Annotated in this window: 112 protein-coding genes and 3 pseudogenes (1 of these 115 cut by a window edge); 68 read left to right on the top strand and 47 right to left on the bottom strand. The window is 59.9% G+C overall.

The features are described from left to right. Positions 1–345: 345 nt before the first annotated feature. Positions 346–996 (top strand): hypothetical protein, encoded by a 651-nt coding sequence (locus AC3WK8_RS01715; protein ID WP_022642257.1) that lies wholly within the window; start codon positions 346–348, stop codon positions 994–996. A 66-nt stretch (positions 997–1,062) separates the two neighbouring features. Here AC3WK8_RS01715 and AC3WK8_RS01710 read toward each other — a convergent pair whose 3' ends face one another. The 3 genes from AC3WK8_RS01710 to AC3WK8_RS01700 all read right to left on the bottom strand — a co-directional run bounded on the left by AC3WK8_RS01710 (position 1,063) and on the right by AC3WK8_RS01700 (position 4,702). After that, positions 1,063–2,595 (bottom strand): SulP family inorganic anion transporter, encoded by a 1,533-nt coding sequence (locus AC3WK8_RS01710; protein ID WP_085593943.1) that lies wholly within the window; start codon positions 2,593–2,595, stop codon positions 1,063–1,065. 91 nt (positions 2,596–2,686) lie between these two features. Further along, the gene (locus AC3WK8_RS01705; protein WP_022642256.1) at positions 2,687–3,424 is read right to left on the bottom strand and encodes a carbonic anhydrase; all 738 of its coding nucleotides are present in this window, start codon (positions 3,422–3,424) and stop codon (positions 2,687–2,689) included. A gap of 219 nt (positions 3,425–3,643) precedes the next feature. Next, on the bottom strand, positions 3,644–4,702 hold the full coding sequence (locus tag AC3WK8_RS01700; protein WP_103324426.1) for a PA0069 family radical SAM protein: 1,059 nt from the start codon (positions 4,700–4,702) through the stop codon (positions 3,644–3,646). Positions 4,703–5,000: 298 nt separating this feature from the next. On the opposite strand from AC3WK8_RS01700, the gene AC3WK8_RS01695 reads away from it, so the two are divergent. Further along, entirely contained in the window at positions 5,001–5,357 is a 357-nt protein-coding gene (locus AC3WK8_RS01695) for a hypothetical protein (RefSeq protein WP_103324425.1), read from the top strand. 45 nt (positions 5,358–5,402) lie between these two features. On the opposite strand, the gene AC3WK8_RS01690 is transcribed toward AC3WK8_RS01695, so the two are convergent. The 3 genes from AC3WK8_RS01690 to AC3WK8_RS01680 are packed head-to-tail and all read right to left on the bottom strand — an operon-like array spanning position 5,403 to position 9,256. Next, a complete protein-coding gene (locus AC3WK8_RS01690) occupies positions 5,403–6,707 on the bottom strand; it encodes a c-type cytochrome (protein ID WP_103324424.1) in 1,305 nt (434 codons plus the stop codon). Between the two features lie 12 nt (positions 6,708–6,719). Next, positions 6,720–8,504 (bottom strand): GMC family oxidoreductase, encoded by a 1,785-nt coding sequence (locus tag AC3WK8_RS01685; RefSeq protein ID WP_031320868.1) that lies wholly within the window; start codon positions 8,502–8,504, stop codon positions 6,720–6,722. A gap of 2 nt (positions 8,505–8,506) precedes the next feature. Next, the gene (locus AC3WK8_RS01680) at positions 8,507–9,256 is read right to left on the bottom strand and encodes a gluconate 2-dehydrogenase subunit 3 family protein (RefSeq protein ID WP_022642250.1); all 750 of its coding nucleotides are present in this window, start codon (positions 9,254–9,256) and stop codon (positions 8,507–8,509) included. A gap of 294 nt (positions 9,257–9,550) precedes the next feature. Between AC3WK8_RS01680 and AC3WK8_RS01675 the strand changes: the two genes are divergently transcribed. Continuing rightward, entirely contained in the window at positions 9,551–10,192 is a 642-nt protein-coding gene (locus AC3WK8_RS01675; protein ID WP_031320866.1) for a phosphatase domain-containing protein, read from the top strand. A gap of 116 nt (positions 10,193–10,308) precedes the next feature. Here the strand turns inward: AC3WK8_RS01675 and AC3WK8_RS01670 are convergent, their stop codons facing one another. Both AC3WK8_RS01670 and prlC read right to left on the bottom strand, forming a co-directional pair. Next, on the bottom strand, positions 10,309–10,596 hold the full coding sequence (locus tag AC3WK8_RS01670; RefSeq protein WP_022642248.1) for a YheV family putative zinc ribbon protein: 288 nt from the start codon (positions 10,594–10,596) through the stop codon (positions 10,309–10,311). Beyond that, positions 10,593–12,671 (bottom strand): oligopeptidase A, encoded by a 2,079-nt coding sequence (gene prlC / locus AC3WK8_RS01665; protein WP_177409100.1) that lies wholly within the window; start codon positions 12,669–12,671, stop codon positions 10,593–10,595. Before prlC ends, AC3WK8_RS01670 begins: the two co-directional genes overlap by 4 nt. 87 nt (positions 12,672–12,758) lie before the next feature. On the opposite strand from prlC, the gene AC3WK8_RS01660 reads away from it, so the two are divergent. From AC3WK8_RS01660 to AC3WK8_RS01650, 3 genes and pseudogenes are all read left to right on the top strand, one after another. Continuing rightward, entirely contained in the window at positions 12,759–13,304 is a 546-nt protein-coding gene (locus tag AC3WK8_RS01660; protein ID WP_103324423.1) for a gamma carbonic anhydrase family protein, read from the top strand. A 28-nt stretch (positions 13,305–13,332) separates the two neighbouring features. Beyond that, positions 13,333–13,983 carry an HAD family hydrolase gene (locus tag AC3WK8_RS01655; RefSeq protein WP_053137882.1) on the top strand — a complete coding sequence of 217 codons (651 nt, stop codon included), beginning with the start codon at positions 13,333–13,335 and terminating at the stop codon, positions 13,981–13,983. Between the two features lie 20 nt (positions 13,984–14,003). Further along, a pseudogene (locus AC3WK8_RS01650) lies at positions 14,004–14,090 on the top strand (REP-associated tyrosine transposase); the annotation flags it as partial. Between the two features lie 63 nt (positions 14,091–14,153). Here AC3WK8_RS01650 and AC3WK8_RS01645 read toward each other — a convergent pair. Further along, the gene (locus AC3WK8_RS01645; protein ID WP_103324422.1) at positions 14,154–15,233 is read right to left on the bottom strand and encodes an aminopeptidase; all 1,080 of its coding nucleotides are present in this window, start codon (positions 15,231–15,233) and stop codon (positions 14,154–14,156) included. Positions 15,234–15,292: 59 nt separating this feature from the next. Between AC3WK8_RS01645 and AC3WK8_RS01640 the strand changes: the two genes are divergently transcribed. Both AC3WK8_RS01640 and AC3WK8_RS01635 read left to right on the top strand, forming a co-directional pair. Beyond that, the gene (locus tag AC3WK8_RS01640) at positions 15,293–15,709 is read left to right on the top strand and encodes a PA0061/PA0062 family lipoprotein (protein ID WP_103324421.1); all 417 of its coding nucleotides are present in this window, start codon (positions 15,293–15,295) and stop codon (positions 15,707–15,709) included. A 44-nt stretch (positions 15,710–15,753) separates the two neighbouring features. Beyond that, positions 15,754–16,173: a PA0061/PA0062 family lipoprotein gene (locus AC3WK8_RS01635; protein WP_103324420.1), complete on the top strand. Its 420-nt coding sequence runs from the start codon at positions 15,754–15,756 to the stop codon at positions 16,171–16,173. Between the two features lie 6 nt (positions 16,174–16,179). On the opposite strand, the gene AC3WK8_RS01630 is transcribed toward AC3WK8_RS01635, so the two are convergent. Further along, entirely contained in the window at positions 16,180–16,413 is a 234-nt protein-coding gene (locus tag AC3WK8_RS01630; protein ID WP_022642240.1) for a DUF1161 domain-containing protein, read from the bottom strand. 143 nt (positions 16,414–16,556) lie between these two features. Beyond that, positions 16,557–16,988: an OsmC family protein gene (locus AC3WK8_RS01625; RefSeq protein WP_103324419.1), complete on the bottom strand. Its 432-nt coding sequence runs from the start codon at positions 16,986–16,988 to the stop codon at positions 16,557–16,559. A 224-nt stretch (positions 16,989–17,212) separates the two neighbouring features. On the opposite strand from AC3WK8_RS01625, the gene AC3WK8_RS01620 reads away from it, so the two are divergent. Beyond that, positions 17,213–18,214 (top strand): LLM class flavin-dependent oxidoreductase, encoded by a 1,002-nt coding sequence (locus AC3WK8_RS01620; RefSeq protein WP_022642238.1) that lies wholly within the window; start codon positions 17,213–17,215, stop codon positions 18,212–18,214. A gap of 73 nt (positions 18,215–18,287) precedes the next feature. On the opposite strand, the gene AC3WK8_RS01615 is transcribed toward AC3WK8_RS01620, so the two are convergent. Further along, positions 18,288–18,512, bottom strand: a complete 225-nt coding sequence (locus AC3WK8_RS01615; protein ID WP_031320863.1) for a DUF1161 domain-containing protein — start codon at positions 18,510–18,512, stop codon at positions 18,288–18,290. Positions 18,513–18,646: 134 nt separating this feature from the next. Next, entirely contained in the window at positions 18,647–18,862 is a 216-nt protein-coding gene (locus tag AC3WK8_RS01610) for a dodecin (RefSeq protein ID WP_022642236.1), read from the bottom strand. 157 nt (positions 18,863–19,019) lie between these two features. Here AC3WK8_RS01610 and AC3WK8_RS01605 point away from each other — a divergent pair, with 157 nt between their 5' ends. Further along, on the top strand, positions 19,020–19,346 hold the full coding sequence (locus AC3WK8_RS01605) for an ElaB/YgaM/YqjD family protein (protein WP_085593959.1): 327 nt from the start codon (positions 19,020–19,022) through the stop codon (positions 19,344–19,346). A gap of 22 nt (positions 19,347–19,368) precedes the next feature. Here AC3WK8_RS01605 and AC3WK8_RS01600 read toward each other — a convergent pair whose 3' ends face one another. Beyond that, positions 19,369–20,262 carry a LysR family transcriptional regulator gene (locus AC3WK8_RS01600; RefSeq protein WP_085593961.1) on the bottom strand — a complete coding sequence of 298 codons (894 nt, stop codon included), beginning with the start codon at positions 20,260–20,262 and terminating at the stop codon, positions 19,369–19,371. Positions 20,263–20,386: 124 nt separating this feature from the next. On the opposite strand from AC3WK8_RS01600, the gene trpB reads away from it, so the two are divergent. Next, positions 20,387–21,607, top strand: coding sequence for a tryptophan synthase subunit beta (trpB, locus tag AC3WK8_RS01595; RefSeq protein ID WP_103324418.1), 1,221 nt, complete (start codon positions 20,387–20,389; stop codon positions 21,605–21,607). Next, positions 21,607–22,419, top strand: a complete 813-nt coding sequence (gene trpA, locus AC3WK8_RS01590) for a tryptophan synthase subunit alpha (protein ID WP_085593963.1) — start codon at positions 21,607–21,609, stop codon at positions 22,417–22,419. The genes trpB and trpA overlap by 1 nt, the downstream gene beginning before the upstream one ends. Positions 22,420–22,486: 67 nt before the next feature. Here the strand turns inward: trpA and AC3WK8_RS01585 are convergent, their stop codons facing one another. Continuing rightward, the gene (locus AC3WK8_RS01585) at positions 22,487–22,813 is read right to left on the bottom strand and encodes a DOPA 4,5-dioxygenase family protein (RefSeq protein ID WP_053137869.1); all 327 of its coding nucleotides are present in this window, start codon (positions 22,811–22,813) and stop codon (positions 22,487–22,489) included. Positions 22,814–22,897: 84 nt separating this feature from the next. On the opposite strand from AC3WK8_RS01585, the gene AC3WK8_RS01580 reads away from it, so the two are divergent. Beyond that, complete coding sequence (locus AC3WK8_RS01580; RefSeq protein ID WP_103324417.1) at positions 22,898–23,557, top strand: NAD(P)-dependent oxidoreductase; 660 nt, start codon at positions 22,898–22,900, stop codon at positions 23,555–23,557. A gap of 3 nt (positions 23,558–23,560) precedes the next feature. On the opposite strand, the gene AC3WK8_RS01575 is transcribed toward AC3WK8_RS01580, so the two are convergent. After that, positions 23,561–24,559 (bottom strand): LysR family transcriptional regulator, encoded by a 999-nt coding sequence (locus AC3WK8_RS01575; RefSeq protein ID WP_103324416.1) that lies wholly within the window; start codon positions 24,557–24,559, stop codon positions 23,561–23,563. 214 nt (positions 24,560–24,773) lie between these two features. On the opposite strand from AC3WK8_RS01575, the gene ubiA reads away from it, so the two are divergent. Continuing rightward, a complete protein-coding gene (gene ubiA, locus AC3WK8_RS01570) occupies positions 24,774–25,679 on the top strand; it encodes a 4-hydroxybenzoate octaprenyltransferase (protein WP_103324415.1) in 906 nt (301 codons plus the stop codon). A 59-nt stretch (positions 25,680–25,738) separates the two neighbouring features. After that, positions 25,739–26,218 (top strand): DoxX family protein, encoded by a 480-nt coding sequence (locus tag AC3WK8_RS01565; protein WP_085593969.1) that lies wholly within the window; start codon positions 25,739–25,741, stop codon positions 26,216–26,218. On the opposite strand, the gene AC3WK8_RS01560 is transcribed toward AC3WK8_RS01565, so the two are convergent. Continuing rightward, positions 26,184–27,134 carry a choline sulfate utilization transcriptional regulator gene (locus AC3WK8_RS01560; RefSeq protein WP_103324414.1) on the bottom strand — a complete coding sequence of 317 codons (951 nt, stop codon included), beginning with the start codon at positions 27,132–27,134 and terminating at the stop codon, positions 26,184–26,186. The genes AC3WK8_RS01565 and AC3WK8_RS01560 overlap by 35 nt on opposite strands. Positions 27,135–27,248: 114 nt before the next feature. Here AC3WK8_RS01560 and betC point away from each other — a divergent pair, with 114 nt between their 5' ends. From betC to AC3WK8_RS01545, 3 genes are all read left to right on the top strand, one after another. Further along, positions 27,249–28,763, top strand: coding sequence for a choline-sulfatase (gene betC / locus AC3WK8_RS01555; protein ID WP_103324413.1), 1,515 nt, complete (start codon positions 27,249–27,251; stop codon positions 28,761–28,763). A 21-nt stretch (positions 28,764–28,784) separates the two neighbouring features. After that, positions 28,785–29,717, top strand: coding sequence for a choline ABC transporter substrate-binding protein (gene choX, locus AC3WK8_RS01550; protein ID WP_103324412.1), 933 nt, complete (start codon positions 28,785–28,787; stop codon positions 29,715–29,717). Between the two features lie 111 nt (positions 29,718–29,828). Further along, a complete protein-coding gene (locus AC3WK8_RS01545; RefSeq protein ID WP_103324411.1) occupies positions 29,829–31,397 on the top strand; it encodes a SulP family inorganic anion transporter in 1,569 nt (522 codons plus the stop codon). A gap of 74 nt (positions 31,398–31,471) precedes the next feature. On the opposite strand, the gene aroE is transcribed toward AC3WK8_RS01545, so the two are convergent. Both aroE and hemF read right to left on the bottom strand, forming a co-directional pair. Next, positions 31,472–32,293: a shikimate dehydrogenase gene (gene aroE / locus AC3WK8_RS01540; RefSeq protein WP_103324410.1), complete on the bottom strand. Its 822-nt coding sequence runs from the start codon at positions 32,291–32,293 to the stop codon at positions 31,472–31,474. A 43-nt stretch (positions 32,294–32,336) separates the two neighbouring features. After that, positions 32,337–33,254: an oxygen-dependent coproporphyrinogen oxidase gene (gene hemF, locus AC3WK8_RS01535; RefSeq protein ID WP_022642223.1), complete on the bottom strand. Its 918-nt coding sequence runs from the start codon at positions 33,252–33,254 to the stop codon at positions 32,337–32,339. Positions 33,255–33,580: 326 nt separating this feature from the next. On the opposite strand from hemF, the gene AC3WK8_RS01530 reads away from it, so the two are divergent. Next, positions 33,581–34,558, top strand: a complete 978-nt coding sequence (locus AC3WK8_RS01530) for an NADPH:quinone reductase (protein WP_085593979.1) — start codon at positions 33,581–33,583, stop codon at positions 34,556–34,558. A 64-nt stretch (positions 34,559–34,622) separates the two neighbouring features. On the opposite strand, the gene tsaC is transcribed toward AC3WK8_RS01530, so the two are convergent. Then, positions 34,623–35,180, bottom strand: a complete 558-nt coding sequence (gene tsaC, locus AC3WK8_RS01525; protein ID WP_022642221.1) for an L-threonylcarbamoyladenylate synthase type 1 TsaC — start codon at positions 35,178–35,180, stop codon at positions 34,623–34,625. A gap of 54 nt (positions 35,181–35,234) precedes the next feature. Then, positions 35,235–36,338 carry a DNA-processing protein DprA gene (gene dprA / locus AC3WK8_RS01520; protein ID WP_103324409.1) on the bottom strand — a complete coding sequence of 368 codons (1,104 nt, stop codon included), beginning with the start codon at positions 36,336–36,338 and terminating at the stop codon, positions 35,235–35,237. A 369-nt stretch (positions 36,339–36,707) separates the two neighbouring features. Between dprA and def the strand changes: the two genes are divergently transcribed. The 5 genes from def to AC3WK8_RS01495 all read left to right on the top strand — a co-directional run bounded on the left by def (position 36,708) and on the right by AC3WK8_RS01495 (position 41,285). Then, positions 36,708–37,214, top strand: a complete 507-nt coding sequence (gene def / locus AC3WK8_RS01515) for a peptide deformylase (RefSeq protein ID WP_022642219.1) — start codon at positions 36,708–36,710, stop codon at positions 37,212–37,214. A 70-nt stretch (positions 37,215–37,284) separates the two neighbouring features. Further along, positions 37,285–38,229: a methionyl-tRNA formyltransferase gene (gene fmt, locus AC3WK8_RS01510; protein ID WP_031320859.1), complete on the top strand. Its 945-nt coding sequence runs from the start codon at positions 37,285–37,287 to the stop codon at positions 38,227–38,229. Next, positions 38,226–39,536, top strand: coding sequence for a 16S rRNA (cytosine(967)-C(5))-methyltransferase RsmB (gene rsmB / locus AC3WK8_RS01505; protein ID WP_103324408.1), 1,311 nt, complete (start codon positions 38,226–38,228; stop codon positions 39,534–39,536). The genes fmt and rsmB overlap by 4 nt, the downstream gene beginning before the upstream one ends. A 24-nt stretch (positions 39,537–39,560) precedes the next feature. Continuing rightward, positions 39,561–40,934 carry a Trk system potassium transporter TrkA gene (trkA, locus tag AC3WK8_RS01500; protein WP_053137831.1) on the top strand — a complete coding sequence of 458 codons (1,374 nt, stop codon included), beginning with the start codon at positions 39,561–39,563 and terminating at the stop codon, positions 40,932–40,934. Positions 40,935–40,967: 33 nt separating this feature from the next. Further along, entirely contained in the window at positions 40,968–41,285 is a 318-nt protein-coding gene (locus AC3WK8_RS01495) for a tetratricopeptide repeat protein (RefSeq protein WP_022642215.1), read from the top strand. Between the two features lie 150 nt (positions 41,286–41,435). Here AC3WK8_RS01495 and AC3WK8_RS01490 read toward each other — a convergent pair whose 3' ends face one another. The 3 genes from AC3WK8_RS01490 to tag all read right to left on the bottom strand — a co-directional run bounded on the left by AC3WK8_RS01490 (position 41,436) and on the right by tag (position 43,286). Continuing rightward, complete coding sequence (locus AC3WK8_RS01490) at positions 41,436–41,675, bottom strand: PilZ domain-containing protein (protein WP_022642214.1); 240 nt, start codon at positions 41,673–41,675, stop codon at positions 41,436–41,438. A gap of 71 nt (positions 41,676–41,746) precedes the next feature. Continuing rightward, a complete protein-coding gene (locus AC3WK8_RS01485) occupies positions 41,747–42,634 on the bottom strand; it encodes a lysophospholipid acyltransferase (protein ID WP_103324407.1) in 888 nt (295 codons plus the stop codon). Positions 42,635–42,725: 91 nt separating this feature from the next. Next, a complete protein-coding gene (gene tag, locus AC3WK8_RS01480; protein ID WP_022642212.1) occupies positions 42,726–43,286 on the bottom strand; it encodes a DNA-3-methyladenine glycosylase I in 561 nt (186 codons plus the stop codon). An 81-nt stretch (positions 43,287–43,367) separates the two neighbouring features. Here tag and glyQ point away from each other — a divergent pair, with 81 nt between their 5' ends. From glyQ to AC3WK8_RS01460, 4 genes are all read left to right on the top strand, one after another. Next, the gene (gene glyQ, locus AC3WK8_RS01475; RefSeq protein WP_022641565.1) at positions 43,368–44,321 is read left to right on the top strand and encodes a glycine--tRNA ligase subunit alpha; all 954 of its coding nucleotides are present in this window, start codon (positions 43,368–43,370) and stop codon (positions 44,319–44,321) included. Next, complete coding sequence (glyS, locus tag AC3WK8_RS01470; protein WP_022641564.1) at positions 44,318–46,372, top strand: glycine--tRNA ligase subunit beta; 2,055 nt, start codon at positions 44,318–44,320, stop codon at positions 46,370–46,372. The genes glyQ and glyS overlap by 4 nt, the downstream gene beginning before the upstream one ends. Positions 46,373–46,389: 17 nt before the next feature. Then, positions 46,390–46,923, top strand: a complete 534-nt coding sequence (gene gmhB, locus AC3WK8_RS01465; RefSeq protein ID WP_053137825.1) for a D-glycero-beta-D-manno-heptose 1,7-bisphosphate 7-phosphatase — start codon at positions 46,390–46,392, stop codon at positions 46,921–46,923. 80 nt (positions 46,924–47,003) lie between these two features. Continuing rightward, the gene (locus tag AC3WK8_RS01460; RefSeq protein ID WP_022641563.1) at positions 47,004–47,774 is read left to right on the top strand and encodes a lysophospholipid acyltransferase family protein; all 771 of its coding nucleotides are present in this window, start codon (positions 47,004–47,006) and stop codon (positions 47,772–47,774) included. 180 nt (positions 47,775–47,954) lie between these two features. Here the strand turns inward: AC3WK8_RS01460 and AC3WK8_RS01455 are convergent, their stop codons facing one another. From AC3WK8_RS01455 to AC3WK8_RS01440, 4 genes are all read right to left on the bottom strand, one after another. Beyond that, positions 47,955–50,273, bottom strand: coding sequence for a CHASE2 domain-containing protein (locus tag AC3WK8_RS01455; protein ID WP_103324406.1), 2,319 nt, complete (start codon positions 50,271–50,273; stop codon positions 47,955–47,957). Between the two features lie 18 nt (positions 50,274–50,291). Then, positions 50,292–51,287, bottom strand: a complete 996-nt coding sequence (locus AC3WK8_RS01450) for a FecR family protein (RefSeq protein ID WP_103324405.1) — start codon at positions 51,285–51,287, stop codon at positions 50,292–50,294. A gap of 198 nt (positions 51,288–51,485) precedes the next feature. Next, positions 51,486–52,175 carry an aquaporin Z gene (aqpZ, locus tag AC3WK8_RS01445; protein WP_103324404.1) on the bottom strand — a complete coding sequence of 230 codons (690 nt, stop codon included), beginning with the start codon at positions 52,173–52,175 and terminating at the stop codon, positions 51,486–51,488. A gap of 298 nt (positions 52,176–52,473) precedes the next feature. Continuing rightward, positions 52,474–52,761, bottom strand: coding sequence for a hypothetical protein (locus AC3WK8_RS01440; RefSeq protein WP_103324403.1), 288 nt, complete (start codon positions 52,759–52,761; stop codon positions 52,474–52,476). A 220-nt stretch (positions 52,762–52,981) separates the two neighbouring features. Between AC3WK8_RS01440 and AC3WK8_RS01435 the strand changes: the two genes are divergently transcribed. Then, positions 52,982–53,710, top strand: coding sequence for a response regulator transcription factor (locus AC3WK8_RS01435; RefSeq protein WP_053137814.1), 729 nt, complete (start codon positions 52,982–52,984; stop codon positions 53,708–53,710). A 27-nt stretch (positions 53,711–53,737) separates the two neighbouring features. Here AC3WK8_RS01435 and AC3WK8_RS01430 read toward each other — a convergent pair whose 3' ends face one another. From AC3WK8_RS01430 to dnaA, 8 genes are all read right to left on the bottom strand, one after another. Next, a complete protein-coding gene (locus AC3WK8_RS01430) occupies positions 53,738–54,058 on the bottom strand; it encodes an immunity protein Imm33 domain-containing protein (protein WP_178087999.1) in 321 nt (106 codons plus the stop codon). A gap of 11 nt (positions 54,059–54,069) precedes the next feature. Further along, positions 54,070–54,411, bottom strand: coding sequence for a hypothetical protein (locus AC3WK8_RS01425; protein WP_103324401.1), 342 nt, complete (start codon positions 54,409–54,411; stop codon positions 54,070–54,072). A 23-nt stretch (positions 54,412–54,434) separates the two neighbouring features. Next, a complete protein-coding gene (locus tag AC3WK8_RS01420; protein ID WP_085593997.1) occupies positions 54,435–54,920 on the bottom strand; it encodes a DUF4265 domain-containing protein in 486 nt (161 codons plus the stop codon). Positions 54,921–55,003: 83 nt separating this feature from the next. After that, positions 55,004–55,408, bottom strand: a complete 405-nt coding sequence (locus tag AC3WK8_RS01415; protein WP_085593999.1) for an Imm1 family immunity protein — start codon at positions 55,406–55,408, stop codon at positions 55,004–55,006. A 107-nt stretch (positions 55,409–55,515) separates the two neighbouring features. Continuing rightward, positions 55,516–57,933: a DNA topoisomerase (ATP-hydrolyzing) subunit B gene (gyrB, locus tag AC3WK8_RS01410; protein ID WP_103324400.1), complete on the bottom strand. Its 2,418-nt coding sequence runs from the start codon at positions 57,931–57,933 to the stop codon at positions 55,516–55,518. A gap of 4 nt (positions 57,934–57,937) precedes the next feature. Beyond that, positions 57,938–59,041, bottom strand: a complete 1,104-nt coding sequence (gene recF, locus AC3WK8_RS01405; RefSeq protein WP_022638828.1) for a DNA replication/repair protein RecF — start codon at positions 59,039–59,041, stop codon at positions 57,938–57,940. A 20-nt stretch (positions 59,042–59,061) separates the two neighbouring features. Continuing rightward, complete coding sequence (dnaN, locus tag AC3WK8_RS01400; RefSeq protein ID WP_022638827.1) at positions 59,062–60,165, bottom strand: DNA polymerase III subunit beta; 1,104 nt, start codon at positions 60,163–60,165, stop codon at positions 59,062–59,064. 38 nt (positions 60,166–60,203) lie between these two features. Then, complete coding sequence (dnaA, locus tag AC3WK8_RS01395; protein WP_103324399.1) at positions 60,204–61,745, bottom strand: chromosomal replication initiator protein DnaA; 1,542 nt, start codon at positions 61,743–61,745, stop codon at positions 60,204–60,206. Between the two features lie 567 nt (positions 61,746–62,312). Between dnaA and rpmH the strand changes: the two genes are divergently transcribed. The 23 genes from rpmH (at position 62,313) to AC3WK8_RS01280 (ending at position 84,465) form a co-directional block, all read left to right on the top strand. After that, complete coding sequence (gene rpmH, locus AC3WK8_RS01390) at positions 62,313–62,447, top strand: 50S ribosomal protein L34 (protein ID WP_003213577.1); 135 nt, start codon at positions 62,313–62,315, stop codon at positions 62,445–62,447. A gap of 16 nt (positions 62,448–62,463) precedes the next feature. Beyond that, positions 62,464–62,865: a ribonuclease P protein component gene (gene rnpA, locus AC3WK8_RS01385; RefSeq protein ID WP_207245030.1), complete on the top strand. Its 402-nt coding sequence runs from the start codon at positions 62,464–62,466 to the stop codon at positions 62,863–62,865. Beyond that, on the top strand, positions 62,858–63,103 hold the full coding sequence (gene yidD, locus AC3WK8_RS01380) for a membrane protein insertion efficiency factor YidD (RefSeq protein WP_083235628.1): 246 nt from the start codon (positions 62,858–62,860) through the stop codon (positions 63,101–63,103). Before rnpA ends, yidD begins: the two co-directional genes overlap by 8 nt. Before the next feature lie 2 nt (positions 63,104–63,105). Further along, positions 63,106–64,806, top strand: a complete 1,701-nt coding sequence (yidC, locus tag AC3WK8_RS01375) for a membrane protein insertase YidC (RefSeq protein WP_085594006.1) — start codon at positions 63,106–63,108, stop codon at positions 64,804–64,806. A gap of 79 nt (positions 64,807–64,885) precedes the next feature. Continuing rightward, positions 64,886–66,256 (top strand): tRNA uridine-5-carboxymethylaminomethyl(34) synthesis GTPase MnmE, encoded by a 1,371-nt coding sequence (mnmE, locus tag AC3WK8_RS01370; protein WP_103324397.1) that lies wholly within the window; start codon positions 64,886–64,888, stop codon positions 66,254–66,256. A gap of 627 nt (positions 66,257–66,883) precedes the next feature. Next, positions 66,884–68,776: a tRNA uridine-5-carboxymethylaminomethyl(34) synthesis enzyme MnmG gene (mnmG, locus tag AC3WK8_RS01365; RefSeq protein WP_031320777.1), complete on the top strand. Its 1,893-nt coding sequence runs from the start codon at positions 66,884–66,886 to the stop codon at positions 68,774–68,776. Continuing rightward, a complete protein-coding gene (rsmG, locus tag AC3WK8_RS01360; RefSeq protein WP_022641993.1) occupies positions 68,773–69,417 on the top strand; it encodes a 16S rRNA (guanine(527)-N(7))-methyltransferase RsmG in 645 nt (214 codons plus the stop codon). Before mnmG ends, rsmG begins: the two co-directional genes overlap by 4 nt. Positions 69,418–69,435: 18 nt before the next feature. Then, positions 69,436–70,233: a ParA family protein gene (locus tag AC3WK8_RS01355; RefSeq protein WP_031320775.1), complete on the top strand. Its 798-nt coding sequence runs from the start codon at positions 69,436–69,438 to the stop codon at positions 70,231–70,233. Between the two features lie 9 nt (positions 70,234–70,242). After that, positions 70,243–71,115, top strand: coding sequence for a ParB/RepB/Spo0J family partition protein (locus AC3WK8_RS01350; RefSeq protein WP_103324396.1), 873 nt, complete (start codon positions 70,243–70,245; stop codon positions 71,113–71,115). Positions 71,116–71,263: 148 nt separating this feature from the next. Further along, positions 71,264–71,671: a F0F1 ATP synthase subunit I gene (locus tag AC3WK8_RS01345; RefSeq protein WP_016964883.1), complete on the top strand. Its 408-nt coding sequence runs from the start codon at positions 71,264–71,266 to the stop codon at positions 71,669–71,671. A 16-nt stretch (positions 71,672–71,687) separates the two neighbouring features. Next, entirely contained in the window at positions 71,688–72,560 is an 873-nt protein-coding gene (gene atpB, locus AC3WK8_RS01340) for a F0F1 ATP synthase subunit A (RefSeq protein WP_053137789.1), read from the top strand. Between the two features lie 132 nt (positions 72,561–72,692). Beyond that, a complete protein-coding gene (gene atpE / locus AC3WK8_RS01335) occupies positions 72,693–72,950 on the top strand; it encodes a F0F1 ATP synthase subunit C (protein WP_002555987.1) in 258 nt (85 codons plus the stop codon). 57 nt (positions 72,951–73,007) lie between these two features. Beyond that, positions 73,008–73,478, top strand: coding sequence for a F0F1 ATP synthase subunit B (locus AC3WK8_RS01330; RefSeq protein WP_053137783.1), 471 nt, complete (start codon positions 73,008–73,010; stop codon positions 73,476–73,478). Between the two features lie 12 nt (positions 73,479–73,490). Further along, positions 73,491–74,027, top strand: coding sequence for a F0F1 ATP synthase subunit delta (locus AC3WK8_RS01325; protein ID WP_053137780.1), 537 nt, complete (start codon positions 73,491–73,493; stop codon positions 74,025–74,027). Positions 74,028–74,048: 21 nt separating this feature from the next. Then, on the top strand, positions 74,049–75,593 hold the full coding sequence (gene atpA, locus AC3WK8_RS01320; protein WP_053137777.1) for a F0F1 ATP synthase subunit alpha: 1,545 nt from the start codon (positions 74,049–74,051) through the stop codon (positions 75,591–75,593). A 50-nt stretch (positions 75,594–75,643) separates the two neighbouring features. Then, positions 75,644–76,504: a F0F1 ATP synthase subunit gamma gene (atpG, locus tag AC3WK8_RS01315; RefSeq protein WP_031320767.1), complete on the top strand. Its 861-nt coding sequence runs from the start codon at positions 75,644–75,646 to the stop codon at positions 76,502–76,504. 27 nt (positions 76,505–76,531) lie between these two features. Beyond that, positions 76,532–77,908 (top strand): F0F1 ATP synthase subunit beta, encoded by a 1,377-nt coding sequence (atpD, locus tag AC3WK8_RS01310; RefSeq protein WP_047290153.1) that lies wholly within the window; start codon positions 76,532–76,534, stop codon positions 77,906–77,908. Positions 77,909–77,953: 45 nt separating this feature from the next. Then, a complete protein-coding gene (locus tag AC3WK8_RS01305) occupies positions 77,954–78,379 on the top strand; it encodes a F0F1 ATP synthase subunit epsilon (protein ID WP_011064380.1) in 426 nt (141 codons plus the stop codon). Between the two features lie 258 nt (positions 78,380–78,637). After that, entirely contained in the window at positions 78,638–80,005 is a 1,368-nt protein-coding gene (gene glmU, locus AC3WK8_RS01300; protein WP_103324395.1) for a bifunctional UDP-N-acetylglucosamine diphosphorylase/glucosamine-1-phosphate N-acetyltransferase GlmU, read from the top strand. 146 nt (positions 80,006–80,151) lie between these two features. After that, positions 80,152–80,925 (top strand): DeoR/GlpR family DNA-binding transcription regulator, encoded by a 774-nt coding sequence (locus AC3WK8_RS01295; RefSeq protein ID WP_022641984.1) that lies wholly within the window; start codon positions 80,152–80,154, stop codon positions 80,923–80,925. A 10-nt stretch (positions 80,926–80,935) separates the two neighbouring features. Further along, positions 80,936–82,768 carry a glutamine--fructose-6-phosphate transaminase (isomerizing) gene (gene glmS, locus AC3WK8_RS01290; RefSeq protein WP_103324394.1) on the top strand — a complete coding sequence of 611 codons (1,833 nt, stop codon included), beginning with the start codon at positions 80,936–80,938 and terminating at the stop codon, positions 82,766–82,768. Between the two features lie 695 nt (positions 82,769–83,463). Continuing rightward, positions 83,464–83,883 carry a hypothetical protein gene (locus tag AC3WK8_RS01285; protein ID WP_146043247.1) on the top strand — a complete coding sequence of 140 codons (420 nt, stop codon included), beginning with the start codon at positions 83,464–83,466 and terminating at the stop codon, positions 83,881–83,883. A gap of 258 nt (positions 83,884–84,141) precedes the next feature. Next, positions 84,142–84,465, top strand: a complete 324-nt coding sequence (locus AC3WK8_RS01280) for an antitoxin Xre/MbcA/ParS toxin-binding domain-containing protein (RefSeq protein WP_103324392.1) — start codon at positions 84,142–84,144, stop codon at positions 84,463–84,465. 197 nt (positions 84,466–84,662) lie between these two features. Here AC3WK8_RS01280 and AC3WK8_RS01275 read toward each other — a convergent pair whose 3' ends face one another. Together AC3WK8_RS01275 and AC3WK8_RS01270 are read right to left on the bottom strand one after the other, a co-directional pair. Then, positions 84,663–85,766 (bottom strand): TnsD family Tn7-like transposition protein, encoded by a 1,104-nt coding sequence (locus tag AC3WK8_RS01275; protein WP_256592253.1) that lies wholly within the window; start codon positions 85,764–85,766, stop codon positions 84,663–84,665. Positions 85,767–85,778: 12 nt separating this feature from the next. Beyond that, positions 85,779–86,258, bottom strand: a pseudogene (locus tag AC3WK8_RS01270) (TniQ family protein); the annotation flags it as partial. 684 nt (positions 86,259–86,942) lie between these two features. Here AC3WK8_RS01270 and AC3WK8_RS01265 point away from each other — a divergent pair. From AC3WK8_RS01265 to AC3WK8_RS01250, 4 genes are read left to right on the top strand one after another with little or no spacing between them, the layout of a single operon-like run. Next, positions 86,943–87,905 carry a PDDEXK family nuclease gene (locus AC3WK8_RS01265; protein ID WP_103324390.1) on the top strand — a complete coding sequence of 321 codons (963 nt, stop codon included), beginning with the start codon at positions 86,943–86,945 and terminating at the stop codon, positions 87,903–87,905. Further along, positions 87,902–89,458 (top strand): TnsB C-terminal domain-containing protein, encoded by a 1,557-nt coding sequence (locus tag AC3WK8_RS01260; RefSeq protein ID WP_256592252.1) that lies wholly within the window; start codon positions 87,902–87,904, stop codon positions 89,456–89,458. The genes AC3WK8_RS01265 and AC3WK8_RS01260 overlap by 4 nt, the downstream gene beginning before the upstream one ends. Further along, positions 89,400–89,915: a hypothetical protein gene (locus AC3WK8_RS01255; protein ID WP_256592251.1), complete on the top strand. Its 516-nt coding sequence runs from the start codon at positions 89,400–89,402 to the stop codon at positions 89,913–89,915. The genes AC3WK8_RS01260 and AC3WK8_RS01255 overlap by 59 nt, the downstream gene beginning before the upstream one ends. Further along, positions 89,912–91,255: an AAA family ATPase gene (locus AC3WK8_RS01250; protein ID WP_103324389.1), complete on the top strand. Its 1,344-nt coding sequence runs from the start codon at positions 89,912–89,914 to the stop codon at positions 91,253–91,255. The genes AC3WK8_RS01255 and AC3WK8_RS01250 overlap by 4 nt, the downstream gene beginning before the upstream one ends. Positions 91,256–91,277: 22 nt before the next feature. Here AC3WK8_RS01250 and AC3WK8_RS01245 read toward each other — a convergent pair whose 3' ends face one another. Beyond that, positions 91,278–91,583 carry a hypothetical protein gene (locus AC3WK8_RS01245; protein WP_103324388.1) on the bottom strand — a complete coding sequence of 102 codons (306 nt, stop codon included), beginning with the start codon at positions 91,581–91,583 and terminating at the stop codon, positions 91,278–91,280. An 887-nt stretch (positions 91,584–92,470) separates the two neighbouring features. Between AC3WK8_RS01245 and dndB the strand changes: the two genes are divergently transcribed. Genes dndB through dndE form a run of 4 tightly spaced genes read left to right on the top strand, consistent with a single transcriptional unit; the run spans position 92,471 to position 97,422 of the window. Then, on the top strand, positions 92,471–93,571 hold the full coding sequence (gene dndB, locus AC3WK8_RS01240) for a DNA sulfur modification protein DndB (RefSeq protein ID WP_103324387.1): 1,101 nt from the start codon (positions 92,471–92,473) through the stop codon (positions 93,569–93,571). 28 nt (positions 93,572–93,599) lie between these two features. Further along, positions 93,600–95,090: a DNA phosphorothioation system sulfurtransferase DndC gene (gene dndC, locus AC3WK8_RS01235; RefSeq protein WP_103324386.1), complete on the top strand. Its 1,491-nt coding sequence runs from the start codon at positions 93,600–93,602 to the stop codon at positions 95,088–95,090. Positions 95,091–95,092: 2 nt separating this feature from the next. Further along, positions 95,093–97,078 (top strand): DNA sulfur modification protein DndD, encoded by a 1,986-nt coding sequence (gene dndD / locus AC3WK8_RS01230; RefSeq protein ID WP_103324385.1) that lies wholly within the window; start codon positions 95,093–95,095, stop codon positions 97,076–97,078. Further along, positions 97,075–97,422 carry a DNA sulfur modification protein DndE gene (dndE, locus tag AC3WK8_RS01225; protein ID WP_103324384.1) on the top strand — a complete coding sequence of 116 codons (348 nt, stop codon included), beginning with the start codon at positions 97,075–97,077 and terminating at the stop codon, positions 97,420–97,422. Before dndD (AC3WK8_RS01230) ends, dndE begins: the two co-directional genes overlap by 4 nt. 28 nt (positions 97,423–97,450) lie before the next feature. Here the strand turns inward: dndE and AC3WK8_RS01220 are convergent, their stop codons facing one another. Both AC3WK8_RS01220 and AC3WK8_RS01215 read right to left on the bottom strand, forming a co-directional pair. Next, positions 97,451–98,542 (bottom strand): DGQHR domain-containing protein, encoded by a 1,092-nt coding sequence (locus AC3WK8_RS01220; RefSeq protein ID WP_103324383.1) that lies wholly within the window; start codon positions 98,540–98,542, stop codon positions 97,451–97,453. Positions 98,543–98,555: 13 nt separating this feature from the next. Next, positions 98,556–99,362: an HNH endonuclease gene (locus tag AC3WK8_RS01215; RefSeq protein ID WP_146043246.1), complete on the bottom strand. Its 807-nt coding sequence runs from the start codon at positions 99,360–99,362 to the stop codon at positions 98,556–98,558. A 405-nt stretch (positions 99,363–99,767) separates the two neighbouring features. Between AC3WK8_RS01215 and AC3WK8_RS01210 the strand changes: the two genes are divergently transcribed. Genes AC3WK8_RS01210 through AC3WK8_RS01190 form a run of 5 tightly spaced genes read left to right on the top strand, consistent with a single transcriptional unit; the run spans position 99,768 to position 105,547 of the window. Continuing rightward, positions 99,768–99,965 carry a hypothetical protein gene (locus AC3WK8_RS01210; protein WP_103324381.1) on the top strand — a complete coding sequence of 66 codons (198 nt, stop codon included), beginning with the start codon at positions 99,768–99,770 and terminating at the stop codon, positions 99,963–99,965. Then, positions 99,962–102,025, top strand: a complete 2,064-nt coding sequence (gene dndD, locus AC3WK8_RS01205; protein WP_103324380.1) for a DNA sulfur modification protein DndD — start codon at positions 99,962–99,964, stop codon at positions 102,023–102,025. The genes AC3WK8_RS01210 and dndD (AC3WK8_RS01205) overlap by 4 nt, the downstream gene beginning before the upstream one ends. Further along, complete coding sequence (locus AC3WK8_RS01200) at positions 102,022–103,524, top strand: FtsK/SpoIIIE domain-containing protein (RefSeq protein WP_103324379.1); 1,503 nt, start codon at positions 102,022–102,024, stop codon at positions 103,522–103,524. Before dndD (AC3WK8_RS01205) ends, AC3WK8_RS01200 begins: the two co-directional genes overlap by 4 nt. A gap of 5 nt (positions 103,525–103,529) precedes the next feature. Beyond that, complete coding sequence (locus AC3WK8_RS01195; protein WP_158250049.1) at positions 103,530–104,654, top strand: AAA family ATPase; 1,125 nt, start codon at positions 103,530–103,532, stop codon at positions 104,652–104,654. Between the two features lie 2 nt (positions 104,655–104,656). Further along, positions 104,657–105,547, top strand: a complete 891-nt coding sequence (locus tag AC3WK8_RS01190; RefSeq protein ID WP_103324377.1) for a hypothetical protein — start codon at positions 104,657–104,659, stop codon at positions 105,545–105,547. Positions 105,548–105,814: 267 nt separating this feature from the next. Here AC3WK8_RS01190 and AC3WK8_RS01185 read toward each other — a convergent pair whose 3' ends face one another. Beyond that, positions 105,815–107,128, bottom strand: a complete 1,314-nt coding sequence (locus AC3WK8_RS01185; RefSeq protein ID WP_103324447.1) for a PDDEXK-like family protein — start codon at positions 107,126–107,128, stop codon at positions 105,815–105,817. 208 nt (positions 107,129–107,336) lie between these two features. On the opposite strand from AC3WK8_RS01185, the gene AC3WK8_RS01180 reads away from it, so the two are divergent. Next, a complete protein-coding gene (locus AC3WK8_RS01180; RefSeq protein ID WP_146043245.1) occupies positions 107,337–108,116 on the top strand; it encodes a YfbU family protein in 780 nt (259 codons plus the stop codon). Between the two features lie 122 nt (positions 108,117–108,238). Here the strand turns inward: AC3WK8_RS01180 and AC3WK8_RS01175 are convergent. Further along, positions 108,239–109,390 (bottom strand): annotated as a pseudogene (locus AC3WK8_RS01175) (ISL3 family transposase). On the opposite strand from AC3WK8_RS01175, the gene AC3WK8_RS01170 reads away from it, so the two are divergent. Next, a complete protein-coding gene (locus tag AC3WK8_RS01170; RefSeq protein WP_256592250.1) occupies positions 109,313–109,534 on the top strand; it encodes a hypothetical protein in 222 nt (73 codons plus the stop codon). The pseudogene AC3WK8_RS01175 and the gene AC3WK8_RS01170 overlap by 78 nt on opposite strands. Positions 109,535–109,584: 50 nt before the next feature. On the opposite strand, the gene AC3WK8_RS01165 is transcribed toward AC3WK8_RS01170, so the two are convergent. After that, entirely contained in the window at positions 109,585–110,139 is a 555-nt protein-coding gene (locus AC3WK8_RS01165; protein ID WP_146043244.1) for a helix-turn-helix domain-containing protein, read from the bottom strand. 233 nt (positions 110,140–110,372) lie between these two features. Here AC3WK8_RS01165 and AC3WK8_RS01160 point away from each other — a divergent pair, with 233 nt between their 5' ends. After that, on the top strand, positions 110,373–110,663 hold the full coding sequence (locus AC3WK8_RS01160; protein WP_103324374.1) for a hypothetical protein: 291 nt from the start codon (positions 110,373–110,375) through the stop codon (positions 110,661–110,663). 81 nt (positions 110,664–110,744) lie between these two features. Here AC3WK8_RS01160 and AC3WK8_RS01155 read toward each other — a convergent pair whose 3' ends face one another. The 3 genes from AC3WK8_RS01155 to AC3WK8_RS01145 form a co-directional block, all read right to left on the bottom strand. Continuing rightward, complete coding sequence (locus AC3WK8_RS01155; RefSeq protein WP_207245029.1) at positions 110,745–110,900, bottom strand: hypothetical protein; 156 nt, start codon at positions 110,898–110,900, stop codon at positions 110,745–110,747. A gap of 214 nt (positions 110,901–111,114) precedes the next feature. Further along, positions 111,115–111,774 (bottom strand): hypothetical protein, encoded by a 660-nt coding sequence (locus AC3WK8_RS01150; protein WP_146043243.1) that lies wholly within the window; start codon positions 111,772–111,774, stop codon positions 111,115–111,117. A gap of 142 nt (positions 111,775–111,916) precedes the next feature. Further along, positions 111,917–112,064 carry the 3' portion of a hypothetical protein gene (locus tag AC3WK8_RS01145; RefSeq protein WP_103324372.1) on the bottom strand. 38 nt of this gene lie beyond the right edge of the window, so the window shows 148 of its 186 coding nt (coding positions 39–186); its start codon lies beyond the right edge, outside the window — the gene reads right to left on this strand; it ends in the stop codon at positions 111,917–111,919.

Below are 112,064 nucleotides of genomic sequence, written 5' to 3'. Positions count from 1 at the left end.
TTAGACCGTCGAGCCTCGCTGCAATTGCAGTCGGGCATCATCAGCTAACTTCATACATTGGCGAGTATAGCCAGCGACTCCCACCTCGCAACGCAATGGCGTAAACCTGCTGAAACACCCCAGGGAGGCTTTGCAGGCCACGGGAATCAAGGGATTGACGAAAAAGAGGGGGTGCGACGATATAACGCACCCGACTAAGTAATAAGTGAATATTACAAATATGTCTTAAACACTTTGATGAGCAGGCTAACTTATGTTCTCCCCCGAGGGATGGTCGCTAATGGGCGGCAGACCGTCATCCCACCTCGGTTGTCCCGATCGACCGCCCTTGTCCCTGGAGCTTTCATGAACACCGCCGCATTACGCGAGCAGATCCTATTGGCTCAACAGCACGAAGCCAGCACGGGCCACCTGGCCCGCCAACTGGAAGCGCAGCTCCCTCACCTGCACCCCGCCATCCTGCTGCCCGAAGTCGACGCACAAGGCGTCATGACCCGTTTCGTCAGCGCATACATCGATCAGGTGCCAGACCTTCTGGACGCCGCCAACGCCGTTGCCCGTGAAGCGGGCATCGAATCGCAGATCAAGCCGGTGCTCAAGATCGCCGAGCAGTTCTTCCTCCAGCCGCCGGCCATCATGGCCGGGCATGTCGGCCTCGACGGCCTGCTGGACGAAGCCTACCTGGCCCTGCGCCTGGTAGAGGAAGTCAACGACCTGTACATCAAGCATTTCGGCCGTCCACTGATCCCCCTGGACATGACGGTCGCCAATCTCATCGCCCATCAGCTGATCGGCGAGACCTTTGCCAACCAACTGGACGAAGCCGTGCATCACGCAGTCGACGCCATGCTCGACGAAGACAGCTTCGCCCTGGAGTCCGTGGAAACCTACCGCGACCGCCTCGGCAGCCCCGACACCGAGGCAGCCTGGAAACGCTGGCCGTGCCTGTCGCGCCAGCTGGGCGTGGAACTGGAACTCGACCAGCCCGCCGCCTGACCCACTCCTCGCCGGCAAGGCCCACCGTGGGCCTTGTGGCGAAGGGCCTGGCGCCAGGCCCATGCCTCACTCGCGTACCGCCACGCCCATCCCGCCGACACCGCTCAAGCGTCCCTCCAGGCGCCGTTTCAGGCCCCGGGACTCGATCACCAGCCGCGAGCCCTTGGCAGCGCTGGCCCGCTCCCATTCCTCCAGCAATTCCAGGCAAGCATGGTCGATGTAGCCCAGGTGGCTGAGCGGCACATGCAAGGTCGTCCCCGCCGGCACCGTGGCCAGGACCTGGCTCAACGCGGGCACCTTGAGGAAGGTCGCCGTCCCCACCAGGCGCAGTTCCATCTGTCCCGCCTGGGGCAGGTCGACCAGGCTGATCTTCAGGCGCGCGGCCTGGAACGCCAGCTTGAGCAAGGTCAGGGCGAAACCCACCAGCACACCGGTCAGCAGGTCGCTGAAGACGATCGCCAGGGCCGTCACCGCATAGGTGAACATCGGCATCCGCCCGTAGCGTCCCAAACCACGGAAGGCCTTGAGATCCACCAGCTTGAAGCCGGTGTAGACCAGCACGCCGGCCAGGCTCGCCACCGGGATGCGCTGCAGTACGCTGGACAGCAGCAGGACGAACCCCAACAGCCACAGGCCGTGGAAGATGGTCGAGTAGCGCGTGCGGGCACCGGCCTGGACGTTGGCCGAACTGCGCACTATCACCCCGGTCATCGGCAAGGCGCCCAGCAGGCCGCAGAGCATGTTGCCGGTGCCCTGGGCCGACAGCTCGCGGTCGAAATCCGAGCGCTGGCCGTTGTGCATGCGATCCACAGCAGCAGCCGAGAGCAGCGTCTCGGCACTGGCGATGAAGGCCAGGGCCACGGCCGCTACCAGCAGGGCCGGGTCCGCCAGGTGCAGCAGGTCGCCAGGACGCAACCAGTCGATGGCCTCGGCCATGCTGGCCGGCACCTCGACCCGGTTCACCGGCAGCGCCAGCAGCAGGCTGGCCAGGGTCGCCAAGCCCACCCCGAGCAGCGCCCCGGGGACGAATCGCAGCGCCCGGGGCCGCCACTTGTCCCAGCCCCACATCACCGCAATGGTCGCCAGCCCCAGCAGCCCGGCCTGCCAGCCCAGGCCATCGAGGGCCCGGGACAGCGCGGCGGGAAAGCCGGCGAGGTTATCCAGCCCCGAGGCCTGGGGCGCGGCATCCACCAGCACATGGACCTGGGACAACACGATCAGCACCCCGATACCCGCCAGCATGCCGTATACCACTGCCGGCGCCGTGACCCGGAACCAGCACCCCAGGCGCAGGCGCCCGGCCAACCATTGCAACAGCCCGGCCAGCAACAGGACCGGCCCGAGCATGGCTACCCCATGCAGGCGCACCAACTCGAAGACCAGCACCGCCAGCCCCGCGGCCGGGCCGCTGACCTGCAATGGCGATCCTGCCAGCCAACCCACCACCAGGCCGCCGATGATCCCGGTGATCAGGCCCTTGGCCGGCGGCAGGCCCGAGGCGATGGCGATCCCCATGCACAGGGGCAGGGCCACCAGAAACACCACCACCGAAGCCAACAGCTCCCGTGGCAGGACACTTTTAAGCTGTGCTGCACGCATGACAACTCTCCCGACATTTTCTTCAGGCGTGGCAAGGCCGGACTGCTCCCAAGCAGCCCAGGCCAAGACCTCACAAGGAATTGAGGTGGATTCAGAAACGCGCTTTGGGCGTCGCCACGGGAATCGGATGGCTACCGTCGAGCGGCAGGAAACAGCTCTTGTCCGCGTCGTAGGCCTTGATCGAGCTGGTCTCGATGTCATAGACCCAGCCGTGGATGAACAACTGGCCGTTGGCCATGCGCGAGGCAACGGAAGGATGGGTACGCAAGTGCTGCAACTGGGCGATGACGTTCTCTTCGGTCAGGACATGCATGCTCGAAGGCTCGTCGGCGCACGAGCAATTGTCCTGGACCATGGTCCGGGCCACTTCGGCGTGGCGCAGCCAGGCCCTGACCGTGGGCATCTTTTCCAGGCTCTGCGGGTTGAGCACGGCGCGCATGGCCCCGCAGTCCGAATGCCCGCAAACGATGATGTGGTGCACGCCCAGGGCCATTACCGCGTACTCGATTGCCGTGGATACACCACCGTTCATCTGCCCGTAGGGCGGCACCACGTTGCCCACGTTGCGGGTCACGAACAGGTCGCCAGGGGAACTTTGGGTGATGAGTTCGGGAACGATCCGCGAATCGGCACAGGCGATGAACATCGCCCTTGGCCGCTGGGCCGTGGCGAGTTTCTTGAACAACTCTTGCTGCTGCGGAAAGACTTCATGATGAAAATGCAAAAAACCGTCGACGATATGCTGCAGCGCTGCATCGGCGGTCTCGGCGGAACCATTGGTAGGGGCTGGAGCCGACGCAGCCAGCGGCTGTTTATCCTTGTCACTCATGATTGATTCCCTCTGTCGGATTTGGTGAATGTCCCAGACATGATCCGGCACGACGCCAACGGCTGATCAAAAAACGACCGAACCGTCGGAAGTGACATCCAGGTCACTTGATGAGCAAGGTAGCCGTGAAAACTTAACTCAAACTGAATGCAGCGCTCTAGAACGCCACTATGGGCCGCGAAACGATGGGCGGCACATCCGTTCGCAAAAGCCGCGGGCCTAAAGCAACGACATCTGCCTGCCCGGCGGACAGAATGCCGAGCAGTCCAGGTCGAAACCGCCACGACGATCGAGCCCCAGGCGCTTGAGTGCCTTGGCGAAACGCTGGGCCAGCAGGTCGGCGAACGGGCCCTCGCCGCGCATGCGGCTGCCGAAACGGCTGTCGTAGAGCTCGCCCCCGCGGCTCTGGCGGATCAGGCTCAGCACATGGGCGGCGCGTTGCGGATAGTGGGCCGCCAGCCACTCCTCGAACAGCGGCGCCACCTCCAGCGGCAGGCGCAGCATCATGTAGGCCGCGCTTTGCGCGCCGGCGGCCTGGGCCTCGACCAGCAGGGCCTCCAGCTCGCTGTCGTTGATCATCGGGATCATCGGCGAGCACAACACCCCCACCGGCACGCCCACCCCACGCAGTACCCGGATCGCCCGCAGGCGGGCCTTGGGCGCTGCGGCCCGGGGCTCGAGGATGCGCTTGAGTTCATCGTCCAGGGTGGTGAGGCTGATCATCACCGCCACCAGCCGCTGCCGGGCGAGCTCGGCCAGCAGGTCAAGATCACGCAGGATCAGCGAACCCTTGGTGACGATGGTCACCGGGTGCCGGTAGCGCAGCAGCACCTCCAGGGTGCGCCGGGTCAGCCGTTGTTCACGCTCGATGGGTTGGTAGGGATCGGTATTGGAACCCAGGTTGATCGGCGCGCACTGGTAGCCGGGTTTGGACAGCTGCTGCTCCAGCAGGGTGGCGGTATTGCTCTTGGCGATCAGCCGGGTTTCGAAGTCCAGCCCCGGCGACATGTCCCAGTAGGCATGGCTGGGCCGCGCATAGCAGTAGATGCAGCCGTGCTCGCAACCGCGATAGGGATTGATCGAGCGATCGAAGGGCAGGTCCGGCGAATGGTTGCGGGTGATGATCGACTTGGCGGTTTCCAAGCGCACCTCGGTGCCCTGGGTCAGCGGCACTTCCTGGTGCCAGCCATCATCCTCGGCCACCGAGCGGTTGGGGGCGAAACGGTTGTGCGGGTTGCTCGCGGTGCCGCGACCGCGGGGCGGCAAGGGGCTGGACATGGGGACGCTCCATTACTGTATGCGCATACAGTAATGAAGCTTCAATAAGCTGCCTAGCGCCGTCGAGCAGAACGCTGGCGAGCTTGGTCAGCGAACGGGTCAGTAGCGCCCATCCATCCTTGATGGTTTCCAGTTCCTGGCAACTCCCGCCAAAGCTCGACTTCACCTTCGAATCGAGATCAGGGCCGGTCTGGTCCTTGAGCTCGCAGAAGGCCGACAGGCGCAAAGGCCTGCGAAGGATTCGCGACAACGACGCTGCCTGCGCTATAACGCGGGCGACCATCAAAGGAGTACGGCAATGCCCAGGACACCCGGCACACTGGAAAAGATCTTCTATGCGGCGCACGCCTACCTGCCGAGCTACGGGCAAGGCGCCGACCTGATCATCGTCAGGGCCGTGGATGGCCAGCTCTGGGGCCTGGCCTGCGAGTTCGACTTGTGCACCCGGGACATCCGGCAAGCCGCGGTGAGCGGCCCGCAGCCCTTCGATGCAGCCGATGCGAAGTTCGCCGAGGCGCAATGGAGCCCTCACCACGACGACATCGGGCTGCTGCCCGCGAGCTGGGAAGACCTGATGAACGCTGGATTGGCGGACTGCATCGCCGGCTACCAGTTGCAAAGCCAGCTGGGGATCCAGCCATTCCCCGGGGGCTGAAGGCCCAGGTCGAACCGGCGCCCGTTGCGGGCGCCGGTCCTGCCACTAGTGACGTGGAATCACGTTGCCCAGGTCGTCGTTGGAGGTGCTCTGCAGGCGCCCGTCACGCAGCCCGGCCACGTCCGCGGCCTTCACCGGCGCGCCCTGGTTGCCCCAGCTGCTGCGGATGAAGCTGACCACGTCGGCCACCTCCTGGTCCGACAACCGCCAGGCGAAGGGCGGCATGGTGAGGGTCGACGGCGCGCTGTGGGTGGCGGGCAGGGTGCCGCCCTTGAGCACGATGTTGATCAGCGAGGTGGCGTCCTCCGATTGCAGCACCGGGTTGCCGGCCAGCGCCGGGAACACCCGGGTGTAGCCATGGCCATCGGTACGGTGGCAGGCGGCGCAGTTGTCGATGTACACCGAGGCGCCCGGCTTGCTGTCGTCGCCTTTCCACAGGGCGTCGGCCACTTGCTTGTCGTACTGGTGCGGCTGGTCGGCGGGATCGTTGGCCGGCAGCGACTTGAGATAGCGGGCGATGGCCGTCAGGTCCTGGTCGCTCATGTACTGCATGCTGTGGACCACCACATCGCTCATGCCACCGAACACCGCGCTGCGATCGCTGCGACCGGTCTTGAGGAACTGCACCAGTTGCTCTTCGCTCCAGCTGCCCAGGCCGTCCTTGTGATCGCCACGCAGGCTCTTGGCGATCCAGCCCTCCAGCGGCGCGCTGCCGGACAGGAAGGCACTGCCTTCACTGGCGCTCAGGGCCTTCTCCTGCATGGTCAGCGCCCGTGGCGTATGGCAGGCGCCACAGTGGCCCAGGCCTTCCACCAGGTAGGCGCCACGGCTGATCAACGGGTCGCTGTCGGCAGCCACGGCGGCTGGCGCCACGCTCGGGGCGAACATCCAGCGCCAGATCGACAACGGCCAGCGCATGCTCAGGGGCCAGGGAATGTCGCTGTCCTGGTTGTCCCGCACCACCGGCGCCACGCCGTGCATGAAGTAGGCGTAGAGCGCCTGCATGTCGGCGTCGTTGACCCGGGCGTAGGACGGGAAGGGCATGGCCGGGTACAGCGTGCTGCCGTTCTTGGCCACGCCATGGCGCACGGCCAGGTCGAAGTCCTCGAAGCTGTAGTCGCCGATACCGGTCTTGTCCGGAGTGATGTTGGTGGAATAGATCACCCCGATCGGGGTTTCCATCGGCAGGCCGCCGGCGAACGGCTTGCCGTCCTTGGCGGTGTGGCAGGCGACGCAGTCACCGGCACGGGCCAGGTATTCGCCCTGCTTGACCAGGGCCTGGTCGACCTCGGCGGCCTGGAGGGAGGCGCTGCCCAACAGCGCCAGGCTGGCGATAACGAGTGCTTTCATGGTCATCGCTCCTTATGCCTGGACCAGCGGGCCGGGGTTCTTCAGGTACTGCTCGCGGATCGCCCGCGCCGACCAGTAGGTCAGCGCCGCCACCAGCCCGGTGGGGTTGTAGCCCAGGCCCTGGGGAAAGGCCGAGGCTCCAGGCACGAACACGTTATGCACGTCCCAACTCTGCAAGTAGCGGTTCAAGGCGCTGGTCTTGGGATCGGTGCCCATGATCGCGCCACCGTTCAAGTGAGTGGTCTGGTAGGAGGCGGTGTTGAAGTGCTCACCGACCTGCTTGCCCAGCAGGGCGATGGCCTTGGGGTTCATCGCCTGGGCGATCTTGCCCATCTTCTCGACCATGAAGCGGTTCATCTTGATGTCGTTTTCCTGCCAGTCGAAGGTCATCCGCAGCAGGGGCAAGCCGTAGGCATCGCGGTAGACCGGGTCCAGGTCGAGGTAGTTGCCCCGGTAGGACTGGTGCGCACCGTGGGCGTCCATGGACACCTGGTGGGTGTAGTAGTCGGCCGTGGCCTTCTTCCAGGCGCTGCCCCAGGCCGGGGTGCCTGGCGGGTTGGACGTCCCGGCGATCGGCCGGCTGCCGGCCTGGTTGACCCAGAATGGCGAACCACCGACGAAACCATGGGGGCCGTGGTCGAAGTTGTCGGCGTTGAAGTCGTCCACCGCCACGCCGTTGCCACCGGCGCCGATGAAGTTGTTGGTGTGCACGTCCTTGTCGAAGTAGGCCTTGATGGTGGCCATGTTCTGGTAGGCGAAGTTCTTGCCCACCACGCCTTCGCCGGTGATCGGGTCGTAGGGCTTGCCGATGCCCGAGAGCAGCATCAGGCGCACGTTGTGGAACTGGAAGGCGCCGAGGATCACCAGGTCCGCCGGTTGCTCGATCTCGCGCCCCTGGGCGTCGACGTAGGTGACGCCGGTGGCCAGGGTCTTGCTGCTGTCCAGGTTGACCTTGAGCACATGGGAATTGGCCCGCAACTCGAAATTCGGCAGCGGCTTGAGGGCCGGCAGGATGTTCACGTTGGGCGAGGCCTTGGAATACATGTAGCAGACGTAGCCACTGCAGAAACCGCAGAAGTTGCACGGCCCCATCTGCGCACCATAGGGGTTGGTGTAGGGCCCCGAGGTATTGGCCGACGGCAGGTTGTAGGGCTTGTAGCCCACTTCATTGGCAGCTTTCTGGAACAGCTGGGCGGAATAGGTGTTCTTCTGCGATTCCAGCGGGAAGTGGTCCGAGCGATCCGGCGCGTAGGGGTTGCCGCCCTTGCCTTCGCCTACCAGCTGGCCCTTCACGGTCCAGGCCTGGCCCGAGGTGCCGAAGACCTTTTCCGCATAGTCGAAGAACGGCTCCAGCTCTTCGTACGTGACGCCGAAGTCCTGGATGGTCATGTCCTTGGGGATGAAATTCTTGCCGTAGCGTTCTTCATAGTGGCTGCGCATGCGCAACTCGATGGGGTCGGCGCGAAAGTGCACGCCAGACCAGTGCAGCCCGGCGCCGCCCACGCCATTGCCCGGCAGGAACGCGCCCAGCTGGCGGTTGGGCAGGGCCACGTCGTTGACGCTGTGGCGGATGGTCACGGTTTCCTTGGAAATGTCCTGGAAGAGCTTCTTGCGCACGCTGTAGGTGAGCTCGTCGATCACCTGGGGATAGCTGCCGTCCGGGTAGGTGTCCTGCATCGGCCCGCGCTCCAGCGCCAGCACGTTGAGCCCCGCCTCGGTCAGTTCCTTGGCCATGATGGCGCCGGTCCAGCCAAACCCGACGATCACTGCGTCGACCTTCTTCATCACTGTCGCCATGCTCAAGCCCTCTCGCCGCGAATCGATACTGCCGGGAAGGGGTACTGCTCGTTACGCTCCACCCAATCCATGAAATCGGCGCGCGCGCCGGGGAAGCCGATCAGGGTCCAGCCCACCAGGCCCTTGTTGCCACCGTGGATCGGGTCGCTGAAGAAACCCTCCTTGGTGTTCTGCAACAGCAGGTTGAAGAACAGCTTGGCCGGAACCGTATCGAACTGCGGCGTACCCGCCTCCAACTGCTTGAGCAGATCGTCTCGGGTAGCGCTGTCTTGAGCAGCAAATGCTTGGCCCTTGAGCTGCTTGCACCAGGCGTCCGTGGCGGCGATGCCCAGGCGATAGATCTCCTTGGGCACCAGCTTGCTCTGCCAGCCCATCTCTGGCGCGGCATCGGCCTTGAACGGGCCTTGCATGTACCACAGGGCACCGGCGGCGTAGGAGGTGTTCATCTGCCGGTCGATGTATTCCGGCACGCCGGCTTCCAGGGCGCCCGGGCCCAGGTCGTCCGCCGGGATCAGGCGTTCCACCGCCGCCTTGATGAAGGCCCATTCCTCGGCGCTGAAGTAGCTGGGCTCATAGTGGCTGCCACTCGCCTGCTTGCTCGGCGCAGCGGGCTTGTCGGCGGCGACAGCCTCGGGAGCCACGGCCAGCATGCTGCTGCCCAGGCCGGTGCTGGCCACGGTGACTACCGGGATCAAGGTCAGGGATTTACGCAAAAACTCACGCCGCGGGTTGTCTCGATCTTGATCGGACATGGATGCACCTCATCAGGCATTGATGGATTTCAGCCGCGTCATGGCGCGACTTTGTGTTTTGGCAACGCAAAAAGCCGGGCAAAACCCGGTTTTATGAACACATCAGCAAACAATAGTTACAAATGATAGCAGCCTAAGTATCGAGGTGAATCGTTTCAGTTCCAAAAAAAAGATCAGCTGCCTCAAAAAAGACAGGATCAGACCAGCTTCACGATTCTTTGACACAGGCCTCACGGGGCATTGACCGGCACAGACCGACACTGCCGGCCATCGATCCCTCACCCGTGACCGTCCATGTCGAGAACTCGCTTGCTTCCCGCTCTTTGCCTGGCATTGCTGGCCCTGCTCGCTCCTTTGGCGCAGGCCGCCGACCGCCCCGAGCATTGGGCCCAACCGGTGGAAAAACAGTACAACCTGTACCAGATGTCACCGACCCTGTATCGCAGCGCCCTGCCGGACCAAGACGCCGTGCCGTTGCTGGAAAAGCTCAAGGTGGGGACGGTGATCAACTTCCTGCCCGAATCGGACAGCAGTTGGCTGGCGGCGCCAGGCATCCATCAAGTACAGCTGCCTTATCGCACCAACCACGTGGATGACGCCGATGTGCTCAAGGCCTTGCGCGCGATCCAGAGCGCCGAAGCCCAGGGCCCGGTGCTGATGCACTGCAAGCATGGCTCGGACCGTACCGGACTGATGTCGGCGATGTACCGGGTGGTGGTCCAGGGCTGGAGCAAAGAGGAAGCCTTGAGTGAAATGACCCAGGGCGGATTCGGCGACAGCGCCCACTTCAAGGACGGCATTCGCTACATGATGCAGGCCGATGTGGAGAAACTGCGTACCGCACTGGCCAACGGCGATTGCAGCACCAGCGTGTTCGCCACCTGTTCGGTGAAGAGCTGGTTCGAGACGGTCAGCGCCGGCAAGCCGGCGAACTGATTGCGAGGCGGGAGAGGGCTTTGCTGCAGGAGCCAAGCTTGCTGGCGATGAAGGCGCCGCGATGTGTCTGACACACCGCTATCGCGCGCAAGCTGCACTCCTACAGGGGTTCCCGGTTACTGGGGTTCGTCGGTTTTCTTCTTCAACTTGGGGTTGGGGAAGAACTGCACCGACTGCACCTTGGCATCCGCCACCTTGAGGGCCGCGGTATTCACCCGCGTGCTCAATTCCTTGGGTACCGACAGTCCCTGCTCGTTCAAGGTGTCGGAGTAACCGCAGGCCACGCATTCGCGATGGGGCACGTCGTCTTCGCTCCACATCATCAGCTTGTCCTGCTCACTGCACGCCGGGCAAACCGCACCGGCGATAAAGCGTTTCTTGGTCTTCACGGGGGCTTCACTCATGCTGCCGCGTCCTCGCTGAGGCCGCTGTGGCGCAAGAGTGCGTCAATCGACGGGGCCCGTCCGCGGAAATCGACGAACAGCACCATCGGCTCCTGGGAACCGCCACGGGCCAGGATCGCCTCGCGGAAAGCACGACCGGTCGCGGCGTTGAGCACACCCTCTTCCTCGAAACGCGAGAAGGCGTCGGCCGACAGCACTTCGGCCCACTTGTAGCTGTAGTAACCGGCGGCATAACCACCAGCGAAGATGTGGGCGAAGCTGTTGGCGAAGCGGTTGTAGGCCGGCGGACGCATCACCGAGACCTCGTCGCGCACGGACTCCAGCACCTGCAGCACGCTGCGGCCATCGCCGTGGGTGGCGTGCAGTTCGAAGTCGAACAGCGAGAACTCCAGCTGGCGCACCATCATCATCCCGGACTGGAAGTTCTTGGCCGCCAGCATCTTGTCCAGCAGGTCCTGGGGCAGGGCTTCGCCGGTTTCGTAGTGACCGGAGATCAGCGCCAGGCCCTCGGGCTCCCAGCACCAGTTCTCCATGAACTGGCTCGGCAGCTCCACGGCATCCCAGGCCACGCCGTTGATCCCGGAGACGCCGGCATGCTCGATGCGGGTCAGCAAATGGTGCAGGCCGTGGCCGAACTCGTGGAACAAGGTGGTGACTTCATCGTGGGTCAGCAGCGCAGGCTTGCCAGGCGCGGCCGGAGTGAAGTTGCACACCAGGTTGGCCACCGGGCTCTGCAGGGTACCGCCGGCGGTGCGCCGACGGTCGCGGGCGCCATCCATCCAGGCACCGCCACGCTTGTTGGCGCGGGCGTAGAGGTCGAAGAAGAAACGCCCGACGTGCTGGCCGTTCTCCTTGATCTCGAACAGGCGTACATCCGGGTGCCAGGCATCGAAGCCCTTCTGCTCGGCGATCTCGATGCCGTACAGGCGCTGGACGATGGCGAACAGGCCGGACAGCACCTTGTCGATGGGGAAATAGGCGCGCAGGGCTTCCTGGGACACGCTGTAGCGCTGCTCACGCAGCTTCTCGCCATAGAAGCCGCTGTCCCAGCTTTGCAGGTCAGGGCAACCTTGCTCGGCGGCATAGGCCTTGAGCTGTACCAGGTCCTGGGCGGCGAACGGCTTGCTGCGCTTGGCCAGGTCCCGCAGGAAACCCAGCACCTGGTCGCTGGACTCGGCCATCTTGGTGGCCAGGCTCAGCTCGGCGAAGCTGGCGAAACCCAGCAGCTTGGCCAGTTCCTGGCGCAAGTCGAGGATCTCCTGCATCACCGGGCCGTTGTCGTGCTGGCCGGCGTTGGGGCCCTGATCGGAGGCCCGGGTGCAGTAGGCGGCGTAGACCTCTTCACGCAGGGCGCGGTCCTGGGCGTAGGTCATGACTGCGTAGTAGCTGGGGAACTCCAGGGTGATCAGCCAGCCGTCCAGGTCCTTGGCCTGGGCCGCGGCGGCCATCTGCGCCTTGGCCGAGTCGGTGAGGCCAGCCAGCGCCGCTTCGTCGGTGATGTGCTTGGTCCAGGCCTGGGTGGCATCGAGCAACTGGTTGGAGAAGCGGCTGCCCAGCTCGGACAGCTTGCTCTGCACTTGCGCGTAGCGCTTCTGCTGCTCCGGCGGCAAGTCGATGCCCGACAGGCGGAAATCGCGCAGGGAGTGTTCGAGGATAGTCTTTTGCGCCACGTCGAAACCCGCCGCCTCCGGGCTCTTGGCCAGGGCGTCGAAGGCCTGGAACAGCTCGCGGTTCTGGCCCATTTCGGTGGAGTAGGCGCTCAATGCCGGCAGGCAGGCCTCATAGGCCTCGCGCAGTTCGGCGCTGTTGCACACGGCATTGAGATGGCTGACCGGGCTCCAGGCGGCGCCCAGGCGATCGTTGAGCTCATCCATGGCCAGCACCAGGCCGGCCCAGGTCGGCGCAGTGGCCTGGGTCTTGAGGATCTCGGCGATGGCGGCACGGTTGTCAGCCAGGATCTGTTCGATGGCCGGCTGTACGTGTTCGGCACGGATCGCCGAGAACGGCGGCAGGTCATAGGGCTGCAGAAGAGGGTTGTTCACACTCACGGTGGGCACCTTGGCTGGAAGAAACATGCTTGGGAAACGTAGCACCATCTTAATTACAATCGACAGCCATGGCAGCTATAGCCCCTATTAATAATCCTAGAGAGGGACCCGCATTTGGCCATCCGCACCTATCAGGACCACAGGCCGAAACTCGGCGAACGGGCCTTCGTCGACCACTCGGCGGTGGTCATCGGCGACGTCGAGATCGGCGCCGACAGCTCGGTCTGGCCCCTGACCGTGATCCGCGGCGACATGCACCGCATCCGCATCGGCGCCCGCACCAGCGTGCAAGATGCCAGCGTGCTGCACATCACCCACGCCGGCCCCTTCAACCCCGAGGGTTTCCCGCTGTTGATCGGCGATGACGTGACCATCGCGCACAAGGTCATGCTCCATGGTTGCAGCATCGGCAGCCGGGTCCTGATCGGCATGGGCAGCATCGTCATGGACGGCGCGGTGGTGGAGGATGACGTGATGGTCGGCGCCGGCAGCCTGGTGCCGCCGGGCAAGCGCCTGGCCAGTGGCTTCCTCTATGTCGGCAGCCCGGTGAAGCAGGTCCGCGCCCTGACCGACAAGGAACGTGCGTTCTTCACCTACAGCGCCGGCAACTACGTGAAGCTTAAGGACCAGCACCTGGCCGAAGGCTACGACCGGCCCTGATCAACCGTTGCACAGCCCAGGAATTCCCATGCATTACCAAACCGTATTGTTCGACCTCGACGGCACTCTCACCGACCCTCGCGAAGGCATCACCCGCTCGATCCAGTTCGCCCTGGGCAAGCTGGGTATCGACGAGCCGGACCTTGCCAAGCTCGAACACTTCATCGGCCCGCCGCTGCTGCAGGCCTTCATGCAGTTCTATGGCTTCGACGAAGCCCGGGCCTGGGACGCGGTGAATTTCTATCGCGAACGCTTCAAGGTCACCGGCCTGTACGAGAACCGTGTCTTCGACGGCGTCATGCCGCTGCTCGAGACCCTCGGCGGCCAGGGCCGGCAGCTGTACATCGCCACCTCCAAGCCCTGGGTGTTCGCCCGGGAGATCGCCCGCCACTTCGACTTCGCCAAGCACTTCAAGGTGATCTACGGCAGCGAGCTGGATGGCACCCGTACCGACAAGGTGGAGTTGATCGCCCACCTGCTGGAACAGGAACGCCTGGATCCGGCCGACACCCTGATGATCGGCGACCGCAAGCACGATCTGATCGGCGCGAGGCGCAATGGCCTGGACGCAGCGGCGGTGGGTTACGGCTTCGGCAGCCACGAGGAACTGAGCGCCGAAGCACCGGCCTATCACTTCCAGACCCTGGAGCAACTGCACCAGGCCTTCCTGCCGCGCTGAGCCGAGCGCATCGCGGGCCAGCACGCCTACCCGTGGCCAACCCGTTACGCGCGGGGCTGGTGAAACGGGTTGGCGACTACGCGCTTTGGGATGCGATCTGGATTTGACGATCCGGCCTCATCGCGGGCAAGCCTCGCTCCTACGAAAGTAATGTAGCCCTTGGGGGTCAGCTAGGCGTCACCCATCAAGGCTGTCAGCGCCGCCTTGCGTTTATCGACCGGCTGGCGGCCGAGCTTTTCAACCGCCCCATAGAAGGCCGGCCAGTCGCCGTGCACTTGCTTGAACAACGCGGCGAAGGCCGGCACCCACTGGTCGTACAGGCCGAAGGGCAAGAGCCGGGCGTTGTTCAACGGGGTGTTGATCCAGGCGTCGTAGCGATTGGAGCCGGCCCATTGGCTGTCCCGTAGCTGACGGTAGTCCTGGCGCATGCGCTCGAACTCCTGGGCCTTGCGCTGGCGCATCTGCTCAGCGGGCAAGGGCAGGGCATAGAGCTGTTCCAGGCGCTTGCGAGTGTCGAGCACCAGCTGGGTGAACTGGTCGCGCTGACGCAGCTGGCCATCGGTAGCCGGCGGCAAGCCGCGATAGGCCCGCCATTGCCGGGTGCCTTCCTGCTCGACGAAGGTGGCGAAGGACTCGTTGAACTCGGTGTCGTCCTTCAAGTAGAAGCGCTGGTGGGCCAGTTCATGGAAGATCAGGGTCGCCAGGCGCTCATCGCCCCAGTGCAGCATCGAACTGATGATCGGATCGTCGAACCAGCCCAGGGTCGAATAGGCCTCCACCCCGCCAACGGCCACGTCCAGGCCCTTTAGCTGCAACAGTGCGGCCTCGCCTCGGGCCGCGCCCTGGCTGTAGTAGCCGCGATAGGCCACGCAACCGGCGATGGGAAAGCAATGGGTTTGCGGGGCCAGGGAAAACTCCGGCGTGGCGAACACGTTCCACACCACGTAAGGCCGGCCGATATCGACGTACAACCGATAGCTGCGGTTGTCCGGCAGGTGCAGGTGCTCGCTGGCGAAGGTCCGGGCCCGCTGCGACTGGGCCAGGTGGGCACGCAGGGTGGCATCGCGGGATGGATCGGCCAACACCTGGGTTACTGGTGTACGAGCGCGCAACAACTGTAATTGGCCACTGGCCAGCTGGCTGTAATAGCCGGCGCTGCTGCAACCGTTGAGCAGCAAGAGCATCAGGATCGGAAACCAAACGCGCAAAACGCGATCAAGTACCCCATGGCTTGGACACGGCCTAGTCAAATCGAATCATCCACAGAGAGTCTGCCCGCAAGACTATCTCGCCTGCCTGGAGTTTCGCCATGCGCGTGTTGCTGCTGACCACCGGATTGCTGGCCCTAAACGGCTGTGCCAGTCTGCCCGATCCCGACCCGGCGCAAGCCTGGATCGACCTCGCCCCACCCCAGGACACCACCTTGCAAGCCGTGGAAGTGGACGCCAAGGGCGCCGGGGACCCGCGCTACTTCCAGGTCCAGCCCGGTACCCATGAATTGACCCTGCGCTACCAGTTCGCCGTGGCCCCGGGCAACATCGGCGCCGATGTGGAGGAGCCGCTGTGGCGCGACTGCCAGTTGAACGTGAAATTCACCGGTTTCAGCGCTGGCCAGCGCTACCAGGTACGGGCCGGCAACATTGGCTTCCATCCCTGGGCCAGGCTCTACGACGAACAGCGCACCCTGCTGGGCAAGGCGCAACCGGCAGGCTGCCAGCGCAGCTGATCGGCGCTATGCTGGAGCCCCTTCGCCGACCTGGCCCCTTGTTCATGCGCCTGCCACTGCTGACCCTCGCCCTTGCCACCCTCACTGCCTGCAGCACGCCACTGCCCAGCGTCGACCCGCAACAGGCCTGGATCGACCTGGCCACCCCAGCGCCAGGAGGCCGGCTGCTGATGGCCGAGCGCCTGGACAACCAGCGCCTGGGCGATGGCCGGTTCTTCCAGGTCACGCCCGGCAGCCACGAGCTGATGGTGCGTTTCGATTTCGAGGTGTTCGCCGGCGGCATGGGCATGACCACCGACCCACAGGAGCGGCTGTGCTACCTGAGCCTGCGCTACGACCACTTCCAGGCCGGCCAGCGCTACCGGCTGGAGGCCCGCAACCTGGGGTTCACCCCCAGCGCCAGGCTGTACAACGCCCAGCGCGAGATCGTCGCCGAAGAGCGGATGATCAACTGCGTACCCTGAGCCGGTTCAGCGATCGTTCTTCTGGTAGATGATCTTCTTGGTGCCGTTCTCGCAGCTGCCGACCACCATGTTGTCGTCGTGGACCTCGTCATTGGTGACGATTTCCAGGGTGTAGGAGGAGACGCCCCGGGCCTGGATCTTGGCTTCGATCTCGGCCTTGAGTTCCTCGCAGGGCTTGGGCGCGGCCAGGGCCGATGTGGCCAGCGCACAACTTGCTACCGCCAAGGCAAAACGTTTCATGATTGCAAACTCCCTTGTTGCGGCGCGTGCGAACGCACACTCAAGCCGCAGTCAGGTATTCGACCACATTTTCCATGACCCGGTTCTGAACTGGCGCACAGCCTGGGCCTGCCGGCTCCCGATGCGCAAGCCGGCAGCCACGTTCAACCGACCAGGGTCGCGTCCAGCGTGATGCTGGCCTTGAGCACCTTGGATACCGGGCAACCTTCCTTGGCCTTGCGGCTCAGTTCGTCGAACTGCTGCTGGCTGGCTCCCGGGATCCTGGCCTTGAGGACCAGGTGCACGGCAGTGATGGCAAAACCACCGTCGACCTGCTCCAGGGTCACTTCGGCCTGGGTATCGATGCTCTCGGCCTTGAGCCCGGCCTCGCCGAGGATCATGGAAAACGCCATGGAGAAGCAGCCGGCATGGGCCGCGCCGATCAACTCCTCGGGGTTGGTGCCCTTGCCGCCTTCGAAGCGCGCCGTGAAGCCGTAGGGGGCGTCGCGCAGGACTCCGGTTTCGGTGGAGATCGATCCCACGCCGGTTTTCAGGTCGCCTTGCCAATGGGCCGAAGCTTTTTTCTTGATAGCCATGTATCTCTCCTCGAGGAAGCGGTGCAGGGGAATTCCCGCGCCTCAAGGGTTCTGAGGACAGATCCGCGGGCAAAGTTCAGCCGGTCTGCAGCGACCATTTACCCGACAAATTCACTCTGGCTATTGAAACTCGGGTATATGCCCACATTGCATAGTCCTATCTGACAGATTTCGGCAGGTTTTGCGCGTGTAAAAGCCTGCACATCCCAAGGAGAAGCAGGCTTATGCAATCGCTGTCCGCTGTGAAGTTCTCGACCCTCGACCTGGTGCCCGTGCGTGAAGACGCCAGCCCGGCCCAATCCCTGCGCAATTCCCTGGACCTGGCCCAGCATGTGGAAAAGTTCGGCTACACCCGATTCTGGGTCGCCGAGCACCACAACATGGACGGCATCGCCAGCTCCGCCACTTCGGTGCTCATCGGCTACCTGGCCGGTGGCACCTCGACCATCCGCGTCGGCTCCGGTGGAGTCATGCTGCCCAACCATGCGCCACTGGTGATCGCCGAGCAGTTCGGCACCCTGGAGAGCCTGTACCCGGGCCGCATCGACCTGGGCCTGGGCCGGGCTCCGGGCTCGGACCAGATGACCGCGCGAGCCCTGCGCCGGGAACGTTCCGGCAGCGCCGACGACTTCCCCGAGGATGTGGCCGAGCTGATGGCCTACCTGGGCCCACGTTCCCCGGAACAGCGGGTGATCGCGATGCCCGGCACCGGCAGCAACGTGCCGGTGTGGCTGCTGGGTTCCAGCCTGTTCAGCGCGCAGTTGGCCGGGGAGCGGGGCCTGCCCTACGCCTTCGCCTCGCACTTCGCGCCGCGCTACATGCATGAGGCGATCCGCGTATATCGCAATCACTTCAAGCCTTCGGCGGTACTCGACAAACCCTACGTGATGCTCGGCGTACCACTGGTGGCCGCCGATACCGACGAACAGGCCGATTACCTGGCGACCTCGGTGTACCAGCGCATCCTCGCCCTGATGCGCGGCCAGAGCCTGGTCCAGCGCAAGCCGGTCAAGAGCATGGACGGCCTGTGGCTGCCCCATGAGAAGGAAGCGGTGGGGAGTTTCCTAGGCTTGGCGATGATCGGCAGCCCGGCGAAGATCCGCGCCAAGCTGGAAGTGCTGGTGGAGCAGACCGGCGCCGACGAGCTGATCTTCACCTGCGACCTCTACGAGCACGCCGACCGCCTGCACTCCTACGAGCTGCTGTCACAGGTGATGAAGGGCTGAGCGGAGCTGGATCCCAGGCACAAAAAAGCCGACGCCTGGCGTCGGCTTGGTTTTTTCCGGAGGCTACAAGGGATCAACCGCGCTTGTAGACGATCTCCTTGGTACCGGCTTCGCAGGAGCCGACCACCTTGCCATCCGCCGCGGCGCCCTTGTCGACCACTTCCAGCGAGTAGTGAGGGACGCCATTGGCATCGATCTTCGCGGCGATTTCGCCCTTGAGCTCTTCGCATGGCTTGCCGGCGGCAAGGGCAGTTCCCGCAAGACTGAACAAAGCAGCAGCTAAAACTAGTTTTTTCATCGGTCACATTCCCTGGTCGGATCAAAAGAGGCGGCGTGGACGCCAGCCTGACAGAGGCTCAAGACAGTTGTAGCGCTTTGCCATTTCCTATGGCACTCGGCCAGCGCACAAGTTCCAGAGCCTAGCTCAAGCCCTCAACTATTGGCAATGCGGAAGCCGACCTTGAGGGTGACCTGGAAATGCGCCGCCTTGCCGTCCTTGATATGGCCACGGGTCTCGGTGACTTCGAACCACTCCAGGTGCTTGATGCTCTTGTGCGCCTCGGCCAGCGCGTTGTTGATCGCGTCTTCGATGCTGTTGGGCGAAGAACCCACCAGTTCGACCTTCTTGTAGGTGTGATGATCACTCATGGCACTCTCCTTTTGCGGTGATGAACTAAAGCCTAGCAGTGATTGCCCGCTGCACTTGTGGCGCCTTGTCTCAGGGGAAGTTCAGATTTTCTGCACTTTCCCGAGGCCGTGCAGTCGGAACCTACACACTTCATCACCACGTTGCAGGAGAGCCCACATGGCCAATTCGTCGTTACGCAAAGCCTCGCTGGAAAGTATGGAAGCCGAGATCGAGAGCCTGCTCAAATCCCTGGAAAGCCTCAAGGATGATGCTTCCGAGGAGTCGCGCAAAACCCTCAAGACGCTCAAGAGCAATGCCGAGAGCGCGCTGAAACATTCGCGCAGCCTGCTCAGCGATGCCTATGAAGAGGTCAAGGTGAAAACCCGTGAAACCGGGATCGCCACCCGCGACTACGCCCAGGAACACCCCTGGACCACCGCCGGTGTCGCCGTCGGGGCCGTCGGCCTGCTGGCCGCCTACCTGTTGTGCAAGCGCAACAACTGAGTCCGGCTCTTCACAGCAGAACTCAAGCCGGCTGGCGCAGCTCGGTCTTCAGCCACTGCGCCAGCTGCCGGGCGCGCCCGTCGGCGGCGCGCTTGGGCGACCATAGCGCCAGCTGCCCCGGGGTGTCGCAAAAGCCCCAGGGCGCCACCAGCCGCCCCGCCAGCAAGTCCTCGGCCACCAAGGGTTCCGGAGCGATCGCCACTCCCAATCCGGCCACCGCCGCTTCCAGCAAGTAATACAGATGCTCGAACCCCTGGCCGTATTTCAGTGCCTCGGGAGCGATGCCGTTGCGCCGTGCCCAACTGGGCCAGGCCTGGGGTCGTGAGGTGGTATGCAGCAACGGCTCGGCCACCAGCGCCGTTGCCAGCGCCTGGTGCAGGCGCGGATAACCGGCGTAGCGCGGGCTGAGCACCGGGCCGATGCGTTCGCTGGCCAGCTCATGCACCTGCATATCCGCCGGCCAGGGCGGCTCGGCGAATACCAGCAGGGCATCCAGCCCAGGCCGTCGTGGGTCCAGATCGCCTTCGCCGGCGGACAGGTGCAGGCGCAGGTCCGGCAGGTCGGCATTCAGCCGCCCCAGGCGCGGAATCAACCAGCGCGCCAACAGGCTGCCGGAGCAACCGAGGACGAAAGGCGCATCGGCGCTGCCTTGAGTGAGCTCGGCACAGACATCCCGCAAGCGTTCGAAGGCCTCGCTGCTGGCATCCCGCAGGCGCACTCCGGCATCTGTGAGTTTAATGCCACGCCCATCCTTGCTGAAAAGGCTCAGCCCCAAATGTTCCTCAAGCACCTTCAATTGCCGGCTGACGGCGCCGTGGGTGACATGCAGCTGCTCGGCGGCCTGGCTGACGCTGTTCAACCGGGCGGTGGCTTCGAAGGCCCGCAGGGCATTGAGGGGGGGCAGGTCGCGGCTCATTTGACGTGTGAGTTTTCCTGACAGATTGTGGCGATCTTATCGGTTTTCAGGGCCCGGTGGCAGGGGTAGAGTGAGGTCCATTGTTTCCACGCTTTCTTCCACGAATCCATCCGGGAGCGCTCCAATGACCCAGTCCCAATTGCGTAATGGTCCTGACGAAAACGGCCTGTTCGGCGGGTTCGGCGGCCGTTATGTCGCAGAAACCCTGATGCCGCTGATCCTCGACCTGGCCCGTGAATACGAAAAGGCCAAGCAGGACCCCAAGTTCCTCGAAGAGCTGGCCTATTTCCAGCGCGACTACGTGGGCCGTCCCAGCCCGCTGTACTTCGCCGAGCGCCTGACTGAACACTGCGGCGGCGCCAAGATCTACCTCAAGCGTGAAGAGCTCAACCACACCGGCGCGCACAAGATCAACAACTGCATCGGCCAGATCCTCCTGGCCAAGCGCATGGGCAAGCAGCGCATCATCGCCGAGACCGGCGCCGGCATGCACGGCGTGGCCACCGCCACCGTGGCCGCGCGCTTCGGCCTGCAATGCGTGATCTACATGGGCACCACCGACATCGAGCGCCAGCAGGCCAACGTGTTTCGCATGAAGCTGCTGGGCGCCGAGGTGATCCCGGTGGTGGCCGGCACCGGTACCCTCAAGGATGCGATGAACGAAGCCCTGCGCGACTGGGTGACCAATGTCGACAACACCTTCTACCTGATCGGCACCGTGGCCGGCCCCCACCCGTACCCCGCCATGGTCCGCGACTTCCAGGCAGTGATCGGCAAGGAAACCCGCGAGCAGATGCAGGCCCACGAAGGGCGCCTGCCGGACAGCCTGGTGGCATGCATCGGCGGCGGCTCCAACGCCATGGGCCTGTTCCATCCGTTCCTCGATGACCAGGGCGTGCAGATCATCGGCGTCGAGGCCGCAGGCCACGGCATCGATACCGGCAAGCACGCCGCCAGCCTCAACGGCGGGGTGCCCGGCGTACTGCACGGCAACCGCACCTTCCTGCTGCAGGACGACGATGGCCAGATCATCGACGCCCACTCGATTTCCGCCGGCCTGGACTATCCCGGCATCGGCCCGGAACACGCCTGGCTGCATGACATCGGCCGGGTCGAGTACACCTCGATCACCGATACCGAGGCCCTCGAGGCATTCCACCAGTGCTGCCGCCTGGAAGGCATCATCCCCGCGCTGGAGTCCTCCCATGCCCTGGCAGAAGTATTCAAGCGCGCACCCAACCTGCCCAAGGACCACCTGATGGTGGTCAACCTCTCGGGCCGTGGCGACAAAGACATGCAGACCGTGATGCACCACATGCAACAGTCCCAGCAGGAGAAACACTGATGAGCCGCCTGCAAACGCGCTTTGCCGAACTCAAGCAGCAGAACCGCGCCGCCCTGGTGACCTTCATCACCGCCGGTGACCCGAACTACGACACGTCCCTGGCGATCCTCAAGGGCCTGCCGGCCGCTGGCGCCGACGTGATCGAACTGGGCATGCCCTTCACCGACCCCATGGCCGACGGTCCGGCGATCCAGCTCGCCAACATCCGAGCCCTGGGGGCCAAGCAAAACCTGGCGAAAACCCTGCAGATGGTCCGCGAGTTCCGCGTGGACAACAGCGACACGCCACTGGTGCTGATGGGCTATTTCAACCCGATCCACCACTACGGCGTACCGCGCTTCATCGCCGATGCCAAGGCCGCCGGGGTCGATGGCCTGATCGTGGTGGACATTCCGCCGGAACATAACAGCGAGCTGTGCGACCCGGCCCAGGCCGCGGGCATCGATTTCATCCGCCTGACCACGCCGACCACCGACGACGCGCGCCTGCCCAAGGTGCTCGATGGCAGCTCGGGGTTCGTCTACTACGTGTCGGTGGCCGGGGTGACCGGCGCCGGCGCCGCGACCCTGGAACATGTGGAGCAAGCCGTGGCCCGCCTGCGCCGGCATACCGACCTGCCCATCAGCATCGGTTTCGGCATCCGCACCCCGGATCAGGCCGCAGCCATCGCCCGCCTGGCCGACGGCGTGGTGGTGGGTTCGGCACTGATCGACCACATCGCCAGCGCCGAATCCCCCGCCCAGGCGGTGGATGGCGTGCTGAGCCTGTGTTCGGCGCTGTCCGAGGGCGTGCGCAAGGCCCGGCTCGGCTAAGACCGGGCCCGCAGCGAAAAAGGGTTCCAGGAACAGTCCTGGAACCCTTTTTTCATTGCCGGGCGCCTCAGAACACGCTCAGGTCCAGAGGCCGCAGCGCCCCCATCCAGATCGCATGGTCGGTGTGGTCCTGTAGCTCGTCGCCGGTTTCCGGATGCAGGAACACCACCAGTCCCTGGCGATTGAGCGCCAACCAGGGCACCACCTGGCCGAACAGTTCCGGTCCGAAGGCCAGCTGGCAACTCCAGTCCGGATGCGGCCCGACTTGCCGCTCGTGGACCCGGCCCATGCGCAGGTCGAACAACTGCGCCGCCTGCTCGCACAGGGCCCGGGCCTGCTCGATGGTGCTGGCGTCAAAATAGACGTGGGCGTGGTAGCCCTTGATTCGTTGCATGCAAACCCTCGCGATATAAGACGAACCCTCAGGGCCCGCCACAGGTCACAAGCCTACCTGTAGGAAACAAGAGGAGGCCCGGCCATGAAAAATGCCGAAACCCCAGTGGTCAAGCTGGCGCTCTATGGTGCCACGAGCAGCCTGGGCAGTGCGCTGATGGCGGAGAGCCTGAGGCGCCAGCACGAAGTCATCGCCATTCTCGACGATCTTACCGCCCTGGCCCCGCGCCCTGGCTTGCGCACCAAGGGCGGCAACCTGTTCGATGCCGACGGAGTGCAGCAGAGCGTGGCCGGCTGCTCGGCGGTGATCTGCCTGCTGGATGCTCCCGGCCTGCCGGGCAGTGCGATGCCGGGCCGGGTCGCCGATCCGCTGGCGCAGGTGCAGGCGGCCGATGCGCTGGTTGCAGGCCTGCAAGCGGCCAAGGTCCAGCGGCTGGTCCTGGTGGGCAATTTCGCCATTCTCGACGACCCGCCCGTCTACACCAGCCTGCCTCATCACGCTGCCGAGGAGATCCTCGAAGCCCTGCGCAGCAGCCCCCTGGACTGGACCCTGGTCAACGCCCCGCGCTCCGTGGCCGGGCTGGGTATCGAACACTTCAACCAGGTGGGCGACAACCTCGAGCCCGGGCTCGCCGAGCCCCTGCGGCGGCTCAATGGCGTGGCCGTGGGCATCAATGACGAACTGCGCCTGAATCTGCACCTGCGCGAGCATGTGGAGTTCGTCGGCATCCACGAAAACGGTTAATCCTCAGGGCTGGCAGGCCAGGGTCGCCGCCACGTCCAGCAACTGCCGGCGCAACCACAGGTGGGCCGGATCGGTGTCGTTGCGCCCATGCCAGATCGCCAGCAGCGGCGATGGCTCGAGCGCCAGCGGCAAGGGCCGCTGGCACAGGCCCAAGCGCTGCTCAAGATCCCGGGCCAGGGGTTGCGGCACGATCGCCACCAACGGCGACTGCTCCAGCAACTGCGGCAGCACCAGGGAGTGGGGCAGGGTGAGCTTGTACCAGGGCCGGCGACCGATCGCCGCCATGGCCTGTTCCAGCTGCTGGCGGTGGAACATCTCCGATTGCCGGGCGATGCCGCGTTCGAGGATGTAGCCGTTGACCGCGCCTTCCTCCTGGCCACCGACCGAGAGGATGACCAAGGGGCAGTCCGCCAGGGCCGGCAGCGTCACCTGCGGCAGGTCGAGCAGCGGGTGACCGGGGCACATCAGCAATACATCGCGCTGCTCCCACAGGCAGGCGCTGTGCACCCGCCGCGGCAACTCGGCGAACATGCCGATGGCGAGGTCGATGCGCCCGACATCGATCTGTTCGGCCAGGTCCAGGCGGGTCGAGGGCCGGACCACCAGGTCCACTCCCGGCGCCTGCCGGGCCAGGCGCTGCAGCAATGGCGCCAGCAGCACCGAACTCAGGTAGTCGTTGCTCGCCAGGGTGAAAGTGCGCACGGCACTGGCCGGGTCGAAGGCCTCCACGCCCACGGTGCGCTGGATGCTCAGCAACGCTTCGCGCAAAGGGCCGGCGATCGCCTCGGCCCGGGCCGAGGGCTGCATGCCCCGGGCGGTCCGGATGAACAGCTCGTCCTGCAGGGATTCGCGCAGCCGGGTCAGGGCATGGCTGACCGCCGATTGGCTCAAATGCAAGCGCTTGCTGGCCAGGAGGATGCTGCGATCCTCGTAGATGGCAGCGAAAACCCGCAGCAGGTTGAGGTCGAAACGCGGGAGACCGGGTACTTCGTCACGGAGCATATTGCATATCCTGCAGGAGGCTATTGCGGATTGTTCGCTTGCCGCCGGAGGCGGGCGCGGGCAACTTTAGCAGCATCCGACCCGCCCCCAGAACGCCCCGCGACCACGCCCGGCGATCACGCCGGCGGCTTGCCCGAAGCTCGCTGAAAGCCCCCTGCGCCCCCTAGATTGCAGGGCCCCGCAGCGGCCATGGAAGACCACCCTGGAACCGAACATGAACGCCCCCGATCTCAACGACATCCCGGCCCGGGACTGGGTCGCCACCCGGCTGCCCCGCGCCTGGCAACCCTACGCCCGGCTGATGCGCCTGGACCGGCCCATCGGCACCTGGCTGACCCTGCTGCCGGCCCTGGCTTCGCTGGTGCTGTCTGCCGGGCAGGTGCCCCCGGCCTGGCTGGTGCTGGTGTTCTGCCTCGGCGCGCTGCTGATGCGCAGCGCCGGTTGCAGCATCAACGACATCCTCGACCGGCGCTTCGATGCCCAGGTCAACCGCACCCGCCAGCGCCCCCTGGCCAACGGCTCGTTGAGCCTGCATCAAGCCCTGGCCTGCCTCGCGATCCAGCTGTTGTTGGCCGCCGCCTTATTGTTGACCCTGCAGCCGCTGACGGTGCTGCTGGCCCTGTGCTGCGTGCCCCTGACCCTGGTCTATCCGCTGCTCAAGCGCTTCACCCACTGGCCCCAGGCGTTCCTCGGCGCGGTGTTCAATTGGGGCGTGCTGATGGCCAGCGTGGAGACCACCGGCGCCCTGCAACCCGGCGCCCTGGCGTTGTGGCTCGGTTGCCTGTTCTGGCAACTGGGCTACGACACCTTGTATGCCTACAGCGACCGTGAAGACGACCTGAAGATGGGACTGCGCTCCACCGCGACCCTGTTCGCTGGCCAAGGCAAGGCCTGGATCGGCGGCTTCTACACCATGACGCTGTTGTGCTGGGGCGCGGCAGGGTTGCTGGCCGGGGCCAATCCCGGATTCTTCATCCTGCTGCTGCCGATCGGGCTATCCCTGGCCTATCAGCTCAGCCTGTTCAGCCCCGACGATCCGGGGCCCTGCAACCACCTGTTCCGCAGCAACTGCCATATCGGCGTCCTGCTGCTGGCCGGGGCCTCGGTGGCCATCGTCTAGCCACGGCTTTCGCCATACCCGCACCAACCACGACCTCCAACTACACAAGGATTTGTCATATGCCTGCCCGTTCGTTCGCCCCCGCAATGCCCTCGCCAACCTCCGGCAACCCGCCGCAACAGTGGGCTACCCTGCTGCTGCGCCTGGCCCTGGGGGCCATGTATTGTGCCCACGCGCTGTTCAAGATCCTGGTGCTGGGCTGGCCGGGGACGATCAAGCTGTTCAGCCTCACCGGCATGCCCGAGTGGCTGACCTACCCGGCGGTGGCGGCGGAACTGCTGGGCGGCTTGCTGCTGATCCTGGGGATTGGCGTGCGCTGGGTGGCCCTGGCGCTGCTGCCGATGCTGCTGGGGGCCATCGCCTTCGTCCATGGCGCCCACGGCTGGATCTACACCAGCCCGGGCGGTGGCTGGGAATACCTGGCCTTCCTGGCCGTGGTGTCGCTGGCGTTGGTCTGCCTGGGCAACGGCGCGCTGTCCCTGGCCGGATTGTTCAAGGCCCCGGTCAAAGGGCAATGGACGGCAACGCCAGCCCCTTGAGGGTCTGGGCGCTGGTGGCTTGCTCGGCCATCAACCAGTCGACGAAACGCTGGATCAACGGCCCCCGGCGCTTACGCTGGGGCAGCACCACGTAATAGCCGTAGCTGGAGATCACCGTTTCGGCGATAGGCCGGCACAACAGGCCCTGGGCCAGCAGGTCGTCCACCAGGTGGCGCCAGCCGATGGCCACGCCCTGGCCACCGATCGCCGCCTGGATCAACAGGGTGTAGTTATCGAAGCGCAACTGCCCCGGCGCTGGCGCGGAGGCGATGCCCAGTTCGCGAAACACTCCGCTCCAGTCGAACCAGTGGCTGCTGGCCTCGCCGCGCAAGTGCAGCAATGGCAATTGCAAAAGCGCTTGGGCGGGCAGGGGCAACGTGCGCTCCTTGAGCAATGCCGGGCTGCACACTGCGAACACTTCTTCGTTGAACAGCCAGTGGCTTTGCCCATGCTTGAAGCGCCCATCGCCGAACAGCACCGCCACGTCGATATCGCTGCGCAAGCTGGCGTGGCTGCGTTCGCTGGTCACCAGGCTGACATCCACCTGCGGATTGGCTTCATGGAAACGATGCAGGCGCGGCATCAGCCAGTAGGCGGCGAAGGCGAAATCGGTGGCGACCTGCAGCACCTCATGCTGGTGCTGCTGGCGCAGGGCGCCCAGGCCGGCGTCGATGCTCTGCAAGCCGGCCTGGACCTGCTCCAGCAGCAGGCTGGCGGAGTCGGTCAGCTCGATGCCACGGTAGATCCGGTCGAACAGCCGCACCCCCAGCTGTTCTTCCAGCCGCTTGACCTGCTGGCTGATGGCCGGCTGGGTGGTACCCAGCTCCAGTGCAGCGGCGGTGAAGCTGCGCAGACGGGCCGCCGCTTCGAACACCCGCAGCAGGTCCAGGGACAGGTCACCCAGGGCTTCATACATAAGCTGTGCTTATCCTAGTCATTGTCGCGCATGGGCTTTACCGCCACCGGCATGGAATCCATCCTCGATCGCAGCACTCTCGCATAACCATCGACTATGGAATGCCGCGATCCCATGAAGCGCAAGAACATTCTTTTCATCATGGCCGACCAGATGGCCGCGCCCTTGCTGCCGTTCTACGGTCCATCGCCGATCCGCCTGCCGCACCTTGCGCGCCTGGCCGCCGAGGGCGTGGTGTTCGAGGCGGCCTACTGCAACAGCCCGTTGTGCGCACCCTCGCGCTTCACCCTGGTCAGCGGGCAGTTGCCGAGCAAGATCGGCGCCTACGACAACGCCGCCGACTTTCCCGCCGATGTACCGTCCTACGCCCACTACCTGCGGCGCCTGGGCTACCGCACGGCGCTGTCGGGCAAGATGCACTTTTGCGGCCCGGACCAGTTGCACGGCTATGAAGAGCGCCTGACCAGCGACATCTACCCCGCCGACTACGGCTGGGCGGTGAACTGGGACCAGCCAGGCGTACGCCCCAGTTGGTACCACAACATGTCCTCGGTATTGCAGGCCGGTCCCTGCGTGCGCACCAACCAGCTGGACTTCGACGAGGAGGTGCTGTTCAAGGCCCGGCAGTACCTGTTCGACCATGTCCGCGAGGCCGGCGACCAGCCGTTCTGCCTGACCGTGTCGATGACCCACCCCCACGATCCGTACACCATCGCCAAGGCCTACTGGGACCTGTATCGCGACGAGCAGATCCCCATGCCCCAGGCGCTGCCCCAGGACCAGCAGGACCCGCATTCCCAACGCCTGCTCAAGGTCTACGACCTGTGGGACAAACCACTGCCCGAGGACAAGATCCGCGATGCCCGGCGGGCCTACTTCGGCGCCTGCAGCTACATCGACGATAACGTTGGCAAGCTGCTGCAGACCCTGGAGGAGACCGGCCTGGCGGACGACACCATCGTGGTGTTCTCCGGCGACCACGGCGACATGCTGGGCGAGCGTGGCCTCTGGTACAAGATGCACTGGTTCGAAATGGCCGCGCGGGTGCCGCTGCTGATCCATGCCCCGGGGCAATTCGCCGCCGGCCGGGTCAGCCAGGCGGTGTCCACCGCCGATCTGCTGCCGACCCTGGTGGAACTGGCCGGTGGCGCCCTTGAACCTGACCTGCCCCTGGACGGGCGCTCGTTGCTGCCGCACCTGCAAGGGCAGGGCGGGCATGACGAGGTATTCGGCGAATACATGGCCGAAGGCACCATCGGCCCGCTGATGATGATCCGCCGTGGCGCCTACAAGTTCATCTACAGCGAGGACGACCCATGCCTGTTGTTCGACGTGGCCAACGACCCACACGAACGCGAGGAACTGTCCCGCTCAGCGGAACATCGCCAGCTGTTCGCCGACTTCCTCCAGGAGGCCCGCAACCGTTGGGACATGCCTCGGATCCACCAACAAGTGCTCGCCAGCCAGCGGCGCCGGCGTTTCGTCGCCACGGCCCTGGGCATCGGCAAGCTCAAGAGCTGGGACCACCAGCCGCTGGTGGACGCCAGCGCGCAGTACATGCGCAACCATATCGACCTCGATGACCTGGAGCGCAAGGCTCGTTATCCACAACCCTGCCAAGACCAATGACAAAAACCCAAGGGGAAGAGCATGCAGAAGTTATCCACAGCAGCGATCGCCACGCTGGTGCTTTTGACCAGCGCACCGACCTGGGCCGAGCCTGGATGCGAGACGGTGAAGATGGCCGACCCGGGCTGGAGCGACATCGCCGCCACCAACGCCATCACCGGCTTCTTGCTCGAGGGCCTGGGCTACAAACCCAAGGTCGATACCCTGGCGGTGCCGATCATCTTCGGCGGACTCAAGGACGGCCGGGTGGACGTGTTCCTGGGCAACTGGATGCCGGCGCAACAGGGCTTCCATGACAAGTTCGTGGCCAACGGCGATGTCACCCGGCTGGCGCAGAACCTAGAGGGCACCCAGTTCACCCTGGCCGTGCCGGACTATGTATGGGACGCCGGGGTACATGACTTCAACGACCTGAACAGATACGCCGAACAGCATCCCCGGGAAGTCGACAAGAAGCTCTACGGCATCGGCTCCGGAGCCCCGGCCAACCTGTCGTTGCAGGAGATCATCAAGCACGACGACTTCGCCCTCGGCCAGTGGAAGCTCGCGGAATCCAGCGAGCAGGCGATGCTCGCCGAGGTGTCGCGGGCGGTGAAAAAACACAAGTTCGTCACCTTCCTCGGCTGGACGCCGCACCCGATGAACGTGCAACTGAACATGCGCTACCTCACCGGGGGCGAGAAGTACTTCGGCGCCAGCGGCAGCGTCTACACCCTGACCCGCAAGGGGTATGCCCAGGCTTGCCCGAACGTCGGCAAGCTACTGGGCAACCTGCGGTTCACCCAAGACATGGAGAACGGCATCATGGCCGAGGTGGCCAACCGCAAGGTCAGCTATGCCGAGGCCGCCCGGGCCTGGATCAAGGCCAACCCGGCGGTGCTGGGCCAATGGCTAGACGGTGTGACGACCCTCGATGGCAAGGATGCGCTGCCAACCGTGCAAGCCCGCCTCTAGCACCCATCGTAGGAGCGAGGGGTGGGCGCCCCCTTGCTCCTACAGGGATGGGGTAAGCCCTGCGGCAATGCTTTACCCTGACGCCTCTGAACACGCTGAACGCGAGGACCCATGGCCTGGCCCGACCGCCATTCACTGCTGCCGTTCCTGAGCTGGCTGCCACGCCAGAGCCGCGCCAGTGTCGGCCGCGACCTGCTGGTGGGCCTGAGCGGGGCGATCCTGGCGCTGCCGCAATCGATCGCCTATGCCCTGATCGCCGGGCTGCCGCCGGAGTACGGGCTGTACGCGGCCATAGTACCGGTGCTGGTGGCCTGCCTGTGGGGCTCGTCCTGGCACTTGATCTGCGGTCCCACGGCGGCCATTTCCATCGTTCTCTACACCAGCGTCAGCCCCTTGGCGGTGCCGGCTTCGGCGGACTACATCACGCTGATCCTGCTCTTGACCCTGCTGGCCGGGATCTTCCAGTGGCTGCTGGGGATGCTGCGCTTCGGCGCCCTGGTGAACTTCGTCTCGCATTCGGTGGTACTGGGCTTCACCCTCGGCGCGGCGGTGGTCATCGCCCTGGGCCAACTGCCCAACCTGATGGGCCTGGACCTGGCGAACCAGGCCACCGCCCTTGGCAGCCTGGGCCTGCTGTTGCAGCACCTGGGCGACCTCGACCGGCCGTCCCTGCTCCTGGGGCTCGGCACCCTGGCGCTGGGGGTCGGCTTCAAGCTGCTGGCCCCGCGCTGGCCAGGCCTGCTACTGAGCCTGGTGCTCAGTGCGCTGGCGGTCTGGCTGCTGCCGGGACTGTTCGGCCAGGTACGGCTGGTGAGCGCCTTCGCCGGCCACTTGCCGCCCCTGAGCCCTCTGCCGCTGGACCTGGAGCTGGTCCTGCGGCTGCTGCCCAGCGCCGTGGCGGTGGGCATGCTGGGGCTGGTGACCAGCCTGTCGATCGCCCGCTCGCTATCGGCCCGCTCGGAGCAGCTGCTCGACGCCAACCAGGAAGTGCGCGCCCAGGGCCTGTCGAACATCGTCGGGGCCTTCTTCTCCGGCTATCTGTCCTCGGGCTCCTTCACCCGCTCGGGGCTGAGCTACGAGGCCGGCGCCCGTTCGCCCCTGGCCGGGGTGTTCTCGGCGCTCTGGGTGGCGCTGTTCGCAGTGGCCGGCGCCGGGCTGATCGCCCATATCCCGATCCCCGCCATGGCCGGCAGCATCCTGCTGATCTGCTGGGGCCTGGTGGACCACCGGGCGATTCGTGCGTTGTTCCGGGTCAGTCGCGCCGAATTCGCCGTGATGAGCCTGACCTTCTTCGCCACCTTGCTCCTGGAATTGCAGACCGCGATCTATGCCGGGGTCCTGGCGTCGCTGTTCTTCTACCTCAAGCGCACCTCGCAACCCCGGGTGCAGTACAGCCGCGAAGGCGACGAGGACATCCTGCGGGTCGGCGGCTCGATCTTCTTCGGCGCCAGCCATTACCTGCAGGTCCGCATGCAGCGCTGCCACGGGGCGAAACTGGTGATCGACGCGCGGCAGATCAACTTCATCGACTCTTCGGGAGTGGCGATGCTGCACCAGGAGGCGCGCCGGCTCAGGCGCCAGGGTGGCAGCCTGACACTGCGCCGGGCGCGGGCCTCGGTGATCGAGGAATTGCGCAAGCTCGAAGGCACGGAGCAATGCCCGATCCGCTTTGAGGATTGAGCATGGCTTGCTGTGGGGTCATAACGACGCGCCCATCGCCAGCCGGCTATCGCTCTGAACGATGAGGCGATCGGTCAGAGCGCCAGCTGGCGCCGCAGCTCGGCCAGTACCGGGGCGCTGTCCGGGCGCACGCCACGCCACAGGAAGAAGGCTTCTGCCGCCTGCTCGGCGAGCATGCCCAGGCCATCGAGCACCTGGACCGCGCTCTGTGCGCTGGCCCAACGGCAGAAGGTGGTCGGCTCCTTGCCGTACATCATGTCGTAGCACACCGTCCTGCCCGGCTCGACCAGGCTGCCGGAGATCGCCGGCAACTCACCCGACAGACTGGCGGAAGTGGCGTTGATGATCAGGTCCACCGACTCTTCCAGCCAGTCGTAACCGCTGGCCGATACCGGCCCCAGGTCGGCGAAGGCCGCGGCCAGTTGCTCGGCCTTCTCCACGGTGCGGTTGGCGATCACCACCGAGGCCGGTTGCTCGGCCAGCAACGGCTCCAGGGCACCACGCACCGCGCCACCGGCGCCCAGCAGCAGGATGCGCTTGCCCTTGAGGCCGACCCCGGCGTTGACCCTGAGGTCGCGCACCAGCCCGGCACCGTCGGTGTTGTCTCCCAGCAAGCTGCCATCGGCCTGCTTGCACAGGGTGTTCACTGCGCCGGCGCGCTGCGCTCGACGGGTGAGGCTGTCGCACAGGCGGTAGGCTTCTTCCTTGAACGGCACGGTGACGTTGGCCCCGCGCCCGTGGGCGAAGAAGCGCCGGGCGGTGCCGGCGAAATCGTCCAGGGGCGCCAGCAGGGTGGCGTATTCCAGCTGCTGGCCGGTCTGTTCGGCGAACAGCCGGTGGATCAACGGCGACTTGCTGTGGCCGATCGGATTACCGAAGACAACGTACTGGTCCATCTCTTCCCCCTTTGTGCAATGCCGATTCATCCGCCCGGTCCGCTCAGTTGGCGCCGGCCAGCCAGTCGCGATCCTTGAGGAAGTACTCGGTCAGGCGCGCTTCCTCGCTGCCCGGCTCGGCCTTCCAGTCATAACCCCAGCGCACCTGCGGCGGCAGCGACATGAGGATCGACTCGGTGCGGCCGCCCGATTGCAGGCCGAACAGGGTGCCGCGGTCGTAGACCAGGTTGAATTCCACGTAGCGGCCCCGGCGGAACTCCTGGAATTCGCGCTGCTGCTCGGTGTAGGGGGTGGCCTTGCGGCGCTGGATGATGGGCAGGTAGGCCTCGATGTAGGCATCGCCGATGGCGCGCATGAAAGCGAAGCTGGTGTCGAAGTCCCATTCGTTCAGATCGTCGAAGAACAGGCCGCCGATGCCCCGCGGCTCGTTGCGGTGCTTGATGTGGAAGTAGCTGTCGCACCAGGCCTTGTAGCGTGGATAGACATCGGGCCCGAAGGGCGCGCAGGCGCGTTCGGCGACCCGGTGCCAGTGCACGCAGTCTTCCTCGTTGGCGTAGTAGGGGGTCAGGTCGAAGCCGCCGCCGAACCACCAGACCGGTTCCTCGCCTTCTTTCTCGGCGATGAAGAACCGCACGTTGGCGTGGGAAGTCGGTACATGGGGGTTATGCGGATGGATCACCAGGGACACGCCCAGGGCCTCGAAACCGCGACCGGCCAGTTCCGGCCGGTGGGCACTGGCCGATGGCGGCAGGCCGCTGCCGAACACATGGGAAAAGTTGACCCCGCCTTTCTCGATCACCGCGCCATCGCCGATCACCCGGGTACGACCGCCACCGCCGGCAGGGCGGGTCCAGGCGTCCTCGATGAAACGGGCGCCGCCGTCTTCGGTTTCCAGTGCGGCACAGATACGGTCTTGCAGGTCGAGCAGGTAGGCCTTCACGGCCTCGGTGCGGGTAGTCATGGCATCACCTTGGGTCGGGCAAAGCTACGCGGCGCTAGGGATGACGCGCAGGCCGGCGCAAATGGGCGCGTAGCATAACACCGCGCCGGGGCCTGCCGCAGTTGACGAAGGTCAAGCAGAGGAGTCCGATAGGGCACTTTTAACAGGCCGTTCAAAAATGTAGGCGGGCAACCAGCGCAAGGCGAAAAAAGACGAAAAAACGCAGTTTACAAGTGTAAATGAGCATTTTGACCGGGCTGGCGCACCAGCCTGTTTTCAACGCAGCGATGGCAACGCAGGCAGTTTTTCAACGCCCTGTTCAACATGCGATCGAGGAGAGAGGAAAGATGGCTAAACGTATCCAGTTCCGCGCCCATGGCGGCCCCGAAGTACTTGAGTATGTGGATTACCAGCCGGCCGAGCCGGGCCCGCAGGAAGTGCGGGTCAGCAACCGGGCCATCGGCCTGAACTTCATCGACAACTACTACCGCAGTGGCTTGTATGCGCCACCGGCCTTGCCCTCGGGCATGGGTTTCGAAGGCGCGGGGGTGGTCGAGGCGGTGGGCAGCGCGGTGACCCGCTTCAAGGTCGGCGACCGGGTGGGCTACGGCAGCGGCCCGCTGGGCGCCTACAGCGATGTGCATGTACTGCCCGAAACCAACCTGGTGCTGCTGCCTGAGGGCATCAGTTTCGAACAAGCGGCGGCGGTGATGCTCAAGGGCCTGACCGTGCAGTACCTGCTGCGCCAGACCTACGAACTCAAGGGCGGCGAGACCGTGCTGTTCCACGCGGCGGCAGGTGGCGTCGGCGCCCTGGCCTGCCAGTGGGCCAAGGCCCTGGGGGTGAAGCTGATCGGTACCGTCAGCTCGCCGGAAAAAGCCGCCCTCGCCAAGGGCCTCGGCGCCTGGGAAACCATCGACTACAGCCATGAGAACGTGGCCCAGCGGGTGCTGGAGCTGACCGGCGGACGCAAATGCCCGGTGGTCTACGACGGCGTCGGCAAGGACACCTGGCTGACTTCCCTGGACTGCCTGGCGCCACGCGGCCTGATGGTCAGCTTCGGCAACGCCTCGGGGGCGGTGGAAGGGGTGAATCTGGGAATCCTGGCGGCCAAGGGTTCGCTGTACGTGACCCGGCCGACCCTGGGCAGCTACGCCAACAGCGCCGAGAACCTGCAACGCATGGCCGACGACCTGTTCGGCATGATCACCAGCGGCCACATCAAGGTCGAGATCAACCAGCGTTTCGCCCTGGCGGACGCGGCCAAGGCCCACGTCGAGCTTTCGGCGCGGCGCACCACCGGCTCCACGGTACTGCTGCCCTAGTCAGGGGAAACAGTGGGCGAGGGTGGCGCGCTCCAATCGGCGCCGCAGCCCTCGCCAGCGCGGCTCAGGAAGGCCGGATCACCTTGCCGGTGGCCAGGTCGCGGATCAGGCTGGGGTTCTTGCGTCCACCCAGGCTGCCGCTCAAGACCAGGTCCAGCTGCCCCCGGAAGTACTGTTCGACCCGCAACCGGGTCCGCGCCGCTGGGCGCCCCTGGGGGTTGGCCGAGGTAGAGATCAATGGCCCCACCAGGGCACAGAGCTCACGCACCAACGGATGGTCGCTGACCCGCAGGGCCACGGTGTCGTGGAGCCCGGTGACCCATTCGGGCAACAGGTTCTGATGGGGCACCAGCCAGGTATTGGGACCCGGCCAGGTGCTGGCCATGCGTTCGATCCAAGTGTCGGGGAAATCCTCGAACAGGAAGTCGAACTGGTGGATATTGTCGGCGATCAGGATCAAGCCCTTGTCCACCGACCGCGACTTGATCGCCAACAGGCGATCCACCGCCTCTTCGTTCCACGGATCGCACCCCAGGCCCCAGACCGCTTCGGTTGGATAGGCAATCACCGCCCCTGCGCGAATCTCTCGTGCGGCTTGTTGCACACGCCAACTGCTGACCATTGCCGACTCTCCAGATAAAAGCTGTGCGCAGTTTACCGATCCTGCTTATAAAACCTAGCTCAGGCGCGCAAACCAGCGCCCGTTTTCATTGACCGCGCGACCATCGACCTCCAGCTCGGTCAGGCTCGCCAGCACCCGGGGCAGGGGCCAGCCACTGGCCAGCGCCAGGGCCTCGCTGCCCTGGGGAGCGGCTTGCAGCAGGACCAGCAGCGGATGGGAATCGATGGCGACCGGCTCGACTGACGGCGGCAAGCGTTGCCAGCCCTGTAACGTCTCGAGGATGTGCTGGACGCTTTCCACCAGTACCGCGCCATCGCGGATCAGTTGGTGACAACCGCGGGCTCCGGGGTAATGGATCGAACCGGGAATGGCATACACCTCGCGCCCCTGCTCCGCCGCCAGCCGGGCAGTGATCAGCGAGCCGCTGGCGACACTGGCCTCCACCACCAGCACCCCCAGGGACAGGCCGCTGATGATCCGGTTGCGCCGGGGAAAATGCTCCGGGCGCGGCCCGGTATCCAGGGCGAACTCGGACACCAGCGCACTGCCTTGCTCGACCATCGCCCGGGCCAGCTCCCGGTGACGCTGTGGATAACAATTTTCCAGGCCGGTGCCGAGCACCGCCACGGTGCGCCCGCCGACCTCCAGCGCAGCCCGGTGCGCGGCCCCGTCGATGCCCAGGGCCAGGCCGCTGGTGATGACGAAACCGGCCTCGGCCAAGCTCCTGGAAAACGCCGCCGCAGTATCCAGGCCGGGCCGCGAGGCACGCCGGCTGCCCACCAGCGCCAACTGCGGCGACTCGAGGATCGTCGGATCGCCGGCCACGAACAGCAGGGGCGGGGCATCCTCCAACTGGGCCAGCAACGCCGGGTAGCCGGGCTGGTCCCACATCAGCAAGTGCCTGGCCTGGCCGTCTATCCAGGCCAACGCGCGCCGAGCGCCCTCGCGCACTGTAGCGCTGCGCCGGGCCTCGGCACAGGCCGCCGGCAGCCCCAGGGACTGCCAGGCAGCGGCCGGGGCGCTGAGGGCCTTGGCCGCACCACCGAAAGCCTGGAGCAGGCGCTTGAAACGCATGGGGCCAAGACCAGGCAGTCCATGCAAACGTAGACGAGCCTCCAGTTCCGCTGGGGAAATGGCGCCAATGGTCGGGTGCGACATGGATCATCCTTGATCGTCATGGCTCCGGCGAATACCGGAACAACCTGTGGATAAGTCTGTTGGTAACTTGTTGAGGAACGCCTTCCCTCAAGGCCCCTGGCACTTGCCCTGGCACTCTTGGCCAGGCCAGGCCGGCACGGATGCGCATGGAGGGGGAAAAGCGCCGACGATCCGCCTGCAGCCCAGGGACAGCAAGGCGAACAGTGATTTCCTCAGGGGCTGAATCCCTTTATCATGTGCGTTCGCGTGAAACGCCAGAGCCTGCACGGCTCGCTCCCTTGCAGAGCACGTTTTACATCGGCGGCCCAGGTCCAGGACCTGCCAGGACGCCGGATCCGCCCTCATTTCACACGTGTAGCAATTACGCCTATGGCCATTTTAAACATCCTCGAATTCCCCGATTCGCGCCTGCGCACTATCGCCAAACCCGTGGCCGTAGTGGACGACGAAGTGCGTCAGTTGGTCGACGACATGTTTGAAACAATGTATGAGGCCCCGGGCATCGGCCTGGCGGCGACCCAGGTCAACGTGCACAAGCGCGTCGTGGTCATGGACCTGTCCGAAGACCGCAGCGAGCCCCGGGTCTTCATCAACCCCGAGTTCGAACCCCTGACCGACGAGATGGACCAGTACCAGGAAGGTTGCCTGTCGGTACCCGGCTTCTACGAAAACGTCGACCGCCCGCAGCGGGTCAAGGTCAAGGCCCTGGACCGCGACGGCAAGCCCTACGAGTTGATCGCCGAAGGCCTGCTGGCGGTGTGCATCCAGCACGAGTGCGACCACCTGAACGGCAAGTTGTTCGTCGACTACCTGTCCACGCTCAAGCGCGACCGGATCAAGAAGAAGCTGGAAAAGCAGCATCGCCAGCAGGCTTGATGGCCGTCTTGCAAAGGCTTGCCATGGCAAGCCTTTTTCTTTTTCGCATCTTCAGCAAGCGAGATTCCCCATGACTGAGCCATTGCGCATCGTCTTTGCCGGCACCCCCGAATTCGCCGCCGAACACCTCAAGGCCCTGCTCGCCAGCCCCTACGAGATCGTGGCCGTCTATACCCAGCCCGATCGCCCGGCCGGCCGTGGGCAGAAGCTGATGCCCAGCGCGGTCAAGGCCCTGGCCGTGGAGCATGCGATCCCGGTCTATCAGCCGCAGACCCTGCGCAACGCCGAGGCCCAGGCCGAACTGGCCGCACTCAAGCCGGACCTGATGGTGGTGGTGGCCTACGGCCTGATCCTGCCCCAGGCGGTGCTGGATATCCCACGCCTGGGCTGCATCAACAGCCATGCCTCGCTGCTGCCACGCTGGCGTGGTGCGGCACCGATCCAGCGCGCCGTGCAGGCCGGCGACGCCGAGAGCGGCGTGACCGTGATGCGCATGGAAGCGGGCCTGGACACCGGGCCGATGCTGCTCAAGGTAGTCACCCCGATCAACGCCGAAGACACCGGCGGCACCCTGCACGACCGCCTGGCCGCCATGGGCCCGGGCGCCGTAGTGCAAGCCATCGCCGGCCTGGCTGCCGGCACCCTGCAAGGCGAAGTGCAGGACGATAGCCTGGCCACCTACGCCCACAAGCTGAACAAGGATGAAGCACGCATCGACTGGAGCCGTCCCGCCGTGGAACTGGAACGCCTGGTCCGCGCCTTCAACCCATGGCCGGTGTGCCATAGCACCCTTGATGGCGAAAGCGTGAAGGTACTGGCCGCCAACATATCCACAGGCCAGGGCACCCCGGGCGAAGTCCTATCCGCCAGCAAGGACGGCCTGGTCGTCGCTTGCGGTGCCGGCGCCCTGAGCCTGACTCGCCTGCAATTGCCCGGTGGCAAGGCCCTGGCCTTCAGCGACCTGTTCAACAGTCGCCGCGAGAAGTTCGCCAGCGGCAAGGTACTCGGCCAATGAATCCACGCCTGGCCGCCGCCCGTGCCCTGGCCGCCGTACTCAGCGGCAAGGCCTCGCTCAACAGCTCACTGCCCGCGCAGTTGGACAAGGTCGAGGAGCGTGATCGCGGCCTGACCCAGGACCTGGCCTTCGGCACCGCCCGCTGGCAACCGCGCCTCGAGCTGCTGGCCGCGCAATTGCTGCAGAAGCCCTTCAAGGCGGCCGACGCCGATGTCCAGGCGCTGCTGCTGGTGGGCCTGTACCAGCTGTTCTACAGCCGAATCCCGGCCCACGCCGCCATCGGCGAGACCGTCGGTTGTGCCGACAAGCTCAAGAAACCCTGGGCCAAGGGCCTGCTCAATGCCGTGCTGCGCCGCGCCCAGCGTGAGGGTGAGGAACTGCTCGCCGGCATGGAGCGCGACCCGGTGGTACGTACTGCCCACCCGCGGTGGCTGCAGAAATCGCTCAAGGCCTTCTGGCCCGAGCAGTGGGAAGCCATCTGCGCCGCCAACAACGCCCATCCGCCGATGATCCTGCGGGTCAACCGCCGCCACCACAGCCGCGATGCCTACCTGGCGCTGCTGGCCGAAGCGGGCGTTGGCGCCAGCGCCTGCCAGTACAGCCCAGACGGCATCGTGCTGGCCGAAGCCTGCGACGTGCGCGGCCTGCCAGGCTTCGCCGAAGGCTGGGTGAGCGTGCAGGACGAAGCCGCGCAACTGGCCGCCGACCTGCTGGACCTGGCCCCCGGGCAGCGGGTGCTGGACGCCTGCTGCGCCCCTGGCGGCAAGACCTGCCACATCCTCGAAGCCGAGCCGGCCCTGGCCGGCGTGGTGGCCGTGGACCTGGAAGCCAAGCGCCTGGTCCGCGTGCGGGAAAACCTCGAGCGCCTGGGGCTGGACGCGCAATTGATCGCCGCCGACGGCCGCGACACCCAGGCCTGGTGGGACGGCCAGCCGTTCCAGCGCATCCTGCTGGACGCGCCCTGTTCGGCTACCGGGGTGATCCGCCGGCATCCGGACATCAAGCTGACCCGCCAGCCCGACGACATCGCGGCCCTGGCGCAACTGCAAGGCGAGCTGCTGGATACCCTGTGGCAAACCCTCGAGGTGGGCGGCATCCTGCTCTACGCCACCTGCTCGACCCTGCCCACCGAGAACACCGAGGTGATCGGTGCCTTCCTCGCCCGTACCCCGGGCGCCCGGGAGCTGGACCTGGCCACTGAAGCCGGCCTGCGCCAGCCCCACGGCCGCCAGTTGCTGGCCCAGGAGGGCGGCCACGACGGCTTCTACTATGCCAAGCTGATCAAGATCGCCGCATCGCGCGGGTAAGCACAAGAATCTAGGGAGTAGTGGATGAAGATCATCATCCTCGGCGCCGGCCAAGTAGGCGGCACGCTGGCCGAACACCTGGCCAGCGAAGCCAACGACATCACCGTGGTGGACACCGATGGCGAGCGCCTGCGCGATCTCGGCGATCGCCTGGACATCCGTACCGTGCAGGGCCGTGGCTCCTTCCCCACGGTGCTGCGCCAGGCCGGGGCGGACGATGCCGACATGCTGGTGGCGGTGACCAACAGCGACGAAACCAACATGGTGGCCTGCCAGGTCGCCCACACCCTGTTCCACACCCCGACCAAGATCGCCCGGGTGCGCGAGGCCGCCTACCTGACCCGTGCCGGCCTGTTCGACAACGATGCCATTCCGGTGGACGTGCTGATCAGCCCGGAACAGGTGGTGACCAACTACATCAAGCGCCTGATCGAGCACCCCGGTTCGCTGCAGGTGATCGACTTCTACGAGGGCAAGGCCCAGCTGGTGGCGGTGAAGGCCTATTACGGCGGCCCGCTGGTCGGCCAGCAACTGCGCCAGCTGCGCGAGCACATGCCCAACGTCGACACCCGGGTGGCGGCGATCTTCCGCCGCGACCGGCCGATCATGCCCACCGGCGACACGGTGATCGAGGCCGACGACGAAGTGTTCTTCATCGCCGCCAAGGCCCACATCCGCGCGGTGATGAGCGAGATGCGCCGGCTCGAGGAGTCCTACAAGCGCATAGTCATCGCCGGTGGCGGGCAGATCGGCGAGCGCCTGGCCGAGGCCATCGAAAGCCGCTACCAGGTCAAGATCATCGAGATGAACCCGGCCCGCTGCCGCTATCTCTCCGACACCCTGGACAGCACCGTGGTCCTGCAAGGCAGCGCCTCGGACCGCGACCTGCTGCTGGAAGAGAACATCGCCGACGCCGACATCTTCCTGGCCCTGACCAACGACGACGAGGCCAACATCATGTCCTCGCTGCTGGCCAAGCGCCTGGGGGCGAAGAAGGTCATGACCATCATCAACAACCCGGCCTACGTCGACCTGATCCAGGGTGGCGATATCGACATCGCCATCAGCCCACAACTGGCCACCATCGGCACCCTGCTGGCCCACGTGCGCCGTGGCGATATCGTCAGCGTGCATTCCCTGCGCCGGGGTGCGGCGGAAGCCATCGAGGCCGTCGCCCATGGCGACGCCAAGTCGAGCAAGGTGATCGGACGGGCCATCGGCGACCTCGGCCTGCCGCCGGGGACCACCATCGGCGCGGTCATCCGTGATGAAGAGGTGCTGATCGCCCACGACGATACGGTGATCGAGGCCGGGGACCACGTGATCCTGTTCCTTGTGGATAAAAAACATATCCGCGATGTGGAGAAGCTGTTCCACGTGGGCCTGAGCTTCTTCTGATCGAAAGCTGTCTTGTCCAAAGGAGTGACGACAATGCTGGAATCGCTGGAAAAAATGCTCGCCAAGGGTGTGGATAACCCACTGCTGCGCTTCGGCCTGGGCAAGGGTTACCTGGACCAGGGCGAACACGCCCGGGCCGCCACCCACCTGCAACAGTGCGTGACCCTGGACCCGAAGTATTCCGCGGCCTGGAAGCTGTTGGGCAAGGCCTTGCAAGGGCAGGGCGAGCTACAAGCGGCGCGCCAGGCCTGGGAGCAGGGCCTGGAGGCGGCCCGGAGCCAGGGCGACAAGCAGGCGGAAAAGGAAATGACCGTGTTCCTGAAAAAACTCGACCGCCAGTCCCAAGGCTGACCATCACCCTGTAACCGCTGCCGCAGGCTGCGAACGAGCGCAACGCTCGCGAGGCTCTGAAGACCAGCGAGGCTCGACAAGAGACCGTCAAGCGAGGCCCTGCGGTCCTTTTCGCCGCCTCGCGGGATCGGCAGCGGCCACTGGACCGGCTTAGAGATAACGCAGGGCGATGCCCTCGGCGTCCACCTGCACCACTTCCATGCGCACCCGCGGCGCGGCCACCGGCAAGCCCTGCACCTGGCCATAGACCACGGCGCCCTTGGGCAGCCGCGCCAGCTGCGGGCTTTGCACATAGACGCCGCTGGCCGAGAGGTTGCGGGTCTGCCCCAGGCATTCGCCGATGCTCTCGTGGGAAATCTTGATACGGAACGACTTGCGGTGATCGGACATCTTCTGCGCCCTTGTCCAGTGTCCTGTGGATAATCCTCGAGCGAGGTTATCCACAGATCGTGCCAGCTCTGTCAGTACCAGCGCGCCTCGCCAGGAGGGCGCTTCTTGAAACGCTTCATGCTCCACATGTATTGGCTCGGGTAGGCCGCCACGTAACGCTCGACCACCTTGCTCATGGCCGCGCAGGAGACTTCGGTGTCGGTGCTGTACATGTCTTCCGGGGCCGCCTCGAGGATCACCTTGTAGCCCGAGCCGTCGGGCAGGCGCAGGGCATGCAGGAATACGCCAATGGCCTTGCCGCCGGCCAGCATGTTGGGCACGAACTTGCTGGTCAGGGCCTGGGTGGCGAAGAAGGGCACGAAGATCCCGGCGGATTCGGCTGGTTCCGGGTCGGCGGGAATGCCCACCGAGCCGCCCTTGCGCACTTCCTTGATGACGCTGAGGATGCCTTCCTTGGTGGAGGCTGCCACGCGGTTGCCCAGTTGCACCCGCTGCTTGCGCAGCAGTTCGTCCACCGCCTTGAGCTTGGGCGGACGATAGAAAATGATCGGTTTGCACTGGCTGCAATAGAAGTGGTTGAGCACTTCCCAGTTGCCCAGGTGGCTGGTGATGCCCACCACGCCCTTGCCCGAGGCCAGGGCCTGCTGGAGCACTTCCAGGCCCTGGACTTCGCGCACCAGGGCAATGGAGCGTTCGGCCGGCCAGATCCAGGCACAGGCGCTTTCGGTCAGGGACTTGCCGATGTCCTTCAGGCTCTGGCCGACCAGACGCTCGCGCTCGGCGGGGTCCATCTGGGGAAAACACTTGGCGAGGTTGATCCGCACCACGTCGCGGGAGCGGTTGGGCGTCTTCCACATGATCCAGCCGATGGCCGCGCCGACCGCCTGCACCGCGCGCCAGGGCAGCAGGGCAAACAACCGCAGGGCTCCCACCAGCAGGGCGCCTTTGAACTTATCCACAGATGACTCCTGATCTCTTGGTCATGGCCTAGTCGCAGCCGGCTATTCTAACCGGCCATCGGCGCCTGTGCGAAAGCGCCTGCCGTGGCGCTCATGGCGCCGGCGAGCCCAGGCTGGAGTAGCGATCGCAGTCGCGGGTGTGGTCCATGACCATGCCCGAAGCCTGCATCAGGGCGTAGCAGATGGTCGGGCCGACGAAGGTGAAACCAGCCTTGCGCAGGCCACGGCTCATGGCCTCGGCCTCGGGCGTCACCGCCGGGACCTCGCTGCGATCGGCGAAATGGTTGATCTTCGGCACACCGCCGACGAAGGACCAGAGGAACGCCACCGGATCGTCCAGCTCCAGCCAGGCCTGGGCATTGCGCCGCGCGGCCTCGAGCTTGAGGCGGTTGCGGATGATGCCCGGATCGAGCATCAGCTCGTCGATCTCGGCATCGCTCATCTGTGCCACCCGCTGCACATCGAAGCCGAACAGCACCTGCCGATAGCGCTCGCGCTTCTTCAGCACGGTGATCCATGACAACCCGGCCTGGAACCCTTCGAGCAATAACAACTCGAACAAGCGCTGCCCATCGCGCAGCGGTACGCCCCATTCCTGATCGTGATAAGCCATGTACAACGGATCTTCGGTACACCAAAAGCAGCGTGGCATAAGGCTCCAGGGGGCGTGCGCAGGACCGAATCGGGTATACTCCCGCTCCTTAAATCGCAGCCCAAGTAACAGGTGAATTTCGTGAGCCAGCCTACGCCAGCCGTGCGTACCTTCCAAGACTTGATCCTCGCCCTCCAGCAGTACTGGGCCGAGCAAGGTTGTGTGGTACTTCAGCCCTACGATATGGAAGTAGGCGCCGGCACTTTCCACACCGCCACATTCCTGCGGGCCATCGGCCCGGAAACCTGGAACGCCGCCTACGTGCAGCCAAGCCGCCGCCCCACTGACGGCCGCTACGGCGAGAACCCCAACCGCCTGCAGCACTACTACCAGTTCCAGGTGGTCCTCAAGCCCAACCCGGAAAACTTCCAGGAGCTGTACCTGGGCTCGCTCAAGCACGTGGGCCTGGACCCACTGGTACACGACATCCGTTTCGTCGAGGACAACTGGGAATCGCCGACCCTGGGTGCCTGGGGCCTGGGCTGGGAAGTCTGGCTCAACGGCATGGAAGTGACCCAGTTCACCTACTTCCAGCAGGCCGGCGGCATCGAGTGCTACCCGGTGACCGGCGAAATCACCTATGGCCTGGAACGCCTGGCCATGTACCTGCAGGGCGTGGACTCGGTCTACGACCTGGTCTGGGCCGACGGCCCGTTCGGCAAGGTCACCTATGGCGATGTGTTCCACCAGAACGAGGTGGAGCAATCGACCTACAACTTCGAGCACGCCAACGTCGACAAGCTGTTCGAACTGTTCGATTTCTATGAAAGCGAAGCCAAGCGCCTGATCGAGCTGGACCAGCCGCTGCCGTTGCCGAGCTATGAAATGGTCCTCAAGGCCTCGCACACCTTCAACCTGCTGGATGCACGCCGGGCCATCTCGGTGACCGCGCGCCAGCAGTACATCCTGCGTGTGCGCACCCTGGCGCGTTCCGTCGCGCAAGCCTACCTGCTGGCCCGGGCCAAGCTGGGCTTCCCGATGGCGACCCCGGACCTGCGTGATGAAGTGTTGGCTAAGTTGGAGGCGGCACAATGAGTGCGCAAGATTTTCTGGTTGAACTGGGCACTGAAGAACTGCCACCCAAGGCCCTGGCGACCCTGGCCGAAGCCTTTCTGGCCGGCATCGAAAAAGGCCTGCAGAGCGCTGGCCTGAGCTTTGAAGCCAAGCACGTCTACGCCGCGCCACGGCGCCTGGCGGTACTGATCACCCAGCTGGCCACCCAGCAGCCGGACCGCAGCATCAACCTCGACGGCCCGCCACGCCAGGCGGCCTTCGATGCCGAGGGCAACCCGACCCAGGCCGCCCTGGGCTTCGCCAAGAAGTGCGGCGTGGACCTGAGCGAGATCGACCAGAGCGGTCCGAAACTGCGCTACAGCCAGAGCATCAAGGGCAAGCCTACCGCCAGCCTGCTGCCGACCATCGTCGAGGATTCGCTCAACGACCTGCCGATTCCCAAGCGCATGCGCTGGGCCGCGCGCAAGGAAGAGTTCGTGCGTCCGACCCAGTGGCTGGTCATGCTCCTGGGCGATGAAGTCATCGACTGCACCATCCTGGCCCAGAAGGCCGGCCGCGACTCCCGTGGCCATCGTTTCCACCACCCGGAAAACGTGCGCATCACCGCGCCGGCCAACTACCTGGCCGACCTGCGTGCTGCCTACGTGCTGGCCGATGCCAACGAGCGCCGCGAGCTGATCAGCAAGCGCACCGAAGAGCTGGCGCGCATGCAAGAAGGCACCGCCATCGTCCCGGCCGACCTGCTGGACGAGGTCACCGCCCTGGTGGAATGGCCAGTGCCGCTGGTGTGCTCGTTCGAGGAGCGGTTCCTGGAAGTCCCCCAGGAAGCCCTGATCACCACCATGCAGGACAACCAGAAGTACTTCTGCCTGCTGGACGTGGATGGCAAGCTGCTGCCGCGCTTCATCACCGTGGCCAACATCGAGAGCAAGGACCCGCGCCAGATCATCGAGGGCAACGAGAAAGTCGTGCGCCCACGCCTGACCGACGCCGAGTTCTTCTTCAAGCAAGACAAGAAGCAGAAGCTCGAGGACTTCAACCAGCGCCTGCAGAACGTGGTTTTCCAGGAGAAGCTGGGCAGCGTCTACGACAAGGCCGAGCGCGTTTCCAAGCTGGCCGCCTTCATTGCCCCGCGCATCGGTGGCGACGCCCAGCGCGCAGCCCGTGCCGGCATCCTCTCCAAGTGCGACCTGGCCACCGAGATGGTCGGCGAGTTCCCCGAGATGCAAGGCATCGCCGGCTACTACTACGCCCTCAATGACGGCGAGCCGCAAGACGTGGCCCTGGCCCTCAACGAGCAATACATGCCTCGTGGCGCCGGTGCCGAGCTGCCCAGCACCCTGACCGGTGCCGCCGTGGCCATCGCCGACAAGCTCGATACCCTGGTGGGCATCTTCGGCATCGGCATGCTGCCTACCGGTAGCAAGGACCCTTACGCCCTGCGCCGTGCGGCCCTGGGCGTGCTGCGGATCCTGATCGAGAAGAAACTCGACCTGGACCTGAACGAAGCGGTGGCCTCTGCCGTCAGCGCCTTCGGCAGCAAGGTCAAGGCCGCCGGCCTGGCCGAGCAGGTGCTGGAGTTCATCTTCGACCGCCTGCGCGCACGCTACGAGGACGAAGGCGTGGACGTGGCCACCTACCTGTCGGTACGGGCCCTGAAACCGGGTTCGGCCCTGGACTTCGACCAGCGCGTACAGGCCGTGCAGGCCTTCCGCAAGCTGCCGGAAGCCGCGGCGCTGGCAGCGGTGAACAAGCGCGTGTCGAACCTGCTGAGCAAGATCGAAGGCAACGTGCCGACCACCATCGAAGCCAAATACTTCGACAATGCCAACGAGTTCTCCCTGTACTCGGCGATCCAGCAGGCGGACCAGGCTGTCCAGCCAATGGCCGCAGCCCGCCAGTACAGCGAGACCCTGGCCCGCCTGGCCGCCCTGCGCGAGCCGGTGGACGCCTTCTTCGAGGCGGTGATGGTCAATGCCGAGGACGCCAACGTACGGGCCAACCGCTATGCGCTGCTGGCGCGCCTGCGTGGCCTGTTCCTGGGCGTGGCCGACATTTCGGTACTGAGCTGAGCGGATAGGGAACTGCTGTGAAACTGCTGATACTCGATCGCGACGGCGTGATCAATCACGACTCCGATGCCTATATCAAATCGGTGCAGGAGTGGATACCGATCCCCGGATCGATCGAAGCCATTGCGCAGTTGAGCAAGGCCGGCTGGACGGTGGCGGTGGCCACCAACCAGTCCGGCATTGCCCGCGGCTACTACGACCTGGCCACCCTCGACGCCATGCACGCGCGCCTGCGCGAGCTGGTGGCGGAGCAGGGCGGCGAAGTCGGGCTGATCGTCCATTGTCCCCATGGTCCGGATGAAGGCTGCGACTGCCGCAAGCCCAAGCCGGGAATGCTGCGGACCATCGCCGAACACTACCAGGCCGATCTCGGCCATCTATGGTTCGTAGGTGACAGTCTCAGTGACCTGGAGGCGGCAAGAGCCGTCGACTGTCAGCCCGTATTGGTAAAGACCGGAAAAGGCGAAAAGACCCTGGGGAAAACCCTGCCGGTAGGCACCTTGATTTTTGACGACTTGGCGGCCGTTGCCGCTGAACTTATCCACAATTAGGCCCCTTCTGGCATCCTGACCAAGGACCGTTCGGGAGAGCGCTTTTTAAAGCGGGCACGCCCGCAATGGTAAATGCCGCTATGTCGATCCTGCAGGCCATCAGAACCTTCTTCTTTTACCTGCTGTTGAGCACCAGCGCCTTGCTGTGGTGCTCCCTGAGCTTTTTCATCGCGCCTTTCCTGCCTTTCAAGGCGCGCTATCGCTTTATCAATGTCTACTGGTGTCGCTGTGCCCTGTGGCTGACCAAGGTATTGCTCGACATCCGCGTGGAAGTGAAGGGCGCGGACAATGTTCCGGAACGCCCCTGCGTGATCGTCTCGAACCACCAGAGCACCTGGGAGACCTTCTTCCTCTCGGCCTACTTCCAACCCTTGAGCCAAGTACTCAAGCGTGAACTGCTGTACGTGCCGTTCTTCGGTTGGGCCATGGCCATGCTGCGCCCCATCGCCATCGACCGGGACAACCCCAAGGCCGCCCTCAAGCAAGTGGCGAGCAAGGGCGATGAACTGCTCAAGGACAATGTCTGGGTACTGATCTTCCCCGAAGGCACCCGCGTGCCCTATGGCCAGGTCGGCAAGTTCTCCCGCAGTGGCAGCGCCCTGGCGGTGAACGCCGACTTGCCAGTCCTGCCGGTGGCCCACAATGCCGGCAAGTTCTGGCCCAAGACTGGCTGGAGCAAGCGCCCTGGAACCATCACCGTCACCATTGGCGCGCCCATGTACGCCGAAGGCAGCGGCCCACGGGCCATCGCCGATCTCAACGACCGGGTGGCAGCCTGGAACGAGCAGGCCCAGCGGGAAATGGGCTCATTGCCACCATTGGACTCTGCCACGGATAAGCTTGCTGTATGAACAACTGTGGATAACCTGTGCACGAATTTTCCTGGGACGCTTGAAACAAATATATAACTCACTGATTTATATGCATATTTCAGAAGCTCATAAAATATGGAAAAAGGTGCATAAGTTTTACGCCTAAAGAAAAAAACCGGCTTTTGTGCCGGTTTTTTCGTCTCGTTATTTCCTCCGGTGCTATTCCTCCAGCAGAGGCAGCTCGAGGATGAAGCAGGAGCCTTGGCCCACCACGCTTTGGCAACTGACCCGCCCCTGGTGGCGGTCCATCACCGCCTTGACCATCGACAAGCCCAGGCCCAGCCCGTCGATACCCCGGGCCGAGGCAAAGCGCTGGTACTGGCCGAACAGCTGGGGCAAGTCCGCGGCAGCGATACCCTGGCCTTCATCGCGGACTTCACAACGCAGCCAGCCTTCGGCGCAACTGACCCCGACACTCACGGTGGAACCTTCCGGGCTGTACTTGATGGCGTTCTCCAGCAGGTTGAACAACGCCCGGGTCAACAACGACTGGTCCGCCAGCACCAGGCTTTCGGCCTGCTCGTCCAGGCTATGGCGTAGCTGGATATGCTTGAGCTGGGCCAGGGTATTGGCCTGGTCGAAGGCATCCAGCACCAGCATGGCGAACATGCTCGGCTCGAATTGATAGACCTCCGACTCGGCCTTGGCCAACTGCACGAAAGCCTCGGTCAGGGTCAGGGCCCGGCGCACCTGCTGCTCGATCTGGCCATAGACCTGCTTGGGCAGCGACGGCTGGCGCTGCTGCACATCCAGCAAGGCGAGGATCGCCGAGTGGGGCGCACGCAGGTCATGGGAAAGGAACCGCAGCAACACCCCGCGCTGCTGTTCGGCATCGCGTTCGACGCTCAGGTCGGTCAGGCTCAGCAACCAGCCAATGGGGGTTTCGCTGTCCACCGGCAACAACGGCGCCAGTTCCACCCGCAGGCTGCGTTGCTGGATATCGCGGAACTCCACGATGGGCAACTGCCCCAGGCCGGGATACTGCGCCGGCTCGGCCAGCCCCGGATACCCCAGGGCCGCCAGTTGCTCCAGCAACGAATGCCCCACCAGCGAATGCGCGAACACTTCGCGGGCATTGCGGTTGGCCAGCAGGATCCGCCCCTCCGGATCACTGATCAGGGTCGCCACCGGCAGGCATTCCAGGCCGTCGGCGATAAAGCGCCGGGTGTCCCGGGTCCGGCCCAGGGCCTGTTCCAGGGCGACGATCTGGCCTTGCAGCACATCGCCCACCGGTTCCCGGGGGCGCCGGCGTTCGGGCAACACCTTGGGTTCGCTGTCCAGGCGCTGCAGCTCCCAGCCGAAGTAACTCAAGATGACCTGCAGGCGCCGCCAGTTCCAGATCAGGTACGCCAGCAACATGCCCAGCAAGCTGGCCACCGGCGACCACCAGTAGCCAAGGCGCAGCATCGATACCGAGCCCAGCAACGCCAGGCCCATGCAGCCCAGGGTTATCCACAGGGCATGACGCGGGCGCCAGAGCAGCAGGCCGAGCAAGGCGGCGGTCAGGATCACCGACAGCAGCACTCCCGACCACTGCCCCAGCGCCACCACGGTGCGGTGCTGCAACAGGCCATTGAGCAGGTTGGCCTGGATCTCGACGCCCGGGGTGGTGCCCTGGCTGCCGGATTGCGCGGTCACGTAGCGATCTCCCAAGCCCGGGGCCGTGGACCCCACCAGGATCAGCCGATCCCGCAGCAGCTCCGGCGGGACTTCACCGCGCAACACGCTGACGTAGGGCACGCTGGGAAACCCCGCGGCCTTGGCAATGAAAGGGATGCGCACCGGGTTGGCCCGCAACCAGCCCCGGGTCAGCTCCGGCTCGCCGCTGCCCGGCATCCGTGGCACCAGCGAGTCGGCTTCGGTGAGCTGGTACATCAGCCAGGTCAGTTGCGCCCGGGGCGCCTGTTGCGGTCCTTCGCGCAGGTAGACGCTGCGCACCGTACCGTCGGGGTCGGCCTCGGCGTTGATATGGCCCAGGCCACGGGCGCAGTTGCGCAACGGCGTCACCGGCAGCAGCTCGCCCAGGTCCTGGCCATAACGGGCCACGCCTTCGCGCAGTACCGGCAGGAACACGTTGCCGGCACGGCACAGGGCCGCGGCCAGGCGAGTGTCGTTTTCCACGGTGCTGCCAGGTTCGCTGAGGATCACGTCGAACAACACGCCCTTGGCTCCGGCCGTCGTCAGTCGGTCGAGCAACTGGCCATGGATCGCCCTTGGCCAGGGCCAGCGCCCCAACTGCTGGAGGCTGTAGTCGTCGATGGTCACCAAGAGGATCCGCGAATCCACCGCCAGCGGGGTAAAGCGGCGCAACTGATCATAGAACAGGTTGTTCAGCGCCAGCCCATGGCTCAGGGACAGTGCCGCCGTCAGCGGCAACAAGAGCAGGCTGACCCACAGCCACTCGCGCACCAGGCGATGGAACAGCTGCTGGGCCAGGGACAGTTCACGACCGTCGCGACGACGGCTCCACAGGCTCATCGGCAACCCGTTGGCGGGTTACTGGACACGGCTGCTCCTGGGGTAATAGAAAATGTCATAGACCCCGGTTTCTCCTTCCAGGCCATGCTCGTCGAATGCCGAGAGGCGTACATGATAGAAAAACGCCTGCAACCCAGTGAAGTTGACTTGCGGGGTACTGGAGAACTGTTCTTGCTTGATGTTCAGGAAATCCTTGTCGGTAGCCACCTGGGCCCGATAGCGCCGGGCACCGGGCAATGGCTCGAGGATCAGCTGCCAGGCGGGCAGGGCGCCGGTTTGCCCAGCCTGCCCCAGCAACCGGGGCGCGGCCAGCAATTGCACCGGCTTGAGCTCACCCTCCTTGCGCACCCGCATGCCCTGGCGCGCCATCACCTGCACTTCTCCCGGCTGCGGGCCGGCCGGTTTATCCACAACCCGCTTGCGCGAACGAGGGGAGGGCTGGGTGATGGCTTCCTCGTCCCGGTTCACCGCCACCTGGCCATTGAGCACCTCCACCAGGGATTGCTGGTCGTCGTTGCGCACGCGGAAGTGGGTTCCGCGTACACCCAGCACTCCCACCGGGGTCACGATCTGGAAACGGTCGTGATCGCTGTTGCGCTTGATCACGTAGGACTCGATCTGGCCCTGCTCCAATACCAGCTGGGGAATGCCGTACTGCTCGTTCAACCGCAGGGTGACCTGGGAGCTGGATGGCAACACCACCCGCGAGCCATCGCCCAGGAACAGGCTGACGAACGCCGAGGGCGAAGTCTTCACGCTTTCCTTCTCGTCGATATCCATGCCTTCTTCCAGGGCGGTCTCGCGGCCCTTGGCGTCCAGCTTCCAGGCTTCGCCGGTCAGGTGCTCGACCGTCGCCGGCAACGGTTGGCCACGGCACTGCTGGTTATCGTCGATATAGGGCAGGCGCTTGGCTGGAGAAACGGCGGCATTGGCCATCGAGTCGGACAAGGCCAGCACCACGCCGAACAGGAGCGGGACGAACATGGCCCGGTGGCGAATAGGTAAGTACGTCATGAAATCATCGGATCCGTGGTCGCGCTCTGCTGAAGTCCGTGACATTAGAACTAGATTGTTGGCGTGCTGGCCATAGCTCTCGACCGAAACCGGTCTATAGCCATTCATCCCTGTGGGAACGGCACAACCGCTCAAGAGCGGTTGTGCGTGCGTAGCCTTGGGTCACCGGTCGGGCCTGGGGCCCTCCGGCGCTACGGGTCAGTCCCGACCAGTAGCGATCAGACGATAGGCCAGGGCTCCCAGGCTCGCACCCAGCAGCGGAGCGACCCAGAACAGCCAGAGTTGGGACACAGCCCACTCGCCGACAAAAAATGCCACTGCGGTACTGCGAGCCGGGTTGACCGAAGTATTGGTGACCGGAATGCTGATCAGGTGGATCAGCGTCAGGGTCAGGCCAATGGCGATCGGGGCGAAACCGGGAGCGGCACGCTTGGAGGTGGCGCCCAGGATGACCAGCAGGAACATCGCCGTCAGCACCACTTCACACAGCAGGGCCGCGAGCATCGAGTAACCGCCGGGCGAGTGTTCGCCATAGCCGTTGGCGGCAAAACCGGCCGAAGCGTCGAAGCCAGCCTTGCCCGAAGCGATCAGGAACAATACCGCACCGGCTGCCAGGCCACCGAGCACCTGGGCGACGATGTACGGCAACAGGCGGTTACCTGGGAAGCGGCCGCCCAACCACAGGCCCAGCGACACTGCAGGGTTGAAGTGCGCGCCGGAAATCGGCCCCAAGGCATAGGCCATGGTCAAGACGCTGAGGCCAAAGGCCAGGGCGACGCCCAGGTAGCCAATACCCAATTGTGGAACGCCGGCAGCCAATACGGCACTGCCGCAGCCGCCCAGCACCAACCAGAACGTACCAAAGAATTCCGCGCCGAGTGTTTTCATCAGAGGCCTTCACAGATGTTCGAAATGAGAGGGAGAGTGTCAAGATCGCCGACAACCAGCGGAGGAGGGAGACACATCCTTGTGTCGAGCATTACGTCCTGAGGAGGCACTCCCTGTTTTCCCCTGTACGGTGAATCGAAGCGAGCTTCGGTCCGCAGCCGCCAAACCGGCGGATGACACTCCCTGTGTCGGAGCACTTCCGATTGCCCCCGTGTGCCACTCAGCGAGTGCGAATTTACCGGTAGGACGCAGCCTGGTGTCGCTTTGCAATATTTCTTCAGAATGTTCGGCCCCACGGTTAGAACACCCACCGTTGCTGGTCCTGGTACACCACCGATGGCACCGACGGCGCAATGGTCGCGGGGGCGAAGCCCCGTGAGTCACTGAAGCCGACCTGATCCACCGAGGGACTGAAATAACGCTGCACCGGAAGGGCGTAGTGCGGGGGTGGCGGAACGACGGCAGCTGTAGAAAAAGCTTCGAAACCCAAGAGCGCAGCAAGAGACAGGGTGACGAACTTCGCCAGATCCGCTCCTTTGGAGATTTTTTTCCACCCCATATCCATCATCCCCGACATGTTGCCCATTGCCCTTTTCCTTGCTCGTTCGAGCCGGTATCGTCCTTCAAGGAGTTCGGCGCTGGGGATGTTCCCAACAGCTACCGGCTATTTGATATCAGCGTACCGAGGGAGCAGCGCCCCTAGAGCAATTCGCCACAATTGTTCAGATTCGCCCCCGGCGCCTAAACTTCTCCCCAGCCCGAGGCTTGCCTCGGACCGCATTCACCCCCCTAAGGACCTGCCTCGCATGCGTGTCGCGATACTGGATGACGAACCCGCAGAACTGGCGCGGGTGGAACAGACACTGCGAGATATACCCGGGCCGGGCGAACAGCCCTGGACCCTGCACCGTTTCGAGCGCGGCGAAGACCTGCTGCGCCAGTTACGGCGGGAAACCTTCGACCTGATGATCCTCGACTGGCAAGTACCGGACCTCAGCGGCCTGTCGCTCTTGCGCTGGACCCGGGAGCACATGGACTCGCCACCGGCCGCCATCATGCTCACCAGCCGCGATGCCGAGAGCGATATCGTCCAGGCCCTCAACACCGGCGCTGACGACTACCTGAGCAAGCCCTTCCGTCCCAACGAGCTCAAGGCCCGGGTCAACGCGGTGCTGCGCCGCCATGGCCTGCAGCGCAGCAACAGCGAGGAAGTGCTGAACTTCAACGACCTTTCATTCGACGACGCCGAGCTGACGGTGACCCGCGCCGGGGTGCCCATCAGCCTCACCGAACGCGAGTACCGCCTGGCCCGTTGCCTGTTCGCCAACCTGGGCCGGCCGCTGTCTCGAGAATACTTGTACGAGCGGTTCTGGACCCATGAGGAAATTCTTTCCTCCAGGCCCCTGGATACCCACATCTACCGGTTGCGTAACAAGCTGGGGCTGACTGCGGAACGGGGTTGGCAGTTGTTGACCATCTACGGTTATGGCTACCGCCTGGAAAGCGTCACGTCACCTGGCGAGCAGGACAACTGACGGCGGGCCGCCATAAGCGGCTCGATATCATTCCGGGTCCTGCCAGACATCTTCATAGCCAGCGCGGTCGATGATGAAACACGTCCCGCTCGGCAGATACAGATAATCGATCACCTCCGGCAACAGCTCGACCAGGTGTTCGGTACACAAGGGTTGGTAGAAATCCACAGCGGGGGAATGTTCGCCGCAGTGGATAAACCAACTGACCGTACCGTTCTTTGGCAACTCGATCCTTGTGCCATAGATGGGCGAGTGCGCAAGGGAGTCGGTGGCCAGTGCAATCATCGGCTCCGGCGCCTGGGGAGCGAGGTCGTAGCGTTCACAGATAAGCTGCTGTCTTTCGTTCATTGGCCCAACCATCAAGGGGAAATAGGGGAGGTCCTGCCCAGCGCAAAGACCTGTTCGAGTGTTACCTCGTCGTGGCTGTCACCGTCCTCGAAACATCTGAAACGGTGCCCCTGCATTGCCCGGTCCAGGCACTCGTGCAATGCCGCGGTTCGGAACAGCAGCTCCATCCAGAGCGCCTGGTCGTTCTCGAAGGTCAGGCGCAGATCATAGTCGGCGCTGCTGCCCAGGCCAGGATCCTTGAACTCGACTACCTGCTCTGCCGCCTGCACACAGTCCGCTCTGCCGCGCAGCTTATCCATGACCTGCCGCGCGCCCAGCGGCTCATCAAACACCAACCGATATTCGTAGCTCATGCTCGCCTGCACTCCGTTCGCGATCAGCTATCCAGCCACCAATTGAGCAACGTCTCGTCATCGCTGTCATCGAGGTTCTTATAGATGTTGGCGTAGTACCACTCGATGCCCGTGACATCGCGGAAGCGGTTGAAGAACAGGGCGATCCTATCCATGCCGTTTCGAGCTGGTACCGACAATGTCAGATTGCCCTTGTAGCGCCCGTCGAGCATGCCGCCCAATTCGGTCGCCACATCTGCCTCCAGGGCACTGATGTGTTGTTCCGGAATGTAATCCGAATAAATGTGGATGCAGAAGTTGCCGCCACGCTTGAGTACCACCGCCGGGGCCTGTGGGTCCTTGATCGAAATAATGTCGCCCTTGGCCAGGTTGAGCGTGAGCCCCGGTGAGTAAAGAATCTCGTAACTGTGCTCATCAATCCGCCGTACATGCAGCGGTTCATAGACCGGGCCGCGGTCGTTTTGCCCCGCGACAACCCTGATCGATATTTCCTGGCTTTGATCATCCATAACAAATTTCCGAGCGATTACTGTTTTAAAAAAGGGTGGCAAGGGCCGAGGCAGTCCTGCCGAGGTCGACGTCCATTATCCAATTAGTCTTCCACTTGCCAGGCCAGACCGGGATCAGTCGCGCCACAAGCCGAAAAATAAACCAGGGCCTGTCTCGCCTGCTCTTTAGTCACACACTGATGCCGCGGGTAACTGCCGGATTGGCCGCCCGCGACCAAGTCGACCCACTGGTCGTCGGGGCTGTCTGCGCTGAGCAGGGTCTGCAACGATTGGTCGACATCCTGGGCGATGAAGACCACATACCGATCGGCCGCACCGCCCCCGATATGCATCAGGGTCTCGTCGCTGAAGAAAAAAACCGTCGAGCTGAAAGCTTTTCCGTCGAGGCGGTTGAATGCGGACAGCACCTGCGCCGAGTCGGGATTTAACCATTCATGGGTGTGGCAACGGTTACCGGCATGTTCATCTTCAATGATTTTCTTGAGCATTCGCCATGCCTGCCTTGGCTGGATAAATGGATGAGGGATTGAACAACCTGCCAATAAAAAAGGCCAACGCAAGCGTCGGCCTTTTTATTTTCAGCTGCGTCCCCTGATCAGAAGTCCAGGTTGGACACCGCCAGGGCGTTGCTTTCGATGAAGTCGCGACGAGGTTCGACCGCATCACCCATCAGGGTGTTGAAGATCTGGTCGGCGGCGATGGCGTCTTCCACAGTGACCTTGAGCATGCGGCGCATGGTCGGGTCCATGGTGGTTTCCCACAGCTGGTCAGGGTTCATCTCGCCCAGACCTTTGTATCGCTGGATGGTGTGGCGCTTGGTGCTTTCGGCCATCAGCCAGTCCAGGGCTTCCTTGAACTCGGTCACTGGCTTCTTGCGCTCGCCACGCTGCACGTAGGCGCCTTCATCCAGCAAGGTGCTCAGCTGAGCGCCAAGGGATACGACGGTCTTGTAGTCATTGCTACCGAAGAAGTCGCGGTTGAAGGTGACGTAGCTCGACAGGCCGTGGGAAATCAGCTCGACCTCTGGCAGCCAGAGATTACGCTCGCGGTCTTCGCGCAGGCTGGCCTTGTAGACCAGGCCCGACGTCTCGGAACTGCGCAGGCGGGCGTCGTACTTGGCCAGCCATTCCTGCATGGCGGCGTGGTCGGACAGTTGCTCCAGGCTCACCGGCGGCAGGTAGATGAAGTGCTCGGTCAGCTCCTGTGGGTACAGGCGCGACAGGCGCTTGAGGGTCTTCATCACCATGCGGAAGTCGTTGACCAGGCGTTCCAGGGCTTCGCCGGAAATACCAGGGGCGTCTTCGTTCAAGTGCAGGCTGGCATCTTCCAGAGCCGACTGGGTCATGTAGTCTTCCATGGCGTCGTCGTCTTTGATGTATTGCTCTTGCTTGCCTTTCTTGACCTTGTACAGCGGCGGCTGGGCGATATAGATGTAGCCGCGCTCGATCAGCTCCGGCAGCTGGCGGAAGAAGAAGGTCAGCAGCAGGGTACGGATGTGCGAACCGTCGACGTCAGCATCGGTCATGATGATGATGTTGTGATAGCGCAGCTTGTCGATGTTGTACTCTTCACGCCCAATGCCACAGCCCAGGGCGGTGATCAGGGTGCCGACCTCCTGGGAAGAGATCATCTTGTCGAAGCGGGCCTTCTCGACGTTGAGGATCTTGCCCTTGAGCGGCAGGATCGCCTGGGTCTTGCGGTTACGGCCCTGCTTGGCAGAACCGCCCGCGGAGTCACCCTCCACCAGGTAGAGTTCGGACAGCGCTGGATCCTTCTCCTGGCAATCAGCCAGCTTGCCTGGCAGGCCGGCGATATCCAGGGCGCCTTTACGGCGGGTCATTTCACGAGCCTTGCGCGCGGCTTCACGAGCCCGGGCGGCGTCGATCATCTTGCCGACCACCAGCTTGGCTTCGTTGGGGTTTTCCAGCAGGAAGTCGGAGAAGTACTTGCCCATCTCCTGCTCGACCGCGGTCTTCACTTCAGAAGACACCAGCTTGTCCTTGGTCTGGGAGCTGAACTTCGGATCCGGCACCTTCACCGAAATGATCGCGGTCAGACCTTCACGGGCGTCGTCACCGGTGGTGGCGACCTTGTGCTTCTTGGCCAGGCCTTCTTGTTCGATGTAGTTGTTCAGGTTACGGGTCAGGGCCGAACGGAAGCCCACCAGGTGGGTACCGCCGTCGCGCTGGGGAATGTTGTTGGTGAAGCACAGCAGGCTTTCGTTGAAGCTGTCGTTCCACTGCAGGGCGACTTCCACGCCGATGCCGTCGTCACGCTGGACGTTGAAGTGGAACACCTGGTTCACCGCAGTCTTGTTGGTGTTCAGGTATTCGACGAAGGCGCGCAAGCCGCCCTCGTACTTGAACAGCTCTTCCTTGCCGGTGCGCTCGTCCTTGAGGACGATGCCGACGCCGGAGTTGAGGAAGGACAGTTCACGGATCCGCTTGGCCAGGACATCCCAGCTGAAGTGAATGTTCTTGAAGGTCTCGGCCGAAGGCTTGAAGTGGATCTGGGTACCGGTGGTCTCGCTGTCGCCAACGATCTTCATCCGCTCCTGGGGTACGCCATGGACATAGGTCTGTTCCCAGATCTTGCCGCTACGACGTACGGTGAGCACCAGCTCCTCGGACAGGGCGTTCACCACCGACACACCCACGCCGTGCAGGCCGCCGGAAACCTTGTAGGAGTTGTCGTCGAACTTACCGCCGGCGTGCAGTACGGTCATGATGACCTCGGCTGCGGAAACGCCTTCTTCCTTGTGCACATCCACCGGGATACCGCGACCGTTGTCGCGTACGGTGATGGATTCGTCCGGGTGGATGATGACGCTGATGTCGTCGCAATGGCCGGCCAAAGCTTCGTCGATCGAGTTGTCGACCACCTCGAACACCATGTGGTGCAGACCGCTGCCGTCATCGGTGTCGCCAATGTACATACCGGGACGTTTGCGTACGGCATCCAAACCTTTCAGCACCTTGATGCTGTTCGAGTCGTACGTATTTTCTTCGCTCATGCCTTCACTCCCGATGGTCGTGGGTCTGGGTGATACGGCCTTGTTCCACGTGGAACAAAGCAACTGGCGTTTCCGTCTGCCAGCCTTCCCTCAATAATTCGTGGTCTACACAGGTGATGAACACCTGGCAGCGTAAGTCTTCCAACAAGCGGCAAAGTGCGCGGCGGTGCTGCTCGTCCAACTCGGACGGCAAGTCGTCCACCAGATAAATACACTGACCGCGGCGGGCCTGGCTGACCAGGTGCCCCTGGGCAATGCGCAAGGCGCAGACCACCAGCTTCTGCTGGCCCCGGGACAAGATGTCCGCGGCGTTATGTCCACCTAGGCGCAAGCGCAAATCAGCGCGTTGCGGGCCGGCCTGGGTATGGCCCATTTGCTGATCACGGTGCAGGGCAGTCGCGAGGACTTCACTCAGCTCGCGGTCCTTGTCCCAGCCACGGTAATAGCTAAGCGTCAGGCCCTCGAGCTCCAGCAGTTCGCTCAAGGTCCGCTCAAAGACTGGTTTCAAGGCTTTGATATAAGCGCGGCGGTATTCATCGATTTCAGCGCTGGCCTGGCACAGTTCCCGGTCCCAGGCCGCTTGCGAAGCGGCGTCAAGTGTACCATGCCGCAGCCATGAGTTCCGCTGCCGCAGGGCCTTCTGCAAGCGCTGCCAGGTGGACATGAAGCGAGGTTCCACATGGAACACTCCCCAATCCAGGAACTGTCGGCGGATCTTCGGCGCCCCTTCCAACAGGCGGAAGCTGTCGGGGTTGATCAACTGAAGTGGCAGGATTTCCGCCAGCTGCGCCGCGCTGCGGGCATTCTGGCCGTCGATGCGGATCTGGAATTCCCCCTGGCGGTCACGGGATATCCCCAGGTTGCTGTGCCCTCCCTCGGATAACTCGACCTGGCCGAATACCGTGCAAGCCAGCTGCTCGTACTGGATTACCGGTAACAGGCGCGCACTGCGAAACGAGCGGGCGAGCCCCAGCAGGTGGATGGCTTCCAGCACGCTGGTCTTGCCACTGCCGTTGGCGCCGTAGAGGAGGTTGATGCGGGGGGAGGGGGAGAAGGTCACCGGGTGCAGATTGCGCACCGCGGTGACCGAGACGCGACTGAGGGACATCTAGCTTCTGCTGAGCATGATTACAGGCGCATCGGCATGACAACGTAAGCCGAGTCGTCGTTGTCGGACTCTTGCAGCAGTGCACTGCTGTTGGAGTCGGACAGGATCAGGCGAACCTGCTCGGTGGTCATCACGCCCAGCACGTCCAGCAGGTAGCTGACGTTGAAGCCGATTTCCAACGAGCCTCCGTTGTACTCCACGCCTACTTCTTCTTCCGCTTCTTCCTGCTCCGGGTTGTTGGCCTGGATCTTCAACTGGCCGCTGGCCAGCTGCAGGCGAATGCCGCGGTACTTCTCGTTGGAGAGGATCGCGGTACGGCTGAAGGCCTCGCGCAGGACCTGGCGGTCACCCAATACCAGCTTGTCGCCGCCTTTGGGCAGCACGCGCTCGTAGTCCGGGAACTTGCCGTCCACCAGCTTGGAGGTGAAGGTGAATTCACCGGTGGTGGCGCGGATGTGATGCTGGCCCAGGACGATACTGACGTTGCCATCCGGCTCGGTGAGCAGGCGGGCCAGCTCCAGGATACCTTTGCGCGGCACGATCACCTGGTGACGATCTTGCTGGCCGATGTCAGCCTGCATCGAGCACATGGCCAGGCGGTGGCCATCGGTGGCCACGGCGCGGATGATCCCGGCGGAGACTTCCAGCAACATGCCATTGAGGTAGTAGCGCACATCCTGCTGGGCCATGGCGAAGCTGGTGCGTTCGATCAAGCGGCGCAGCTTGCTCTGCTCCAGCTGGCAGGTCAGGGAGCCTGGGCCTTCTTCCACGGTAGGGAAGTCGTTGGCCGGCAGGGTCGACAGGGTGAAGCGGCTACGGCCGGCCTTCACCACCAGCTTCTGCTCGTCGACCTTGATGTCGATCAAGGCGTCATTGGGCAGGCTCTTGCAGATGTCCATCAGCTTGCGCGCGGGAACGGTGATTTCCCCTTGCTCGGCTGGTTCTTCAAGTTGCACGCGACCGACCAGTTCGACTTCCAGGTCGGTACCGGTCAGCGACAACTGCTGGCCTTCGACAACCAGCAGCACGTTGGAAAGCACCGGCAAGGTCTGGCGGCGTTCGACGACGCCGGCGACCAGTTGCAGGGGTTTCAACAGGGCTTCGCGTTGAATGGTGAAATGCATGGTCTAGTCCCTTGCCTTAATAAGCTGCGTTGGAATCATCAAGTGGTCAGGGTACGCAGCAGGTTCTTGTAGTCCTCGCGGATGTCCGCGTCGGATTCCTTAAGTTCATTGATCTTGCGGCAGGCGTGCAGGACCGTGGTGTGGTCACGGCCGCCGAACACATCGCCGATTTCCGGCAGGCTGTGGTTGGTCAGTTCCTTGGACAAGGCCATGGCCACCTGGCGCGGGCGGGCGACAGAGCGCGAACGCCGCTTGGACAGCAGATCGGAAATCTTGATCTTGTAGTACTCGGCGACGGTACGCTGGATGTTATCCACAGACACCAGCTTGTCCTGCAATGCCAGCAGGTCCTTCAGGGACTCGCGAATCAGCTCGATGGTGATATCGCGGCCCATGAAGTGCGAGTGGGCAATCACCCGCTTGAGCGCGCCTTCCAGTTCACGGACGTTGGAACGGATCCGCTGGGCGATGAAGAACGCCGCATCGTGAGGCAGCTCGACCTTGGCCTGGTCGGCCTTCTTCATCAGGATCGCCACCCGGGTTTCCAGCTCCGGCGGTTCTACCGCCACCGTCAGGCCCCAGCCGAAGCGGGACTTGAGGCGCTCTTCCAGGCCCTCGATCTCCTTCGGATAACGGTCGCTGGTGAGAATCACCTGCTGGCCGCCTTCAAGAAGGGCGTTGAAAGTGTGGAAGAACTCTTCCTGGGAACGCTCTTTTCGCGCGAAGAACTGGATATCGTCGATCAGCAGTGCGTCCACCGAACGGTAGAAGCGCTTGAATTCGTTGATGGCGTTCAGCTGCAACGCCTTGACCATATCCGCCACGAAGCGCTCGGAATGCAGGTACACGACCTTGGCATTCGGGTTCTTCTTCAGCAGGTGGTTACCCACAGCGTGCATCAAGTGGGTCTTACCCAGGCCGACGCCCCCATAAAGGAAAAGCGGGTTGTAGCCATGCTTGGGGTTGTCCGCTACCTGCCAGGCCGCAGCACGGGCCAGCTGGTTGGACTTGCCCTCGACGAAGTTCTCGAAAGTGAAGGTGCGATTCAGGTAGCTGGTGTGCTTGAGCGCGCCCTCCACCTGGACGGTGCGCTGTTCGGTGCGTACCGGAGCCTGTTGCGAACTGGCCCCCGCCATGGGGTCGAAGCTGTCTCGAGAGGGTTCTTCGCTGGTTTCCTCGACCTTCTGCTCGACGGCCTTCCTGGCCGGGGCAGGAGTCGGTGCCGGAGCTGGCGCTACAGGCTCGGCAGCCGCTTTGGCCGCAGCAGCTGCCTGCAACGCCTGGGAAGCAGCTGCAGCCAACGGCGCATTGGGCGCGGCACGCGGAGCCGAGCTGCGCTTGCTGCCTATTAATAAGGAAAGAACCGGCGCCATACCGTTGCCGTGTTCATCCAGCAACTCGAGCACGCGGCCCAGGTACTTTTCATTGACCCAATCGAGAACGAAACGATTCGGTGCGTAGACACGCAACTCGTCGCCTTCGGCTTCGACCTGTAGCGGACGGATCCAAGTGTTGAATTGTTGGGCAGGCAGCTCATCACGCAGAAGCTCCACGCACTGCTGCCAAAGTTCCACTGACACGGATATCCCCTGAGTTGAAAGCCGGTGAGGCAAAAACAAGCGGCCATTGTAACGGTCGGCCGTCCACTTATCCACATGTAGCGTGTCGCCAGGGCACTAAGAATCAATGCCTTAACCCGAATAAACACGACCAGCGGTATGTGCATAAGCTCTGTGGATAACCAAGCTTGAGATCTATGCACAACTCGGGGTGAAACCCAGTGGATAAATCACCTGTGGATAACAAACCTTTCCGCACACAGCTTTTCCGCCCTCGCAGCACAGGTAAAGCACGGTTTCTCAACCGTGTTGTCATTCTCTGTACAGTACGAAATAGAAGGGCTTAAGCTAGTTATCCACAGACAGGGCCTTACTAAGCTTTTATAAGCTCTACAGAAAAGCTTTAAATACTTTCCTTCTCTATTTTTATATCTGGCTGGACCTGGTCCACAAGCCCGAAATCCGGACATACATAGATAAAGGAAAGCTTGGTTGGAAATTGACCTAGAGGCTTGCTTTCTCTAGAATCGCCGATCTCTTAAAACGGGGGCCATTCCGGCCCGTTGTGGACGAACCAGGTAACACGACATGAAACGTACTTTCCAACCAAGCACTATCAAACGCGCTCGTACCCACGGTTTCCGTGCTCGCATGGCCACCAAGAACGGTCGTGCCGTCCTGTCGCGTCGTCGCGCCAAAGGCCGTGCACGTCTGGCAGTTTGATAATCCGGCACTGGAGGTGAGTCAGGACTTCAGTCGGGAAAAGCGTCTGCTTACTCCTCGACACTTCAAGGCAGTCTTTGACTCCCCTACCGGCAAGGTTCCGGGGAAGAATCTCCTGCTCCTTGCTCGCGACAACGATCTTGATCATCCCCGCCTGGGGCTCGTGATCGGAAAGAAGAGCGTAAAGCTCTCCGTTGAACGCAATCGTCTCAAGCGTCTGATGCGCGAATCGTTTCGTCTTCACCAGGATTCACTGGTTGGATGGGACATCGTTATCGTCGCGCGCAAAGGTTTGGGCGACGTAGAAAACCCTGAATTGATCCAGCATTTCGGTAAACTCTGGAAACGCCTGGCCCGTAACAAGCCGGCATCCGCAGTCAAATCCGAAACTGTAGGGGTAGACAGTCCCGATGCGTAAACTGGCACTCGTTCCGATCCAGTTTTACCGCTATGCCATTAGTCCTCTGATGGCCGACCACTGTCGTTTTCACCCCAGTTGTTCCTGCTATGCGTTGGAAGCCATCGAAACCCATGGCCTTCTGCGCGGTGGTTGGCTGACCTTTCGTCGTTTAGGTCGCTGTCATCCATGGAATCCCGGTGGTTATGACCCGGTTCCACCTATCCCCACCTCCCGTTCTTCTTCGATGGCCGAGTAATCATGGATATCAAACGCACGATCCTGATCGTCGCCCTGGCAATCGTGTCCTATGTCATGGTTCTGAAATGGAACCAGGATTATGGCCAGGCTGCCCTGCCGACTCAGAATGTTGCTTCCAGCACGACCACCCCGGGCTTGCCGGACACGCCAACCGGCACTCCAGCCGCCAATGACGACATTCCGCGTGCGGCCAGCGATACCGCTGCCCCTGCCGAAGTGCCAGTGGCTGCAAGCAAAGATCTCATCCAGATCAAAACGGATGTGCTCGACCTCGCCGTCGATCCACAAGGTGGGGATATCGCACAACTGCGCCTGCCTCTGTACCCACGTCGCCAGGACCATCCGGAAATTCCTTTCCAGTTGTTCGACAACGGCAACGAGCGGACCTACCTGGCCCAAAGCGGCCTGATCGGCAGCAACGGCCCGGACGCCAATCCGGCTGGCCGACCGATCTACTCCTCGGAGAAGAAAAGTTATCAACTGGCTGACGGTCAGGACCAACTCGTGGTCGACCTGAAGTTCAGCAAGGACGGCGTCAACTACATCAAGCGTTTCACCCTCAAGCGCGGCCTGTACGACATCACCGTTTCCTACCTGATCGACAACGAAAGTGCACAACCCTGGACTGGTGCGATGTTCGCCCAGCTCAAGCGCGACGCCAGTTCCGATCCATCCTCCAGCACCGCCACCGGCACTGCGACTTACCTGGGCGCCGCCCTGTGGACAAGTTCCGAGCCGTATAAAAAGGTGTCCATGAAAGACATGGACAAGGTGAACGAGGACAAGAGCAAGGCCCCGATCACTGAAAGCGTGCAAGGTGGCTGGGTAGCCTGGCTGCAGCACTACTTCGTGACCGCCTGGATTCCGCCAAAGGGCGAGAACAACCAGGTACTGGCGCGCAAGGACAGCAAAGGCAACTACATCATTGGCTACACCGGTCCTTCGATCACCGTAGCTCCTGGTGCCAAGCTCGAGACCAGCGCCATCCTGTATGCCGGTCCGAAGAGCCAAGCCGTCCTGAAAGAGTTGTCCCCAGGTCTGGAACTGACCGTGGACTACGGTTTCCTGTGGTTCATTGCCCAGCCGATCTTCTGGCTGCTGCAACATATCCACAGCCTGGTGGGTAACTGGGGCTGGTCGATCATCTTCCTGACCATGCTGATCAAGGGCATCTTCTTCCCGCTGTCGGCTGCCAGCTACAAATCCATGGCCCGCATGCGTGCAGTAGCGCCGAAGTTGGCCGCGCTGAAAGAGAAGTTCGGTGACGATCGCCAGAAGATGTCCCAGGCGATGATGGAGCTGTACAAGAAAGAGAAGATCAATCCGCTGGGCGGCTGCTTGCCGATCCTGGTCCAGATGCCGGTCTTCCTGTCCCTGTACTGGGTACTCCTGGAAAGCGTGGAAATGCGCCAGGCGCCGTTCATGCTGTGGATTACCGACCTGTCGATCAAGGATCCGTTCTTCATCCTGCCGATCATCATGGGCGCCACCATGTTCATCCAGCAGCAGCTGAACCCGACTCCGCCGGATCCGATGCAGGCCAAGGTGATGAAAATGATGCCAATCATCTTCACCTTCTTCTTCCTGTGGTTCCCAGCTGGCCTGGTGCTGTACTGGGTAGTGAACAACTGCCTGTCGATCGCCCAACAGTGGTACATCACCCGTAGGATCGAAGCTGCTACCAAGAAAGCAGCGGCCTGACCTACTCTGTGGATAACCACACAAGACGCCCCCTAGTGGGGCGTTTTGCTATCTGTCACTTTTGTCTGGATGTCTGGTTATGAATGTCCCTCGTGAAACCATCGCCGCCATCGCCACCGCCCAGGGACGCGGTGGCGTGGGCATCGTGCGGATCTCCGGGCCGTTGGCGGCAACGGCTGCCGCGGCCATCAGCGGCCGTGAACTCAAGCCGCGGTTTGCCCATTACGGAGCCTTTCTCGGCGGGCAAGGTGAAGTCCTGGACGAGGGCATCGCCCTGTATTTCCCGGGCCCTAACTCCTTCACTGGTGAAGATGTACTGGAATTGCAGGGCCATGGCGGCCCCATCGTCCTCGACATGCTCCTGCAACGTTGCCTGGAACTGGGCTGCCGGCTGGCCAGGCCTGGGGAGTTCAGCGAACGCGCCTTCCTCAACGACAAGCTCGATCTGGCCCAGGCCGAGGCGATCGCCGATCTGATCGAGGCCAGTTCTGCACAGGCGGCCCGCAATGCCCTACGCTCGCTGCAGGGGGCTTTCTCCCAGCGCGTACATCACTTGACCGAACAGCTGATCGCACTGCGCATCTATGTCGAAGCCGCCATCGATTTTCCCGAGGAGGAAATCGACTTCCTTGCCGATGGCCATGTACTCGGCATGCTCGATGCCGTACGCGAGGAGTTGTCCACAGTACTGCGCGAAGCCGGGCAGGGCGCCTTGCTGCGCGATGGCATGACCGTGGTGATTGCCGGTCGTCCGAATGCCGGCAAGTCGAGCCTGCTCAATGCCCTGGCCGGCCGCGAAGCGGCCATCGTCACCGACATCGCCGGTACTACCCGGGACATCCTGCGCGAACATATCCACATCGATGGCATGCCGCTGCATGTAGTGGATACCGCTGGCCTGCGGGATACCGAGGACCAGGTGGAAAAAATCGGTGTCGAACGAGCGCTCAAGGCCATTGGTGAAGCCGACCGAGTATTGCTGGTGGTCGACGCTACTGCCGCCGAGGCGGTCGATCCCTTCGCCTTGTGGCCCGAGTTCCTGCAGCAGCGCCCGGATCCGGCCAAGGTCACTCTGATTCGCAACAAGGCCGACCTGAGTGGCGAACCCATCGCCCTGGAAACCTGTGAAGACGGCCATGCCACCATCAGCCTCAGTGCAATGGCCGCAGGCCCGGGCCTGGAATTGTTGCGCGAGCACCTGAAGGCTTGCATGGGATATGAACAAACTTCCGAAAGCAGCTTCAGTGCACGCCGCCGGCATCTGGAAGCCCTGCGCTACGCCAATGCAGCGCTGGAGCATGGCCGGGCCCAGCTGACCCAGGCTGGTGCGGGCGAATTGTTGGCCGAAGACCTGCGTCAGGCCCAGCAATTCCTCGGAGAAATAACCGGGGCCTTCAGCTCCGATGACTTGCTGGGACGAATCTTCTCCAGCTTCTGTATCGGCAAGTAGTCCTGCCCCTTCCTACCCGGCCAACAGGCCGGGTAGCGCCTGTAGACCGGCACCAGCTGGCCCTGTCTACGGCATTTCCTACCCCTGTGCGGTTATCCCGCTGCCTCCACTCATATGCCAAAGGCATCTGGGTTGCCCTGCAATTTTTCGATCCATACCTCTGGAAAGGCTTGCGCTCTGAGCGCTAGCGCATCGACGAGGCATTTTTCTGTGGATTAAGCCCTGTGAATAACTGCCCTTCAGCACAGTTGATAACCCAGCCTCAAAGCTGAGGAGAATCGGCTCTGTGGATAAGCAGCACATTAATCCACAGGCTTAAACCGGTTATCCAACGGCCTCCGCAACACCTAACCACAGAGTTTAAAATCTCTATACACCATGAAAATAAAGGCTTGTAGAAATCTATCCACAGATAGGTGGAGGTATAAGAATAAACATAAAAACAAGGTTTTAATAAATTTCTCTCTTTTTAATTTCTATTGTTCGCCAGTCATCCACAAGCTGGTTAAATTTTGTGCAAAGGGTTCTTTAGAAAGGGCGAAGTCCCTATACTTGCCCCCTTGGTCGAAAAACCAACCCAACAACCATTCCTAATTACTCCTACTTGAAGCAGGCACGAGGTGCGTGGTGGATTTCCCTTCCCGTTTTGAAGTGATCGTCATCGGCGGCGGTCATGCCGGTACCGAGGCAGCACTTGCATCAGCACGCATGGGGGCAAAGACCCTGTTGCTGACGCATAACGTGGAAACCCTCGGAGCCATGAGCTGCAATCCCGCGATCGGCGGGATCGGCAAGAGCCATCTGGTCAAGGAAATCGACGCCCTGGGCGGCGCGATGGCCATGGCTACCGATAAAGGCGGCATCCAGTTCCGTGTATTGAACAGCCGCAAAGGCCCGGCAGTACGTGCGACCCGGGCCCAGGCCGACCGCATCCTGTACAAGGCTGCGGTACGCGAGATTCTCGAGAACCAGCCGAACCTGTGGATATTTCAACAGGCGGCGGACGACCTGATCGTCGAGCAGGATCAGGTCCGTGGTGTAGTGACCCAGATGGGCCTGCGTTTCTTCGCCGATTCGGTGGTATTGACCACCGGGACCTTCCTCGGCGGACTTATCCACATCGGCTTGCAGAACTACTCCGGCGGTCGTGCTGGTGACCCACCTTCGATTGCACTGGCACAACGCCTGCGGGAACTGCCACTACGGGTCGGGCGCCTGAAAACCGGTACCCCACCGCGTATCGATGCCCGTTCCGTGGATTTCTCGGTGATGACCGAGCAGCCGGGCGATACGCCCATCCCGGTGATGTCGTTCCTGGGTTCCAAGGAACAGCATCCGCGGCAGATCAGCTGCTGGATTACCCACACCAATGCGCGCACCCACGAGATCATCGCGTCGAACCTCGATCGTTCGCCGATGTACTCCGGGGTCATCGAAGGCATTGGCCCGCGCTACTGCCCATCGATCGAAGACAAGATCCACCGCTTTGCCGACAAGGAAAGCCACCAGGTCTTCATCGAGCCCGAAGGCCTGACCACCCACGAGCTGTACCCGAACGGGATATCCACATCTCTGCCGTTCGATGTGCAGTTGCAGATCGTGCAATCGATCCGGGGCATGGAAAATGCCCATATCGTGCGCCCGGGCTACGCCATCGAATACGACTATTTCGACCCGCGGGACTTGAAGTACAGCCTCGAAACCAAAGTCATCGGCGGTCTGTTCTTCGCTGGCCAGATCAATGGCACTACCGGTTACGAAGAAGCTGGCGCACAAGGCCTGCTGGCCGGGGCCAACGCGGCATTGCGTGCCCAGGGCAAGGACAGCTGGTGCCCGCGTCGCGACGAAGCCTACATCGGGGTGTTGGTCGATGACCTGATTACCCTGGGTACCCAGGAACCGTACCGCATGTTCACTTCGCGGGCGGAGTACCGCCTGATCCTGCGCGAAGACAACGCCGATTTGCGCCTGACCGAAAAAGGTCGCGAGCTGGGCCTGGTGGATGACGTGCGCTGGGCGGCGTTCTGCAAGAAACGCGAGGGCATAGCCCTGGAAGAACAGCGCTTGAAGTCCACCTGGGTTCGCCCCGGTACTGAGCAGGGCGATGCGATTGCACAAAAATTCGGCACACCGCTGACCCACGAGTACAACCTGTTGAACCTGCTGAGTCGTCCGGAGATCGACTACGCTGGGCTGGTCGAAGTGACCGGGCATGGCGCGGAGGATCCACAGGTGGCGGAACAGGTCGAGATCAAGACCAAGTACGCCGGCTACATCGATCGCCAGCAGGATGAAATCGCTCGCCTGCGGGCCAGCGAGGACACCAAGCTGCCTGTGGATATCGATTACGCCACCATCTCCGGCCTGTCCAAGGAGATCCAGGGCAAGCTGGGCGCGACCCGTCCGGAAACCCTGGGCCAGGCATCACGGATTCCCGGCGTGACTCCTGCGGCCATTTCCCTGTTGATGATTCACTTGAAAAAACGCGGCGCCGGCCGTCAGTTGGAGCAAAGCGCTTGAGTTCACTGGTCACCTCGCAACACGCGGATGAATTATCCACAGGCGCCCGCCAACTCGGTGTCGAGCTGAGCCCGGCCCAGCATGAGTCGCTGCTGGGCTACCTGGCGCTGCTGATCAAGTGGAACAAGGCCTATAACCTGACCGCCGTGCGCGATCCCGATGAAATGGTTTCGCGCCACTTGCTCGACAGCCTGAGCGTGATGTCGTTCATCGAGGACGGCCGCTGGCTGGATGTGGGCAGTGGCGGCGGGATGCCGGGTATTCCCCTGGCGATCCTGTTTCCCGGATCCCAGGTCACCTGCCTGGACAGCAACGGCAAGAAGACCCGCTTCCTGACCCAGGTCAAACTCGAGCTCAAGCTGGATAACCTGCAAGTTATCCACAGCCGGGTCGAGGCCTTCACTCCTGAACAGCCTTTCAACGGGATCATTTCCCGGGCGTTCAGCAGCATGGAGAACTTCACCAGCTGGACCCGCCACCTTGGGGACAGCGATACACGCTGGCTGGCAATGAAGGGCGTCCATCCCTCTGATGAGCTGTTAGCATTGCCGGCAGACTTCCACCTCGATAGCGAACACGCCCTGGCCGTACCCGGTTGCCAAGGCCAACGCCATCTGCTGATACTGCGCCGCACGGCATGATTGGGAACACAAGCAAGAATGGCTAAGGTATTCGCGATAGCGAACCAGAAAGGTGGTGTGGGCAAGACCACCACCTGCATCAACCTCGCGGCATCCCTGGTAGCGACCAAGCGCCGGGTGCTGCTGATCGACCTTGATCCACAGGGCAACGCCACCATGGGTAGCGGTGTGGATAAACATGGCCTGGAAAACTCGGTCTACGACTTGCTGATCGGCGAGTGCGACCTGGCCCAGGCCATGCACTTCTCCGAACACGGCGGCTACCAGCTGTTGCCGGCCAACCGCGACCTGACCGCGGCGGAAGTGGTCCTGCTGGAAATGCAGATGAAGGAAAGCCGGCTGCGCAGTGCCCTGGCCCCGATCCGCGAGAACTATGACTACATCCTGATCGATTGCCCGCCGTCGCTGTCGATGCTGACCCTCAACGCCCTGGTGGCTGCCGATGGCGTCATCATCCCCATGCAGTGCGAGTACTACGCTCTGGAAGGCTTGAGCGACCTTGTGGATAACATCAAGCGCATTGGCGAACTGCTCAATCCCGAGCTGAAGATCGAAGGCTTGCTGCGCACCATGTTCGACCCGCGCCTGAGCCTGATGAACGATGTTTCCGCACAGCTCAAGGAACACTTCGGCGACCAGCTGTACGACACCGTGATCCCGCGCAACATCCGCCTGGCCGAGGCTCCGAGCTATGGCATGCCGGCATTGGCGTACGACAAACAATCCCGCGGCGCACTGGCCTACCTGGCCCTGGCCGGCGAGATGGTTCGCCGGCAACGTAAACAAGCGCGCATCGCAGCCGCCCAGCCAACTTAAGGAATCCCCATGGCCATCAAGAAACGTGGTCTCGGACGTGGACTGGATGCACTGTTGAGTGGTCCGACTGTCAGCGCCCTGGAAGAGCAAGCCGCGCAGATCGACCAGCGTGAACTGCAACACCTTCCGCTGGACCTGATCCAGCGTGGCAAGTACCAGCCTCGTCGGGACATGGACCCACAGGCCCTGGAGGAACTGGCGAATTCGATCAGGACCCAGGGGGTGATGCAGCCCATCGTGGTGCGTCCCATCGGCGCCGGTCGGTTTGAAATCATCGCCGGTGAACGCCGTTGGCGCGCCAGCCAGCAGGCTGGCCAGGAAACCATTCCGGCGATGGTCCGCGATGTGCCTGATGAAACCGCCATTGCCCTGGCGCTGATCGAGAACATCCAGCGCGAAGATCTCAATCCCATCGAGGAAGCACTGGCCCTGCAGCGCCTGCAGCAGGAGTTCCAGCTGACCCAGCAACAAGTTGCCGAAGCCGTGGGCAAGTCCCGCGTCAGCGTGGCCAACCTGCTGCGCCTGATCTCCCTGCCCGAGGTGATCAAGACCATGTTGTCCCATGGAGACCTGGAAATGGGACATGCCCGCGCATTGCTCGGATTGCCGGAAAATCAACAGGTTGAAGGGGCGCGACACGTTGTCGCACGAGGCCTGACGGTGCGTCAGACCGAGGCCTTGGTTCGCCAGTGGCTCAGCGGCAAGCAAGAGCCTGCTGAACCGGTCAAGCCCGATCCGGATATCGCCCGCCTGGAGCAGCGTTTGGCCGAGCGCCTAGGCTCTGCGGTGCAGATTCGCCACGGCAAGAAGGGCAAGGGGCAACTAGTGATCGGCTACAACTCCCTGGATGAACTGCAAGGCGTCCTCGCTCACATCCGTTGAAACATTTCCTTGTGTAGCGCGCAGTCGGAAATCACTACCCGGCAGTTGAATAGGGGCTGAACCGCCCCTATACTCTGCGCGCATTTTGTCGGCACAAATTATGCCAAGTCACAGAATTCTGGCAGCCGACCCTTGAGGAGCAAGAGTGATGGAAACCCGCACGCCAAACCGCCTGCCGTTCCATCGCTTGGCGGTTTTCCCGGTTCTACTGGCTCAGTTGGTCATTTTACTGATAGCCGCTCTGGCGCTTTGGCAATGGCGTGGAGTCGTAGCCGGATATTCAGGCCTTTGCGGAGGACTGATAGCCTTGCTACCCAATGTGTATTTCGCTCACAGGGCATTTCGGTTTTCCGGCGCCCGAGCGGCCCAAGCCATCGTCCGGTCTTTTTATGCCGGCGAGGCGGGCAAATTGATTTTGACGGCAGTGCTGTTCGCGCTGACGTTTGCAGGTGTGAAGCCTTTGGCGCCGTTGGCAGTATTCGGCGTCTTCGTGCTGACCCAGCTGGTCAGCTGGTTCGCTCCCCTGCTAATGAGAACAAGACTTTCGAGACCTTAGGGCGTTTGAGGCAACCATGTCAGCAGAAACAACCGCTTCGGGCTATATCCAGCACCACTTGCAGAACCTGACCTTCGGTCAGCTACCCAATGGGAGCTGGGGCTTTGCCCACTCCGCAGCAGAAGCCAAGGAAATGGGCTTCTGGGCATTCCACGTCGATACCCTCGGCTGGTCTGTCGCACTGGGTGTGATCTTCATTCTTCTGTTCCGCATGGCGGCCAAGAAGGCGACTTCCGGTGTGCCGGGCGCTTTGCAGAACTTCGTCGAAGTGATGGTCGGCTTCGTCGATGGCAGCGTGAAGGACAGCTTCCACGGTCGCAGCCCGGTCATCGCACCGCTGGCTCTGACCATCTTCGTCTGGGTGTTCCTGATGAACGCCATTGACCTGGTTCCTGTGGACTGGATCCCGCAACTGGCGATGCTGATTTCCGGCGACCCGCACATTCCATTCCGTGCCGTTTCCACCACTGACCCGAACGCTACCCTGGGCATGGCCCTGTCGGTATTCGCGTTGATCATCTTCTACAGCATCAAGGTCAAGGGCATCGGCGGCTTCATCGGCGAACTGACCCTGCATCCGTTCGGTAGCAAGAACATCCTGGTCCAGGCCCTGCTGATTCCAGTGAACTTCCTGCTGGAGTTCGTGACCCTGGTGGCCAAGCCAATCTCCCTGGCACTGCGTCTGTTCGGCAACATGTACGCCGGCGAGCTGGTGTTCATCCTGATTGCCGTGATGTTCGGCAGCGGCCTGCTGTGGCTCAGCGGCATGGGTGTGGTTCTGCAATGGGCGTGGGCTGTGTTCCACATCCTGATCATCACCCTGCAGGCGTTCATCTTCATGATGCTGACCATCGTCTACCTGTCGATGGCTCACGAAGAGAATCATTAAGACCAGTCTCGACTAGTCTGATGTCCCTCTCGTTGCGGCGTGAGGGGCCCATCTCGGGCACGATGAAACGATTTGTTTTACCGCTTTAATCTAAAAAACCTAAACCATACGACGTAAAAGTCGGGAGGAAAGATGGAAACTGTAGTTGGTCTAACCGCTATCGCTGTTGCACTGTTGATCGGCCTGGGCGCACTGGGTACCGCAATTGGTTTCGGCCTGCTGGGCGGCAAGTTCCTGGAAGGCGCTGCGCGTCAACCAGAAATGGTTCCAATGCTGCAAGTTAAGATGTTCATCGTTGCCGGTCTGCTCGACGCCGTAACCATGATCGGTGTTGGTATCGCTCTGTTCTTCACCTTCGCGAACCCCTTCGTTGGTCAACTCGCTGGCTAATCACTCGAGTATTCGAGTTGATTGGTGTGACGGACAACGAACGAGCGAGGTGTTGGCGTGAACATTAATGCAACCCTGATTGGCCAGTCCGTTGCGTTCTTAATTTTTGTACTGTTCTGCATGAAGTTCATTTGGCCTCCGGTCATTGCAGCTCTGCACGAACGTCAAAAGAAGATCGCGGATGGATTGGACGCTGCCAGCCGAGCAGCTCGTGACCTGGAACTGGCCCAAGATAAAGTGGGTCAGCAACTGCGCGAAGCCAAAGCTCAGGCAGCTGAAATCATCGAGCAAGCCAAGAAGCGCGGTTCTCAGATCGTCGACGAAGCCCGTGAACAGGCCCGTGTCGAAGCTGAACGTGTGAAGGCTCAGGCTCAGGCCGAGATCGAACAGGAACTGAACAGCGTCAAAGACGCGCTGCGCGCCCAACTGGGTAGCCTGGCAGTCAATGGTGCAGAGAAGATCCTGGGCGCCACAATCGATCAAAACGCGCACGCAGACCTGGTTAACAAACTGGCTGCTGAAATTTAAGCGAGGGCGATCATGGCAGAACTGACCACGTTGGCCCGACCTTACGCTAAGGCGGCCTTCGAGCACGCTCAGGCCCACCAGCAGCTGGCCTCTTGGTCAGCCATGCTCGGCCTGGCTGCAGCGGTGTCACAAGATGACACCATGCAGCGCGTGCTTAAGGCCCCGCGACTGACGAGCGCAGAAAAGGCCAACACTTTTATCGAAGTGTGTGGCGACAAGTTTGATGCACAGGCACAGAATTTCATTCAAGTTGCCGCCGAGAACGACCGTCTCCTGCTGTTGCCGGAGATCTCCGCTCTGTTCGACCTGTACAAGGCCGAGCAAGAGAAGTCGGTGGACGTGGATGTGACCAGTGCTTTCGCATTGAACCAAGAACAGCAAGACAAACTCGCCAAGGTTCTCAGTGCACGGCTCGGCCGGGAAGTGCGCCTGCACGCTGCGGAGGATGCCAGCCTGATTGGTGGCGTCGTGATCCGCGCCGGCGACCTGGTTATCGATGGCTCGATTCGCGGCAAACTCGCGAACCTTGCCGAAGCATTGAAATCTTGAGTTTGAAGGGGCAGCAGAGCAATGCAGCAACTCAATCCTTCCGAAATAAGTGAAATTATCAAGGGCCGCATCGAAAAGCTCGATGTGACCTCCCAAGCCCGTAACGAAGGCACTGTCGTCAGCGTTTCTGACGGCATCGTGCGGATTCACGGTCTGGCCGACGTAATGTACGGCGAGATGATCGAGTTTCCGGGCGGCGTCTACGGTATGGCCCTCAACCTCGAGCAAGACTCTGTAGGTGCCGTAGTACTGGGCGCATACACCACTCTGGCTGAAGGCATGAGCGCCAAGTGCACCGGCCGCATCCTCGAAGTTCCAGTTGGTAAGGAACTGCTGGGTCGCGTAGTCGACGCACTGGGTAACCCAGTCGACGGTAAAGGTCCGCTGAACAACACCGAGACCGACGCGGTCGAGAAAGTTGCTCCAGGCGTGATCTGGCGTAAGTCGGTAGACCAGCCTGTACAGACTGGCTACAAGGCTGTCGATGCCATGATCCCAGTCGGCCGTGGCCAGCGTGAGCTGATCATCGGTGACCGTCAGATCGGTAAGACCGCTCTGGCGATCGACGCGATCATCAACCAGAAAGACAGCGGCATTTTCTGCGTCTACGTAGCGATCGGTCAGAAGCAATCGACCATCGCCAACGTGGTTCGCAAGCTGGAAGAAAACGGCGCCCTGGCCAACACCATCATCGTGGCTGCCAGTGCTTCGGAATCGGCTGCCCTGCAGTTCCTGGCTCCGTACTCCGGTTGCACCATGGGTGAATACTTCCGCGACCGCGGTGAAGACGCGCTGATCGTTTATGACGATCTGTCCAAGCAGGCCGTGGCTTATCGCCAGATCTCCCTGCTGCTGCGCCGTCCACCAGGCCGTGAAGCCTACCCAGGTGACGTGTTCTATCTCCACTCCCGTCTGCTGGAGCGCGCTTCCCGCGTTTCGGAAGAGTACGTAGAGAAGTTCACCAATGGCGCAGTGACTGGCAAGACCGGTTCCCTGACCGCCCTGCCGATCATCGAAACCCAGGCTGGCGACGTTTCCGCGTTCGTTCCGACCAACGTGATCTCCATCACCGACGGTCAGATCTTCCTGGAATCGGCCATGTTCAACTCGGGCATCCGTCCTGCAGTTAACGCCGGTGTTTCGGTATCCCGTGTAGGTGGTGCCGCTCAGACCAAGATCATCAAGAAGCTGTCCGGTGGTATCCGTACCGCCCTGGCTCAGTACCGTGAACTGGCGGCATTCGCCCAGTTCGCTTCTGACCTGGACGAAGCGACCCGTAAGCAACTTGAACACGGTCAGCGCGTTACCGAGCTGATGAAGCAGAAGCAATACGCGCCAATGTCCATCGCTGACATGTCGCTGTCGCTGTATGCCGCTGAGCGTGGGTTCCTGACTGACGTCGAAATCGCCAAGATCGGTAGCTTCGAACAAGCGCTGATTGCTTACTTCAACCGCGATCACGCCGACCTGATGGCGAAGATCAACGTGAAGGGTGACTTCAATGACGAAATCGACGCTGGCCTCAAAGCCGGTATCGAGAAGTTCAAGGCCACCCAAACCTGGTAAGCCGCAGCGGGAGCCGCAAGGCTCCCGCTTGCTAACCTGATAGGTGTTACATGGCAGGCGCAAAAGAGATTCGCAGTAAGATTGCGAGCATCAAAAGCACGCAAAAAATTACCAGCGCCATGGAAAAAGTGGCGGTCAGCAAAATGCGCAAGGCACAAATGCGCATGGCAGCTAGCCGTCCTTATGCGGAGCGCATCCGCCAGGTTATTGGTCATCTGGCCAACGCCAACCCGGAATATCGTCACCCGTTCATGATCGACCGCGCCATCAAGCGCGTCGGTTACATCGTGGTGAGCAGTGACCGTGGTCTGTGTGGTGGCTTGAACACCAACCTGTTCAAGGCCCTGGTCAAGGACATGGCGGTAAACCGCGAACAAGGCGTCGAGATCGATCTGTGCGTGGTCGGTAGCAAGGGTGCGGCCTTCTTCCGCAACTTCGGCGGTAACGTCGTTGCAGCTATCAGCCACCTGGGTGAAGAGCCGTCGATCAATGACCTGATCGGCAGTGTCAAGGTGATGCTGGATGCTTACCTGGAAGGCCGGATTGACCGCCTGTCCGTGGTATCCAACAAGTTCGTCAACACCATGACCCAGCAGCCGACCGTGGAGCAGTTGATTCCACTGGAGGCAACCCCGGATCAAGAACTCAAGCACCACTGGGACTATCTCTACGAACCGGATGCCAAGGAGCTGCTGGACGGCTTGATGGTCCGTTACGTGGAGTCGCAGGTCTACCAGGCGGTGGTCGAGAACAACGCAGCTGAACAAGCCGCGCGGATGATTGCAATGAAGAACGCCACCGACAACGCCGGTGATTTGATCAGCGATTTGCAGCTGATCTACAACAAGGCGCGTCAGGCTGCGATCACCCAAGAGATCTCGGAAATCGTCGGCGGCGCTGCCGCGGTTTAACGGTTCAAATATTCAGAGGATCCAGCTATGAGTAGCGGACGTATCGTTCAAATCATCGGCGCCGTTATCGACGTGGAATTTCCACGCGACAGCGTACCGAGCATCTACGACGCCTTGAAGGTTCAAGGCGCCGAAACCACTCTGGAAGTTCAGCAGCAGCTGGGCGACGGCGTGGTTCGTACCATTGCGATGGGCTCCACCGAAGGCTTGAAGCGCGGTCTGGACGTCAACAACACTGGCGCAGCCATCTCCGTACCGGTCGGTAAAGCGACCCTGGGCCGGATCATGGACGTACTGGGCAACCCAATCGACGAAGCCGGCCCGATCGGCGAAGAAGAGCGCTGGGGTATCCACCGCGCCGCTCCTTCCTTCGCAGAACAGGCAGGCGGCAACGACCTGCTGGAAACCGGGATCAAGGTAATCGACCTGGTTTGCCCGTTCGCCAAGGGCGGTAAAGTAGGTCTGTTCGGTGGTGCCGGTGTGGGCAAGACCGTAAACATGATGGAACTGATCCGTAACATCGCCATCGAGCACAGCGGTTATTCCGTGTTCGCCGGTGTGGGTGAGCGTACTCGTGAGGGTAACGACTTCTACCACGAGATGAAGGACTCCAACGTTCTGGACAAGGTTGCCCTGGTCTACGGTCAGATGAACGAGCCACCAGGAAACCGTCTGCGCGTAGCGCTGACCGGCCTGACCATGGCCGAGAAGTTCCGTGACGAAGGTAACGACGTTCTGCTGTTCGTCGACAACATCTATCGTTACACCCTGGCCGGTACCGAAGTATCCGCACTGCTGGGCCGTATGCCTTCGGCAGTAGGTTACCAGCCGACCCTGGCTGAAGAGATGGGCGTGCTGCAAGAGCGCATCACTTCGACCAAGCAAGGTTCGATCACCTCGATCCAAGCGGTATACGTACCTGCGGACGACCTGACCGACCCGTCGCCAGCGACCACCTTCGCCCACTTGGACGCCACCGTCGTTCTGTCCCGTGACATCGCTTCCCTGGGTATCTACCCAGCGGTAGACCCACTGGACTCGACTTCCCGCCAGCTGGACCCGAACGTGATCGGCAACGAGCACTACGAGACCGCTCGCGGCGTTCAGTACGTACTGCAGCGTTACAAAGAGCTGAAGGACATCATCGCGATCCTGGGTATGGACGAGCTGTCGGAAGCCGACAAGCAGTTGGTATCCCGCGCTCGTAAGATCCAGCGCTTCTTGTCGCAGCCGTTCTTCGTGGCTGAAGTCTTCACTGGTTCTCCAGGTAAATACGTTTCCCTGAAAGACACCATCGCTGGCTTCAAAGGCATCCTCAACGGTGACTACGACCACCTGCCAGAACAAGCGTTCTACATGGTCGGCGGCATCGACGAAGCGATCGAGAAAGCCAAGAAACTGTAATCCCGGCGCCCGGCAACGGGCGCTAATTTAGGTTGAGGCAAGCAGATGGCTATGACAGTCCATTGCGATATCGTCAGCGCGGAAGGGGAAATCTTCTCCGGTCTGGTGGAGATGGTGGTTGCGCACGGTGAACTGGGTGATCTTGGTATCGCTCTGGGTCACGCACCGCTGATCACCAACCTGAAGCCAGGTCCGATCCGCTTGATCAAGCAGGGCGGGGAAGCCGAGGTGTTCTACATCTCCGGTGGTTTCCTCGAGGTTCAGCCGAACATGGTCAAGGTTCTTGCCGACACCGTGCAACGCGCTGCCGACCTGGACGAAGCCTCCGCTCAGGAAGCCGTCAAGGCTGCTGAGAAGGCCCTGAATGAAAAAGGCGCAGATTTCGACTACGGATCTGCCGCCGCACGTCTGGCCGAGGCCGCAGCCCAGCTGCGTACCGTCCAGCAGATCCGCAAGAAGTTCGGCGGCTAAGCCGCAGGCTTTCTGTGTGATTGATTAAAAAGGGTAGCCTCGGCTACCCTTTTTATTTTCCGCATTCCCCCCTCTAGCAGGCCGTTGAAAAACGTAGGCGAGGCAGTCAGCGCAAGGCAAAAACAGGCGAAAAAGCGCAGTTTACGAGTGGTAAATGAGCATTTTGAGCTTGTTTTTAACGCAGCGATGACAACGCAGTTAGTTTTTCAACGGCCTGTTAGGTCACACTCGCGGACCACCCAGGATTGGTAGCCAGTCATGTCTCTCGAAATCGTTATCCTCGCAGCAGGCCAGGGCACTCGCATGCGCTCGGCACTGCCCAAGGTCCTTCATCCGGTCGCTGGCAACTCCATGCTCGGGCATGTTATCCACAGCGCTCGCCAGCTCGATCCACAGCGCATCCACGTGGTGATCGGCCACGGCGCGGATGCAGTGCGCGAGCGCCTGGCCGCCGACGACCTGAATTTCGTGTTGCAGGACAAGCAACTCGGCACCGGTCATGCAGTGGCCCAGGCCGTGCCTTTCATCCAGGCCGATACCGTGCTGATCCTCTACGGCGACGTGCCGCTGATCGAGGTCCAGACCCTGCAGCGCCTGCTCAAGCAGGCCGGTCCCGAGCAACTGGGCCTGCTCACCGTCGAGCTGGACGACCCTACCGGCTACGGGCGTATCGTGCGTGACGCCAATGGCAAGGTCGCCGCCATCGTCGAGCAGAAGGACGCCAACCAAGCCCAGCGCGCCATCACCGAAGGCAATACCGGCATTCTCGCCGTGCCGGGCAAGCGCCTCGGCGATTGGACCAGCCGTCTTTCGAACAACAACGCCCAGGGTGAGTACTACCTGACCGACGTGATCGCCATGGCGGTCAGCGATGGCCTGGAGGTTGCTACCGAGCAGCCCCTGGACGCCATGGAAGTGCAGGGCGCCAACGATCGCAAGCAACTCTCGGAACTGGAGCGCCACTACCAGCTGCGCGCCGCCCGCCGCTTGATGGCCGAGGGCGTGACCCTGCGCGATCCGGCGCGCTTCGATGTGCGTGGCGAGGTGACGGTCGGGCGCGACGTGCTAATCGATATCAACGTGATCCTCGAGGGCCGGGTGGTCATCGAAGACGACGTGGTGATCGGCCCCAACTGCGTGATCAAGGACAGCACCCTGCGCAAGGGCGTGGTGATCAAGGCCAACAGCCATATCGACGGCGCGGTGATGGGCGAGGGCAGCGATGCCGGCCCGTTCGCCCGCCTGCGGCCCGGCAGTGTGCTGGAGGCTCGCGCCCATGTGGGTAACTTCGTCGAGTTGAAGAACGCCCACCTGGGCCAGGAGGCCAAGGCCGGTCACCTGAGCTACCTGGGCGATGCGGTGATCGGTGCGCGCACCAACATCGGTGCCGGTACCATCACCTGCAACTACGATGGGGTGAACAAGCACAAGACGGTGATGGGCGAAGACGTGTTCATCGGCTCCAACAACTCCCTGGTGGCGCCTGTGGATATCTCTTCCGGGGCCACTACCGCCGCTGGTTCCACCATCACCCAGGATGTCTCGCCAGCGCAGTTGGCCGTGGGCCGTGCGCGGCAGAAGAACATCGATGGCTGGAAGCGACCGCAGAAAATCAACAAGGACTGAGGTTATCCACAAGCACGGATGACCCATGCAGCATCAACCGGCCCCTGCACTTGAACAGCAAGGGCCGGTTTTTTATGCGCTAATGCTTGACGAAGTTTCGATCATGGGTTTTTATTGCCGACGTTATCTTTCGAATCGAAACTTAAATGCTCATATCGAAACGCAACACTCCCCAGCGCCGTCACAACATCCTGGCCTTGCTCAATGAACAAGGCGAGGTGAGTGTGGATGAGTTGGCCAAGCGTTTCGAAACCTCTGAAGTTACGATTCGTAAGGACCTGGCGGCCCTGGAAAGCAATGGCCTGTTGCTGCGCCGTTATGGCGGGGCGATCACCATGCCCCAGGAACTGGTCAGCGACCTCGGCCAGCCAGTGTCCCGCCACAAGCAAGCCATTGCCAGGGCGGCGGTGCAGCGCATTCGTGAACATGCGCGGATCATCATCGACAGCGGCAGCACCACCGCGGCGATGATCCCGCAGTTGGGCCAGCAGCCAGGCCTCGTGGTCATGACCAACTCGTTGAACGTGGCCAATGCCCTGAACGAACTGGAACACGAGCCGGTGCTGTTGATGACCGGCGGCACCTGGGACCCGCACTCCGAGTCCTTCCAGGGCCAGGTGGCCGAGCAGGTCCTGCGCTCCTACGACTTCGACCAACTGTTCATCGGCGCCGATGGCATCGACCTGGCCCGTGGTACCACCACCTTCAACGAATTGCTGGGCCTGAGCCGAGTGATGGCCGAGGTGGCCCGCGAAGTTGTAGTGATGGTCGAATCCGACAAGATCGGCCGCAAGATTCCCAACCTGGAGCTGCCGTGGAGCAGCGTCCATACCCTCATTACCGATGATCGCCTGCCTCTCGAGGTCCGCGACCAGATCCAGGCCCGCGGCATAACTCTGATTTGCGCGGCTGTCAGCTAGGAGAAATACCATGTGTGGAATTGTTGGCGCCGTTGCTGAACGCAATATCACCGCCATTTTGCTGGAAGGCCTCAAGCGCCTCGAATACCGCGGCTACGACAGCGCCGGCGTGGCGGTTTTCACCAATACCGGCAAGCTCGAGCGCATGCGCCGTCCGGGCAAGGTCGCCGAGCTGGAACAAGCCCTGGCCGGCGAGCCGCTGGTGGGTCGCCTGGGCATCGCCCACACCCGTTGGGCCACCCACGGCGCGCCTTGCGAACGCAATGCCCACCCGCATTTCTCCGGCGATCTGGCGGTAGTGCACAACGGCATCATCGAGAACCACGAAGCCCTGCGTGAACAACTCAAGGCCCAGGGCTACGAGTTCACCTCGGACACCGATACCGAAGTCATCGCCCACCTGCTGAACCACAAGCTCAAGGACCTGGGCGACCTGACCGTGGCCCTCAAGGCTACCGTCAAGGAACTGCACGGTGCCTACGGTCTTGCCGTGATCAGCGCCAGCCAGCCGGATCGCCTGGTGGCGGCCCGTAGCGGCAGCCCGCTGGTGATCGGCCTGGGCCTGGGGGAAAACTTCCTGGCCTCCGACCAACTGGCCCTGCGCCAGGTCACCGACCGGTTCATGTACCTGGAAGAGGGCGATATCGCCGAGATCCGCCGGGACAGCGTGCAGATCTGGGACATCGGCGGCAAGGCCGTGGAGCGCGAGGCGGTGCAGTACCGCGATGGTGCCGAAGCGGCGGACAAGGGCGAATACCGCCACTACATGCTCAAGGAAATCCACGAGCAGCCATCGGTGGTGCAACGCACCCTGGAAGGCCGCCTGAGCGCCAACCAGGTACTGGTCCAGGCCTTCGGTCCACAGGCCGCCGAGTTGTTCGCCAAGGTGCGCAATGTACAGATCGTCGCCTGTGGCACCAGCTACCACGCCGGCATGGTCGCCCGTTACTGGCTGGAAGAACTGGCCGGCATCCCCTGCCAGGTGGAAGTCGCCAGCGAGTTCCGCTACCGCAAGGTGGTGGTGCAGCCCGACACCCTGTTCGTGACCATTTCCCAGTCCGGCGAGACTGCCGATACCCTGGCCGCCCTGCGCAACGCCAAGGAGCTGGGATTCCTCGCTAGCCTGGCGATCTGCAACGTTGGCATCAGCTCCCTGGTGCGTGAATCGGACCTGACCCTGCTGACCCAGGCCGGTCGCGAAATCGGCGTGGCCTCCACCAAGGCCTTCACCACTCAGCTGGTGAGCCTGCTGCTGCTGACCCTGTCCCTGGGCCAGGTACGTGGCACCCTGGCCGCTGGTGTCGAAGCCGAGCTGGTGGAAGAGCTGCGGCGCTTGCCGGTCCGCCTCGGCGAAGCCCTGGCCATGGACAGCGTGGTGGAGAAGACCGCCGAGCTGTTCGCCGACAAGCACCACACCCTGTTCCTCGGTCGTGGCGCCCAGTACCCGGTAGCGATGGAAGGCTCTTTGAAGCTCAAGGAGATTTCCTATATCCACGCCGAAGCCTACCCGGCCGGTGAACTCAAGCACGGCCCACTGGCCCTTGTGGATAACGACATGCCGGTGGTCACCGTAGCGCCGAACAACGAACTGCTGGAGAAGCTCAAGTCCAACCTGCAGGAAGTCCGCGCCCGTGGTGGCGAGCTGATCGTGTTCGCCGACGAGAAGTCGGGCATGACCAACGGCGAAGGCACCCATGTTATCCACATGCCGCACATCCACGACATTCTCTCGCCAATCCTCTACACCATCCCGTTGCAGCTGCTGTCCTACTACGTAGCCGTGCTCAAGGGCACTGACGTCGACCAGCCACGCAACCTGGCCAAGTCGGTGACCGTGGAGTGAGTTATCCACAGTTGAGTATCACCCGTGGATTTAGAGAATTAAAACTGTCGCGAGAGAATTAAAACTGTCGCAGGAGCCGGTGAGGTCTGTCCTCTCGTCTCCTGCGATGTTCCGGCCCTCCGCCTGCAAGCCCCCTTCCTATACCCCCGACGGGCCGCTCCATGCTGTTGAGAATCCAATCCGATGAATCGCTCCGTTCGTATGTGGAGCGAAATCTGTTCTTACAATTGCACTATCCTGCTTTAGATATTTTTAGGACTCCGGAATTCCGCTACTGTCGTTGGCGTAGTAAACAAGTAATCGCGATAGCTAATATATTAGGATGGTATGGTTGTTACGGATTTAACAGGTTAGTGCATTCGCATACCGATTACCCTATTTATGGTGTCTTAAAGTCAAAGAGCAGTTTCTCGTACTCTGCGTCTGAGTTTGTATCAAAGTCTTACTGTTTTGATAATTTTTCAGAAACACGCTCATATTGCCCATTGTGCGCCACAGAAGACTCACATGTGCGAGGGTATTCATACTGGAAACGTATTAACTCTCGAATAACTGTATGTGCTAAGCATAACGTAAACTTACTTTCGCATTGCCAGTTCTGCGAGAAGCCATTCTCCCGTCTTGGCCATGCTTTGGAAGTGATGTGGAGCGGATGCGCAGGTCACAGCCTAGGCGACGCGGAGCCCACGGTAAACATGGACCCTAAGGCACTGCGTCTGGCTCAATTTTTCGAAAACCTCACTTCTCTTGAACATCATCTTTCCGCCGAGACGGCTTTGCATGCACTTGAAGATAAACTCACAGAGGTCATCGACAATGAATATTATGACCGAAGCTTCAGGGAGAAACGCGCAAAGATCATATTGTACGGTAATGAACTGGGTGACCATCGAACGCCAAAACTTCTAGTGCAACGAGAGCGACTACATGAATTGCTTGAGTGGATAGCATCTGTATATGAAAGTTTCGAAACTTTTTTGAGCGATTACTTTCGTCGAGACCCTGATCCAGTACCGATTGATTCTTACTGGAACTCTTATCGCACTGACGGGCATGCATCTGAGTACTACATAGACGATGAAGAAATGAGAAATCTATTTGACAGCTTAGACTGATGCAGCCCTCAGCGAGAAATCTATACCTGCTGCAACCTACCCGATTCCCGGCGTAATGTCATCGATTAGAGCCAGTTCGGGTAGAGGAAGCACTCCCCAAGATCCCTCAGCTCGGAACGGCCGGTTGGGCACCAGTGATCACGAGCAGATCCCCGCTCTGGGCGTGAAACTACCAGTCATCCCCCTGCGAAGCTTCTGACTGGCCTTTGCAGTAAGGTAAGCCTTACCCTAGGGAACAAGGTGATACCGGAGGCGCATATGCTAGCAATATATCTACTTGGCCCCTGTCTTTCAGCACGTCCTCGTTGCTGGAGCAGCCAGTATCGTTGTTTCGTAGCTCGTCGGGATCAGGTTCAGAATCAGGCTGCTTACGTTCTGGGCAACGACCGACTAGCGTCCGAATGGCTTATGCGGCCGGCACTCAGCCTAGGCAAGCGCATTCCCTGTAGTCTTCTGGTGGATACCAAGGGCTTTCGCCAAGTCTGCGAACACCTCATGAGGATCGAATACGGCGTTTACATGGGCTTGGTTGGAGCTGCACCGTGTGGAGGGTTAATACCGGCTGGTTGGGCACACTCATAGTCATTCCCTGACTTGGTAAGGGACTATTTTGCCAGCAGGCCCAATGTAGTTACTGACCAGGTTAATTTGGAAACCCCTCGAAAGTCTCAGTACAAGTGCTGGATATCCCATAAAGCGTAAATCTACTCATGCAGGCTGTAATTCATACGATTGGTCTTGTCAGTTTGAAAAATTGCTAACCCTCCCATCTAATTAGACTATTTAGAAATTTCGGAGAGAAGTCTTCTCGTCTTTGGGTAATGTGTCCGCTGTTCAAGCGAAGAGAACAGATTGGGTATCAGCTGATACAGGTCGCGCTTGCGGATTTTCTTGAAGTCGCTAGTAGACGCAATAAGTGTTTCATTAATCAGCGCACACAAATTATCATCTCGGGCATCCCAGTCAACGACCACATGGTTTCCGCTTCTACCGCTTGGTAGTAAACGTGTCTGTGATAACAACCAAGAGCGGTCATTTCGATAGAGCCAGGCGTATACGTTTGGAACTAAATGTTTTATGAGGTTCGCGCTGGAGTTTGGGGTTTGATTTACAGTACAGCACCATGCATTTCGCTTTTCTTCACGCTTCTTGAAGTAGGTCTTATTAATAATCTGCTGTTCGGCTATTGGATTTAAACGCAGCAGCCGATTCACTGTACTTATAGATATATCAAAGCTTGAGCAAACCTCTTTCTTGCTGGCGCCGGCTGTCAGTGCATTTAGAACTTTTTCTTTCAAATCATTGAAGAGTTTTTTGGGTCTCGGAGTGCCGGTTTGCCTTTCGGACTTTGGCTGCTGTTCATCGATAGTTTGAGCCTGGGTCAAACGCTGCGGATCGTGAACTACTGAAATTTGCTGCTGGTTCGCGAACTGTTGATACGCGTCCACGAATGACTCTAAGTGTTCGAATAACCACGAAATTAGCGTCAAATGCTTCAACGGATGGCAGTAGCCACGGGGCTTGCGTGTCATTTGGGAAATGAACTCTATTGCGCACCGTCGAGAGCACGGTAAGGCGGAGAATGGGGGGAAAGGTTGAAGTACTGAGCAATATTGAGCAAAGCAGTCGGCAGAAGCCTCACGCTCCTTCTGGGAGGCCCCCAAGTTACTGATAGTTTTTTTGTAAATTTGAGCAACTGTACTCAGATCAAACTGATTAGTGATGCCCAATTCGGATAGAGCCAGAACTGAGTTTGACATGGTCTGGAGTGCTTTGAGCGTTGAAGGGCTAACGGCTGGTTGGCAAGTAGCCACCAGGGTGGACTCATCGGGAAGTAGCCATTGGAAGTCCCTGGACCACTGTCTGTTTTCTTTAGATTTCATAAGTAAACTACCATGCACTGGACATGTAGTTACTCCGGGGAACTGATGAGATAGATGCCAATATGCGGCCCCATAGACTGATCGATCAGCAGTGATGCATTCAACACAGGCCTTTAAGGGATGTTCTCCACCGAACCTGCCAGTGACAAGTCCAAGTTTATATTTAACAGAACCTAACCGGAGGCCACCCAGTGCTTGCTTGAGTGCGTGTACATGTTCGGGGGACTGGAATGCAAAAAATATGGGCGAGATAGTGTGCTCACAAATTATGTCCTCTTGTGTACCCCACGTAGACTTTGCGAGCTTATTTAAAAAATTTAGGTTTTGGGGGAAGTCGTGGGTGAACGACTTAGCACTGTTTCCAAATAGAAAGTTTAGTGTCTCTTCTGAAAATTGGTTGCACCAAAAAAAATGTTGCCGGCTACAAAGGCTGTAAAAGCATTCGTCTGGTAACCAATTAAGAAACGGAGCCTGCTTGCCGGTGAGGTTCATTTGAGTGCTCCCCAAAGAATATCACCATAAACCAACATATTAGATGTTTAAAGTTCAAAACGTTATTAGGGTTCGAGTTATTAGCTGAATCGGTTAATAGTCAGCAGCAAGTGCCACCTGCGTGGACTCATGGTTCCAAGATCCATGGGAGGACCGGAATCTTGTGTGCGCTCCGGATAATTTGAAATTCGTTCGTAGGAGTTTGTGAAGACTAAACCATGGTTGGTGTGCAAACTTGTTGTCAGCCGGGAATTTCCGGCGTTAACATATTCTTCTTAACAGAACTGGTAGCGAAGACAGCACTGCGCACACAAGTGCTTTAATCAGGCTTCGTGAGGGTGGATGGATTCACAACCGGCGGCGACGCCTAAGGTAAGCTCAATCGCAAGAAATTTCAGATGACAGCTAGCTAAACGAGAGCGTTGGAAGTCAGTTAGACAAGGGCCCAAGTGCGACCTTGGGCCCCTGTGGATAAGCCAGATAATCACCCTGACTTTTCCATTGTCTATTCCTTGCATGTGAGGCGTCAAGTCTCGCACGGCTTCGCTCATCCACAAGAAACTGCGTGTTATCCACAGACGGACGCGCGGTGACCTGTCCGCAGGATAAGGGTTTTGCCGACGCGCTTGTTGTTATCCCCAACAAGCGTGCGTCGGGAAAATTCGATGAGATTGGAATACTTGGATGAAACCGCAGGAAAGATTTACCCTCATCATGAACCGCCAGAGTCGGTTCGAATGGGGTGGGGAATACGTACCGTCGACGCTGGCGGTTCCCCGTGAGGCGCCGAAGGGGTCTCGAATCAGCAGACTGCGCAGCCGAAAGCTAGGACGGACGGTTCATCTCCTCTCCGGACCGGAGAAGATATTTGCGCAATTGGCGCTTTACCACCCTTATCTGTTTGAACTGCACGAGCAGAAAATGCTCTGGCCTGTTAACACAGGCCATCCATTACGAGGACATCCGCTGATGAAGGGGAGCTTTCCGCCCCCTCTGCGTGGAACTGTCTCTATCGCAAGGGAGATCGGTTTTAAACATCATGAAATCGTAGTGGAAGATGCTAGCGGTAATAGGCGCAAAATCCCGTATCCCTATCAGGGGGACCTTCTGCTGTATCTCCTCAATAGCCGAGGAGAACCTTACGCCGTTAACTGGACCATCAAGGACCTAGCCGTAGCCTTTCGTGAACGCCGAAGCTCGTCCCCGAAGACGCCTGTCCAACAGAGGAAAGATCGTGAGCATGCAGAACTAAGAGGCGAGTTGGAGCGTCGTTACTACGCAAGCGCCGGCATCCGAACAGTCGAGGTTTCCCGCGACCTTGTATCGCCCACGATCCAAGCGAATCTGGATCTCCTTTTTGGTATGCACGATCTTGATTTCTCGCTTGAGGCGGCTCTGCTGGAGGACTTCAGTGGCGCAGTGGCTGATGCCGTACAGACTGGAAAGCCTGTGGCCTACGTGGCGATTGAACACAGCGTTCGGTGGGGCTTCCGTGACCAATTCATCGCGAAGATTTACCAGGATATTTGGGATCGAAAGCTCCTCGTCGACTTCAACGAACCTATCCTGATTGATCGCCCGCTCGTTACCGGTGGTTGCGATCTGCTTCAGGAGTTCGGCTCGTTTTTCGAAGAGTCTACGCCATGAGGGCCGGTTCACGGATTATCGCCCCAGAGGGATTTCGCAACCTCGCACAAGGCATTGTCTACCACTTCCTCGTCAGCGATGGCCGGCAAAACCGTGTTCGTCTTGTCGAATTCAAGGATGACGGAAAAAGCATCAGTACTCATCTGATTCATCTGAGCCAGATCGATTTTGAGGAAGCGGTCGAGAATGGATGGTTGCTGGAGGACGGCGCGGCTGATTCGACTCCTCCTTGGCTAATACCCCTCGAAGGTGTGGCCATCGACCACCTGGAAAACCGTCGGGCCTCAACGAAAGAGAGTTATGAGCAGAAGGTGAACAAGCGCTTTGCTGCAATCTCAAGTCTGGTCGCTCGCCGGGATGAGATTTTCGCGAGCGAGGATCCTGATGGTTTCATCAACGCCCATTCTAAAGCCCTGCGGCCTCATCAGAACGCTGCCAGACTGAGGCTCTGGTTCTATACCTATGTAGTTTTCGGCCAGACCAAATGGTCCTTGTTGCCGCCTCTTCACCGAATCGGGGCATGGAATCGTGAAGGACCTGGTCGAACAAAAAAGCTGGGGCGTCCCTCTCGTAAGGGAAAAAGGCATGGCTACCGTTGCGATGCGGCTATGCAGCTAAAAATTTTGAGAGGCTTTATTACTTATAAATCTCCCTACAAAACTCAAAACAAAATTTACAGTGAAACTCTCACAGGAGAGTTTGGATGTGTTTCAGTCAAACCGAGCGGTGCGACGGTGGAATATAGACATCCGCATGGTAAGCCTTTCCCTTCCTTTCCCCAATTTAAATATTGGGTTTCCAAAATGATCAGTGCGAAAGAGCTCCGTATCGCTTTAAAAGGAAAGCATGGCGCTCGTGCTCAATCAGGCTCTGAAGGAAGTTTTGCCGACAATCTCATCAACGTTAATCAGCGCATTGAGTTTGATGGCTACTATATATCCGAGAAACTTTCAGGTCTCACTGAAGGTAGTGCTGTAGAAAGCTTCTGTGTTGTCCGAGCTGTCTGTGCGTTGTCAGGGATGGTGCTAGGGATTGGCTTTTCGGAAGGCAGAGAAAATATGGCCGCTTATCGTATGGCGATCTATTCCATGGCGTGCGACAAGGTCAAATTCTGCGAGCAGTACGGTGTGGAGATCCGTGCGGAAGAATGGCCTAGTACCGGCTTGTCAGGTGGAATGGTATTGGATAGAGGCCCCGCTGCCGGCTACGACGTAGAGCCAGAGATTCACTGGTTGAAGTCGGTAGAGCTGACACCTGTCTATGCTGGTCAATCCAAGGCCACTGTCGAGTCCTCTCACCCGAGGGACAAGAAGACGCTTGGGCAGCCGACCTATTTTCACAGCAGGCTGGATTTTGTGCAGATGGCCAAGCGCGAAATTCTGCGGGTTCTAAAGGATAACCACACTTCTGACGCTCGACTGCGTATGGACGAGGAAATGATTCTGGCCGGCATTAAGCCGACGCCACATGATATCTACAGCTACTGGAGCATGCGTGGTCGAGACTCCTCAATCGGAGTATCCTTTCGATACGGCTGTAAGGCAGTTTCTTGATGTGCGACCAGCTGCGATAAGAAAAGATGGCGTCTATTTCTATGGACGGAAATATAGATCCCGCGCTCTGGAAGAAACTGGAGTGTTTGACTTGGTAGCTCGGAAAGGGGTTATCAACACCTCAGCATATGTTCTGGTCATGTGCGTTCGCCACATATGGATAGAAGTTAAAGGGATTTTGTATGAGTTAGATTTTGTGAGATCAGCGCGTACGTCGCTGGGCACCATCGATATCTCACTACGTCAACTGCAAGAAATTGACCAGATGCGCCGAGACGCTGCTGCTGATCTTCGAGAAGAGCGGCCTGCCCATGATCAACATTTCGAGGATAGATTCAAACTGAACACAGGCGAGGGCTGGGGCGCGGGGGAGCGGAAAATAGGACGGCCCTCCAAAGGCGGCGCTGCACTGCGCGACACTGCCGATTACAACCGCTTCAGAGGTGCAACTAAATGAACAAAATCATCGAATCTCGTTTCGACGGTTATATGGACATTGAGAGCATCCGTAAACGAGTTGTCGTACGACCAGAGTCAGTACCGGATTTGGAGACGCTTCACCCCTCGGTTGGCGCTCATCTCCTCGCTGAGAGACTGATGGGGATTTACCTCCCTAACGAATTCTCTCTCAACTTTATTCATGAAATGATCGGGTTAGCGTATCTGCATAACCTCAAAGTATTCAGCAGCGAGGCTGGGTATGCTTCCAGAATCTTCAAACCTCCAGAGGTAGAGGTTTCACCTATCTGCCTTACCGGCCTGGCGGGGGTTGGTAAGAGCCAGACGATTGCTGCTCTGTGGAGAGCTCTGCCTCCACCGGTAGATCTCACTTGTGACTTGTACCAGGGCACCGTCGAGCTGACTTCCCTTTGGTATGCGAGCGCTCGCGGCAAAGCGAGTGGTAAGCAGCTTCTCCTGGATTTCGTTCGTGGTAGCGGCCATGACGGTCGCGGTGGCAATCTAAAGAAGCTGCTCGTGGAGTGCCGTCGGCTTGCCAACCGTGACGGTATCACGCTTGTAGTTTTGGATGAAACCCAGCATATCAACACCGGTGAGGGTGCCTCTAAGGTGACCGATATCCTGCTGACGATGGCAGTCATCGGACCCCCGATGATCTTTGTGTCCAATTACAGCCTGATACATAAACTGCTTCGCCGTAACAGTGAAGACAAGCAGAGGCTGCTTTGCGAGCCACGGATCATGCTGCCCGATGATCCCAAGAGCCAGGATTGGGCTGACTATGTGGACGAGTGCGTGAGGGTGAGCGGCGGCCGTGTCAAAGCAGGAAAAGATGAATTTGCGACTGAGCTTTATCGCTCCACTTTCGGTATCAAGCGGCTCGCTGTGCAGTTGCTGAAGCTTGCTTACATCGAATGTCGTGCTACCGGCAGAAATCGGATAGAAATCGAAGACCTAAACAAGGCCTACCGCTCCAGTGCATACACCAGCAACGCGAGAGATGTCGAAGACCTGCAGTTGGAGGCAATAAACAAAGGATCCGGCAAGCGCTTGGACCTGCGGTGCCCGTTCGACTTGCCCGTTGAGTACAAGTCGAACGTAGTGAACTTCACCCGGGCAGATCGTGACCAGCGTGTGCAGGCGAGAGTTTTTGATTCGTCGGCTACCGAGACGGAGCGCTCAGTGCTGAAGCATATCGCTTTGCCAGAAGAGAGAACTCCAGCCAAATTCATCCGGCGTGCGCCTGCTCCAAAGGCGACCGACGAGGATTTAATGCGATCCTTCCACCAGTATATGGAGACGGAGTCGCCGTCATCCAGTCCTAAAAAGCCGAAGTAGATGAACCGACTGCGGCCACCGGTCAGCGACCATCACGGAAAAAGTCGTCTTTGGCAGCCAGCCCGAAATCATCATAGGGCCGTTGCGGGTCATCCTCGAACATGTTTGCCGTACGCCGCTCCTGCTTGAGGTAAGCGATGCTCCTGAAGAAGCAGGTTTCGCACAGATGCACTTCATAGCGTTCGCCGTCGTGCAGCGCTCCATAGCCCCAATGCGCATGGAGTATTCCATACTCCAGGTTGCCGCTTACCAGACGTGTAGAACAATTGCATACGTCGCAACGTACGTCAGTCACTATTTCGGCTTCTACACGTCCAGTGATTTTCATCCCACCCGAGCCTCTGTCAACACAAGAATCAAGTTTAGACGCTCAAAACTTGGCCGCCTGGCCATCGGTCAGTGCTTACAGATCCGTCCAGATGCAGTAGCGTTATGGGGGATCGATGCTTAGATTGAATGCACTCGGCGATAACCGCCGAGAACCTCATAAATGGAAACCCAACGAGCTGCCGAATCCTTACGGATGCGCAAGAATTTTGCTTTCACGTGTCGGTATCTCGGGACTTCAGGCTGGCCTGTGCCATATCTGACAGATGTCATGATGTCGATCTCTTACTATGAAAAATAAATTCAAAATGCTGCTGCCGTGAGAACCAGCGTTCAAGCTGAAGAGCCAGCGTTTACCGCGATGTGGCCCATTAGTATGAGGTGAGATCGGAGGTTACCAAACAGAGAGGGGCTGAAAGGTAGAAGTAGTTCGTCGGCCTCGCGGGTGCCTCAAATAAAATTTGTTATCCTACTCAGGCTTGCTCCGAGACTTCGTTGGCATCATGCCTCCCCTTGGAGATATCTGATATCCCGCTATCCGTGACTGATGCGGACAGCGGTTCATGTCTTCCGCTGTGCTATGAGCGGAGGACATGCTTTCCTTATCCCATTTTCTGGGGCCCAGAATGTTCCCCGATCCCCGAGACGGGAAATTTTCCCTCCTTGTTGATGTTTAATCTGAATAACTTGCCGGTTAGGCGTAAAAATATTTCAAAGCATCCGTTTTTGGCGGTAGCTATGTATGGGCCGCGTTAGGTAATCGGCAGCGCACAGCGCACAGCCCACAGGACATGCAAGCTGGGATCCTCACAGCGGCACGTCCCGATGTACGTCTTTTGAATAACGTCTGTTTGTCTGTATTTACACAAACATGCTAATGTTTTGCGCATGACCAGCCCATTTTCCTACACATTCCCTGCCATACGCGGCGTACAAGCGGGGCGGGAATTTTACGTTTCTATGTGCCCACTGCGGCTCTTGGCGAAGCTGTTTGTCTTCGATAACGAGGAGCTCATGCCCGAGCTGAGGGCTCAGCGCTCAATCAATCGATCACGCGTACCTGAAATTGCTCGCTACATCATTGCCAACACCGATAGCTATACCTTTTCGGCCATCACTGCGTCCATCGATGGCAAGGTAAGCTTTGAGCCTGTGGGCAGCAGTGATACTGCTCATTTTCGGATGGGTACGTTGACTGTAGACATGGATGCCAAGTTCATCGTCAACGATGGCCAGCATCGCCGCGCGGCTATCGAGCAAGCCCTCGGAGAAAAACCGGAGTTGGGTGACGAGACCATCGCCGTAGTCTTCTTCCACGACCGAGGGCTTGAGCGCTGCCAGCAAATGTTTGCCGATCTCAATCGACATGCAGTGAAACCGTCGCCATCTCTAAGCGTTCTCTACGACCACCGCAATGCAGCTGCAAACTTGGCTAAGCATCTCGGTCTTACCTCAAAAGTGTTTCGCAATTTGATTGAGACGGAGCGTTCCTCACTCTCTAAGCGTTCGCGCAAGCTGTTCACTCTCAGCGCTCTGCACTTCGCCATTCTGGAAATGCTCAGTGAGCAAGAGTTCGAAGACTTTGCGGCGGCTTCAAAGAAATGCAATGAGTTCTGGGGGGGCGTCGGAGAACATATTCCAGAGTGGATCTACGTGCGTGAAGGACGTATGACCGCTGGAGAGGTGCGCCAGGATTTCATCCATTCGCACGCTATTGTGCTGCATGCTTTAGGGCGTGTGGGCAAGTTCATATATCAAGCCAATGCAGGTAACACCGATCTCAATTCAGTACTCGAGAAGCTGCGTGACATTGACTGGGCGCGCACCAATGTCTCGACTTGGGAAGGACGCGCCATGATCGGGGGGCGGATGGCCAAAAACAGTCAGAACATCACGCTGACATGCAACCAAATCAAACGTTCGCTGGGGTTATCACTGACCCCCGAAGAACAAGTTATTGAAAGCGCCTTCACTGCCGCCCGTCAGTAAGGCCACACGCTATCTACCGGACATCACTATGAACACTCCCCCCGAGGCTATCATCGAAGAAATTCAGTTGCTCTACCGTTCCGACTCCTTGCCTTGGATTGTCGGTTACAGCGGTGGGAAGGATTCGACGGCCTCTCTGCAACTGATCTGGAAAGCTGTTGCGGCGCTGCCGGAAGAGCAGCGAGTTAAAGATATTCACGTTATCAGTACCGACACCCTGGTAGAAAATCCGGTTATTGCAGCCTGGGTCGAATCGTCGCTTAGGCGTATGAAGGCTGAAGCCGAGCGTCAGGGGCTACCTATTCATCCGCACCGCCTTACCCCCAGCTTAGAGCATCGATTCTGGGTCAATTTGATCGGCAAGGGCTATCCGGCGCCGCGCAATCGCTTCCGCTGGTGCACTGATCGTCTAAAGATTAGTGCTTCCACCAAGTTCATTCAGGAGCTGTCCGAGGCCAATAACGAGGCCATTTTAGTGCTGGGCCAGCGTCGTGGCGAAAGCCAGGCACGCGACAAGGTGATAGATCATTACAGTGGCAGCACGCGTGATCGGCTTAGCCGCAACCGTGACCCTAAGCTATCACGTGTCTGGGTCTACCTACCCATCGAAACGTGGACCAGCGATGACGTGTGGATGTATGTCCTCACCGATGAAAACCCTTGGGGTGTAGATAACCAGGAGCTGTTCAGCATCTACAAAGGCGCAACGCCGGACGCCGAGTGCCCGGTAGTGGTCGATAAGTCCACCCCGAGCTGCGGCGATAGCCGCTTTGGTTGCTACGTCTGCACCATGGTATCGCAGGACAAATCCATGCAAGCGATGATCCAGAATGACGATCAGAAGTCTTGGATGAAGCCGATCTTGGACTTCCGCAACAACTACCTCAGCGTGCAGGACTGGGATATGCGTGACTTCAAACGCATGAACGGTCGAGTGAAGCTGATGGGAAAAGGCGAGACAGCGGAGCTGATTCATGGCCCCTATATGCAAGATTACCGAGCCAAGCTGCTGGAAGAGTTGCTGTGTACTCAGCGCGCTGTACGTGATGCCGAAGTTCCGGGGCATGATCAGATTGAGCTGATTTCCATCGACGAGCTAGATGCCATCCGACGCATATGGGTTGAGGAGAAGGGTGAGATTGAGGACTTGCTGCCCAAAATATACGAGCGCGTCTTCCAGAAGCCATACCCTGGTCGGGCGATGGAACCGCTTCCATTAGAGCCGGAAGACTTGGCCTTGCTGAACGAGGTGGCGGTCGGACTCGATCCCGAGGCTGGCGAGCGACTTTATCAGCTAATGCGCAACTTGCTTGCTGTGCAGTTCCAATCAATGCAAACACAGAAGCGCTCACAGCATTTGGATCGGTTGGAGGAGGTGCTAAAGGCCCATGCATTCCGCACTGAAGATGAGGCATTGGAGTTTGCCAAAAGAAACCAAGAAGATGGTAAGGAAGAGCCTAACGCAGGCGAAGAACTAGAGCTTATTCCACTGGCAACGGTAGAGGCGGAAGAGAAGTAAGCATGGCTAAGCTAACCATTGACCAGATCTCTATTGAAAATCTCGGCCCGTTTCGCGAGCAGCAGAGCTTCGATCTTAGGGTGCATGCCAAACGCCCCGTTATTCTGATCAAAGCCCTCAATGGGAGTGGAAAAACCACACTGCTCACTGCGCTTCAGATCGGCTTGTATGGCTACAAAGCTATTAATTTGGCGCGTCGCTCTGAATATGAACAACTGATTACCGGTCTGCAGCGCAATGATGCCACGGGGCCTGCACGGATCGAAATGCAGCTCAGTATCGAGGTGGGCGATCAAACCCAAGCTCTGACCATCCGCCGTGAGTGGCTGCCGAAGGAGAAGGGGTATCGTGAGCAGTTCCGCGTATTTGCTGGGCGTCACGAAGATTTGGTGCTGGCTGAAGAATGGGATGACTTTATTAACGGCATTCTGCCGGTAGAGCTTGTTCATTTGTTCCTCTTTGACGGTGAAAAGATTGAAGCCTTGGCTAACCCTGAGCGTCTGCCTGCGTTGTTGCGTCGGGCTACAGAGGTCTTTTTGGGGTTGGGCGGTATTGATGCCCTTGCAGGTGACCTGAAGGCCGTAGAGCGTCGTGCAAGTAAGAGAACTCCTTCAGGAGATGCTGGTGAGGATCAGCAACAGGCCGATGATTACGAACTTCAACTCAAGGAACTTGAGCAGCGCATCGAAATGTTGCTGCAGCGCCAGGCGCACGTTCGAACTGAATTGGATGATGCCCAGCTCAAACTTGAAAGATTCTCCGCTGAGGCCCAGCGCAGTGGTCTGCAGGCTTATCAACAAGCTGGTGGTCTGCGCGCGCGGGCCGAGCTGTGCGGGCAGCAACACAAGCAAGCACGTGCCGCTCTGATCGCGGTGCTGGAGGATCCCTTGCTGCCGCTGGTTTGGCTGGGACCGCTATGGGATCGCTATAAGGAGCAGTGGCAGCAAGACCAGCAATCCAAACACACCCACTTGTTGGTCGAAGAGTTTGGTAAGCGTGATCAGCGCATTCTAGAGTCGCTCGCCCGCCAAGCTCCGCAGGTCCAATCTACTATGGCGGAGCTACTGGCAGCCGATTTGCAGAGCTTGCAATCCGCTAAGCAACATTCACAAGCGTTGCTCCCGGGCGGTAATCCAGCTGAAATCGAACCTCGTCTGCAGCAGGTCAAGCAGCAATTGAAGGAAGCGCAAGAGGCCGTTGCGGCCACTCAGAAGGCGATGGAAAAAGCCCAAAGCGCAGTGGATGAAATTCCCGCGGATGAGCAGCTCGGCGCAGTGTTCGAAGCCATGAAGCAACACACCCAGGCTGTATCTACTAGTGAAGGGCAGCTTCAAGAGCTGAGGCGTGAACTGGAAGAAGCACGTAGTAAGCAAGCGCATTTTGAGATTCGCTATAACGCTGCATTGTCGCGAGCCCGTGCCGAGCTCAAGGAAAATGCCTTTCAGCTCAAGGCTCTGGGGGCTGCCGACAGGGCAAAGGCGGCATTGAATGTCTTTCGCGACCGATTACTGGCCTCTAAGGCGCAGTGGCTGTCGGACATGATTACTACTGAGTTCAAGCTGCTGTTGCGTAAACGCAATCTGATTGCTCGAGTTTTGGTCGAGCCGCAGACCTATGCAGTCTCCATCGAAGATGTGAACGGATATAGCCTGCCGATGGAGCGCCTATCCGCTGGTGAGCGGCAGATTCTTGCGATTGCCGTGCTGAGTGCATTGATTCGCGAACGTAAAGGACGATTCCCTGTCGTGGTAGATACTCCGCTAGCACGTTTGGATCGCAAGCACCGTGAGGCCCTGATCCATAATTTCTTTGCCAAGATCTCGCATCAGGTGCTAGTGCTTTCTACAGATGAAGAGGTAGAGGGGAGTGTACATACTGCTTTGGAACAACATATGAGCCGCGAGTATGCCCTGACTTTTGATGATGATAGTCGTCGCAGTATTGCCAGCGCCGCAGCTCAGAACCTTCAGTTGGAAGTTTTGGCATGATTGATCGAATTCGCTTGACGGCTGCTGCGAAAAATCAGCTATCAACTTTAAAGCGTAGGACAGGAATTGAGCACTACAATTCGATTTGTCGTCATGCTTTGTGTCTATCTTTGAGGCACTCCTCAATGCCCCCAAATGAGAATTTTAATTTCGCTGGTGGTCTTGAGATAGATTGGCGTACTTTGACTGGCGGTAATGAAGACTTATATGTGAATTTAGTCTTGTCCTCGCTTTTGTGCAGCGGGGATGGAGAGGGGATTGAAGTGAAGGATATTTTGGTTCGGCATATCCATAGAGGGCTATCGCTAATGATGTCTCAGGATAATGGATCGATATTCTCGTGAAATGAGGGGGGACCTCCCCCTCTTTTTTCTATTTTAAGCTTTTTATAAATGGTATATCGTTGAACCAGGGGTTGTTGTAACGAGTGTTTTGATGAATGGTCGTAAGTGCATCTTGGATCGCGTCCCGGACTGTCCGGTTGTCTGCGATTTGTAGGTTCCATTCTGCTTGCCAAAATTCTTCGGTTTGTGTTTTGAGAATATTTTTTACAGTGGCAGATACTGACTCTGAGTCGGCAATATCGATACTATTTCCCGGATATCCAGAGAGAAGATTTATCGCATCTGTTATGTATCTGGTTAAGCACACAATTCCGACTTTGCTGACGAGCTTCCTCTCATTGGGGAACGTGTTTGGCCAGAAGTTTTTAATGGTGTCCCAAATTGTTATAAAGAAGTCGTACGCGGCATCTTCGCCAGAAAACTCCTTTATGTTTTTTGACTGTATATAAGCAATTGATGCCTCAATTGCTGCGGGGACAACTTTTCTGTCATCTTCTGGCATGTTGGGAAGGGAAATTATTCCTTTAAATGGGCTGTCGTCCAAGTCGTTAGCTAGGCCTACATAACTTAGGTTAGGGCTAAGTGACAGTCTAGACGTCTTAAGCCTATTCTCCAGATCTACTTTGTCTTCTTCTCTTGTGAGTCTAAGGGTGAGGGCACGAATGTGGTCGGGGGCTACTTTAGTAACTTTGTTGTTTATTATGATAAACTGAAAGGCACGCTCCTCATGGGATGCGTCTAATATTGCAACAATTGGAACACGTGTTTTCTCATTGAATGCGTTTAACCCACAAAGTCTATGTTGTCCGTCTATAACTAGAATGTTGTTTTTTTCTTCCGGTTTTATAGTGATCTGGCTATTTTCTATTGTGCAGGCATCTCTCGATATTGTAATTACTATTGCTGTTGGGATTGTGTTTCTAGAGTCGCTTTCCAGAAATTGTTTGATTGCTTTTACTTTATTGTCTTTTAGTGGGCGTTGGATGCCGTCATTGTTTTCAGGTGTAAGGGTTGGGATTGTACTCCATGAGATTACATCCTTGACGGGAGCTTCGAAAAGGCAAAACTCTGGAGAGTTTTCATCAGTGCGTTGTGAAAACACGATGCAGCTGTAAGCCATGATATTTTCCTTTCTAAAAACTAAAGTTGAAGAAATCTACAGCGTCATCCCTGTCTATGGCGGATATTTCGCTGATGTTGACGCTGCCGATTGCTAGGGCGGCGTCTTTCAGTGTCGTTCTGTTCATGCTTGCATATTCGAATATGTCTCGTCGATGCTGAGCTATTCTCAATCTCTTTCCAATATTTTCCAGTTCTTGAGGCGAGGGATCTGGTTTTAGAGTGAAGGAATGTATGTGAGCGTTCTGCCACAAAAGCATGTCTGATTTTTCATTGTTGCATGTTGGGCAGGCGGGTAGTAAATTTTCTGCAATGCTATCTCCGCCAAAGCTTTGCGGCCATATGTGCTCTAGTTGCATTTTAACTTGCGTTTCAAGGGGTTTTTCGAAGACGGGAAAGCCGCATATATAGCAGTAGTTAACCTTTGTTGTACTAAATTGGCTTCGAATCGAGGATATTATGCCTTTTCTAGATTTTTTTTCGGCTTCTAGAGTTAATGTCGCTAGTCTGTCGAGATCTGCTCCATATGGGGTTCTAGGGATTTCGAGCGATCTTTGGAAGTATTGAATTATAAGCTTTTGATGTTCTCGCTCGTCCTCAAACATGCTTACTATTCTATTTGCTTTTTTTAGGCAGCGAGTCAAGATGTTGGCTGTTAATATACCGATGTAGTAGGTGGATAGCTGGTGCTGCCTTCCACCGATTTGTAATGCTTCTAATTCATAGACCTGGTTTATATTTTTTCGGCCAATTAAGTTTGTGGTTATATAGCTGAAGAGATGCTCCCCGGAAGTTGTTGGCTTGAATTTATATAGTGCCATTTATTTGATTTTCCGAAAATAAACTATTTTGAACGTCTGGTTTAGCAGGGTTTTCTTACGCGCTATATCTGAACAGTTATGACCATAAATTCAGCTGTTCACTATAAATTATAGGTTTTCGAGCTAGTATATTATTGTGAGGCTAGGTTGGCCGCAATCTGAGTCTAGGTGGATTGATACTTGCGGAGGTGCTGCTCCCGTTGCGGCATCGGTCATACTTGCGGATAGGTTGGTACGAATGCAACGTCCGAGGTGCAATGACAGCTGGGGCGATGAGGAAGTATGCAGAGATGGGCTCTGCTTGCAGCAGAGCCGTTTCGTCCTCATTCTATGCAATCAGATAGCGCTGGTTGCAGGCCAGCTAGAAATGCATTCCACGTGGTTTGGTATTGGCAAGGGGGGGCAATGGCCGAAGAAAACAGGGAACGGGAGCTCATCGCCGAAGCAGCAGCGGAGTTTGACGTCCCCGTGGAGTTACTCGAAGAGCTTCTGGGGGTAGCCGAAAACTTTACCGGTTTTGCTGCATATGGGTCCAAAACCGATTTTTCGCGTCGAATAGCGCTTATTCTGGATGAGGCGGCCCAGCAGCGGGCTCAGTCATGAGCCAGGCCATCGAATTTACGTCCATTGAGGTCGAGAACATTTTTGCCTACGAGGGCAAAAGTACAATCGATTTGCGTGACTGCAATGGAGATCGGAGCATTGTCGTCATTTCTGGTCAGAACGGTGCCGGCAAAACCAGCTTGCTCAACGCCATCAAACTACTATTTCTCGGTCCAGAGAATGAAGAGATCCGGCGTGTGGGGTTCGGTGGAATCGCCCTGTCTCCGAAACATTTTGTCCTAGGGCAGCCGGGCCGATGGTACGGGGTTTTCAATAAGCACGCTCGTGATATTAGCGATCGTTCACGCGTTAAGCTCTCTTGGGTTCAGGATGGAAAACCCACCACTCTTGAGCGAGTCTTTTCCCGCACGTCAAACACCACGTTTACTGATCAACTGATCATTACTCATTCGGGTCAGCATCTTACAGATAGTGAATCCCGTGCCTTTCTTGCAAGCTTGGCACCAAGCGAGATCGTGCCGTTCTACTTTTTTGATGGTGAGCAGGTGCAGTCGTTTGCAGACGCAGAGGAAGGGCGAGAGCGGGGGGAGATTGAACGGCTTCTAAAGCTCTCTTTTATCACTGATCTCCTTCGCGAACTCGACTCATACTCGAAGAGCAAACGTCGTGCGGGTCTTCCCACAGAAGTGCAGCATGAGATCGTACAAGCCGAGAACGCTTTGCGAGAGGCAGAAGCCAAGATCGAGTCCTTGAATCGGCTACGCATAGAAACAGAAACTGAGTCCGAAGAACTTTCGCGTAAGCAAGAACAGTTGGATAGCCACCGTGACGGGCTTCGTACAGGGATTTCTGAGGAGGAGCAGCGCCGGATGCTTAATCGGATTGCGATCCTTGATATGCAGCGCGAAAAGCTCAATGCCGATTTGTGTGAAGTTTTACCGCCCGAGGCTCCATGGCTAGTCAATCTCGGTATTGTTAGACAGGTCTACCAGTTGCTAGATCAGCAGATGACTTCCAGCACGGATATGTCGTTGTCAAATAAGCTCCATGGGGAATTGCCGCAAGCACTGCGGAGTAGCTTGTCCCATTTGGAACCGCCGGTCGAGCTTTCCTCTTCGCAGTACCAAGCGTTTTCTGATGCGATAAAACAAGCTCTAGCTCAGCGCGGACTCTCTGCGGATGCATGCGTGAGCCCATTGCTCTTGGCTGTCAGCCCAAAGCAGGTCAAAGCACTCCGTGATCGTTATCTTGTTTGGGCCGAGCGTGGACCGGCTCTTGTTGCAGCGCAAACCGAGCAATTGCGTCGGATGCGCTCACTGACACAAGAAGCTGAACAGGCTAGGCGCGATTTGGAAGAAGCCGAGTTGACCACGGAAGGGGCCAAGCATCGTTTCGATGAGTTGAGCACAGAGATTGCGGCACTGAGTCGGCAAATAGAGGCCTACCGAGAGACTTTGGCGGAGCTGCGGATCAAGGAGGCTCAAACTGCCGAAAGTGCTGAGCAAGCCAGACAGCGTATCCGCCAGTGCGAGCAGCGCCATTCGACAGTTACTAAGGAGAATCGCGCCTATCAGTTGAGTCTCCGAGTCAGGCGCGCTTTGGAGTTTTTCCGGGACAAAAAGCGGATGCAGATCAGGCAATCTGTTGAGGACCACTTGAACGAGCGTATAAGTGTACTGTTGGCACCGAGCCAATTGATTAAATCCGTCACGCTCGATGATCTGTTCGTCATGAGGTACTTCGATGAACAAGGAGACGAGGTAGCACGCAGGAGCATTTCTGCGGGTATGCGTCAGTTGGTCGCGATGGGCATGCTGTGGGCATTGCGGGATGAGTCTGCTCGGGAGTTGCCGGTGATGATCGACACGCCGTTGGGGCGAATAGACCGCGAGAATCGTAGTTTGCTTATGAGTGAGTATTTCCCTAATGCTGGAAAACCACTAGTGCTGCTGCCCACCAATAGCGAGATGGATGAAGATGTACTTCGCAGCCTGGATGGTTTTATCCGCCGACGCTACGAGATTCAAAATGAAGGCGGTACGCGAGCGCGGATCGTACAAATTGACGCTAAGCGTTACGACGGGATATCAACACGATGATTAGCCTGTATTTTTCCGCAGAGGAAAAGGCTTTCATGGAGGAGCTTCTCAGTGTGGGGCTTGCAGCACCCGGGGGCCACAAATGGTGGCTGATTCGTTTTGCTATCGCTCGGTCCCTCAAAATTGATGGCGAGCCAGAGGAGCGATACGGACCGCCTTCAGCTAAAGGTGGATCTCGAAGTGAACTTAACCTAGAGCAAATAACAGGCTGGGGAAAAGAGGAAGCGCAGAACTTTGACGATGCCTTCAGGATGCTCTTCAGTGTTGTGCACAACGTAGAACTGTTTGATGGTGATCGCCGCTTTGTTGAGCTGGTACAACGGCATGCTCGGCGAGGGCTCGAGTCAATGCGTGGAGCATGGACGTCGGGGCGTAGTTTTTACGACTATCTGTTGGATGAGTTGTATCTTGATGCGGGGTACTCCGAGAGCATTGAGAGTAAAGAAGGCGATCGCGGCGCTGTCGACTTTGCAATGTTATCGCAGGGACTGCAGCAGCTCGGAGTCGCCGCCACGCCCGCAGCCGAAGTTCTAGAAGGACCGCGTTTGTCTCGGTTCCAGTTGACTCTAGCTGGAGTAGAAGATTACGAGCGCCTTAAGCGTGGTCTAGATGATTTGGCCTTCGCCATGGGATTAGGTAATACGGGGATTGCCCTAACCAAGGATTTTGGAGAGCGTCGCGTGGTACTCGATGTGCCACGACCTGCCGCCCACTGGCACGAAGTCTCATGGCCATTGATTACAGCTGCGTTGGCCAATCGCGAGGAGGCCATGCCGGTTTCACCCGGAGTGGATGTGCTCGGGCAACCGATAATCTTTGATCTAGCTGAGGCTCCGCACTTATTTATCGCTGGCGCCACAGGTAGTGGAAAGAGCGTTTGTCTAAACGCCCTCTTGCTTTCTCTAGTCATCTCTTCGCGGCCACCAGAGCTGCTGATGATTGATCCTAAGGGCGTAGATTTTGCCGACTTTAATGGCTATGCAGGGTTGCGTACTGGGAAAGTTATTACAGACATGGCCCAAGCCGTTGTGGCATTACGTGATGTTGTGGACGAAATGGAACAGCGCCAGGGACTGTTGCGCGAGTATGGAGCGCGCAACATTGCAGAGGCTCAGTTGGCAGGAGCACCTTTGCAGCGACTGGTAGTAGTTATTGATGAGTTGTCAGATTTTATGTTGGGCCGTACAGGAGGGGAGGAGCCGCTGATTCGCCTGGCACAAAAGGCCCGGGCAACTGGCATTCACCTATTGTTGGCTACTCAGCGTCCGGAGGCAGCGACTTTTTCTGGGCTCCTTCGGGCCAACGTGCCCGCACGCATCGCTTTGACCGTTCAGAAAGCGACTGATTCTCGGATAATTCTTGATGAAGCGGGTGCTGAGAAGTTGCTGATGCGTGGAGACATGCTGATCAAGCTTCCGGGTAGGCAGTGCCAGCGTGCGCACGGTGTAAGAGTTACCACTACTGACGTCAAGACTGCAGTAGCATCACGGAGCAGATGAATTACATGACACTCAGACCCACCCGTTTTGAATTGATGGAACTGACACTGTTGGATTTGGGGGCACTACGTGGTCAGCGTTCATTCCGCTTCCGCAACGAAGAGGGCGAGCCCACCAATGTGTTCATGATCATGGGCACCAATGGCGCTGGTAAAACAACTGTGCTGGAGGCGATTTATACTGGTATGCGCTTACTCGACGCGCGGGAGCATAGCTCTACTGGTATTGACGACATTGATCGTAAATCCGGTGGTTTACAGTTGGATGCTCGCGTGGCCCTGGATGATGGCAGCCGCTCCAAGCTATATCTATTGTCCATTTCGGTTGGTCGCCCTGGCTTGCTCAAGCGTTGGAAGGACGATGAGCTCGCTCAAGCTGGTGTTGAGAAACAGATTGTACTCTCTTACCGCTCGCGTATAAGCGGGCCTGGATTGGAACGTAGCGCTGAGTCGGACCCAGAGGCAATCGCCTTTTCTGAAGCTATTTTAGAACGCGTTGGTGAACCGCCTGCTGCATTATTTGATGTGGCTAATGGTTATCCATCGGTGCTGTATTTCCCCTCTGATCGCGGAATCCGTCGGCCGCCAGATGAGTCTCGTGCCATTGCACGGCCCGCAGGTTTGTATTACCGAGCAGCGCACCGCTTTGGCGCTGATGGTCAGAGCTGGGATGCGTCGATTGATAACCTGTTTGTTTGGTTCGCGTGGTTGGCCGATGGCCGTGAAGAAGAATGCCGCGAGCTAGTTAATCGTTTAGTTTTCCGAGGGGTTAAGCGTCTTGGCTCGGTAGACCGACCGAGTCTCTCTGTCCCCGTTGAAGTGGAGTCCGGTACTCATCGGATCGATCAGCTTAGTAGTGGGGAGCGTCAATTGGTTCAGCTGATTGTTCGAATTGCCAGCCACGTAACAGGTTCGACCATAGTGCTGATTGATGAGACTGAACAGCATCTACATCTGGTTATGCGCCGGCGCTTGATTAACATAATTAAGCAATGGGCTTGTGAGCACCAAGGCGTGTCCTTCGTTATGACATCCCATCAGGTCGACTCGTTACGCGTATTTGCTCCCAAGCTACATGAGCCGGGTTTGGTCAAGGGTGGCGCACTGCTCAAGCCGAAGCTGAAGGTGTGACCATGTCGATTGAAGTGCAGTCGTTCGACGATTTTGATTCGCTGCAGCAGATTGAGGCGCAACAATCTAACTTGATCCGAGTCGTGTTGGAGGGGCGGGACGATGTTGCGCTTTTCGCATCGCAGTGGTTCGTTGCCGAGCAGGAAGTGTTCGATTTCGTTGAGGCTGGCCACATTGTGGCCGGGGCTGGCTGCACGAGTGTTGCGAATGCAGTTGAACATAGTCGTAGTACTGATGGTGTGCCTGCAATCGGGATCGTAGATCGTGATGTTCTATTTCGAGAGCGAAATTGGGCGGCACTTTATGAGCAAGAACAGGACCGCTTTGAGGCAACTACGCTCAACGACCAAGTGCATGTGGCTTCGCTCTGGGAAATTGAAGCCTACCTTTTTGATCCAGATCTGCTCGGACATTTGGTGAGGGCTTGTTCGCGACGGCCGCCTGCGACAACGGCGCAGATGAGTGCTGCTTTGGAAAAAACACTTGCGGAGTGCGCATTGCTGCTTGATATCGCCCCGTATTTGGCCGGTAGCCATGAGGCGGGAGCGGCTGTAGCTGCAGGCTATTTATGCGATGCAAATGCCCAAAGGGTGCAAGCTGAGGTGGGTCGGCAGCTTGCAGAACTCACCCCACCTGGAGTTGCAGCGGCGACCCAGGTGCAGGCGCTGGTCGAGCAGATAAAGGCAGGACTACCTGTGGCTCCTTCGGAGCAGCTGCCCTTCTACCTACGTTATGTCGACACCAAGCGGCTTCTGCTGCGTCTGACGCATGCGCTGGGTCTTACTGCAAACATAAAATGGGTACTTGCAGCGCTACAGGAGGCTACAAGCCGTCGACCGCATGAGTTAGCGCAAGTCTTGGAAAGAGCAAGGCATCGTTTTGATGTGTATTGACCGGAGTGTTAACAGTGCACCGATTGCCGAAGTGATCAACCGAGCTGCGTCTCCTGAAATTGCCCCCTAAAACCTTCACTGGACAACCTAGCGATGTAGTTGGTTGTAAAGGAACGATGTTGTTTGGTCATCAGACACCTCTATCTGGCGATCATTTTCGCCTAAACGGGTGTCCGGTTTCATTATTTCACTACAGGGGGAGGGTTTAGCTAGAGCGGTTGTGAGGCAAATAAGGCTGAGCTCGGCTCGATTTGCCTCCTTATCGGTTTAATCCAACCCGGGACAATTGGCTATCTGGGCAGATAGAAGTTTCATGATTTTCGTGGCAGAGTCGATCGCCTGCATTGGCGTTACATGCTCAGCTAACAGGATTCGGCGCATTTGGGAGGAAGCAAACTTCTCCAACCCTGGGAAGCTTTTGCTCAAGTGAAGCCGCAGGGAGTTTTCCCTGACTTTGTCCACATCGAATTCGTTTTTATCCCAGACTAGCCTTACGTTGTATTTGGGCACCGATGGCTTCGATACCTTGGCCACCCGATAGATAGTGACGTACACCGGCCAGCCTTCATCACGCATTAGCCCCAGGGTTTCTGGCGGTGTTATTGAGATCCATTGAATACCTTGATCAACCAGCTCGGTTGAGAGCGTTGGGATGGCCTTGAGCAACATGGGCACTAGGCTGGCCACGCCCCGTACGCTCAGTAGCTTGTCGCATACGTGGTGATGCTGGGCGACGAACAGGGTCAACTCGCCCAGGTGCCCCTGGACAGTGGCGGGTATCCACTGGTTCAGCGGCTTGTATTTCGACGCGCGCATTGCACTGATCACAGCCTGATGAGTCAGGACCAAATCCGCTGCAAGGTCCGAGATTTTTTCGCTGGTCGGGCTTTGCCACCGCGTCATGCTTTGGCAATAGGCAATCAGCAACTGCGCGGAGTTATTACCCCGGCTCAGTTGGAACCGCGCCCGGCTAGCGGAGGCTTCCAGCCAGCGATAGTCGAGAAGCGCCCAGCGTTTGCCCAACTCCAGCAACTGCTTTTCCTTGTATCTCTCAAGGTCCTGATCGAGCACGATGAAAGCTAGGTCGTAATCGGCAAACACTCTACGAGTGCTGATTTGATCCTTGACAGCACGTACATATTTTTCGAGCTGTTGCACCGTCAGCGATGCTTTCACCTTGTTTTCAATCGCGACCAGAATCTTGTTCACCGGGTCGACCAGAAACAGATCCAGTCTGCCATTGGCGGTGCCTTTGTCGACTTTGATACTGAACTCGCGGGTGACGAAGGCCGCACCGAAGCTGCTGGTGCGAATTTTCCCCGGCGTCCACTTCGCAAAAAACTTGCGGTTGTCATAGGTGCAGCCATCGCTGGCGGCGTGAGCTGCTTCTAGGAAGTCCTTGATTACCCCGTCGCCTTGGGAATGGCCTTCATTGGGGTTCATGCACCAAGCAAGCACTTCAGAGTTCTGGTTCTCCAGAAGTTTCGTCACCTCAAAAACGTCGTCGACGGTTTTGTTGAGCTCCATCAGCTCCAACAGCTTAGGGTCCCTCAAGAATGCGTACAGTTCCGTCGCTTCCACGTTCACCTCTACGGTGGGCAAGTATTGATTACAAATGCCGGACGTCACTTCAAGGACCGGCAGGCCCGTCCATAGCCCAGTTCAAGCACTGTGCCATATATATGCCATCACCTGCATGGCTATCTGGATCGACTCAAATATTGCATTGTACGTATTTTGTACGGCAGTATATATTACGTACATTATCCGTATGTAGGCGCTTTCTAGCATGTCTAAAACTGAACGATTTGAAATGCGACTCGATGAAGAAACGGCCACCGCCATTGACCGCTGGCGTGATACACAGATGGCGGGTGTGTCACGAGCCCAGGCTGTTCGGGCGTTGATTGGCCATGGGCTTAACCACCCTGCAAGATTCAGTGATGGAGAAAGAACCCTGATCAAGCTCATGGGTGACCTTTTCGCTCATGTGGGGTCATCAACCTCTCAGACCGACCTTATTCTTAACGGCCTCAAGACCGGCAATGAGTGGATTGTTGACCTTGAATTGGGCGCATTTCTCAACAAAGAACCCACCACATCAATCACTGATGCCCGGTTCGTGTTGGCAACGCTGGAGATGTGGGACCTGTTTGAGCACACCCTCGAAGGCTTTGATGAGGAGCAAATGGCTGTGGTACTCGCGGAAACAGAGGGTGAGATAGCCTTGCGCCAGACGGGAAAAACTGCGCCGCCACGGGAATTCAAATTTTCCGGCTTTGACGCAGAAAGTGAAACCGACTTCATAAAAATTGCGGACTTCATCATTAATACAATGCAGAAGTTCCCGCGATTCAAAGGGCGCGACCTTAGGTGTGGTCAGCAAGGCTCAAGTGAACACTATTTGGAAAAGCTGAATTACCACAAAAGCCTTGTCCCCTTGCTCATTGACCGCAGCCCCTCCGCCGAAGAGGTCCGTACGTTCACGCTGCAACGCGCCAACATCGCAATCGGGGAGTTTCTGGCATTGAATGAGATGAGAAGGAGAACCCAGTCCGACCTTTCGTAGAGCACCGGATGTAGTGGTCTACTAACCCCGGACATCATTTTAGGCGAGAATCATCGCCATACAGAGTGAATCGAGCCAAACAGCCTGTAAGCCCCCCAGCCTGCAGGCAAAAAAAAGGTTCTTCACGGATTACCGGGAAAGACACTCTTGATCTTCATGAAGAAGAACTCGCTGTCCCGGTAACCGTAGGCCACCCGTTTGATGACCTTTATCCGATTGTTTATTCCTTCTAACTACCCCGTATGCATCGGCCAGCGAACTCGACTTACGATGCCTCGCCAGTATTTTTTCAACCTCCTGGCAAACTGGATCAGCGCGGGGATGGCACTTTCATCAGCATGACGCAGCCACTGCTTCCAGGCCGATCTCCAGCCCCAAGCACTACTCGGTGACCACAGCGCTTTGAGTTCAGCTTTCATCAAATACACCGTCATCAACGACTGGTTAGCGGCCAGCAAATCCTGCAGGCGAACCTGCTGCTCCGGCTGCTTCAGGTTCTGCGGGTTGCGCAGCAGCAACCAGCGGGCTTGCTTGATGACCCTACGAGCCGGTTTGTCATGACGCAGTCGGTTGGCCTCATCAACCCGAACACGATCAATCACCTCTCGACCATATTTGGCCACTACATGGAACAGGTCATAGATCACTCGCGCCTTGGGACAGTGTTGGCGAACCTCCAGGTCAAACGCGGTGTTCATGTCCATCGCCACGGCCTCAATTCGAGCGCATCCCTCTGGCCCCAATTCCTCGGAAAATGGCCTGATCGCTGCCCGGCTGCGGCCCTCGCCGATCCAGAGTACTCGTCGTGTATCCGCGTCCAGCACCACGCTGGCATAACGGTGACCTTTGAACAGTGCGAACTCGTCCATCACCAGTCGCCGTGGCTGGGCTTTGGGGAGCGCGCTCAAGGTCACTTGCAACGCGCGCCGCTCCAGCAACCGAACACAGCTCCAGTGCAGCCCGAACAACTGCGCCACATGCAGTGTCGCAAGGCGTTCGCAGGCTTGAGTGACGGCCTCTGCCAGGCGCCGCGTCATGCGCGCGTAGCGATCCAGCCAGCTAACCACTTCCATGCGTTTGCCGCAGTCACGTCAGTTGACCCGCCGGAGCAAAACGTTGAGACGCACTGCGCGCCCCAGGATCGGCAGGTCACGAACGACCCGCCTGCAATACTCATGATTGGTTGAACAGGGTTTGTGACAGCCGCCACAAGACGGGAACCGATTGGCCAGGGGAATGAGATCGAGTTGGAGGGCGTCGCCGTCGGACTTGATCGTGACGACAGAAAAGCCGTCCCAGAAAGGAAGAAAAGTATTAATATCGCGCACAAGAACGCCGGTTTTTTAGATTTGTTTGCTCGCACGAACATCATCTATCAAATCGGCGTTTTTGTTTCTGAGTTTCCCGAGATTCCGTGAAGAACCAAAAAAAAGCCCACCGAGCGGCGGGCTTGCTAGGACTGCGCTGATCAGATCGACGGAGTATGGACGCCGGCAGTCGCAGTGGTGACCATGTTGAACATGTTGATCCCGGGAGCGCCATCGTCAATCCACTTTTTCACTTCTGGGAAGCAGCAGTAGCGGACAATCGTGGGCAGCACGATCGAGCTGATGCTGCTGGCGAAGCCCTGGACAGTCAGTCGGTCGGCCGGACGCGCTTTCAGGTTCTCGAAGCCAGAGCTGGCGAAGTACTCCTGCACCAAGGGGAGTAGTTCGTCCTCGCCTTGCAAGTCGGAAGCGTAGAAATACCAGTTCTGGTAGTTGAAGCACTGGCAAATACGCTCAACCACAGCGAGGAACTGGCTAGGGTTGATGCCCATGGCCAGGCACGCACCGAACAGGGTGTCGACCTGCAGTGGGGACTGGCCGTTCTCGATTTTGGCCCAGGCGCTTGGGGTCTTCCCGACAAATTGGGCGAGATGGGACTGATGGAATCCACGCTCCAACCTCACGTCCTTGAGAGCGAGAAGACAGACGGTGGAGTAGTTTGCGGAGCGTTGCGGTGGAGCGGATGTGAATTGCATAGGCTATGTCCTGACGGGATTGTGTTTGTCCTGCTGGGATAGTGTACTGACTTGGAGGGCCGCTTCAATACTGCTGTCCTGCTTTGTTAGGTTGAACGTTACCTACAGCGGCAGACTCGCGGCTTTGCGACGAATGGCACAACCCAGACGGTACCGGGCTGACCGCCATAATGCTGGCTGATTGATACCCTTGTCGGTATCTTTCATATCTCAATCGGAACGGCGCCACGTCCATGATCAAATCCGTCTTAACCACCATCTGGCCAGGCCTTGAGAGCGTTCTGAACACGCACGAAGAAAACATGGCCAACGCCCTGCCACACCTCCAGAAACTGTGCTTGTCGTGCAAATGCGGCGCGCTTGCGATCCTGATCCCGGGGACAGCGGACCGCTACCGATGCCGCAAAGAGACGTGCGGTCGCCAGTTCATCAGCGCCACGCACAACATCGAGATTGAGCTGAGCGACCGCTACGGGACTGCGGTGGTGAAGGACTATGGCGAGCTCGTCAAAGGCCTCCGCTAGAGCCGCACGGCCTGACGCAGGTATGCAAACAGCAGGCACAAAAAAGCCCGGCCGATGCCGGGTTTTGTCATCCTGCAGATGTTAGGCCGCAGCCAGCTTCATGCGGGCAATACCACGGTCGAAGTAGTCGTGGAAGCGCGCATTTTTGCCGTACACGATGCTGGTGAGCGAGTCCTGGGTGTCATGCTCGACCATCTGGCGGTGACCTGGAGCTACAAACAGGTGGTCCTCGGTCATCTTGCCCCGCTTCATGCACAGATTGCATCGCCGAGGTAGCACAAGATTTTGAGTCGAGGACGCTACCGTTACATCGCCGCTGCACGCATCGCATCATTCAGCTTCACTCCACACAGAAGGCTCTGGATTCTAACTTAGCGCTTTGATGAGGGGCTCTGGGACGCACAAAAGAAAACGCCCCGGTTTAAACCCGGGGCGTTTCGTTACCAGAAGATCAGGTGACTTCGATCAACGCCATATCAGCAACGATCTTCTCGAAGGCCGCTGCGTCATTGTGGAACGCGCTGTAGGCGTCAAAACCGCGATCTTTGAATTGGTTGTAGATCGAGCCCTTGCCGAACAGCGCATAGCGCGCCGGCTTGGTGGCACGGATCACAAGGCGGGCAGAAGCCGGCAGGTCTTTGCCCTGGTATTCGCTGTTATCCCAGGCAGAACGCGGGGCATAGCGGCCTTTCGACAATTCCACGCACTCCTCGACGCCGGCATCGTTGGTGTAGCCAGTAGGGCAGCCTGCAGGCAGCGAGCCGACCTCGAGCACGAAGTTAGCCTCATGCGTCTGGTTGCCCGGGTTCCAGAAGGTCAGGCGAACCGGGTTTACCACGGTCGCATAGTTGTCCAGGGAACTGGTGCTGCCCGACCACTCCAGTAGGCCATCGCCAGTAACGCGGGAGTTCAAGATCTCGTCACCGCCACCACCTGGGAGGAAGACGTGGGCGTCTTTGCCTTGCATTGCAGCGAATACCGCAGCGATCTCGTCCGGGGTGTGCCACTCGGCACGGTCAGGAACCTCGCCGCCGAACAGGACGGAGAGCTTCTCCTCCCACGAATCGATCATCTCTTTTTGGTCTTCCGAAACTTCCAGTTTATTCGACACGTATGGGTCCTCAGTGTGTGTTGGCGGGCTGTGAGCGATCGTCGTGGCCGCCCATTCAACCCAAAGTGCGGCGCAATCATATGCCGCTCTGAATAGACGCGGCGCACTATTCACGCCTGCACTAAATTTAACGAGGCAACGGTTACGCAGGAGTTTGGCGGGCCCACCTGCGGTGCAGGAAGTACACCAGGGTGAGGACCGAGCAGCCGAAACCGAACTCGCCGTTACGGTTGTACCTCTCGCCTACCGCGTAGAAGACGACGGCAGAGCCGATGCCGACCAGTATGATG

It is taken from the genome of Pseudomonas sp. FW507-12TSA (assembly GCF_058781435.1).
This window is presented reverse-complemented; position numbering and strand designations above follow the sequence as displayed.

Coding starts and splice junctions, on each gene's coding strand:
- AC3WK8_RS01715 (WP_022642257.1), top strand. CDS start 346: ATGAACACCGCCGCATTACGCGAGCAGATCCTATTGGCTCAACAGCAC.
- AC3WK8_RS01710 (WP_085593943.1), bottom strand. CDS start 2,595: ATGCGTGCAGCACAGCTTAAAAGTGTCCTGCCACGGGAGCTGTTGGCT.
- AC3WK8_RS01705 (WP_022642256.1), bottom strand. CDS start 3,424: ATGAGTGACAAGGATAAACAGCCGCTGGCTGCGTCGGCTCCAGCCCCT.
- AC3WK8_RS01700 (WP_103324426.1), bottom strand. CDS start 4,702: ATGTCCAGCCCCTTGCCGCCCCGCGGTCGCGGCACCGCGAGCAACCCG.
- AC3WK8_RS01695 (WP_103324425.1), top strand. CDS start 5,001: ATGCCCAGGACACCCGGCACACTGGAAAAGATCTTCTATGCGGCGCAC.
- AC3WK8_RS01690 (WP_103324424.1), bottom strand. CDS start 6,707: ATGAAAGCACTCGTTATCGCCAGCCTGGCGCTGTTGGGCAGCGCCTCC.
- AC3WK8_RS01685 (WP_031320868.1), bottom strand. CDS start 8,504: ATGGCGACAGTGATGAAGAAGGTCGACGCAGTGATCGTCGGGTTTGGC.
- AC3WK8_RS01680 (WP_022642250.1), bottom strand. CDS start 9,256: ATGTCCGATCAAGATCGAGACAACCCGCGGCGTGAGTTTTTGCGTAAA.
- AC3WK8_RS01675 (WP_031320866.1), top strand. CDS start 9,551: ATGTCGAGAACTCGCTTGCTTCCCGCTCTTTGCCTGGCATTGCTGGCC.
- AC3WK8_RS01670 (WP_022642248.1), bottom strand. CDS start 10,596: ATGAGTGAAGCCCCCGTGAAGACCAAGAAACGCTTTATCGCCGGTGCG.
- prlC (WP_177409100.1), bottom strand. CDS start 12,671: ATGTTTCTTCCAGCCAAGGTGCCCACCGTGAGTGTGAACAACCCTCTT.
- AC3WK8_RS01655 (WP_053137882.1), top strand. CDS start 13,333: ATGCATTACCAAACCGTATTGTTCGACCTCGACGGCACTCTCACCGAC.
- AC3WK8_RS01640 (WP_103324421.1), top strand. CDS start 15,293: ATGCGCGTGTTGCTGCTGACCACCGGATTGCTGGCCCTAAACGGCTGT.
- AC3WK8_RS01635 (WP_103324420.1), top strand. CDS start 15,754: ATGCGCCTGCCACTGCTGACCCTCGCCCTTGCCACCCTCACTGCCTGC.
- AC3WK8_RS01630 (WP_022642240.1), bottom strand. CDS start 16,413: ATGAAACGTTTTGCCTTGGCGGTAGCAAGTTGTGCGCTGGCCACATCG.
- AC3WK8_RS01625 (WP_103324419.1), bottom strand. CDS start 16,988: ATGGCTATCAAGAAAAAAGCTTCGGCCCATTGGCAAGGCGACCTGAAA.
- AC3WK8_RS01620 (WP_022642238.1), top strand. CDS start 17,213: ATGCAATCGCTGTCCGCTGTGAAGTTCTCGACCCTCGACCTGGTGCCC.
- AC3WK8_RS01615 (WP_031320863.1), bottom strand. CDS start 18,512: ATGAAAAAACTAGTTTTAGCTGCTGCTTTGTTCAGTCTTGCGGGAACT.
- AC3WK8_RS01610 (WP_022642236.1), bottom strand. CDS start 18,862: ATGAGTGATCATCACACCTACAAGAAGGTCGAACTGGTGGGTTCTTCG.
- AC3WK8_RS01605 (WP_085593959.1), top strand. CDS start 19,020: ATGGCCAATTCGTCGTTACGCAAAGCCTCGCTGGAAAGTATGGAAGCC.
- AC3WK8_RS01600 (WP_085593961.1), bottom strand. CDS start 20,262: ATGAGCCGCGACCTGCCCCCCCTCAATGCCCTGCGGGCCTTCGAAGCC.
- trpB (WP_103324418.1), top strand. CDS start 20,387: ATGACCCAGTCCCAATTGCGTAATGGTCCTGACGAAAACGGCCTGTTC.
- trpA (WP_085593963.1), top strand. CDS start 21,607: ATGAGCCGCCTGCAAACGCGCTTTGCCGAACTCAAGCAGCAGAACCGC.
- AC3WK8_RS01585 (WP_053137869.1), bottom strand. CDS start 22,813: ATGCAACGAATCAAGGGCTACCACGCCCACGTCTATTTTGACGCCAGC.
- AC3WK8_RS01580 (WP_103324417.1), top strand. CDS start 22,898: ATGAAAAATGCCGAAACCCCAGTGGTCAAGCTGGCGCTCTATGGTGCC.
- AC3WK8_RS01575 (WP_103324416.1), bottom strand. CDS start 24,559: ATGCTCCGTGACGAAGTACCCGGTCTCCCGCGTTTCGACCTCAACCTG.
- ubiA (WP_103324415.1), top strand. CDS start 24,774: ATGAACGCCCCCGATCTCAACGACATCCCGGCCCGGGACTGGGTCGCC.
- AC3WK8_RS01565 (WP_085593969.1), top strand. CDS start 25,739: ATGCCTGCCCGTTCGTTCGCCCCCGCAATGCCCTCGCCAACCTCCGGC.
- AC3WK8_RS01560 (WP_103324414.1), bottom strand. CDS start 27,134: ATGTATGAAGCCCTGGGTGACCTGTCCCTGGACCTGCTGCGGGTGTTC.
- betC (WP_103324413.1), top strand. CDS start 27,249: ATGAAGCGCAAGAACATTCTTTTCATCATGGCCGACCAGATGGCCGCG.
- choX (WP_103324412.1), top strand. CDS start 28,785: ATGCAGAAGTTATCCACAGCAGCGATCGCCACGCTGGTGCTTTTGACC.
- AC3WK8_RS01545 (WP_103324411.1), top strand. CDS start 29,829: ATGGCCTGGCCCGACCGCCATTCACTGCTGCCGTTCCTGAGCTGGCTG.
- aroE (WP_103324410.1), bottom strand. CDS start 32,293: ATGGACCAGTACGTTGTCTTCGGTAATCCGATCGGCCACAGCAAGTCG.
- hemF (WP_022642223.1), bottom strand. CDS start 33,254: ATGACTACCCGCACCGAGGCCGTGAAGGCCTACCTGCTCGACCTGCAA.
- AC3WK8_RS01530 (WP_085593979.1), top strand. CDS start 33,581: ATGGCTAAACGTATCCAGTTCCGCGCCCATGGCGGCCCCGAAGTACTT.
- tsaC (WP_022642221.1), bottom strand. CDS start 35,180: ATGGTCAGCAGTTGGCGTGTGCAACAAGCCGCACGAGAGATTCGCGCA.
- dprA (WP_103324409.1), bottom strand. CDS start 36,338: ATGTCGCACCCGACCATTGGCGCCATTTCCCCAGCGGAACTGGAGGCT.
- def (WP_022642219.1), top strand. CDS start 36,708: ATGGCCATTTTAAACATCCTCGAATTCCCCGATTCGCGCCTGCGCACT.
- fmt (WP_031320859.1), top strand. CDS start 37,285: ATGACTGAGCCATTGCGCATCGTCTTTGCCGGCACCCCCGAATTCGCC.
- rsmB (WP_103324408.1), top strand. CDS start 38,226: ATGAATCCACGCCTGGCCGCCGCCCGTGCCCTGGCCGCCGTACTCAGC.
- trkA (WP_053137831.1), top strand. CDS start 39,561: ATGAAGATCATCATCCTCGGCGCCGGCCAAGTAGGCGGCACGCTGGCC.
- AC3WK8_RS01495 (WP_022642215.1), top strand. CDS start 40,968: ATGCTGGAATCGCTGGAAAAAATGCTCGCCAAGGGTGTGGATAACCCA.
- AC3WK8_RS01490 (WP_022642214.1), bottom strand. CDS start 41,675: ATGTCCGATCACCGCAAGTCGTTCCGTATCAAGATTTCCCACGAGAGC.
- tag (WP_022642212.1), bottom strand. CDS start 43,286: ATGCCACGCTGCTTTTGGTGTACCGAAGATCCGTTGTACATGGCTTAT.
- glyS (WP_022641564.1), top strand. CDS start 44,318: ATGAGTGCGCAAGATTTTCTGGTTGAACTGGGCACTGAAGAACTGCCA.
- AC3WK8_RS01460 (WP_022641563.1), top strand. CDS start 47,004: ATGTCGATCCTGCAGGCCATCAGAACCTTCTTCTTTTACCTGCTGTTG.
- AC3WK8_RS01455 (WP_103324406.1), bottom strand. CDS start 50,273: ATGAGCCTGTGGAGCCGTCGTCGCGACGGTCGTGAACTGTCCCTGGCC.
- AC3WK8_RS01450 (WP_103324405.1), bottom strand. CDS start 51,287: ATGACGTACTTACCTATTCGCCACCGGGCCATGTTCGTCCCGCTCCTG.
- aqpZ (WP_103324404.1), bottom strand. CDS start 52,175: ATGAAAACACTCGGCGCGGAATTCTTTGGTACGTTCTGGTTGGTGCTG.
- AC3WK8_RS01440 (WP_103324403.1), bottom strand. CDS start 52,761: ATGGGCAACATGTCGGGGATGATGGATATGGGGTGGAAAAAAATCTCC.
- AC3WK8_RS01435 (WP_053137814.1), top strand. CDS start 52,982: ATGCGTGTCGCGATACTGGATGACGAACCCGCAGAACTGGCGCGGGTG.
- AC3WK8_RS01430 (WP_178087999.1), bottom strand. CDS start 54,058: ATGAACGAAAGACAGCAGCTTATCTGTGAACGCTACGACCTCGCTCCC.
- AC3WK8_RS01425 (WP_103324401.1), bottom strand. CDS start 54,411: ATGAGCTACGAATATCGGTTGGTGTTTGATGAGCCGCTGGGCGCGCGG.
- AC3WK8_RS01420 (WP_085593997.1), bottom strand. CDS start 54,920: ATGGATGATCAAAGCCAGGAAATATCGATCAGGGTTGTCGCGGGGCAA.
- AC3WK8_RS01415 (WP_085593999.1), bottom strand. CDS start 55,408: ATGCTCAAGAAAATCATTGAAGATGAACATGCCGGTAACCGTTGCCAC.
- gyrB (WP_103324400.1), bottom strand. CDS start 57,933: ATGAGCGAAGAAAATACGTACGACTCGAACAGCATCAAGGTGCTGAAA.
- recF (WP_022638828.1), bottom strand. CDS start 59,041: ATGTCCCTCAGTCGCGTCTCGGTCACCGCGGTGCGCAATCTGCACCCG.
- dnaN (WP_022638827.1), bottom strand. CDS start 60,165: ATGCATTTCACCATTCAACGCGAAGCCCTGTTGAAACCCCTGCAACTG.
- rpmH (WP_003213577.1), top strand. CDS start 62,313: ATGAAACGTACTTTCCAACCAAGCACTATCAAACGCGCTCGTACCCAC.
- yidD (WP_083235628.1), top strand. CDS start 62,858: ATGCGTAAACTGGCACTCGTTCCGATCCAGTTTTACCGCTATGCCATT.
- yidC (WP_085594006.1), top strand. CDS start 63,106: ATGGATATCAAACGCACGATCCTGATCGTCGCCCTGGCAATCGTGTCC.
- mnmE (WP_103324397.1), top strand. CDS start 64,886: ATGAATGTCCCTCGTGAAACCATCGCCGCCATCGCCACCGCCCAGGGA.
- AC3WK8_RS01355 (WP_031320775.1), top strand. CDS start 69,436: ATGGCTAAGGTATTCGCGATAGCGAACCAGAAAGGTGGTGTGGGCAAG.
- AC3WK8_RS01350 (WP_103324396.1), top strand. CDS start 70,243: ATGGCCATCAAGAAACGTGGTCTCGGACGTGGACTGGATGCACTGTTG.
- AC3WK8_RS01345 (WP_016964883.1), top strand. CDS start 71,264: ATGGAAACCCGCACGCCAAACCGCCTGCCGTTCCATCGCTTGGCGGTT.
- atpB (WP_053137789.1), top strand. CDS start 71,688: ATGTCAGCAGAAACAACCGCTTCGGGCTATATCCAGCACCACTTGCAG.
- atpE (WP_002555987.1), top strand. CDS start 72,693: ATGGAAACTGTAGTTGGTCTAACCGCTATCGCTGTTGCACTGTTGATC.
- AC3WK8_RS01325 (WP_053137780.1), top strand. CDS start 73,491: ATGGCAGAACTGACCACGTTGGCCCGACCTTACGCTAAGGCGGCCTTC.
- atpA (WP_053137777.1), top strand. CDS start 74,049: ATGCAGCAACTCAATCCTTCCGAAATAAGTGAAATTATCAAGGGCCGC.
- atpG (WP_031320767.1), top strand. CDS start 75,644: ATGGCAGGCGCAAAAGAGATTCGCAGTAAGATTGCGAGCATCAAAAGC.
- atpD (WP_047290153.1), top strand. CDS start 76,532: ATGAGTAGCGGACGTATCGTTCAAATCATCGGCGCCGTTATCGACGTG.
- AC3WK8_RS01305 (WP_011064380.1), top strand. CDS start 77,954: ATGGCTATGACAGTCCATTGCGATATCGTCAGCGCGGAAGGGGAAATC.
- glmU (WP_103324395.1), top strand. CDS start 78,638: ATGTCTCTCGAAATCGTTATCCTCGCAGCAGGCCAGGGCACTCGCATG.
- AC3WK8_RS01295 (WP_022641984.1), top strand. CDS start 80,152: ATGCTCATATCGAAACGCAACACTCCCCAGCGCCGTCACAACATCCTG.
- glmS (WP_103324394.1), top strand. CDS start 80,936: ATGTGTGGAATTGTTGGCGCCGTTGCTGAACGCAATATCACCGCCATT.
- AC3WK8_RS01285 (WP_146043247.1), top strand. CDS start 83,464: ATGGACCCTAAGGCACTGCGTCTGGCTCAATTTTTCGAAAACCTCACT.
- AC3WK8_RS01280 (WP_103324392.1), top strand. CDS start 84,142: ATGCTAGCAATATATCTACTTGGCCCCTGTCTTTCAGCACGTCCTCGT.
- AC3WK8_RS01275 (WP_256592253.1), bottom strand. CDS start 85,766: ATGAAATCTAAAGAAAACAGACAGTGGTCCAGGGACTTCCAATGGCTA.
- AC3WK8_RS01265 (WP_103324390.1), top strand. CDS start 86,943: ATGAAACCGCAGGAAAGATTTACCCTCATCATGAACCGCCAGAGTCGG.
- AC3WK8_RS01260 (WP_256592252.1), top strand. CDS start 87,902: ATGAGGGCCGGTTCACGGATTATCGCCCCAGAGGGATTTCGCAACCTC.
- AC3WK8_RS01250 (WP_103324389.1), top strand. CDS start 89,912: ATGAACAAAATCATCGAATCTCGTTTCGACGGTTATATGGACATTGAG.
- AC3WK8_RS01245 (WP_103324388.1), bottom strand. CDS start 91,583: ATGAAAATCACTGGACGTGTAGAAGCCGAAATAGTGACTGACGTACGT.
- dndB (WP_103324387.1), top strand. CDS start 92,471: ATGACCAGCCCATTTTCCTACACATTCCCTGCCATACGCGGCGTACAA.
- dndC (WP_103324386.1), top strand. CDS start 93,600: ATGAACACTCCCCCCGAGGCTATCATCGAAGAAATTCAGTTGCTCTAC.
- dndD (WP_103324385.1), top strand. CDS start 95,093: ATGGCTAAGCTAACCATTGACCAGATCTCTATTGAAAATCTCGGCCCG.
- dndE (WP_103324384.1), top strand. CDS start 97,075: ATGATTGATCGAATTCGCTTGACGGCTGCTGCGAAAAATCAGCTATCA.
- AC3WK8_RS01220 (WP_103324383.1), bottom strand. CDS start 98,542: ATGGCTTACAGCTGCATCGTGTTTTCACAACGCACTGATGAAAACTCT.
- AC3WK8_RS01215 (WP_146043246.1), bottom strand. CDS start 99,362: ATGGCACTATATAAATTCAAGCCAACAACTTCCGGGGAGCATCTCTTC.
- AC3WK8_RS01210 (WP_103324381.1), top strand. CDS start 99,768: ATGGCCGAAGAAAACAGGGAACGGGAGCTCATCGCCGAAGCAGCAGCG.
- dndD (WP_103324380.1), top strand. CDS start 99,962: ATGAGCCAGGCCATCGAATTTACGTCCATTGAGGTCGAGAACATTTTT.
- AC3WK8_RS01200 (WP_103324379.1), top strand. CDS start 102,022: ATGATTAGCCTGTATTTTTCCGCAGAGGAAAAGGCTTTCATGGAGGAG.
- AC3WK8_RS01195 (WP_158250049.1), top strand. CDS start 103,530: ATGACACTCAGACCCACCCGTTTTGAATTGATGGAACTGACACTGTTG.
- AC3WK8_RS01190 (WP_103324377.1), top strand. CDS start 104,657: ATGTCGATTGAAGTGCAGTCGTTCGACGATTTTGATTCGCTGCAGCAG.
- AC3WK8_RS01180 (WP_146043245.1), top strand. CDS start 107,337: ATGTCTAAAACTGAACGATTTGAAATGCGACTCGATGAAGAAACGGCC.
- AC3WK8_RS01165 (WP_146043244.1), bottom strand. CDS start 110,139: ATGCAATTCACATCCGCTCCACCGCAACGCTCCGCAAACTACTCCACC.
- AC3WK8_RS01160 (WP_103324374.1), top strand. CDS start 110,373: ATGATCAAATCCGTCTTAACCACCATCTGGCCAGGCCTTGAGAGCGTT.
- AC3WK8_RS01155 (WP_207245029.1), bottom strand. CDS start 110,900: ATGACCGAGGACCACCTGTTTGTAGCTCCAGGTCACCGCCAGATGGTC.